This window comes from Arthrobacter sp. BF1, from assembly GCF_056680215.1.
The window spans coordinates 4,037,685-4,148,817 of the sequence record NZ_CM155271.1 but is presented as its reverse complement, the minus strand read 5'-3'; the positions used below and the strand labels follow the sequence as shown (position 1 = coordinate 4,148,817).

Genomic DNA, 111,133 nt, shown 5'->3' with positions numbered 1-111,133 from the left:
GTCGATGGCCTGCTTCAACAAGGGGTAGGTGTCCACGCCTTCCGGCAGCGTGACCCACACGAAGAAGCCGCCCTCGGGACTGGTCCAGCTGGCGCCCGCGGGCATGTGGGTTTCGAGGGCAGCCAGCATGGCGGCGCACCGTTCTGCGTAGAGGCCCTGGTAGGTTTCGATCTGGCCCTTCCAGTCGTAGTCCCGCAGATAGGCGGACACCAGCATCTGGTTGAACGCAGGCGGGCACAAGGTAACTGACTCCGAGGCCAGGTAGTAACGGCGCTGAAGGTGTTCGGGCACCAGTGCCCAGCCGATGCGCAGGCCCGGGGCAAAGATCTTGGAAAAGGATCCTAAGTAGATCACATCCGCCGGGTTGGCTGCGCGAAGGGGCTCCAAGGGCTGGCCCTTGTAGCGGAGGAGCCCGTACGGGTTGTCTTCGAGCACCAGAATATTCGCCTTGCGGCATATGTCCACGATCTGCTGCCTGCGCTCCCCGGCCAGGGTAATCCCGGATGGGTTGTTGAAATTCGGAATGGTGTAGAGGAGCTTGACGTTTTTGCCGGCGGTCTGGAGCGCCGCGATCTTTGCCTCCAACAGCTCAGGCACCAGGCCGTCGTCGTCCATTTCAACGGTGGCGACCTCCACCTGATACGCCTCGAAGGTATTGAGGGCTCCCACATAGGTGGGGTTCTCCACCAACACCACGTCCCCGGGATTGCAGAAGACCTTGGTTGCCACGTCCTGCGCTGATTGCGAGCCCGCGGTAATCACCACGTTCTGCGGGAGGGCGTCCAGGATTCCTTCGGCAGCCATGACCTCGCAGATCTGGGCGCGCAGTTCTTCGGTGCCCTGGCCGCCACCGTACTGCAGGGCGGTCAGGCCGTCCTTGGCGATGATGTTGGCAGCTGTGGCCGCCAAGCGCTCCAGGGGGAGTGACTGCAGGTAGGGACTGCCCCCGGCGAGGGACACCAGCCCCGGGCGCAGGGAAATGTCGAAGACGTCGCGGACAGCTGATTGCTTGATGTTGGCGGCGCGCTCCGAAAAGAGTGCCTCGTGCGGATGGGCCGAGCGGTGCGCGGACGTGGCCGCCCGCTCGATGGCGTCAATGGCTTCTGCTGGAAGCGGCGCTGCTGCAGCGTCAAGCGTTTCGTGGGTCACATCCTCAGGATACAGCCGGGTGTTGCTAATAAGGCAACATCTGTTGATCCAAACAGCCGACGGCGTCACTTGAGGCTGAGGGCATCGGCCAGTCCCACACCGTTGACGTAGACGTCCGCGCGGATGGCGCCGACTGACGCCACGGCGGTCTGCGTGAGTTGGGCCTCGACCCGGGGAATGTCGCACACGCCGCCCGGCCGGAGCGCGCCCGAGAGGTAGACGGTGACGGTGTAGCCGTCGAACGAACCGGACAGGAACGTCAGCGTCGAGGCCGACAGGGAGTTGTACAGTCCAGGCGCAGGCTCGGCGGATCCGTCCAGCAGGGCGTTCATGGCGGCGGGCAGCGGGTCGGCCGGTCCCGGAGTGGAGCGGCGGACCCCGGCCAGGCTGTCATTGCAGCCAAAGCGCACACCCCTCGCGCCGCCGTCGTCAAGCAGTACGTAGTACGCCGTGACCGGACTGGTGGTGGCCTGCGGGGCAGGCGGACGCGCGGCTGGCGCGGGCGGCGGCGGCGCGGAGACCTCAGGTGCGGGCGACGGCCTTGGCACGTTGGAGGCGTTCGTGCCCGGTCCTGGCCCTGCTCCGGGCACCGGAGCGGTACTGCTGCCGGCCCTCGATTCGCCCGCACTGGCGGCGGGTGTGGCGGACTGTTGCGTGGGGGTCCCGGCGGTCCCGGCTTCAGCCGACGCTGCCACGGGCGGGGGAGGTGCCTGCGGCTGGGGAGCCGGGACGGGAACTGCGCCGGGTGTCTCCGTGGGTTCAATCGCGGTAGCCCCGGCGGTGGTGCCACTGCCGGAAGGGGCGGAGCCGGGAGTGCAGGAACAGAGCCAAAGCGGTAGCGTCAGCGCCGCCGCCGCCGTAAGCCCCCTGGCCCTCCACCTGCCTGCCATGTCCCCGCCGCGTTCCCATCACCCTGCGTGCCGTGCAGCTGACCGCTGAATCGTGCAATTAACGGTACGGCGGTCTCCGGGCCTTGAAAATGCAGGCCCGGTACCGGTTGGGCCAAGAGTTGGTCACGCAGAGGCCGGCGGACGCCGGAGCGGTAACAAAAACGCTTCAGGCGGACCGATGCCCCGGCACCTTGCGGTGTCCGGGGCATCGGGAGTGGCATCGCTGGCTCGTCCAGCGGAGCTCTATGCTGCGGGCCGGGCTGCCGGCTGGGCTGCGGAGATCGCGTCAAAGACGCCCTTGATCTGCTCAACAACTTCGGCGTCGTCCTTCGGGTGCAGTTCGGCGAAGCGGACCAGGGAACCGGGAACGGCGAGCTTGGCGTCCTCGAGGACCTGGGCGCCGGCGATGCCGACGGCCTTGCGGGCTTCGTCCTGGGCCCAGACGCCGCCGAACTGGCCGAAGGCGGAACCCACGACGGCGGTGGGCTTGCCGGTGAGGGCACCCGCGCCATAGGGGCGGGACAGCCAGTCAATGGCGTTCTTCAGGGCTGCCGGCAGGGTGCCGTTGTACTCCGGAGTCACCAGCAGGAGGGTGTCGGCCTCGTTGGCTGCGGCGCGAAGGGCGGCGGCGGCTGCGGGGACCTGGCCCTCGACGTCGATGTCCTCGTTGTAGAACGGGATGTTGCCCAGGCTTTCGTGGATGACAACGTCAACCTGCTCAGGAGCGTTCAGCTGGATGGCTTCCGCCAGCTTCTGGTTGGTGGATTCGGCGCGCAGGCTGCCAACAAGGGTAAGAACGGTGCTCTTTGACATACGAACTCCTGTAATCGGGCCGGGGCTCGGCCGGTGGAAGGGGGCTTTGTTGCCTCTGAAGACTAAACGGACCGCGGTCCGATTAATATTCCCAAGGGCTAGGATGTGAACTGTGAGTTACATCCCATTGCTGCCCGGATCGCTTACCGGCCCCATCGCTGAGCGAAGCGATGCGGCGCGGAACCGGGAGCGCCTGCTGGAGGCAGCGCGCGAGCTGATCGCCGAATGCGGAGTGGACTCCCTCACCATGGACAGGCTGGCCGAGCGGGCCGGAGTGGGCAAGGGAACCGTCTTCCGCCGGTTCGGCAGCCGCACCGGCCTGATGATGACCTTGCTCAGCGATTCAGAAGCCGCCTTCCAGGCCCGGTTTATGTTTGGTCCGCCACCGCTGGGGCCCGGGGCTCCAGGCCTGGAGCGGCTGATCGCCTTTGGCTCCGCGCGGATCGCGTACGTCCTGGAGCACGGCGATCTGGTCCGCGCCGCAGAGAGTTCAGCGCAGAGCAGGTATGAGGTGCCCGCGGCACTGCTGTCGCAGCGCCACGTCGAAATACTGCTGCGGGAAGAAGGCATGGAAGCGGACCCTGTGCTGATGGCCATGACACTTATGTCCACCCTTGACCCGGAACGGTTGCTGCATGCCGTGCGGGTTCAGGGTTTCGCGCCCGACCGGCTGACGTCCCTATGGCGTGAACTTGTCACGCGGGTTGTCAGCGATCGATAGAATAGCCACATTCGCCGTCATGGTCCAGTCAAATCGCTTCCCCTGAATTATTCATAACGATCTGATACGGGGCCGGCGGTTTCCGGGAATTGGCGGCTTTCCGGCTTCATCTATGTGGTAGTTTCCTCTGGAATGTGACCCGCAACATAGTCCACTACCCGGGCGTAGCTGCTTCGGTCGCTGGAGGCCAGCGGTTCGCTGGTGGACACCTGGGAACCGCGAGACCCGCGGGGTAGCCGGGAAATTGGAAGGATCTGGAACATGGATGCAGTGAAGGCAAATACTCCGGTGCCAACCCGGGGCTATCCCCTGAGGTGTTCTTGCGCAGTCCAGGCGGCGTCCTCGATCCTGAAGTAGACGCCATATGCTCCGGTACCTTGCCAAACGCGGCATCACTTACGTTTTTATGATCTTCCTGACCACGTCGGCCGGGTACTTCCTGGCGGTCAGTTCCCTCAAGCCTGCACTCCTGGAACAGGAGCGGATTCCCCGCCCCACCCCCGAGCAGGTTGCCAATTCCATGCGCCTGAAGGGGCTGGACCCGGATCTCAATCCATGGGAACGCTACGTTGACTGGCTCACCGCGATCGTCACGCGTTGGGATTGGGGACGCAGCCCGAACGGCGCCTTCATCAACGCTGAGTTCGGTGAGCGCGTATGGATCTCCACGAGGTTGTTCCTCGCCGCCATCATCCTGACGCTGGTGATCGGCGTTGCCCTCGGTGTCTACTCAGCCGCCCGCCAATACAAGTTCCAGGACCGGGTGATCACCTCCTACAGCTACCTCGCCTACATCGTGCCTGCCCCCATCGCGTACTTCCTGGTGCAGCTCGGCGCCATTAACATCAACGAGACCGTTGGTAAACGCATCTTCTTTGTCACCGGCATTTCCACGCCGGGCATGGCAGCGGGGTGGGCGCAGTTTGTGGACATGCTGGCACACTACGCGGTGCCTACCATTGCCATCACGCTGGTGGGGTGGGGTTCATACCAGATCGCGCAGCGGCAGTACCTGCTGGACAACGTCAACGCAGACTTCGTCCGCACGGCCCGTGCCAAGGGGCTGACCCGTAACCAGGCCATTTCCCGGCACGCCCTCCGGGTCTCCTTCATCCCCGTGGCCCAAAGCATCGCCTTCACCATCCCGGCCATTTTCGCCGGTGGCTTCTTCGCGGAGAAGATCTTTGCCTGGCCCGGCGTGGGCTCATGGAGCATCGACGCCATCTCGCTGCAGGACGTCAACGCCGCCACGGCCACCCTGGCCTACGGCTCGGTCATCTTCGCCATCGGTGCCATCCTCGCGGACTTCGCCACCACGCTTGTCGACCCCAGAGTGCGGGTGCAGTAGCCATGACCAACCTCAATACCGTTGATGCGGCAGCCGTCGCCCAGGAAGTCCACCTGGAGAGCGCCGACGCGGTAATCGCCAAATCCACCATCATCTTCCGCCGCTTTATGCGGAACAAGACGGCCGTCGCAGGCTTCGCGATCTTCCTCGCCCTGACCCTTTTCTCCTTCATCGGCGGCTTTTTCACGCCGTGGGACAAATCAGCCATCGACCCCTTCAACATTGGCATGCCGCCCTCGGGGGACCACTTCCTGGGCACCTCCCAGGCAGGTATCGACCTTTATGCCATGACCGTTGAGGGTACCCGCATCTCCATCCTCATCGGCCTGATCGTGGGCCTCGCGTCCGTCCTGATCGCTGCGGTGTACGGCTGCACCATGGCATACTTCGGCGGGAAAGTGGACAAGGTGATGCTCTTTGTCCTGGAGGCGCTCATCATGATGCCGGCCCTGCTGGTGGTGGCAGTTGCCACGAGCGGCGGCGGGGATACGCTCAAGAAGAACCTCCCCAGCTGGCTCCTGCTGATCATCGTGCTTCTGGTCTTCAGCTGGATGGGCACCGCAAGGCTGATCCGCTCGCTGTCCATGTCGCTGATGCAGCGTGACTTCGTCAAGGCCGCCCAGTACATGGGCGTCCCGCCACGCAGGATCGTCTGGCGGCACTTGGTTCCAAACATCGGTTCGCTGCTTGTCCTGGACGTCACCCGCGGCGTCACAGGCGCCATCCTCGCGGAGGTGGCCTTCTCCTTCATCGGCATCGGCATTAAGCTTCCCGATGTGAGCCTGGGCGTGCTGATCGGCGGGGCCACATCCCAGGTCCAGACTTTCCCCTGGATGTTCTGGGTCCCCCTGACGGTGATGTTCCTGCTCACGGGATCCCTGGCGATGATGAACGACGGCCTGCGTGACGCCTTCGACCCCAGCTCCAGTTCCGTTGGCCGGGCAAAAAAGAAGAGCGGACAGAGGACCGGCAAATGAGCAACGAAACCACCATCGGACCGGCTGACCCGGCCGGCGCAACAGCCGAGCGGCTGCACATCGCGGGCCTCCACTCGCCGTCGGACGCTGTACTGTCCGTCCGCGACCTGAACGTCAGCTTCAACTCCGAAAACGGTTCAGTGCACGCTGTCCGGGGCGTGGACTTCGACCTGATGCCCGGCAAGACCCTGGGAATCGTGGGGGAGTCCGGTTCCGGCAAGTCGGTCACGTCACTGGCCATCATGGGCCTGCTGCCGTCCACCGCGGAGATCTCCGGCTCGGTCCGGCTTAGGGGCCAGGAACTGCTGGGCCTTAGCGACAAGGCCATGTGCGCCTACCGCGGCAACGACATCGCCATGGTGTTCCAGGATCCGCTGTCCTCCCTGACCCCGGTGTACACGGTGGGAGCCCAGATCACCGAAGCCCTCACCATCCACAATCCCGGCATGAGCAAACTGGCAAAGGAAGCCCGCGCCGTCGAACTGCTGGCCATGGTGGGCATCCCGAGTCCGAAAAACCGGCTCAAGGCCTTCCCGCACGAGTTCTCCGGCGGCATGCGCCAGCGCGTCATGATCGCCATCGCCATCGCCAACAACCCGCGCGTGCTGATCGCGGATGAGCCGACGACGGCCCTGGACGTCACCATCCAGGCGCAGGTGCTTGAGGTGCTGCATACCGCGCAGGAGGAGACGGGTGCCGCCGTCGTCATGATCACCCACGATCTTGGCGTGGTGGCGGGAATCGCCGACGACATCATGGTCATGTACGCGGGAAAGCCTGTGGAAACCGGCCGCGTGGACGACATCTACTACAACCCGCTGATGCCCTACACCATGGGCCTTCTCGGGGCCGTCCCCAGGGTTGACGTCGCGGAGAAATCCTCGCTGGTACCGATCGACGGCATACCGCCCAACCTGCTCCACACCCCCACTGGCTGCTCCTTCGCCCCGCGTTGCCCGCTGGTAACCGACGCCTGCCTGGCCGGCGAACCGGCCCTGCTGCCGGCCGACGGGGACGCCGCGCACAAGGCGGCCTGCATCAGGTCCGAAGAACTCGGCGGAGATATCAACGTCCTCGAAATCTTCTCGGCGCCGCCGGTTCCCGTCTCCCGGTTTGACGCCATCCCCCGCGACGAACGCTCGACTGTCCTGGAACTCAGGGACGTCCGCAAGCACTTCCCGCTGACCAAGGGCGCCCTCCTCAAACGGCGCATCGGCACCGTCAAAGCAGTGGACGGCCTGAGCTTCGATATCCGGGAAGGGGAGTGCTTCTCCATCGTCGGCGAGTCCGGTTCCGGGAAAACCACCACCCTCCTGGAAATCATGGAGTTCCACAAGGACCAGGACGGCGAGGTGATCATCGGCGGGATCAGTAACAAGCAGGCCGTCGATGCCAAGGCCAAGGGCGCCATGCGCAGGGAAATGCAGATGGTCTTCCAGGACCCCACGGGGGCACTGGATCCCCGCTTCACGGTTTACGAGGTCCTGTCCGAACCGCTCCAGAACGCGGGCATGGATAAACAGGCCATCAGGAAGCGCATCATGGAGCTGATGAAGCTCGTGGGGCTGCAGCCCGATCACGTCAACCGCTTCCCCAACCAGTTCTCCGGTGGCCAGCGTCAGCGTGTGGGCATAGCCCGGGCCCTCGCCGTGAACCCGAAACTGGTGGTCCTGGACGAACCCGTGTCCGCGCTGGACGTGTCCGTACAGGCAGGTGTCATCAACCTGCTGGACAAGCTCCGCGCCGAACTCGGCCTCAGCTACCTCATGGTGGCGCACGATCTCTCGGTGGTCCGGCACATCTCCAACCGGGTGGCAGTGATGTACCTCGGCAAGATTGTGGAGATCGGCGAGGTGGACCGGGTCTTTGACAATCCCCGCCACCCGTACACCCGGGCGCTGCTGTCCGCCATCCCCGTTCCGGACCCGCAGTTCGAACGCACCCGGGAGCGCATCATCCTCAAGGGCGATCTCCCGTCCCCGCTGGATGCCCCCAAGGGCTGCAACTTTGCCACCCGGTGCCCCGTCTTCGCTGCGCTTCCGGCGGCGAAGCAGGAGAAGTGCCTCACCCTTGAGCCGCCGCTCGAAGCTGTCCGGCCATCTCCGGCCGTGCAAGTCCTGGAAGCCGGCCCCACGGCTGCCCTGGATCAGCAGTTCGCCTGCTTCTTCCCGGACGGCGAACTGGATGAGGACATGCTGGTGGTCCGCGAAACGGCGGACCCCCATGCGCCCTAGGTTTTACATACCCATCACAAGCACCACCCGCACCTATGAAGGGACAACAATGAGGAATCTGACCAAGATCGGCGGAGCCGCGGCCATTGCCGCAGCCCTGACGCTGACGGCCTGTGGCGGTGGGGGAACCCCCACCGGCCCGGAAACGGCCAAGGGGCAGGAATCGGGCAGCGATCTGTCCAAGCTCATCAGCATCAACGAAAAGCCAGCCGCGGATCTTGAGCAGGGCGGCAAGGTCACCCTGCCGCTGGGCAGCATTGGGCCGGACTTCAACGGCTTCTCCAACAACGGCAACAACTCCGACAACTCGGCGTTGATGGCTTCGATCAACCCCGTTGCCGTGACCGGTGGCGGCATCGGCGGCTGCTGGAAACTCGACTTCGAGGGCAAGGCCACCCCCAACAAGGACTTCTGCGAATCCGTGACGAGCGAGGTCAAGGACGGCAAGCAGACCATCACCATCAAGGTCAATGAAAAGGCCAACTTTAACGACGGCACCCCGATTGACGTCAAGGCCTTCCAGAACACTTGGAACGCCCTGAAGAGCCCGGATGCCGGCTACGACATTGTCAGCTCCGGCGCCTACGAATTTGTTGAGTCCGTAGAGCCCGGCAGCAGCGCCAAGGAAGTTATCGTCAAGCTCAAGCAGCCGGTATACCCGTTGGACGCCCTCTTCTTTGGCCTCCTCCACCCCGCAGTGAACACGCCGGCAATCTTCAACGAGGGTTTCGTGGGTGAAATGCACCCGGAGTGGATGGCCGGTCCGTTCAAGGTGGAGCAGTACGACACCGCGGCCAAGACGGTTTCCCTGGTTCCCAACGACAAGTGGTGGGGCACCAAGCCGGTCCTGGAAAAGGTGGTGTTCCGCCAGCTCGAGACCAGCGCACAGATCGCGGCCTTCAAGAACGGCGAGATCGATGCCATGTCCGCGAATACCATCGCGCTCTACAAGCAGCTTGAGGGCAGCACCAACTCCGAGGTCCGCCGCGGCCAGCGGCTCTTCGCCGGTGGCATGAACATCAACGCTCAGCGAATCACGGATGTGGCCGTCCGCAAGGCGATCTTCGCCGCCGTCGACCGTGAGGCCCTCCGTAAGGTGCGCTTCAACGGCTTGAACTGGGAGGAGCCCAGCTCAGGTTCCATGATGCTGCTGCCGTTCTCGGACTACTACCAGGACAACTACCCGGTCAAGGAAACCGGCCCGGACGCGGCCAAGAAGGTCCTCACCGACGCCGGCTACACCGCGAACGCAAGCGGCGTCATGGAGAAGGACGGCAAGCCCGCAGCCTTCAAGATCAGCAACTTCGGCGACGATCCCACCACCCTGGCCTTCACTCAGACCCTCCAGAACCAGCTCAAAGCCGGCGGCATGGATGTGGGAATCGACCAGCGCGCCTCCGCTGACTTCGGTAAAGTCCTGGGCTCACGCGAGTTTGACATGAGCGTCTCGGGCTACACAGTTGGCCCGGATGCAACCGACGCCGTGAAGCAGTACTACGACTCCAAGGTCAACGAGAACGGACTGGGCGACGCGGACCTGGACAAGAAGATCGCCGACCTGGCCTCCATCGAGGACAACGCCGCACGCAACAAGGCAGCGATGGAAGTTGAGAAGGAGCACATGGCGAAGTACTACTCCATGGGTGTGGTGATGAACGGCCCGCAGATCTCGTTCGTCCGCACCGGCCTGGCCAACTACGGCCCGTCCCTGTTCCAGAGCCTTTCCCAGGTTCCGGACTGGAGCACCATCGGCTGGGAAAAGAAGAAGTAACTCCCCCGTGTAACGCTCTCTCACTTAACGTGGGGTTTTCGCCAACGCTCTCTCACTTCCGGCCCGTCATCAGCGGGAAGTGAGGGAGCGTTGGCTTTAATGCACATTAACCGCGAGAGCCTGCGGGGTGGCTTCTGAATGTCGAGCGACCACGGTGATGCGGGCCTCGGGCACCTAATGTGCGGAAAAGGACTGGGCACGGAAATGCCCGGCGGCAGGGCTTGACGGTGCATTGTTTTTGGCGTCCACTTGAATGGACATGAATATGCAGAAGACGTATGTAATGCGGGCCCGAGCGGCCAAAGTCGAGTCCACGAGGCGCTCAATCCTCGCGGCCGCTTTCGCGCTCAGCACCGAACGCTTGAGCTGGGAAATCGTCCTGGCCGACGTGGCGGAGCGGGCGGGAGTCGCTGTGAAGACGGTGCTGCGGCATTTCGGGAGCCGCGAGGGTCTGTTCGCAGCGGTCAACGAGTACGCCCGGGAGCAGATCGTCGATGAGCGATTAACTCCGGTGGGCGACGCCGGAACCGCGGTGTCCGTGGTCGTGAACCATTACGAGGCGCGCGGCGACTGGGTGTTGCGGCTGCTCTGCCAAGAGTTATCCAGCGAATTCGCGCGGGAATCCATGACCACCGGGCGCAAGGTTCATCGCGAGTGGGTCGAAAAGACCTTCGCCCCGCAGCTGGACCGCCTCCAGGCCGGCGCACGCGACGAGGCGGTCGACCTGCTCGTCGTTGCGACGGACCTCTACACGTGGAAGCTCCTGCGCCGGGACCAAGGGCTGACACGCTCAGCGGTCGAGGCGCGAATGCGGCACCTCATCGATGCTGTGTTGGCGTGACCGACCAGAAGCACTGAGGAGAAGGAGAATGCTATGTCCAGCCTGCTGTTCGTGACATGGGACGGTGGCGGCAATGTGCCGCCCGCCCTCGGGATCGCCGCCGAGCTGCGGCGCAGAGGCCATGCCGTGCGGTTCCTCGGGCACGAGGTCCAGCGCGACGCCTTCGAGGCGGCAGGCTTCGCCTTTCATGCAGCCGAGTCCGCCGGGCCTTGGTCATGCCTGGACCCGCACTCCGGACCGACCGCCCCGCTCGACTACGCCCAGGTCTTCGCCGACCGGGGCATCGGCGAGGATCTGACTGCCCTGGCGGCCGCCTCGGGGGCTGACCGCGTGGTGATCGACGGCCTCCTCATCGGCTCGATGGACATCGCCGCCAAGGCAGGGATCCCATACGTGCCGCTCGTGCACACCTTCTACGCGGTACTCGACCGCGCACTGAACGGCGGCGGTCTCGGCACCCTGCTTCGGCAGTGGGGCCTTGATCCGCAAGAGGCGTACGCCGCAGCGGACAGCGTGCTCGTCACGACACTGCGGGAGCTCGACCCCGCCGGGAACGCATCCCTTCCGGACAGGGTTCGATACACCGGTCCCGTCCTCCCAGGGACCGCAGGGCCGCACCAGGACACCCATGCCGGTGAGCCGACGGTCCTCGTGAGTCTGAGCACTACCTACATCGAGGGACAGCAGGAGGCACTGCAAGCCATCCTCGACGCGACCGCGACGCTCCCGGTGTCGGTGGTCCTCACCACCGGGCCAGCTGTCGACCCCACCACACTGCACCCCTCGGGCAACGCGGTGGTGCGCCGGTTCGTCCCGCACGCCGAGGTGATCCGTCAGGCCTCTCTGGTCATCGGGCACGGCGGACACGCCACGACCATGCAGGCGCTTGCACACGGAATCCCGCTGCTCGTCATGCCGATGAGCCCCTACTTCGACCAGCCAGCCATCGCCCAGGCAGTCACGGGCGCGGGCGCGGGAACGACGCTGCCGAAGGACGCCGATCCGGCTGCGATCCGAAGTGCGGTGCAGGACCTCCTCGAGTCGAACTCCGCCCGCGCGGCGGCGACCAGACTGGGTGCCCCCATCCGGGCAGTCCCTGGTGCGATCGCGGCCGCCGACGCGCTCACGGCCCCGCTGATAGCCCCGGTTCCACGACCCTGACTCACGATGCGCCCGCCTAAATCCGCCAACCGAGCTGCGAAAAGCCTCCATGGCGAACTAACAGTCGCAAACGTGCAGGTACGGTTTTCCCATGACCTCGACCGAATCTGAACGCCCTATCCGGACTGCCGTCGTCGGCTATGGCCTCTCGGGGAGCGTCTTCCATGCGCCGCTCATTGCGGCGGACCCGCGCTACTCGCTGGACGTCATCGCAACGTCCGACGCCGGCCGGCAGGCTGGGGCGATGCAGCGGTACCCGGGAGTCAAAACAGTGCGCGACGGCGGTGCTGTCCTTGAGCTCGCCGGTGACCTTGACCTCGTGGTGCTGGGGACCCCGCCGGCCACCCATTTTCCGCTGGCGAAGGCGGCGCTGGAGGCGGGCCTGGACGTTGTGGTGGACAAGCCGTTCGCCGTCAGCAGCGCCCAGGGCCGGGAGCTGATTGTGTTGGCCGGGCGGCTGGGACGGGTGCTCACGGTGTTCCACAACCGGCGCTGGGACGGCGATTTTCTGACGGTCCGCAAGTTGCTCGCCGGGGAAGTCTTGGGCAGCATCGCGCGCTTCGAGTCCAGCTTCGAGCGCTGGTCGCCGGCAATTTCCAAGGCGTGGAAGGCCAGTGCCACGGCGGCGGACGGCGGCGGCGTGCTGTTCGACCTCGGCACGCATCTGATTGATCAGGCGCTGCAGTTGTTCGGCCCGGCGGTGGTGGCCCACGCTGAGCTTCAGATCCGCCGTCCCGAGGAGAAGGCCGACGATGATGCATTCGTGATTTTGCGGCACGAGTCGGGCGTCCTCAGCCACCTGAGCATGAACATGCTGTGCGCCCAGCAGGGCCCGCGGTTCCGCATCCTTGGCTCAGCCGGCGGCTTTACCAAGCATGGTGTGGACCCCCAGGAGCCTTACATCGTGGCCGGCGGAGGGCCGCTGGACGCGGAATACGGTGTCGAGGCGCCCGAATGGTCAGGGAAGCTGGGCCGCGACGGCCATCTGGATGCGCTGCCGACGGAGCGAGGCGCCTACCCGGAGTTCTACCGGATTTTGGCAGCCAAGATCGACGACGGCGGCTCGGCCTCCGCGATGCCCCTTCCAGTAAACCCAGCAGACGCCGTCGAGGTCCTCAAGTTAATAGAAGAAGCCCGGGCGCTGGCTTAACGACCCTGGTGGTTGAGCCTGTCGGGTTTCGACGAGCTCAACCACCAGCGCTGAACGACAGGCATCCGGCAGCGTGCGTCAGAGCGACGAAGTGGGCCCACGCCGGCAGGGTTCCCTTGCCGAGCTTGCGAGGCTAGGGGGCCGGTGGGGCGCACGCAGAGGATGCGTGTCATTCAGCGCAGCGGTACGACTAAGCCGAAACCAGTTCGTGCCAGTCCGCGACGAGGGGCAGGTTGTGGGCCTCGGAGACAGAGTGGTGTGCCACGTGGCCCCCGGCGATGTTGAGGCCGGCTGCGAGGGCGGGATCGCGGTCGAAGGCGGTCCTGACACCCAGGTTGGCCAGTGCCACGGCGTAGCGGAGGGTGACGTTGGTCAGAGCGTACGTTGAGGTGTTGGGCACGGCGCCGGGCATGTTGGCCACGCAGTAGAAGATGGTGTTGTGCACCTTGTACGTGGGTTCCTGGTGCGTGGTGGGGTGCGTGTCCTCGAAGCAGCCGCCCTGGTCCACGGCGATGTCCACGAGGACGGAGCCGGGCTTCATGCGTGAGACGAGTTCGTTGCTGACCAGCTTGGGTGCCTTGGCGCCGGGGATCAGGACGGAGCCGATCACCAGGTCCGCGTCCACCACTGATTTTTCGATCTCGTACTTGTTCGATGCCACGGTCTTGAGCCGGCCGGAGTACTGGGCATCCAGTTCGCGGAGGCGGTTGATGTTGATGTCCAGGATGGTCACGTCCGCGCCCAGGCCCAGGGCCATGGCAGCAGCGTTGGTGCCGGCCACGCCGGCGCCAAGGACAACCACCTTGGCGGGACGGACGCCCGGAACGCCGCCGAGGAGCACGCCCTTGCCGCCTGCCGGTGCCATGAGGGACGTGGCGCCCACCTGCACGGAAAGGCGCCCGGCCACCTCGGACATGGGGGCCAGCAGCGGCAGCGTGCGGCCTTCCTGAACGGTCTCGTACGCGATGGCCGTGACGCCGGAGTTGATGAGTTCCTGGGTAAGTTCGGGCTCGGCAGCGAGGTGGAGGTAGGTGAACAGGATCAGGCCCTTGCGGAAGCGGTGGTACTCGGCCTTGATGGGTTCTTTGACCTTCATGACCATGTCGGCGCGGGCCCAGACGTCATCGGCGTCGGCCACGATCTCCGCACCGGCGACAGCGTATTCCTCATCCGTGATCCCCGAGCCGAGCCCTGCCCCGCGCTCAACGAGGACGTCATGGCCGTGCGTGCGGAATTCGTTAACACCAGCAGCGGTGATGGCGACGCGGAATTCGTTGTTCTTGATCTCTTTGGGGACACCGATGATCATTTTGGGCTCCATGTTCTCGGACCGGGTAGGTCCGAAATTGCGGGGAAGGTTGTGATTCCAGAATAAATCCGACTGTGATCCAGCTGACAGCGTTCCTGACTTCCGGGCAGGAAACCCCCGCGCCATTCCGGGAATTTTGGATTTCAGGGTTCGACAAATGTTTAGCCTGAGGGCGTCAGGTGTCGCCTCGTGTTCGTTCGCCCGAAGAGCCCGCAGGGCAGTAGGGTTAGCCCATGCAGCAGGATGTGGAAGAGCTCGTGGAGCAGGTGGCCCAGAAGCTTGGGCGCGGACTTTCGCTGGAAGACCTGGACGGCCTGCTGCTCGCCTACAGCTCCAACCAGTCCCATGCTGACCAAGTGCGGGTGAACTTCCTGTTGAGCAAAAGGGTGCCCGCCGACGTCAGTGCGTGGCAGTTGTCCCATGGCATCGCGACGGCGGTCCGCCCGGTAGTGATCCCGGCCAATGCGGACCTGGGCATGCTGGGCCGGGTGTGCGTTCCTTTGATGGTGCGCGGGTTCCGGGTGGGCTACCTATGGGTGCAGCAGGACTCGGCGGAGGAGAACCCGGCGGCGATCGTCTCCCAACTGCCGGCGGTGACCCGGGAGATCGAGCTGCTTTCGGGCCTGCTCCTGGATTCCAACACGGCAGAGTCTGAGTTCAGGCGCGGCCGTGAACGCGAGTTCCTGGCGGCCTGCTCCGGCGACGCCAACGCGGTGGCCGCCGTGGCGGGCTGGAAGGAAATCCAAGGCAAGGGTCCGTGGCAGGTGGTGACCGTGCTTGACGCCGATGGCTGGGCGGGCGGCCCCGACCCCATTGCGTCCACGCTGATTCACAGCTCGGCCGCCCTGCAGGCCACGGTGGGGGTGGACATGGCCCTTTTCAGCGCGGGTACGGAAACCCACTCCGTGGTGCTGTTCAGCGAGTCCGTGGGACGCGCCAACCACGCCCAGGTCTTGGTCCACTACCAGCTTGAGCTGGCCAAACGCTCTGGCCGGCCGGTGCACCGCATCATCCTGGGCATCAGCGAGGGGTTTGCTCGGCCGCGCGAGCTCGCAGAGGCCTACCGGCAGTCACGGCAGGCAGCACAGGCGGCCGCCGTGGATCCCCAGCTCGGCGAACTGGTGGACTGCCGGGCCACGGGCGTTTACCAACTGCTGGCATCAGCCGGCGGAGGAGCCGGCGCCTGGACGGACACCGGGTCCGTCTACGTTCGAATGCTGGAGGACCACGACCGGAACAACGAGCTCCTCCCGGTCCTGGAGCTCATCTACGACAACGACGGCTCGGTCCAGGACGTGGCCACCAAACTTCACCTCCACCGCAGCAGCGTGTACAACCGGCTGGGCCGCATCCGCCAGCTTCTCGGCGTAGACCCCCTTAAGGGCATGCCCCGGCTGGAACTCCACGCCGCGCTGAAGATGCGCCGCTGGGCGGCACGTCCACGAATCTAGCTGGTTGCAGCGGGCTGACCGGCCTGCTTCGCCTGCTCGCTGTGCTTCTGCTGCTCAAGCCAGGCCATAATGGCGGCCAGCCTGATCCGGCGGTGCGTGCCGCGGTATTCCACCGGGATCTCGCCGCGATCGGTCATGTTGCGCAGATAGGTGTGGCTAATTCCGGCGAGTTCGGCGGCCTGGGAGGTGGTGAGCATTTCCTCCACGCTGCTTACGGTCACCGCTTCGCCGCGGCCGAACCGGCTGAGGAGGTCGACGACGGCGTCCCTCGCCTGGGGCGTCAGCCGGTGGACCGTGCCGTCGACGAAGACGGTGATGTCGTGGCCGCCTTCCAGTGCCTGCCGCAGTTTGCCTGCGTCTTCCGCCGGCAGGCCGGCAGTCATCCGGGGAGCTATCAGTGCCATGCCCCCACCCTAACCGGCGCGAACAGTGGCGGGCGGTATGCTCGCTGGGTGAAACTTACTGGTGGGCTGGATATCGAAGCTGGCGGTCTGGCCGGCCGGCTCTATTCTTCCGTGGCGCCTCACGCCGACGCACCCCGCCGGACCTTTGTCCTGCTGCACGGGATCGGTGTTTCCCACCGTTACCTCGCGCGCCTGCACCAGGAGCTGGCACTGACGGCCGACGTCCACTCCTTTGACCTCCCGGGCTTCGGTGATGCGCCCCGGCCCACGCGCCAGGTGCCGGTGTGTGAGTACGCAGCCTTTGTCAGTGCCGCGCTTTCTGACGCCGGCGTGACGTCCTGCGTGGTGATCGGTCACTCCATGGGGACCCAGCATGCCGTTGAACTTTCGCTGCAGGAACCCGGACTCGTAGCCGGAGTGGTACTGATGGGCCCGGTGGTGGACCCCCGCCGCAAGTCGGTTGCGCGGCAGGCGCTGGCATTGACCCGCGACGCCATGTTCAGCGAGAGCCTGTCCGCGAATGCCATCGTCTTTTCCGATTACTTCCGGGCGGGCCCCCGCTGGTATCTCACCGAGTTGCCCGTGATGATGCAGTACCCACTGGAGGCGCGGATACCCGGCGTCAGTCAGCCGGTGCTTGTACTGCGTGGCGGCAGGGACCCCGTGGCCGGCCGCGACTGGTGCCGGCGGCTCGCAGCCCAGGCGCCCCAGGGAAGCCTCGCCGAAATCCCGGGCCAGGGCCACGTTTTTCAGCACACCGCCACCGGACCGGCCGCCGCAGCGATCACCAGCTGGGCCAGGGCCGTGGACGGCTTCGGCATCCCCGCCTGACACGCGCTGCCCGACGCTCACCGCCTGAGGTGAGCGCCGGCGTCGTACTCTTTCCGGCGCGATCTATTCGGCGTCGAGGTCCGTTTCCAGGAGCTTCACCAGCGAATCCAGCGCCGTATCGGCGCCGTCACCTTCTGCCCGGAGCACCACGACGTCGCCCTTCGCCGCGCCGAGCGTCATCAGGGACAGGATGCTGGAAGCGTCCAGCGCCTCGTCTGCCGGCTCGCCCTGCATGGCAATGGTGACTTCCACTCCCACGTCCCCGGCCGCCTCGGCGAAGAGCGCGGCGGGGCGAGCGTGCAGGCCGGAGCGGCTGGCGATGGTGGCAATGCGTTCGGGCATGGTTCCTCCTGGTTAGTGCTGGGCGGTGGTTGGCAACGGCGCGGTGCCGGAGCGCTGTTTAGAGCCCGAGCTCTTCGAGCACGGGAAGCTTCTCCCGCACCCAGGCGCGGGCCTCGGTGGCGCTCGGCGCGGACAGCGCCAGCTTGGCCAGTTCCTGCGCCTCGGCGAGGGTGACCGTCTTCAGGACGGCCGCCACCGCGGCGAGGGACCGTGCCGTCATGGACAGCGTGTTGACCCCAAGCCCGGTAAGGACGACGGCGAGGGCTGGGTCAGCGGCAGCCTCACCGCAGACGCCCACGGGCTTGTTGTTGCCTTCCGCGCGGGAGCCTTCCACGGTGAGTCCCACCAAACGAAGGACGGCCGGCTGCCACGGGGTGTTCAGGCTGGCAAGCGGGCCAAGCTGGCGGTCCGCGGCCATGGCGTACTGAGTGAGATCGTTGGTGCCAAGGCTCGCGAAAGCCACCTCACGAAGGATGGCTTCGGCGGTGAGCGCGGCAGACGGAACCTCCACCATGACGCCGGGAGTCTTGATGCCCGCGTCTGCGCACATGGCGGCAAAGCGGGCTGCCTCTTCGGCCGTGGAGATCATGGGGGCCATGACCCACACATCTGCTTCGGACTGCTTCTCCGCCAGCGCGATTGCCTCCAGCTGGCGGTCCAGGACACCGGGGGTGGTGAAGTCGGTGCGGTAGCCGCGGACGCCGAGCGCCGGGTTGGGCTCGGTGGCGTCGGTCAGGAAGGGGAGCGGCTTGTCGGCGCCGGCATCCAGCGTGCGCAGGACCACCTTTTTGCCCGGGAAGGCGTCAAAGACGCTCTTGTAGGCAGCGGCCTGCTCTTCCACGCTGGGTTCGGTGTCCCGTTCCAGGAAGCAGAACTCGGTGCGGAAGAGCCCCACGCCCTGTGCTCCCAGCTTCGCGGCAGCTGCCGCGTCCTTGCCGCCGCCGACGTTGGCGAGCAGCGGCACCAGGTGACCGTCCGCCGTCGTGCCCGTGCCGGTGAACTCGGACAGCAGGGAGGCCGTGGCGGCCCAGGCATCTGCGGCAGCACGGAAGGAGTCGTCAGGTTCTGAGGTGACAGTTCCGGCGGCGCCGTCCACAAATACTTCGGTGCCGTCCGCCAGTTCGTCCACGCCTACTGCGGCAACGACCGCCGGAAGGCCCAGGGAGCGGGCGATGATGGCGGTGTGGGACTGCGGGCCGCCGCCGGCGGTGACGAGTGCAAGGACCTTGTTCGGATCCAGGGTGGCGGTGTCGGCCGGCGCCAGGTCCTCCGCCACCAGCACGAAGGGTGTGTTGGAGGAGGGGATGCCGGGAGCGGGCACGCCCCGGAGTTCGGCAACGATGCGGGCGCGGACGTCCAGGACGTCGGTGGCGCGTTCAGCCATGTAGCCGCCGAGGTTGTGGAGCATTTCCGAAACCGAGGAGCCGGACTCCCAGATGGCGCGCTCGCTTGAGGTGCCGCGGGCCACAAGCTTGGCGGCTCCCTTGATCAGCATGGTGTCCTTGGCCATCAGCGCCGTGGCTTCCAGGACCGCTTTGCCGTCACCGGTGGCGTGGGCGGCGCGGGCCTTCAGTTCGTCGTGCACGGCCTGGGACGCGGCCTTCAGGGCTGCGGTGGCGTCTTCGGCGGAAGTTCCGGCCGCCAGCTGTTCGCCTGCGGGGGGTTCGCTGATCGGTTTAGGCATCTGCCGGACGGTTCCGATGATGCGGCCGGGGCTGACGCCTACTCCTGAAAAGGTCTGCACTGAAGGTCCTCATTCTCTGCCGGTAGCCAGGCGCGCCCCGGAACAGCCCCGGCGCCATGCCGGGGTGCCGCGACTACTGCGTGCGGCGGTGGAAACGTGCCTGAAAAAATTGTATGTGATTCAGTTCATATAGCAATGCTATAGGTGATAGGGTAGCGGCTATGAGTTTGGATGGCCAGCTTCCTCCCAAAATGCGACTGTTGCGAGCAGCAGCCGAATTGCTGGCAAATTCAGCCGGAGCAGCCGTTTCCACCCGCCAGATCACGCAGCTGGCAGGGGTCACGGCGCCCACCCTGTACCACCACTTCGGTGACAAGGAAGGTCTCTTCGACGCCGTTGTTGCCGCAGGTTTTGAAGAGTATGTTGCGGGCGAAAGAGATTTCGCCCCGTCCGGGCATCCGTTGGAGGATATCCGGCGGATGTGGGACAACCACGTCCTGTTCGGGCTCAAGCAGCCGGAACTCTACTTGGTGATGTTCGGCAATATCCGCCCCGAAAGCCGCCCCGCCATCGTTGCCGATGCCGAGGCGCTGCTGGAGGAAATGCTGACCAAGGCAGCGGCTGCGGGCCAACTGAATGTCCAGCCACGGGAGGCAGCCAGGTCCATCCTGGCCGCCAACGTGGGCGTGACGCTCATGCTGATAGCGGAGCCCGCCGCCGAACGGAACCTTGAACTGTCCACCATGACCCGGGACGCCATGATTTTTGCGGTGTCCACGGAGCAGGCCGCAGGAACACCCCCCGAAAACTCCGGGAGGTCCTCGGTGGTGGTGGCGGCGATCGCCTTGAATGCCGCACTCCAGGCGTCGCACTCAGATCAGCTTTCAAGCTCGGAACTCAAATTGTTCCTCGAATGGCTCCACCGGATCTCCACCAGCACGTCGTCGTAAATATCGGACCCATCCTGCGCAGCAGCAGGAATGACGGTTAGGAAATCACATGGCAACAGAGACAGTTGCAAAACCCCGCGCCAGCGTGCGGGTCGGCGTCCAGAAGTTCGGGACGTTCCTGTCCGGAATGATCATGCCCAACATCGGGGCATTCATCGCCTGGGGCCTCATCACCGCCCTCTTCATCGAGAAGGGCTGGATTCCGGTCCCCGGGCTGGGAGGCTTCGGCGAGACCGACGGGAAGCCGAACATTGGCCTCGTTGGGCCGATGATCACCTACCTGCTGCCACTCCTGATCGCTTACACCGGCGGCCGGATGGTCTACGACGTCCGCGGCGGCGTGGTGGGTGCCATTGGCACCATGGGCGTTATTGTGGGCGCCGGCATCCCGATGTTCATCGGTGCCATGATCATGGGCCCCCTCGGCGGCTGGACCATGAAGAAGATCGACTCCCTGTGGGATGGCAAGATCCGCCCCGGCTTCGAAATGCTGGTGAACAACTTCTCCGCCGGCATTTGGGGTGGCCTGCTGGCCATGCTGGGCTTCTACGGCATCTCCCCGCTGGTGCAGGCCTTCAGCACGGGTGCCGGAAATGTGGTGCAGTTCCTGGTCAACAACGGACTGCTCCCGCTCACCAGCATCTTTATCGAGCCGGCCAAGGTGCTGTTCCTGAACAACGCCATCAACCATGGCGTGCTGACCCCGCTGGGCATCCAGCAGTCGCTCGAACAGGGCAAGTCCATCCTGTTCCTGCTTGAGGCAAACCCCGGCCCCGGCCTGGGCATCCTGCTGGCGTACACGTTCTTCGGCAAAGGTGTGGCCAAGGCTTCGGCTCCCGGCGCGGCCCTCATCCACTTCGTGGGCGGCATTCACGAAATCTACTTCCCGTACGTCCTGATGCGCCCGCTGCTGATTCTGGCCGCGATCGCTGGCGGAATGACCGGTATTGCCACCTTGGCCATCACCGGCTCCGGGCTTGTTGCGCCGGCAGCCCCTGGCTCGATCCTCGCCGTGCTCGCCCAGACATCCCGTGACAGCTACGTCGGGGTGATCCTAGCGGTGATTCTTGCCACCACGGTTTCCTTCCTGGTGGCCTCCGTGATCCTGAAGACCACCAAGCACAGCGACGAGACTGACCTCACCGACGCAACGGCCAAGATGGAGGGCATGAAGGGCAAGAAGAGCTCCGTCTCCTCGGTCCTGACGGGTGCGGGCGCAGGTGCCGGCGTCGGCACGGCCGTGCTGGCCGGTCCCGTACGGAACATTGTGTTCGCGTGCGACGCCGGCATGGGCTCCAGTGCCATGGGCGCCTCGGTGCTGCGGAACAAGATCAAGGCTGCCGGGTTCCCGGAGGTCAAGGTCACGAACGCGGCGATCGCCAATCTCAGCGACACCTACGACGTTGTGATCACCCATCAGGACCTCACCGAGCGGGCCAAGCCGGCCACCTCGAGCGCGGTGCACTTCTCCGTGGACAACTTCATGAACAGCCCCCGCTACGACGAGATCGTGGAGCTGGTCAAGGAAAGCAACGCACCGGAAGCAGCGGGTAGCGGTGCCACAGCCGGAGCAGCCGGAGCAGCTGGCGCGGGCGCCGCCGCTGCGGGCCATGGAGCACACGTGGCCGACGCCCCGGTTGACGCAACACTTGCCGCTGACAGCGGTACTGCACCAGCCGCCGTCGCGCCTTCCGAAATCCTGGTGGCCGACAGCGTCATTCTCAACGGCCGCGCAACCAGCCGCGACGCCGCCATTGACGAAGCGGGCCGGCTCCTGATGGACCGCGGCGCCGTGGACGAGGACTACATCGCCGCGATGCACGAACGTGAAGAGTCCGTTTCCACCTACATGGGCAGCTTCCTGGCCATCCCGCACGGCACCAACGCCGCCAAGGACCACATCATGAAGTCCGCTGTCTCCGTCATCCGCTACCCCGACGGAATCGACTGGAACGGCAAACAGGTCAAATTCGTGGTGGGCGTGGCCGGCATCAACAACGAGCATCTCCAGATCCTGTCCTCCATCGCCAAGGTCTTCACCAACAAGGCCCAGGTGGCCCAGCTGGAGGCCGCGACGTCCGTCGAAGAAGTCCTGGACCTGTTCGGAAAGGTCAACGCATAGTGAAGGCCGTACATTTTGGCGCCGGAAACATCGGCCGCGGGTTTGTGGGGCTGCTGCTGCACCAGGCCGGGTATGAGCTGGTGTTCGCAGACGTTGCGGAGGCGCTCATTGATCAGCTGGCGGCAGCGGACAGCTACAACGTCAACGAGGTGGGGGAGAACCCCACAGTCCGGATGGTGGACAACTTCCGGGCGTTGAATTCAGCCACCCAGGAAGCGGAACTGGTGCGGGAAATCGCGACGGCGGATATCGTCACCACCGCTGTGGGTCCGCACATCCTGAAGTTCGTGGCGCCCGCCATCACCAAGGGCATCGCCGCGCGCGAGGCCGGGCTGGCGCCGTTGCAGGTCATGGCCTGTGAGAACGCCATCAACGCCACAGACACCCTGCGGACCGAAGTGGCCGCGCTCTGGGACGACGCCGCCGGCTCACTGGACTCCATGGCGGTCTTTGCGAACACCGCCGTGGACCGGATCGTGCCTAACCAGGAACCCGGTCAGGGCCTGGATGTCACGGTGGAGACGTTCTACGAGTGGGTCATCGACCGGAGCGCCTTCGGCGACGCGGCGCCGGTGATTCCGGGTGCCACGTTCGTGGACGACCTCTCGCCCTACATCGAACGGAAGCTCTTTACCGTAAACACCGGACACGCGTCCGCGGCGTACCTTGGGTTCGAGGCAGGCCTGGAGAAGATCTCCGATGCCATGGCCGACCAGGACGTTGCAGAGGACGTCCGGGCGGTATTGGAGGAAACCAAGCAGCTGCTCGTGGCCAAGCACGGCTTCAACAACGAGGAGCAGGAAGCCTACGTCCAGAAGATCCTGGTCCGGTTCTCCAACCCGCACCTGCCGGACACTGTGACCCGCGTGGGCCGCGCGCCGATGCGGAAACTCAGCCGGCACGAGCGGTTCATCGGGCCGGCTGCTGAGTTGGCCGAGCGCGGGATTATGCCGGAGGCCCTGCTGGGCGCCATTGCCGCGGCCCTCCGCTTCAACGACCCCGCCGATGCCGAGGCCACCGAACTTGCGCAGATCCTGGCGTCCTCATCGCCTGCGGATGCCACCGCCAGGATCACCGGGCTGGCGCCCGAGCACCCGCTGTTCGCGCCAGTGTCCACGTTGGTGGAGGAGCGCCAGGCGGAAGGGGCAAAGGCCCCGGCCTAAACGCCCCAGCCCCCACCCCACCCGGAACGCCCTCTCACTTAATGCGGGTTTTTCGGCAACCCTCTCGCAGCTAACGCGGGTCCTTGGGGAACCCTCTCGCACCAAACTACGACGCCGGCACTCACCCGAGTGCCGGCCTCGTGCGTTGTGATCCCTCTCACAATTTGTCAACTAGTGGCTTTACGTTTTGAAGTTAGCCTTACCTTACTTATAAAGTGCAGGGACATTAGGCAACAAACACGTGACGTTATTAGCGGAGTGGAGATTGACGTGAACAAAAAGCTTTCGAGCTACCTGGGGGCACTGGCTGCGGGAGTTGCGCTTCTGACGATGACTGCGTGCGGCGGAACCGCCACGGCAACTCCCGCCTCCGAGGGCACCGCCAGCATCACGGTGGAACACGCCCAGGGCAGCACTGCCAACGTGCCGGTCAATCCGGAAAAGGTTTTCACGTTCGACCTCGGCGTCCTGGACACCCTTGATGCGCTCGGCGTGGAGCCTGCCGGCGTTCCCGAGGCCAGCTACCCCGCGTCGCTCGCCAAGTATGTGGACGCGAAGTTCGAGAAAATCGGCTCGCTGAAGGAACCCGATTTCGAAGCCGTGAGCGCCGGCGCCCCGGACCTGATCATCATCTCGGGCCGCACCGCGGGCGCCTACGAGGAACTGAGCAAGATCGCCCCCACCATCGACCTGTCCATCGATGCCGCGAACCCGATGGAAAGCTTCAAGGACCAGACCAAGAAGCTGGGCACCATCTTCAACAAAACAGCGGACGTGGACGCGAAGCTGGCGGGGGTTGACGCCACCATCGCCGCAACCAAGGCCAAGGCCGCTGATGCCGGCAAGGGCCTCATCGTCCTGACCTCCGGCGGCGAGGTAACCGCCTACGGCGCCGGCTCCCGCTTCGGCATCATCCACGACGTGCTGGGCGTGCCCACCGCGGCCGACGTCAAGGCCGAGGGCAGCCACGGCGAGTCAGTGTCCTTCGAATACATCAAGCAGGTCAACCCCGATCTGCTTTACGTTATCAACCGCGACACCGCCATCGGCTCCGAAGCCGCCGCCGCCAACCCGGTGCTGGACAACGAACTGGTCAAGTCGACCAACGCCGCGAAAAACAACAAAATCATCAGCCTGGACCCCGCCGCCTGGTACACCGTGGGCTACGGACTGAACAACGTCCAGGCAATGGTTGAAGCTGTTGCCGATTCGGTGGCCTGAGTCCTCCACAACGACCGAACACTTAGAGACTGACCAAGCATTGACAGCGACAGCCACGCGGACCAGCGCGCCCGTGAGCCGCAGCAGGTCCCGCGAGTACGCGGGGCTGGCTGCGGCTGCCGCCGTGGTGCTGGCCCTCGCCACCGTCAGCATGTTCGTTGGGGTCAGTGACGTGTCCTTGCCCGGGCTGCTGGCAGGTGACCCGGCCGCCGTCGAGATTTTCTGGGTATCCCGCGTCCCCCGCACACTGGCCGTGATCCTCGCTGGAATGTCGGTGGCCGTGGCGGGTCTGATCATGCAGCTGATGGCCCGGAACCGTTTTGTAGAGCCCTCCACCGTGGGCACCGTCGAATCCGCCACGCTGGGCATCCTGGTGGTCACCGTTCTTATCCCGACGGCGCCGATCCTCCTTCGAATGGGCGTCGCCAGTGTTTTCGCCGTCTTAGGCACGGCGCTGTTCCTGGCCATCCTGCGGCGCCTGCCCACCCGGAACACCCTCCTGATCCCGCTGGTGGGCATCATGCTGGGCGGGGTCATTGGCGCCGTCACCACCTTCTTCGCCTACCGCTACGACTTGCTGCAGACCCTGAGTAACTGGATGATCGGGGATTTCTCCGGGGTGCTCCGCGGGCGCTATGAGCTGCTGTGGATTGTGGCCGCCCTGATGCTCGTGGGGCTGCTGGCCGCCGACCGGTTCACCGTGGCCGGCATGGGGGAGGACTTCACCACCAACCTCGGCCTCAACTACAACCGCACCATGCGGCTGGGACTGGTCATCGTCTCGCTGATCTCCGCAGTGGTGGTGACCACCGTGGGCGCAGTGCCTTTCCTCGGCCTGGTGGTGACCAATATCGTCTCCCTCCTGTTCGGTGACAACCTGCGCCGCGCCGTGCCCTGGACTGCACTTTTCGGGGCAGGATTTGTGCTGGTCTGCGACATCATCGGCCGGACCATCCGCTACCCCTACGAGGTTCCCGTGGGCATGGTGATGGCAGTGGTGGGCGCCATCCTGTTCCTCGTCCTGGTCCTGAGGAAACGCAATGCCTGAACCCGCCGCATCCACGCTTGATACGTCCACCCCGAAACCCGCCGCGCTCAAGCCGCTCGCACGCCTGCGGGCCGGCATCCGGAACGCCCCGCCAAAGCTGGTGATCGGCATCCTGCTCGCCGCCACCATCGCCGCCGTCGCCTTCTTCCTGTTCAGCGACCTCAAAGGCAACGTGGGCTACGTGCTGCCGCGGCGGGCCCTGAAGGTAGCCGCGATGCTGCTGGTGGCCGTGGCGGTGGGTGTTTCCACGCTGCTCTTCCAGACCGTCACCGCCAACAGGATCCTGACGCCGTCCATCATGGGCTTCGATTCGCTCTACATCCTGGTGCAGACGGCGCTCGTGTTCACCGTGAGTGCCGCGGCAGTGACCGCTGCGCCGCCCACCGTGCAGTTCGGCGTCGAAGTTGTCCTGATGGTGGCCTTTAGCGCCCTGCTGTACCGCTGGATGTTCACCGGCGCCACCCGGTCCCTGCACCTTTTGCTGCTCGTGGGCATCATCCTGGGCAGCCTGTTCCGGGGGTTCTCGTCGCTGCTGCAGCGGCTGATGGAGCCTAGCGAGTTCATCATCCTGCAGGACCTCTTCTTTGCAAGCTTCAACAACGTGGATCCTGCCCTGCTGGGCGTCTCCGCGGTGGTCATTGCCGGCGTCTGTGTGGGTGTGTGGCGTGCCCGGCACACGCTGGACGTCCTGGCTCTGGGCCGCGAACTGGCGATCAACGTGGGGGTGGATCACCGCCGCGTGGTCATGCGGATCCTGCTGGCCTGTTCGCTGCTGGTGGCCGTGTCCACCGCCCTCGTGGGGCCCGTGACTTTTTTCGGACTGCTGGTGGTCAGCCTCGGTTACCAGCTCTGCCGCGGCTTCAACCACGCCCGGCTGCTCCCCATCGTGGTGCTGATCGGTGCCGTGGCCCTGGTGGGCGGGCAGCTGATCCTGGAACGGGTCTTCGGCTTCGCCACCGCGCTGAGCGTGGTCATCGAGTTCGCCGGCGGCATCCTTTTCCTCTACCTCCTGCTGAAAGGCTCGCTGAAATGATTGACGTCCGGAACGTCTCCAAGAGTTATGGCGGCCAGCAGGTCCTCGACGACGTCACTTGCGTGATTCCCCGCGGCGGCATCACGTCCATCATCGGGCCCAACGGCGCCGGCAAGTCCACGCTGCTGTCGCTGATCAGCCGGCTCCAGCCGCTGGAAACCGGCGCCGTGACGGTTGCCGGGCTGGATATCGCGGCGACGCCCAGCCGAGACCTGGCCCGGACCATGGCGATCCTCCGCCAGGAAAACCACTTGACCATGCGGCTGACAGTCCGCGACCTGGTGGCGTTCGGCCGGTTCCCGCATTCGGGCGGCCGCCCCACCGTGGAGGACCTTGCCAAGGTAGAGGAGGCCATCGCGCACCTGGACCTGAGCGCCATGGCGGACAAGTTCGTGGACGAGCTCTCCGGGGGCCAGCGGCAGCGCGCCTACATCGCCATGGTCCTGGCGCAGGACACCGAATACCTGCTCCTGGACGAGCCGCTGAACAACCTGGACATGAAGCACTCGGTGGAGATGATGCGGCTGCTGCGCCGGCTGGCCGACGAGCTGGGCAAAACCATCGTTCTGGTGGTCCACGACATCAACTTCGCGTCCTGCTACTCGGACACTATCCTCGCCATGAAGAACGGCCGCCTTATCCACCAGGGGAGCCCTGCGCAGATCATGCAGGCCGCCATGCTGCACGACGTCTACGACATCGACATCCGGATCGAGGAGATCGACGGCAACCGCATCGGCGTCTACTTCGCCTGACCCAAACGCTCTCTCACTTAACGCGGGTTTTTCGGCAACGCTCTCGCACCTGATGTGCGTTTGCGGAAACGCCCTCGCACTTAAACGCGCGACGGCGGCACTTCCCCTGAGTGCCGACGTCGGGCGTCTTACGGGGCTGAAGCGGCCGCCTACTCTGTTGGCGGCGGAGCGTCGATTAGTGCGTGCGTCCTCGGCGGCAGTGCCGTATCAAGATGGCGCATGACCAGCGACGCAGCGATCAGGGCGGCAGAAAACGGCAGGAAGAACAACGTGACGAGCTGGAAAAGGGTCTGGAAGACTATGCCCAGCGCCTGTGAGTAGGCCGGTCCAAACATCAGCGACTGCATGATTTGGGGAGCCAGGATGACCGAGAACGCACCGATGGCACCCACGATAATTCCTGCCCGCAGAGTTTTCCTTGGCAATCCAGAGACCACGTTCTGATCCATTCCAGGCCCTCCCCCATTGAGTGACTTGTGCCAACGCCGGCTCCTCAGCCAAACACGGGCCGGGCCGGATCACAAGGACCGCGTGCGCCAGAAACGGCAAACCCTCTCCCGCCAGTCGGTGGGAGAGGGTTTGCCGAAAACCCACATTAAGTGAGAGAGCGTTGCCCGAAAACCCACACTAAGTGAGAGAGCGTCCGGGGTGGGGGTAGGGGTATGGTCAGGCGGGCTGGTTGGCGGCGGCGGAGGTTTCGGCGTCGGCCATTGCCTTCCACTCGGCCACCCGGGCCTGGTGCAGCGGCGTCCTCCGGACCATGGCGTACGCCACGCCGAGTACTGCGAACCAGACCGGGGTCACCAGCAGCGCCGTCAGCGTGTCCGGCTGTGTTGTGAGCGCCCAGAGCAGGAAGGCGAAGAACGCGAAGACAACCCACACCATCGGAATCCCGCCGGGCATCTTGAACGCGGATGACTTGGCCAGTTCCGGCCGGCGCCTCCGGAACGCCAGGTAGCTGGCCAGGATGATGGACCACACGAACATGAAGCAGACGGCGGAGACGGTGGTGACCATGTCGAACGCCACGCCAACGTCCTTGCCCGCGTAGAGCAGGGCTACGCCGGCGAGCAGAAGCACACAGGACAGGAACAGGGCGTTCTGCGGAACCTTGCGGCTGGAAAGGCGGCCGAAAAGCTTGGGGGCGTCGCCGTCCTGGGCCAGCCCGAACACCATGCGCGAGGTGGAGTAGATCCCCGAGTTGGCGGAGGACATCGCGGACGTCAGCACCACCAGGTTGACCACCATCGCGGCCATGCCCAACCCGGCGAGGGAGAACATGCCGATGAAGGGGCTGTGGCCGGCCTGGAACTCGGTCCACGGTGTGACGGACATCAGGATGATGAGGGCGCCTACGTAGAAGAGCATCACGCGCAGGGGAATGGCGTTGATTGCGCGGGGAAGGTTGTGCTCCGGGTTCTTGGTTTCGGCTGCGGCGGTGCCTACGAGCTCAATACCCACGAACGCGAAGACGGCGATCTGGAAGCCGGCCACGAAGCCCATGAACTCCTTGGGGAAGAACCCGCCATGGCTCCACAGGTTGGTGAAGCTCGCTGTGCCGGCGTTGGAGGTGAAGCCGGTGAAGATCATCACCAGGCCAACGACGATCAGGGCCACGATGGCAACGATCTTGATGAGGGCGAACCAGAACTCCGTCTCACCAAACGCTTTGACGGTGGGCAGGTTGAGCAGCAGCAGGATCACGATGGTGGCGACGCCGGGGATCCACAGCTGGACGCCGGGCCACAGTTCGTTGGCGTAGCCGGCTATGGCAATCACGTCGGCGACTCCCGTCACCACCCAGCAGAACCAGTAGGTCCAGCCGGTGAAAAAGCCGGCCCAGGGGCCCAGCAGATCGCCGGCGAAGTCGCTGAAGGACTTGTAGTTCAGGTTGGACAGCAGCAGTTGGCCCATGGCGCGCATGACGAAAAACAGCATGAAGCCGATGATCATGTACACAAAGATCACGGAGGGGCCGGCCACGGAAATGGTCTTGCCGGAGCCCATGAACAGGCCGGTGCCAATCGCACCGCCGATGGCCAGGAGCTGGATGTGCCGGTTGCTCAGCGAACGTGAAAGGTGGGGCTCGCTGTCCCGGCTGGAGGCAGTTCTCTGCCCCGTGGTTGTCTGGTCAGACATGTGCAAAATCCTTCGAGTGGTCCGCCGGTAAGGGTGACGGCGGTTACAAAATCAGCTTTACCACCGTACACCGGCGGCTGTGGAATGCTGGCGGCGTGACCCGGAACCCAGATGCGCCCACCTTTTTGCTGACCGCCGACGTCGACGGCGGGACCTTCCGCCTCCGCCTCGCCTCACCCGCGGACCTGCCCGCCATTGTTGCCCTGCTGGCAGATGATGCCATGGGCACCACCCGTGAACAGGGCCAGGACATGAGGCCGTACGAGCAGGCCTTCGCAGCGATCGATGCAGACCCGTCCCATCTGCTGGTCGTCGGGGAGTTGGTGCCGGCCGGTGCGGTTGCGCACGGGACAATTGCACCCGGCACCGTGGAAGGTCCCGTGGTGGCCACGTTCCAGCTGAGTTTCCTGCCAGGCATCTCCCGGCAGGGGGCTTGGCGCTCGCAGATTGAGGCCGTTCGCGTTGATGCGAACCTCCGCGGCCAAGGCATCGGGAACCTGATCGTGCGGTGGGCAATCGACGAGTCCCGGCGTCGTGGTTGCACGCTGATGCAGCTGACCACGCACAAGTCGCGCACGGCCGCCCACCGGTTCTACGAGCGCCTGGGCTTTGATGCGAGCCACGAGGGCATGAAGCTCACGCTCTGACCGGGGCGGAATACGGCCCGGCGGCTCTCGCCGCCTCTTGACGCTTTGGGGCGCCCGGCGTAGACAAGGCCCTATCTATCCATTCGCAGTCCGCCCTTGTGGGTGGGCCTGCACGACAAGGGAGTCGTTATGGCGGTCGCAATAGTCATGGAGTTCGAGGGCACGAGTCTTGAACAGTATGACCAGGTCAACAGGTTGATGGGGCTCACCCCGGGCGGAGCCGGGCCGGAGGGATCCATCTCGCATTGGGCCACGATGACGGACAAAGGCCTGCAGGTCACGGACGTCTGGGAGAGTCGTGAGAAGTTCGATGCCTTTGCCCGGGACAAGATGGGCCCGCTCACGGCGGAGGCCGGTTTTGCCGGTCCGCCGAAGATGACTTTCCACGAGGTGCACAACTACTTCACCGTCGGCAACGGCGCCTGAAACAGTCCGACGGCGCGTGGTTGCCTCAGCAGCCACGCGCCGCTGCGCGTCAAGTGAGAGAGCGTCGCCAAAAAACGCGCATTAAGTGAGAGAGCGTCGGAGGGGGCCCGGGGGAGGGGGATGGGGGCGCTAGGCCTTCTTGGAACCCTTGGGCACAAACAGCGTCTCGGCCTGCTCGAGGGACATCCCGTTGGTCTCCGGCACCTTGAACATCACAAAGAAGAAGGACGCCGCGGCGAACAGCGCGTACATGGCGTAGGTCAGGGGCAGCGACGCGGCCGCCATGACGGGGAAGCTGAGGGTGATGGCAAAGTTGGCCACCCACTGCGCGGCGGCGGCCAGGCCAAGGGCGCGGGCGCGGATCCGGGACGGGAAAATCTCGCCCAGCAGGACCCACACCAAGGGTCCCCAGGAGGCGCCGAAGCTGACCACAAAAACGTTGGCGGCCACGAGGGCAACCGGACCCCAGGCCCCGGGGAGTGAGATCTCCGAGCCGGAACCCACGGCCGAGGAGAAGGCCAGCGCCATGGTGCCCAGCGAAACCGCCATACCAATGGACCCGGCGAGGAGAATGGGCCGGCGGCCAATCCGGTCCACCAGGGCGATGGCCACCAGGGTAACCAGGATGTTGGTGATGGAGGTGGCCACGGAAATGGTGAGTGAGTCCTTCTCCTGGAAACCCACGGCCTTCCACAGGGTGGTGGAGTAGTAAAAAATCACGTTGATGCCCACGAACTGCTGCAGGACAGAGAGGATGATGCCCACCCAGACCACGGCCTGCAGGCCGAACGTCTTGCCGCGCAGTGAACCTTTCTGGCCGGCCACCTTGTCCTCTTCGATGGCATCCTGGATCTCGCGGATGTGCCGGTCAGTGTCCTCGGACGGGGCAATGGAGTCGAAGACTTTGCGGGCTTCGTCCTCCTTGCCCTGGAACACCAGGAACCGCGGGGACTCGGGGAGCGTGTAGGCGATCACGCCGTAAACGACGGCAGGAACAGCGGCAGCGAGGAACATCCAGCGCCAGGCTTCCATGCCCAGCCAGAGCGCCTGGTCCGCGCCGCCGGCACTGGTGGCAAAGAGCGCATCGGACAGCAGTGCGGCGAAGATACCCGTGGTGATGGCCAGCTGCTGCAGCGAGGCCAGCCTGCCCCGGACCTGCCGCGGGGAAATCTCGGAAATGTAGGCCGGCGCGATCACCGATGCCAGGCCGATGCCCAGGCCGCCCACCAGGCGCCAGAAGATCAGGTCCCAGATTCCGAACGCGAAGCCCGTCCCGATCGCGCTGATCAGGAAGAGCAAAGCGCCGATCTTCATCGCGGGGATGCGGCCGTAGCGGTCAGCGACCTTGCCGGCCAGGAAAGCGCCGGCGGCGCAGCCCAGCAGGGCGATGGCCACTGCGAAGCCGGTGACGGCCTCGGAGAGGGCGAACTCATCCTTGATGGCATCAACGGCGCCGTTCACCACGGAGGAGTCGAAGCCGAACAGGAAGCCGCCCACCGCCCCTGCGAGTGCCAGCCAGATCACCCGCTGCGGTATTTTGGCGGTTGTCTGCTCCTGGGCGGTGGGCATGATGCTCCCTGGGTTTGGGGGTGGGTGGCTGCGGTGCGGACGTCGTCGGCTGCGGTACCGGCTCGGATGACCGGCGCACGCGCGCTAAACAGTGTGGCACGCCACCGCCCAACGTTCCACTCAGAAACCCCCGCGGGGGCACACAAAAGACGACGACGGCGGGCGGCCCGCCGTCGTCGTCTTCAGTTCCGGAACCGCGCACTCAGCGCACCGGACTCAGTGGGCTGCCACCGCAGCTGCGTCTGCCCGCGGGGCCGCTTTCGGGTCCGTCAGCTTCTTGTTCGGCAGCGCGAAGCTGATGAGGAAAGCGATGCCCGTAAGAACGGCTGCGGTGATCATAACGGCGTCGATCGCGTAGGCGAAGCCCTCAGTGATGGGACGGGTGAGCACGCTGTTGGCCGTGTGCAACCAGCTGGTGTCGTTCAGCGAGTCGTTCGACGCGCCGTTCTGGAAGAACTCGTACAGCTTGGCGTTGGCCGGGTCCGCCGCCACAGCCGGGTCCTTGAGAACGGCCTGGTAGTCGGCGCTGGACATGGCCGACTTCATGCTGTCCGCAATCCGGCTTGCCGCAAGGCTGAACAACATGGAGATGAACACGGCAGTACCCACCGCACCGCCCATGGACCGGAAGAACGCTGCGGACGAGGTGCCCACGCCCATGTCCTTCGGCGGCACGGAAACCTGCATGGCCAAGGTAAGGGGCTGCATGCAGAAACCCAGTCCCATGCCAAAGAACACCGCGATCACGCCCGGAACCCAGAGGCCGGTGTCCACCCCGAGGGACAGGCCCATCGTCACGGCGGCAACGGTAAGAATGCCCGTGCCCATGATGGGGAAGATCCGGTACGTGCCCGACGCCGAGATGGTGCGTCCGGCGGTAATGGAACCTGTCAGGATGCCCACGGTGAAGGTGATCATCATGAGCCCCGCCTCGGTGGGCGTCAGTCCCTTGACCAGCTGCAGGTACATCGGAAGCATGGCGATAGCACCGAACATCCCAATGCCGATGATGAAGTTCAGCAGCGAGGACAGCCCGAACGTGGTGTTCCGGAAGAGCCGGAGCGGGATAAGGGCGTAGTCCCCGGCGCGCTTTTCGGCCAGCAGGAACCAGATGATGCCCGCAACGCCCAGTCCGTAGCAGAGGAAGGAGTTCAGGGATGCCCAGCCCCAGCTGCGGCCCTGTTCGGCAACCAGCAGCAGCGGCACAATGGCGAGCGTGATGGCCGCCGCACCCCAGTAGTCGATCTTCTGCTTCACGTGTTTGGCCGGCAGGTGCAGGAACAGGAACACCACGGTCAGGGCAGCCAGCCCAATGGGCAGGTTGATGAAGAATACCCAGCGCCAGCCGTCAAAGCCGAGGATGTTGGCGGAGCCGGCGAACGCGCCGCCCACCACGGGGCCAAGAACTGAGGAGATGCCGAACACCGACATGAAATAGCCCTGGTATTTGGCCCGGTCCTTCAGGGACACAATGTCGCCGATGATGGTCAGCGCGAGGGCCAGCAGACCGCCCGCGCCGAGGCCCTGCACGCCGCGGGCGATGGCCAGTTCCGTCATCGAGTGCACCGAGCCCGCGTACAGCGAACCGGCCAGGAAAATCACGATGGCGGTCAGGTACAGCGGGCGGCGGCCGAAGATGTCGCTCAGCTTGCCGTAGAGCGGTGTGCTGACGGTGGACGTGATCAGGTACGCCGTAGTGGCCCACGCCTGCAGGGACAGCCCGTCGAGGTCGTTGGCGATGGTGTAGATCGAGGTGGACACGATGGTCTGGTCAAGGGAGGCCAGGAACATGCCCAGCATCAGACCCACCATCACGGTGACGACCTGACGCTGGGTCAGGGTTTCGCCGGCGGCACGCACAGCGGAAGTTTTGGACATGGCTTCTCCAGGGAAGGAAATGGGTGATTAAGCTTGATAGTTGCTTTCAGTAACTATGTTACTTCCCTGATTGTTCCCGGGAGCCCGATATTTCCTGTCCGGGCGAATCCATCGGCGAGATCTCCGCGCTAAGCCGGCGCCACAGCGCCGAGATCTCGCCTCTCGAGGCAGGCGCGCTTAACGCTCCACGAGGATGCCGTCCGGATCGCACCAGACGGTGACGCCGGAACGGAACGTCACGCCGTCGATCACCACATCCACATCAACCTCGCCGGCGCTCGCCTTGGCGCTCTTGCGCGGATTGCTGCCCAGCGCCTTGACGCCGAGGTCCAGCCCCGCGATCGCCTCACGGTCGCGGATGGCGCCGTTGATGACGACGCCGGCCCACCCGCTGGCGACGGCGCTCTCGGCGATCATGTCCCCCATCAGGGCGGTGCCCAGGGAGCCGCCGCCGTCCACCACCAGGACCGCACCGTTGCCCGGCGTGGCCAGGGTGGACTTCACCAGGCCGTTGTCCTGGAAGCAACGGATGGTCCGGACCGGTCCGCTGAAGTGGGAACGCCCGCCCAAGGACTGGAACTGCAGGGACACGGAGGCGAGTTCGTCGCCGCGTTCGTCGTACAGGTCGGCTGTGTTGACCGTGTGGTTGGGGCTCGGTGCGGGTGCGTTCATTGCATCTCCAAATGTCCGGTGTGTCATGTGCGGGACGCCCCGCTGCCGCGTACGACATATGACAAGCGGGGAGATGAAGCCCACGATAGTCTGATTTTCAGCATCACCAACCGTTCCAGGGGGAACCTGCCATGAGCCTGCCCGACACACCCGCTGTACCGGATCCAGGCACAGCTTCGGATCCCGGCCCGGCGTTGGATCCAAGAACTGAGTTGGATCCCAGCCCCGCAGCGGACCGGGCTACAGCGGAAAGTCCGACGGCGGCGCTCGCCGAGCCGACGCAGAAGGTCACCGCGCGCTGGGTGACCGGGCTGGTGCTGGTGAACGTTGGCATCAACGCCGCGTTCTTCGGGCCCATCAATATCTTCATCGCCCAGCAGGCCATTGGCATCGACGAGGCCAACAAGGAAGCCATCGCTTCCCTTGTACTTGGGTGCGGCGCCGCCGTATCCCTGGTGGCCAATCCGCTCTTCGGGGCGCTGTCCGACCGGACAGTCTCGGGTTTCGGCCGGCGTTCCCCCTGGGTCCTGGCCGGTGCAATCCTGGCCACGGCAGCGTTGCTGGCGATGTCCGGAGCCACCGCCGTTGCCCTCATGGTCCTGTTCTGGTGCCTGGTCCAGCTGGGCGCCAACGCCGCCTATGCCGCCATCACCGCCGCCATCCCGGACCGGGTGCCGGTGCTGCAGCGCGGCGGGGTGGGGGGACTGGCGGCCTTGGGCCAGACGGCGGGCATCCTCCTGGGCGCAGTCTTCGGGGCGGTTGTCTCGGGAAACTTCATGGTGGGGTACACGATGTGTGCGGCCGCCCTGCTGTTCTCCGTGGCGCCGTACCTGTTCCACCGGAATGACCCGCCGCTGCCCAGGGAGCTCCGGCCGCCGTTCTCGTGGGGCAGCTTCCTCCGTGGCTTCTGGATCAGCCCGGCCCGCCACCCGGACTTCGCCTGGGCCTGGCTCACCCGCTTCCTGGTCAACGTCTGCAACCAGCTGACCATTGTGTACCTGATCTTTTTCCTCGGAGACGTCCTCAAGCTTGAGAACCCGGCGCTGGGAGTTCTGATCCTGACCGGCATTTATGCGGTGTTGGTGATGGTTACTGCGGTGATTGCGGGGCCGTGGAGCGACCGGGTGGGCAAGCGCAAGCCCTTCGTGATCGCCTCCTCCGCCATGATCGCCATGGCAGGCCTCACGATGGCGTTCTTCCCCGTGTGGACCGGCGCCCTGGTGGGGGCCGGCATCCTGGGTATCGGCTTCGGCGCCTACCAGGCCGTTGATTTTGCGCTGCTGACGCAGGTGCTGCCGCAGGCCGCGGACCGTGGCAAGGATATGGGGGTCATTAACGTGGCCGCCTCGCTGCCGCAGGTGTTCGCGACCGGCCTCGCTTTCCTCGCGGTGACGCACTTCGGCGGGTACGTCACGCTGTTCATTACGGCCGCCGTGATCGGCCTGCTCGGCGCCGTGTTCGTGGTCAAGATCAAGGGCGTGGACTAAGCCGCCAACGCCGCGTGCCGTATAGTTGAGGCGGACTGCAAGGCGGCCGGGATGGGGATCGGACCGCCGCTGCACCGTAAATTCTCTACCCCGGAATGCTGATGCCCGAGACCCTTCCCGACCATCCGCCCATGGCCGCCCGGCCCTCCACCCCACGCCAGAGGCTGCGCTATGCACGCGTCCTCGAATCCGCCGGAGGGTTTGCCCGCAAGGGGCTGGAATCCGTAGACCTCGCGGAAATCTCGGAAAAGTCCGGTGTCCCCCTGGGTACCGTGTACCGGTATTTCCCCTCGCCTACCCACCTCATGCTGTCCCTGTACCGCCAGCAGCTGGATGAGCTACAGGCGAGGGTGCGCACCTCGGCTGCCAGCTTCGGGGGGCGGGCCCTCACGGGCGTGGTCATGGAGATTTTCCATATGCGGGTCATGCAGCCGGCGGTCGAACAGTGCCTGACCCGCGGCGTGTACCTCAAGGGCCTGGACACCACCGATCTCCTGCAGGAGATCGACGACCTGAGCGAAAGGGCGGTAGCCGCCGCTTCCGACGACACCGTGGCGGCCCGGGTGCTCCTGCTGACGGTCACTGGTCTGGTCCAGTCCGTCCGCAACCGCCGCCTGTCCCTGTTCGAGGCCGAAGAGGACCTGAAGAAGGCCTGCACCCTGCTCGCCCCGGTAACGCCGAACGCGCGGGCCGCCCACAGATCGGCGTAACTGGTCTAGACCAATGATCGACTAAATACGTCTTTATGGCGTGATGTGGATCACCTTTAAGCGTCCTAAATCGATTTAGCTCGTCGGCAACAACCGTGTGCGGCCGTTTTCGCCATGGACGCTGTTTACTATGGCAATACCGGAGTGGCTGGCAACCCGCAGCTGCAAGGACTTCACCCCGGACCCGTCACCCTTGGGTCCGCGAAGTGCCGAACCCCACCATCTTGAGCCTCCCTGCGCTTGAGCCATTCTGCGCCGTGAGCCCACGGCTAGCCCCAGGAGACAACGAAGTGTCCATTGACGCAATTGCACCGACCGACAATTCAGCAGCCACAGCCCTGACCGAAGCGGAGATCTTCGATGCCCACCAGGGCGGCAAACTCTCGGTTACCAGCACCGTCCCGCTGTCGAACAAGCGCGACCTTTCCATCGCGTACACCCCCGGTGTGGCCGAGGTCAGCCGTGCCATCCATAACAACCCGGAGCTCGCCAAGACCCTTACCTGGGCGCAGCGCCTGGTGGTAGTGGTCAGCGACGGCACCGCGGTGCTTGGCCTGGGCAACATCGGCGCCAGTGCGTCGCTGCCCGTCATGGAGGGCAAGTCCGCCCTCTTCAAGACGTTCGGCGAACTGGATTCCATTCCCCTGGTCCTGAACACCACGGACGTCGACGAGATCGTGGAAACCCTGGTACGGCTCCGCCCCAGCTTCGGCGCCGTGAACCTCGAGGACATCTCCGCCCCGCGGTGCTTCGAGCTGGAGGAGAAGCTCATCGAGGCGCTGGACTGCCCGGTCATGCACGATGACCAGCACGGCACGGCGGTGGTGGCCCTCGCCGCACTGACGAACGCCGCCAAGGTCACCGGCCGCGAACTCGCCGGCCTCCGCGTCGTTGTTTCCGGCGCAGGTGCAGCAGGCATCGCCGTCGCCGAAATCCTGCTCGCCGCAGGGATCGAGGACGTTGTCCTGCTCGACTCCAAGGGAGTCATCAACCGCGACCGGGCGGACATCGCTGCCGACCCGCAGAGCAAGAAGTCCGAGATGGCCCAGCGCAGCAACCCGCGCGGCATCACCGGCGGACCGGGCGAAGCGCTGCTCGGTGCGGACGTGTTCATCGGGGTTTCCTCATCCAAGCTGGACGAGGCGCACCTGAAGCTGATGAACGCCGAATCCATCGTGTTCGCCCTCTCCAACCCGGACCCCGAAGTCCTTCCCGAGGTGGCCACCAAGTACGCCGCCGTTGTGGCCACCGGCCGCAGCGACTTCCCCAACCAGATCAACAACGTCCTGGCATTCCCCGGAATCTTCCGCGGCGCGCTGGACGCCGGCGCCCGCCGGATTACGCCGGCCATGAAGCTGGCTGCGGCCCGCGCCATCGCCGAACTCGCCGAAGCCGATCTCTCGGTGGACTACATCGTGCCCAGCCCGCTGGACCCGCGCGTTGCCCCGGCGGTAACGGCCGCCGTCGCCGCCGCTGTGGAAACTGAGTAACCTCCGCCGCGACACACTGCCATAACGCCCGACGGCGGTGCCTCCCTTTCTAAGGGGAGGCACCGCCGTCGGGGGTTAAGGCGCGCGGCGAGCCTGGGAGGCGGGTTCCGGTAGCCTGACCGGGCCACCCTAAACTGGGGCTCATGAACTCCGAAACCGTTGTAAGCATCCTCTGTGGCGTCGCCATCCTCGTGGGGGTGGCCGGCACCATCATCCCGGTGCTGCCGGGCAGCTTCCTGATCGGCCTGAGCCTGCTGGCATGGGCCATCTGGGGCGGTGCCGGAACACTGGGCTGGGTGATCTTCGCGGTGGGAATGGTTTTTGTGGTCGCCGGCATGTCGGCCAGTGCGGTGCTGACCGGCCGGAAGCTCAAGCAACACGGCATCCCCAGCCGGAGCGTGGTGGTGGGCCTGGTTGCAGGCGTGATCGGGATGTTCATCATTCCCGTGGTGGGGCTTTTCGTCGGCTTCGCCGCCGGCCTGCTGCTCAGTGAACTGAGCCGCACGCGGGAGATCCATACCGCAACCAGGACCAGCTGGGCCGCCCTGAAAGCCACGGGCCTGGGTATGCTCGCGGAGTTCGGCCTGGCCTGTTTGGCGGCCAGCACCTGGGTGATCGGACTCTGGATTGCAGCGGCCACCTAGCATTGCCAGGTAGGCCACCACGCCGGGGTGACACGTAGCATGGAGAGATGACCTTGGGGGATGCCAGAGGACCGATCTATCGGGATACCCGTGACCTGACCCCGTTCGGGAATGTCCAGCTGCAGACGCCCGTCCGGGAACTCGCAGGCAGTGTGGGCGGGCTGATCCATGGTGTGCTGGGCGGGCGGGACGCGGCGCTCCTGGCCGTGGACGGCGAGGTCCCCAGGCTCAAGCGGATGCCGGGCAAGGCGGTTAGGGCAGTCCATGAGGCCATCTTCAACAGCAAGGAACCCGAACGGCTCATCGTCCTGGGCCGCACCTACCCCGGCTGGGCCGGGCTCTGTTCCGTCATCGCCGGCCTCCTGGCCTACCAGCATGGCGGCTACCTGCGCGCTTCCGAGCTCCTGCAGCGGGGCCTTTCCATCAGGAACGACGACGACGCCAACCAGTACGCGGCTACGTATCTGACGCGTGTGGTCACCCGGGTGGAGGTCGCCGAACGCGTCGAAGTCCCCGTGCTGTTCGGTCAGGAGTCCGTCTTCCTGGCGCTGTCGCATTCCCTGCGGGAAACGGGCCAGCTGGAAGCGGCGCTGCAGACCGTAACGGGGTTGCCGCCGTCGTTGCCGTCCGCCCTGGCCCGCTGCGCGCTGGCGTTCTCGCTGGGACGGGACAAGGAGGTGGTGATCTGGACCGAGGGGCTGCTGAATTCCGATGACTTGTCGGCCGCGTTGCTGCTGCTCCGCGGGCGTGCATTGCGCCGGCTCGGCGCCCACTCGAAGGCGCAGGAGGCTCTCCAGGAGGTGCTCCGCCGTCGTAAAACGGACGCAGTGCTCCGCAACGATGCCCTGACGGACCGCGCCCTGCTGGTGCTGGATAACGGCCGGAGGTCCCTCAATCCGCGGGACTGGCTTCGGGGCAGGCCGGCAGAGCTGGAAACCTTCGAGGTTATCCGCAAGGACGTGGACGAGCGCAGGCTGTGGGAGCAGGAGTGGGAAAACCTGGACGGAAAATAGGCGTCGGGCCGCTGGCGCCTTGTGGGGCTGCCCGTGCCGGGGTACAACGGAGGCATGAGCGACGCAGCCAGGCGCTGGATGGAAAAGTACATTGCGGCGTGGGCCAGCAACGAGCCCGACGACATCCGGGCGCTGTTCACCGAAGAAGCCGTCTACGCCACCCGGCCGCAGGACAAGGATCCATGGCGGGGCCGCGAGCAAATTGTGGATCGCTGGCTGACGGCGCGGGACGACGCCGACGAATGGACCTTTGACTGGACCCTGTTGGGCACCGACGGTGGGCTGGCCTTTGTGCAGGGCTTCACGCATTACCTGGGTGACCGGCCCAGCTATGACAACCTGTGGGTGATCCGGTTAGAGCCCGACGGGCGCGCGTCCGAGTTCACCGAATGGTTCATGGAGCGTGATGTCTAGGCGGGCAAGGTCTAGGCCTGCTGGGTGAGTCCGGCAACCAGCGGGACAACTTGCTCCGCCAGGAGCCCCGCACCCAGGAGAACCATGATGATGCCGCTGGCGAGCGTGACGGCGCGGGCGGCGCCGGGGCGCGACTGGAGGAGTTTGCGGGCCAGCAGTGCCACGCAGGTGTAGACGGTTCCGGCCAGCAGCACAAACGTCAGGCCCAGCAGCCCGGATTGGACGGGCAGCGGGAGGGTGGCTTCGGGGCTGACGAACTGCGGCACCAGCGCCACATAGAACAGCAGGCCTTTGGGGTTGATGCCGCTGGTGCCCATGCCCTGCAGGAAGGTCCGGAGCTGGTTGGCGGGCTTTCCGACGGCGTCCGCCGCACTGAAGGAGGCCCCGCGCCAGGAGCGGAGGGTGCTGATGCCCAGCCACAGGAGGTAGCCGGCCCCGGCCACGGTGAGCCAGCCGAGGAGGCCGGGCATTCCGGACAGCAGGGCTGCCAGTCCCACCACCATCAGCAGTGTGTGGAGGACATAGCCGCCGCAGAGTCCTGCGACGGCGGGCACAAAGCTGCGTTGCCGCAGCCCGGCGCTGATGGAGTAGGCCCAGTCCACGCCGGGGGTGCACGCGAGGGCGGCGGCCACCAGCACGAAGGCGAAAAACAACTGGGGGTTCATGGCGGGCTCCTGTCCGATGGCTACAGGACAAACCCTATGAAGTTTCCGGCCATAAGTGCTTACCTATTTCGCCCCGGCTGATCCCCAATAGGTAAGATTATTGCGTGATTGACCATATTGACAGGAATATTTTGCGCTACCTCAAGGAGGACGGCCGAATGACTGCCACGGCACTGGCCGCCAAGGTGGGGTTGACGGTGGCGCCGTGCCACCGGAGGCTGCGTGACCTTGAGGCTTCGGGAGTGATCCGCGGCTACAAGGCGGACATCGATCCTGCCGCCGTCGGATTGGGGTTCGAGGCGATCGTGTTTGTTACGTTGCGCCAGGTGGACCGCTCCACCATGGAGATCTTCGAAAACCGTGTGGCTGATACACCCAACATCGTGGAAGCGCAGCGGCTCTTCGGCTCACCGGACTACCTGCTGAAGGTCATTGCCGAGGACCTGCCGGCCTATCAGCGGTTCTACGACGCGGAACTGACCTCGCTTCCGGGCGTGGAGCGGCTGACGTCCACGCTGGTGATGAAAAACCTCAAGTCCAACGCCGGCCCGCCGGTCTAACTGCAGCGCGGGGTCACACAATGCCGTTCCGGAGCCCTTCTTCGGCCCGTATCTGACCCCGCGTTGCTGCGTCCACACCGGACTAGGCGACCGTCAGCCCATGGGGCTGACGTGGACGATGATCACCTGGGTTTCCTTGGCGCCGTCGTACCTCAGGTCGTAATTGACTTCCAAGCCCGTGGCCGTTCCGGGAGTGATGGAGTAATCGCTTTTGTCTTCCGGATCCCGCTCCATGGATGAAACCAGCGTTCAGCGACACCGCTGTCGATTCCAAAGCGCTTCACGCCGTCCCGGATGAGGTCCCCGAACTCAGCGAGCGAACCGGCGGTGAGGAAGTAGGTGACTTCGGTGAAGTCCTCTTCGTTGCCCGTGGTCTTGAAGCGGATGCGGTCCGTTTGGCCTGTGATCTCGCCCTTGGGAGCCGCAATGGTCAGGGCAACTTTGCCTGTATCGCGGGTGTTGATCTCGGGGCCGTAGCTGTTGTTGGCGACCCCCACCGAAGCCTTCGCCAGGCGTCCGGACCGCATGTCCAGCCGCGCGGTCTTGGTTTCGCGGATCTGGTTCACTCCCGCGGGGTCCAGGGTTGAGTAGCTGCCGGCTATCAGCGGCTTGGCTGTTTGAACATCTGGCGGAGCCCCGGCGCAGCCCGCCACGGCGAAGACGAGGGCAAGCAGGGAGCTGGCGCTCCTCAACCGAAGTCCGCTGCGGGGCCTGCTCCGCGGCTGCCCCGGCGTCCTGATTCCCGCCATTTTCCCCCCTTAAGTCCCGTGCCAGCCTAGCTGCGGTGGACACAGGAGTGCGATGGGCAGAGCTCCCCGCCGGCCCCGTTGGCCGTCGGAGGTTCAATCCTTCAGTAGCCCTGTGGTCCTGTAGGGGATGACCTCCCGCAGGAACATGCTGGTTGACGTGCGGACGATTCCCGGGCAGAGGCGGATTTCCTCTGACACGCGGTAGAGATCGTCCGGGCTGGTTGCCACCACCCGGATCAGCAGGTCGGTATCGCCGGCGGGGGCGTGGCACTCAAGGACTTCAGGGATCTCGCGGAGGGCGGCGATGGCTTCATTGAGATGGCTTTGATCCAGCTCGGCGCTCACGGCGGCTGCCACCCCGCGGCCAAGGGCGGAAGGCAGAACGCGGCTGCTGTTGGGGCGGAGCGCGCCCGACGCCGTCATCCGCTCCAGCCGGGACTGTACTGTCCCGCGCGCCAGGCCCAGCCGTTGGGCGAGGACCATGATCGGAAGGCGCGGATCCTCGTCCAAGGCATTAAGGATCCGCTTGTCCGTGACATCCAATTCCTGCAATCTGATCATTTCCTGTCGGTTCTAGCGGCGCGCATTGGTCAGTCTGACCATTGATTCTTGTGCCGGTTGTGCCAACTGTAAGGTGTCTGCTCAAATGGTGGCAACAAGCAGGAAACAGGCTACCGCCCATCCTGCAGGCTTACAGACTCACCGGCACACCACCCGGAAACTGGACACCGCCTCCCGCAAGGAGGCCGCCGCTGATGACACTTGTTCACACCACGGTCATTCTGCAAACACGACAAGAGCCCCTGAACTCCCGGGCGCCGGATCTTCCGGCGTCATCGGTAGCTGAGGGGCTCTTGTGTTGTCCGCAGCAGAAATGCGGCAACGCGGAGTCACTTTCGGCCCGATGGGAGCCCCACATCGGGCGCTGAGTGACCCCGCGTTGTCCCTGTGCGTAGGGTTGTTTCATGACTCGTGCCGGACGCTTCGCCCCCAGCCCTTCCGGTGAACTCCATGTCGGCAATCTCCGCACCGCCATTCTTGCCTGGCTGTTCGCCCGTTCCACGGGCCGGGACTTCCTGTTGCGCGTTGAGGACCTGGACCGTGCGCGTGCCGGGGCGGAGGCTAAGCAGCTCCGCGATCTGGCAGCCATCGGCGTGACGTGGGACGGCGCCGTCGTCCGCCAGACAGACCGCACTGCGGTGTACGACGACGCCATTGGCCAGCTAAGCGCTGCGGGCATGACCTATGAGTGCTTCTGCACACGCCGCGAAATCCAGGAGGCGCCATCGGCTCCGCACGCACCGCAGGGCGCCTATCCGGGCACGTGCCGCAACTTGGATCCGGCCGAGCTGGAGTACAAACGTTCCACGCGGCCGGCGGCCATCAGACTCCGGGCGGACGTCACGGAATACACCGTGAACGACGTCCTGTGCGGGGAATTCACCGGGGTTGTGGATGACTTTGTCCTGCGCCGCAACGACGGCGTGACCGCCTACAACCTCGCGGTGGTGGTGGACGACGCGGCCCAGGGGATAGATCAAGTAGTGCGCGGTGACGATCTCCTGCCCTCCACTCCACGGCAGGCCTACCTCGCCTCACTGTTGAATATGCCGGTTCCGGAATATGTACATGTGCCGCTGGTTGTGAACTCTGACGGCGCCCGTCTGGCCAAGCGCGACGGAGCCGTGACGCTGGCCGACCTCGCCCTCACCGGCGCTACTGCGGCGGACGTCCGGGACGTCATCCTCCAATCCCTGGGTCTGCCGGCCGGGACGCTGGAAGAAACGCTCGCCGCATTCCGGCCCGCCCGCCTTCCCCGCGAGCCGTGGGTGTGGACAGGCATGGGTGTGGCCGGGCATGGTTGCGCCCAGCCCCTGGTCAATTAGCCCTGGCCAGCGGAGAGCCTCCGAAGATCGTTCTTCCGGATTTTCCCGCTCGCAGTGCGCGGCATTTCGTCCACGAACACCACTGACTTCGGGATTTTGTAACGCGCCAGCCTTCCCTCAAGATGCGTCCGCAGCTCGGCCTCGGTGAGCCGTGCGCCCTCACGCAGCAGCACTACGGCCCGCGGGACTTCACCCCACTTCTCGTCAGCGACGCCAATGACGGCCACGCTGCCCACCGCATCCAGTTCGGTGATGGCCTGCTCCACCTCAGCCGGATAGATGTTTTCGCCGCCGGAAATGATCATGTCCTTGAGCCGGTCGGACACGAACACAAAGCCCTCGCCGTCCTTGTAGCCCAGGTCGCCGGATTTGAACCAGCCTCCGGCGGCGTAGGATTCGGCCGTGGCCTCGGGCCGGTTCCAGTATCCGTTGATAACGTTGGGTCCCTTGATCTGGATCTCCGCGACGGTTCCCGGTGCTACCACCGCATCCAGCGGGTCGGCGATGCGAACGTCGGTGAAGAAATGGGGCAGCCCGGCGGAGCCGGCCTTCTCCCTGGACCATGCTGCAGGAAGTACTGTTGCCGCCGGAGCCGTCTCCGTCATGCCATAGCCGGTGCCGATCTGCAGGCCCCGGGCTTCATAAGCGTCGAGCACCCGCATCGGGATGGCCGATCCACCGCAGGTCAGCTTGTTCAGCGAACTGAGGTCTGTGGCTGCCCACGCAGAGTGTTCGCAGATCAGCTGATACGTGGTGGGGACGCCGCTCATAGTTGTCACTTTGTACTGCTCGATCAGGCCAAGGATCCGGCTTGGATCAAACCGGGATTCGAGGATGACTGTTCCGCCCTTGAGGAATGTGGGCAGGACGCCCATGTCCAGCGAGGCCACATGGAACATCGGCGAAATCATCAACGCGACATCCGACGATGCGAAGTCGAAGTCCACAATGACGTTGATGCAGTTCCAGGTGACGTTGCCATGGGTCAGAAGTGCGCCCTTCGGGCGGCCGGTGGTGCCCGAGGTGTAGAGAATCATGACTCCGTCGTCCAGGCCCACGTTTTCGTCGATCGGACCGTCACTGCCGGAGGACACCACGTCTTCGAAAAGCTCAATCACGGTCTGTCCCCCGCCGCTGAGGGCGGCGGCAGCATCAGCGTCGGGGGTACTGGCGTCGTCCACTGCCACGAGCCTCTGCACGGCTGTACCGGCAGCGCCGTGCGTGGCGAGATCCACCAGGCTCTGGGCGTGGATCAGGACTGAAGCCTCGCAGTCCTCCAGCTGAAATCGAATTTCCGGCGGTGCCAGCCGCGTATTCAGGGGTACGAAGATGGCGCCCAAGGTGCCGCAGGCAAAGAGGGTTTCCAGGAAGGCGGGGTGGTTCTCGCCCAGATAGGCCACCCTGTCTCCTTTTGCCACGCCCCGGTCGCGTAGCGCGTTGGCGAGCTTGAGGCTCCGGTCGGCGAACGCTGCATAGCTGAGTTCACGCCCTTCGCTGATGAGAGCGGTCTTGCTGGCCGACTTGGGGCGGCGACGTTGGAGCCACGAGCCGATGCCAAAATTCTCCACGGGGAAGCCTTTCTACTGTGAGGTGAGCGCGCTTGAGGGAGCCGAGCTGAAGGGTCAGGACTTCACTGTCACGAGGTCGTTGTTCTTCGGTTCCCTGGTGAGGAGGATGAAGACGATGGACACGACGGACATGATGGCCAGATAGGTGACCACGGATGCCGTGTCCTGACCGGAGTCCTTGAAGATCTGGGCCACGATGCCCGGGGTGAACCCGGCGCCGAGAAGGGTGGCCAACTGGTATCCGAGCGATGCGCCGGTGTAGCGCGATGTGGTGCCGAACTGCTCGGACACAAAGGCTGCCAGGGGCCCAAAAAGGGTGGAGTGGATCATCAGGCCAATGGCGAAGGCCACGAAGATCAGCATGATGTTGTTCGAGGACAGTAGCGAAAACATGGGGATCAGGTAGATGATGAACAGCACCAGGCCGCCGATCATCACCGGGCGCCGGCCCAGTTTGTCGGAGAGCTTGCCGCCCAGGATGACGAACACGATGGACAGCGCTGACGCTGCGGCAAAGGCGTACAGCACACCCTGCCGGTCCGCGCCCTTGGAGACGGCATACGTGACTGAGAACGTCGCCAGCACAACCTGGAGTGCGAAGCCCGCTGCCCCGGCCAGCATGGTGAAGATCAGCGTCTTTGGACGGCGAAGCACCTGCAGCAGCGGGATATCCCGCTTGGCAGTTATGCCCGCCCGCATAGCCTCTTGCTCGGCCTGGGCCTTCTCGGCCTTTTCCTGTTCCAGTGCAGCCTTGAAGATGGGGCTTTCGGAGACCTTCAGGCGGACGAACATGCCCACGCCCAGCAGGACGAAGGAGAGCAGGAACGGTACACGCCAGCCCCAGCTGAGGAACTGGTCGTTGGGCAGGGCCGAGAACGCGCCCATGGCGAGTGTGCCGAGGACGGCGCCTGTGGGAGCGCCGGCGTTCACGAAGGATGCAGCGAATCCACGCTTGCCGGACTCGGAATGCTCCAGCGCCATCAGTGCTGCGCCGCCCCACTCCCCTCCCACGGCAATGCCCTGGAAGACGCGGAGGATGACCAGGAGCACCGCGCCCCAGGGGCCTGCCACGGAGGCGTCGGGTACCACGCCGATCAGGGTGGAGGCGATGCCCATCATCAGCATGGAGATGATCAGCATGTTCTTGCGGCCGAGCCTGTCGCCGAAGTGGCCGAAGATGATGCCGCCCAGGGGACGGGCCACATAGCCGGCGGCGAACGTGCCGTAGGCGGCCACAACGCCCACCCAGTCGTCCATCCCGCTGAAGAAGACTTTCGGGAACACTACTGCGGCGGCGGTGGCGTAAAGCAGGAAGTCGTAGTACTCGATGGTGCTGCCCAGGTAGCTGGAGGCGATGACGGTGCGTGCTTCCTTGCGACGCTCGGCAGTGCCCATGGCTTGCAGCTGGTTGACTCCGGACATGATTGTTCCTTTTGACTACTTAAGTGGAGAACGGTGGGGGTCTACTTGTAGAACCGGGCCAGGAACTCGGCCACGACTGCGGGGCGTTCCTGACCTTCGATTTCGATGGTGTTGGCTACCTTGATCTGGGCGCCGCCCTTGACTTCGGTGACGTCGGCGATGGTGGCCTGCATGCGGATCCGCGAGCCCACCTTCACCGGCGACGTGAAACGGACCTTGTCGAGGCCGTAGTTGACTTTGGTGGTGACGCCCTCGACGTCGAATAGCTCGCCCCAAAACGGGATGATGAGCGAGAGGGTCAGGAAGCCGTGAGCGATGGGGGCCCCGAACGGACCCTCTTTGGCTCGCTCCGGATCCACATGAATCCACTGGTCGTCACCGGTGGCGTCAGCGAATTTATTGATCTGCTCCTGCGTGATCTCGCGGTACTCGGTGACGCCGAGGTCGGTGCCGGAAAGGGTGAGCAGTTTGTCGAAGTCGACGACGAGATTGGGCATCTTTGCCTCCTGGTTAGGTTTGGTTGGTGTTTTCGTTGTGTGGAAGTACGACGGCGGATGCCGGGTTTTCGACGTTTGTGCTGGTCAGCGCGTGAAGGCGCTTTCGCCGGTCAGGGCGCGGCCCACAATGAGTGCGTTGATCTCGTGGGTGCCTTCGTAGGAATAGACGGCTTCGGCGTCCGCATGGAAGCGGGCAACGTCTGTGTCGAGCGTGATGCCGTTGCCGCCTACCACCTCGCGGGCCAGGGCCACGGTTTCGCGCATCAGGAGGGACGTCTGCATCTTCGCCAGGGCCGAGTCCTGGTCGCGGTAAATGCCCTTGGCCTGCTGCTCTGTCAACCGCACCACCAGGGACAGCGAGGACGTGACGTTGCCGAGCATCCGGGCGAGTTTCTCCTGGACCAGTTGGAACGAGCCAAGGGTGCGGCCGAACTGCTTGCGTCCGTTGACGTAGGCCAGGGCGGCTTCGAAGGCGCCGGCCTGGAGGCCGGTGGCGATCCACGCGACGTCCGAGCGCATGGCGCGCAGCATTGCAGCGACGTCGCGGAAGGAGTTCACGTTATGCAGGCGCATGGTGTCGGGCACCTTGACGCCAGTGAGGGTGATGTGGGCGTTCTGCATCATGCGCAGGGACGTCTTGCCGTGGATCTTCTCCAGCGAAACGCCCGGTGCCTCGCGTTCGACCAGGAAGGCTTTCACCTGTCCGTCTGCCACATCCCGGGCGAACACCGCCAGGACGTCTGCTGTGGAAGCGCCACCGATCCAGCGCTTCGCACCGTCCAGGATCCAGCCATCGCCTTCGCGGCGTGCAGTGGTGGACAGGCCGCCGGCGATGTCGGAGCCGGACTCGGGCTCGGTGAGCGAAAAGACGCCCTTGAGCGAGAAGTCGATCACCTTCGGCATCCACTCCTGCTGCTGCGCCTCTGAAGCGCCCACGCGGATGGCCGTGCGGAAGAGCCCCGCCTGCGCCGTATACCAGGTTGCCAGCGAAGCGTCCGTACGTGCGAGTTCGAAGATCCGGAACCCTTGGTAGATACCCCGGGCAGGGACCCGTCCCGCACCCGGAGAGTCGGTGATTTCCGCAAGTTCCGTCAGTTCGGCCGGCTCCATCAGGTCCAGGTCGATCAGCGGCCGGGCTAGTTCAGTCGGAAATTCGCCGCGCTCCCAGTGGTCCGCCAGCAGCGGGCGTGCCTTCTCGTCAAGGAAGCTGCGAAGCCTGCCCAGGACGCGGCGCTCGCTGTCGGTCAGGAGAGACTCCGCATCGTAGAAGTCCGAGACTCGATAGAGGCGTTCCTGACTCTCCGCGGGAGGGAGCGCACTCACGGTAGGTGCCGCCGTCGTCGTATCCATCTCAGCCTCCCAGCCCGAGGAGGCGCACGGCGTTGTCCTTGAGGATCTTAGGCCGGACCTCGTCCTTGAGGGGCAGGTCCGCGAACGCACCGAGCCACTTCTGCGGGGTGATGAGCGGGAAGTCGGTGCCGAAGAGCACCTTGTCCTGGAGGACCGAGTTGGACATCCGCACCAGAGACTCAGGAAAGTACTTCGGCGACCAGCCGGACAGGTCGATGAAGACATTCGATTTGTGTGTCGCGATGGAGTTGGCCTCGTCCTGCCACGGCACGGAAGGGTGAGCCATGATGATCTGCAGTTCCGGGAAATCAGCTGCCACCGCATCCAGCAGGAGGGGGTTGGAGTAGCCCAGCTTGATGCCGTATCCGCCCGGGAGGCCTGCGCCCATGCCGTTCTGTCCGGTGTGGAAAATCGCGGGCAGCCCGAGCTCCTGCAGGGTTTCCCAGAGGGGGTAAAACTGCTCGCTGGACGGGTCGAAGCCCTGCAGCGACGGGTGGAACTTGAAACCGCGGGCGCCCAGGTCAACGGCCTGGCGTTTGGCGCCCTGGATCGCATCGGTGCCGGTGCGGGGATCGACGCTGCCGAACGGAATCAGCACGTCGTTGTTCCGGGCGGCACCGGCGATCAGGTCCTCGATGCTGTTCGGCTCGTGCTTGAGCTGGGTGCGGGCGTCAACAGTAAAGACGACGGCGGCCATGTTCAGTCCGCGGTAGATCTCCGCGATGCGGTCCAACGAGGGAGAACGGTCCTCGGCTTTGAAGTACTTCGCGGACGCCTCGGTCAGTGCCGGCGGGAGGGATTCGTGGCCGTGGCCGTCCACCTCCAGGTGAACGTGCATATCAATCGCATCGAGTGTGGCGGCATCGATGCCCAGTTCGTAACGCATATCGATTTCCTTAGCAGTCAGATGGCCAGGGCGCAGTGGGCTAGCGGGCCGGGGCCGGCTCGGGCTTGAGCTCCTCGGGCAGCGGAAGGAACTCCTCGCCGTAGCTCTGGAGCGTGTCAGCACTGAACAGTTCATCCGCGTTCTCGCGCAGGGCTTCGTAGCTCCAGCCGCCCTCGCGGTATTCGGTGGTCGCGGCCGCCGGGTGCGTCCAGACCTGCAGCCGGTCGCCGCCGGCGCCGATGGCCTGGCCGGTGATCCCTGCCGCCGCGTCAGAGGCGAGGAAGGCAATCAGGCCCGCGACGTCGTCGGCCGTTCCGAAGCCGAGGTCATGCCGGAAGAAGGACGGCATGGCCTCGCCGCGCTCATCTGCTTCAACGGCCTTCTGGAAGTACGGGACCGTCTTCGTCATGGCGGTCGCGGCCACCGGGATCACCGAGTTCACAGTCACGCCGGCCTTCTTCATCTCCAGTGCCCAGGTGCGGACCATGCCTACGATGCCGGCCTTGGCTGCGGCGTAGTTGGTCTGGCCGAAGTTGCCGCGCTGGCCCGTGGGGGAACCGATGGTGATGATCCGGCCCTGGACGTTGTTCTCCTTGAAGTAGGCGAAGGCCTCGCGGACGCAGGTGAAGGTGCCCTTGAGGTGGACGTTGATGACCAGGTCAAAGTCCTCGTCGGTCATCTTCAGCAGGCTCTTGTCCCGGAGGATGCCGGCATTGGTGACCAGAATGTCCAAACGGCCATAGGCTTCGATGGCGCCTGCCACCAGCGCCTTGGCGGCTTCAGTGCCGCCCACCGGGGCAACGACGGCGGTGGCCCGGCCGCCGTCGGCCTCAATCTGCGCGACAGCCTGCGCGGCGGTCTCGGCGTTGACGTCATTAATGACGACGGCGGCACCCTGGCGGGCGAGTTCCCGGGCGTAGGCGAGGCCGAGTCCCTGACCGCTTCCGGTGACGATTGCTACTTTGCCTGAGAGGCTCATTGCTGCTCCTTTGCTAGCTGACCATGTTCACCCTGCCGTTCGGCATGGGATGCTGTTCTGTATCCATGAGAATATGGATTGTTGTAGAAGTCAATGATTTATTTTGAAAACTATCTGGAGTGACATGACCATCGAAGTGCAGGGGACGAAGCAGGGTGGCGTTGAAGACAAGTTGGTGGCCGCTTCGATCACTAACGACATGGGCTTCCTGCTGGCAAAACTGCACGCAGCGGGGTCCGTGCTGAACAACAGGGCCCTCGCCACTTTTGATCTCAAGGAGCGCTCGTATTCGGTGCTGATCCTCGCGAACAGCGGCCTCGAACCAACCCAGCGTGAGCTCGCAGATTTCCTAAGCTTGGATCCGAGCCAGATCGTGGCCCTGGTTGATGACCTGGAAAAGCGGGGACTGGTGGTCCGGGCTCCCGGCAAGCTGGACCGCAGGGCCAAGACCGTGACTGCTACTCCGGCGGGCGCCAAACTCCACGCGCGTGCTTCTGAGGCGGCCGCGCAGGCAGAGACGGAGGCGCTGCAAGGCCTCGACACCGCTGAAGTGGCCACCATGAAGGCGCTGCTGCGTAAGGCGCTTTGGGGCGGTGCGGTGTAAGGGGCCGTAGGCTGGAACCATGTCAGACCAGGACTCCATGGAGCACAACGCCACGCCGCCCAGATTCACCGTCGAGACCGCAAAGGTCTTGGCGGAGGTTGCCCATAACCGGCAAAAGGACAAGCTCAAACGCCCCTACCGTGACCATGTCATCGCCGTGGGGGACGCCCTGGCTGACTTCGACGATGACGTCCGGATTGCCGGCTACCTCCACGACATCGCCGAGGACACTCCCATCACCAGGCAGGCACTTCTGGAGATGGGCGTCTCCGAGCGGGCAGCAGACATCATCGAGCGGGTCACCAACCGGCTGCACGACAACCCCGATGACTACCAGGCCGGCATTCGCTACATCGCAGAGGACCACGATGCCGCCCTGGTGAAGATCGCGGACAACGCCCACAATTCCATCCCCGAACGCGTGAAAGCACTTGCCGAAAAGTGGCCGGACAAGCCGCCGGTCACCAAGTACAGGGATGCCCGGCCGGTTCTGTATGCCGCCGTGGAGACAGAGGAAATCCGCAATATTCTGGCCCGCGTGAACCCGTGGCTGCTCGAAGAACTTGATGACCGGCTGGACGAGGAAGACGACACCGACTACGAGAACCTCACCTACGACTCCGAGCCCGAGCCGGATTCCCAACCCGGGTCCGGGTCCTAGCCCGAGTCTTAGCGCACGTCCTTCCAGAGGTCCAGTTCCCACGCCCGCGGGTCATGGACGAGGCGTGATTCGGTGTCGAAGAGCATCGTGGCCCGGCCGGCGCTATCGTACTGTGGCCAGCCGGGATCCCCGGTAGCGGCGAAGGAAACCCAGGCCGCGTGCATGGCATCGGCCAAGGCCTGCGGCGGGTCTGCCCCCAAAAGTGGCCCGAACAGCCGGGAGTCTTTATCCAGGGTGTCGAAAACGAACATCCGGCTGGCCACGGCGTCTTGTCCCCAAACGCTCCGGATCGGGCCGGGCGATGAGATCCGCCTTTAACTCCGCCTGGGCTGCGAGCAGGCGGTGGGTGGGCACGGCCGCTATCGCCACCCGGGTTGGCGGAACCCCGAGCTTTTCGGCGAGGAACCCTCCGATCCTTTGGGCGGTGCCGGTGGCGATCGCGTGATGGGCAGCGCCGCTCTGAAGGATGGCCCGCCGGAACAACCCTTCGGCGCGGGGCATCGAGAGCAGAACCCCGATGCTCATGGCACCTGCCGACTGGCCAAAGACTGTGACGTTGCCGGAATCACCGCCGAAGGCTGCAATGTTGTCGCGGACCCATTCCAAAGCTGCGACCTGATCGAGGAGGCCGGCATTGGCATAGCCGTCGCCCAGGTCCAGGAACCCGTCCGCGCCGACCCGCCAGTTGATCACCACGCAGACCACACCGTCCCGGGTGAAGTTTGTCCCGTTGTAGGCGGCCGTTGAGCCGATTTCGAACGCGCCGCCTTGGATCCACACCATCACCGGCAGGCCAGCCGCGCCTGGGTCCGGGGTCCAGATATTCAGGTTCAGGCAGTCCGCGCCGCCCAGCCCGGTGTCCCACTCTGTGCCCGCACTTTCCGGGGGCGCCAACTGGAAAGGGGCCGCACCGTACTGGTTGGCGTCCCGAACCCCGTTCCAGGGCTCGAGCGGCTGCGGCAGACGGAACCGGTTACCGCCCGAGGTGTCCGCCGCATAAGGAATGCCAAGGAAACGGTGCACGCCGCCGGCGGCGCTCCCTCGCAACTGCCCCTGCTTGGTTGTGACGACGGTGCTCATGCGTGACACCTCCACAGTCCGACTTTTCCGCCCCTACCTGTCACCTTGGCAGCTGTTGCGGTGCCGTTGCAGGGCCGAAGGTCATGGCCCATGGAAACTAGCTGGCGGCTCAGGGTGGAAGCAATGACGGCTGGAAGCAACGACGGGTGGAAGCAATGACGATGGTCAGGCCAAGAAAGCTCCAGTGGCGTGGCAGCACCGAGATTTTAGGTGGGTCCCGGCCTAATTAGCCCGTGTTGCCGGAAGGCGAACGCGCGCCGCTGCCCGCCAGCGGCTGTTCAGTCAGCCAGAGAAAGTCGGGTACGGAAGCAAACCCAAGCGGCTCCGGTTTATTGAGACGACGCCGCCATAGCCACGCCCACTCGGGGTCGGGATCCGCCAGAATCGGTATTTCGGACAGGCTTTCTGGCAGGGAAGAGCCACGGTCCCTATGGGGGAGTTGATCGACGATCTGGTCCGCCCCAGGAAATGGTTCCTGGTCGGGGAGCCGGTCTACGATCTGATCCGGCCAGGTTGGTGGTTCCCAGTCGGGGTGTTCGCTGGTGTAGTGGCGGCCGGTGGGGGAGATCCAGCCGGGTGGTTCGTCTTTGGTGGCCTCGGTGGGTTTCCAGGCTGTGGTGTGTTTGAGCCGGTGGTGTTTGGGGCATGGTTGGCCGAGGTTGGAGATACCGGTGGTGCCGCCGTGGTGCCAGGCGAGGAGGTGGTCGGCTTCGTTGTCCAGGGATTGGTTGTTACAGCCGGGGAACGGGCACTTCCCGTCCCGCATCCTCAGCCATTGGCGCATGGCGGTGGGGATCCGGTAGCTGTCCCGGCCGATTTCCAGGGGTGCGCCGTTGCGGGGGTCGGTCAGGACGCGGTGGAAGGACTCCGCACCATCGGCAACGAGCGTACGTGCCATGGACGGCGGGATCGGCCCGTACCCGTCCAACATGGCGGGCTCATCGGTCAGTCCCATCAGCGCGAACACCGGCACCGTGACCAGGACCTGGGCTTTCGGTGACGGGATGAGGTCAGCTTGCCCGCCCAGGAGCCAGGCGGCGGCATTGTCTGCCCTGAGCTGGGTGAGGGTCCTGGACTCGGTGGGGCCCTGGAGGGCACGGGCGGCGGTGGTGGCGCGGTCCCAGATCCCGGCGGCCTGATCTGCGGGGAGGTAGGCCGAAAGCCAGGCCATCCCGTCCCGGTCCGTGGTGTACTCGAGACGGCGGTCGGCGGCGGAGCGGGTGTGGCGTTGTTCGATGCTCTCGGGGTGGTGGCGTTCGCGCCAGGTCCGGGCTTTGGCGCGGAACCGGGACGGGATCATGTCCCCGGCCGGGCCGCGTGCCGGGTTGGGCGCGTCGGGGTCCAGAAAGTGCGCTTCCAGGGCTGCCGCGCCGGCGTGATCGAGATTGAGGGTTTCGTCCACCATGATCCGGGCGTGCTGCCACGAAATGTTTCCTGCCTGCAGGGCGGCGAGGGTCAAGGGCAGTGTGGTGGTGAGCCGGTGGGAGGTGGACAGAAGCGAGGCGGCGTTTGGTTCGCTGACGGTCAGGACGCAGGCGACCTCTGCGATCGCGGCCATTTCGTGGGCGGTGTTCTCCTGTGGGGATACCGCCGGTGGCGTGAGCGCCGTGGTCCCGTCGATGTATTCGGTGGTGGTGAATACTTTCAAAGCGGCTGTGCTTGCTTCGAGCCGGGAGATGACGGCCAGGCGGTCCAGGGAGCCGTCCACACCCTGGCGCAACGGATCCGGCCCGGCAGGATCCTCACGCTGGCGACGGCGGAGTTCGGTCAGCTCGGCAACACCAGCCACGACGGCCTCAAGCGCCCCATCCGCACACGCCGCATCGACTGGCACGGCTGCTGCTTGGCCGGCGTCCGCCGACATCGCGTCTGGCCGATCGTCCGCTGCTGTGCTTTCCATGTTTCCATCTTGGCCAGGGGGTACGACATTTAAGGGTCCCCTGAAGCCCATCCCTGAAAGATTTCCGGAGATCTTTTTGGCTGCCCACAGTTACCGCTCAGGTGGTCGCCCACTGGTACCGCCCCCGCTGGTACCGCCCCGCCTACGCCAGCCAGTCCCGCCCCGACCTAAACCCGCCCCAGCGAGTCGATGTCCTCAAGGAAGTCCTGGTGGACCTCGGCGCTGACGGTGGTCCGCGTCTCCCCGATGGCGTCCAGATAATCCTCCGTGGAGGGACCCTTCCGGACCGCCTCGCGAACTGAGACGCTGCCGCCGGAAGCCGCGCCGCCGTCGTCGTACACTGCCTTTTCCAGCGCACGCTGGGAGGCGCTGCGGGCGGCGTACTCAATGTCCGCGGGCGAGAATCCCTCGGTGCGCTCCACGAGGAGTTCCACGTCGACGTCGTCCACCACGGCGGTCGGGATGAAGCGCTGCCACATGGCTTCGCGGGCCTGTCGGTCGGGGAGGCCAATGGGGATGACGTAGTCGAACCGGCCGTGGCGCAGGAACGCGGTGTCCAGCGCCCGGATGAAGTTGGTGGCGCAGACCAGCAGGCGGCCGGGCTGTTCACGGAACGCCGGAATGATCTTCAGCAGCTCATTGGTGACGCCCTGCAACGGCGACGGCGGTTCGCCCGAACGCTGGGAGGCGATCTCCTCCACTTCGTCGATAAACACTACGCAGTGCTCCAGCTCGGCGATCTCCAGGAACGTCTCGCGCAGCGCTCCGGCGAGCCCCTTGGGATCGGCGGCCAGCCGCGACGGGAAAACTTCCACAAACGGCCACTCCAGGCGGGACGCGATCGCCTTCGCAAAGGTGGTTTTACCGGTTCCCGGAGGACCAAACAGCACCACGGCCCGCGGCGGCACCACCCCATATTCGTCAGCGAGGTCGGCCTCCGCGAGCGGCAGGACCAGGCGCCGTTCCAGGAGCTCCTTCTCCTTGCGCATGCCCGCAACGTTCTCCCACAGGTCACGCGCCAGGATCCGGCCACCCAGCTGGCCGAGCGCACCGAGCTCCTGCCGCTGGACAGGGATGGTCCGCTCGAAATATCGCAGGTTCTTTTTCAGCGCGAAGCCGCGGCTGAGGAAGGCCTCCACGCGGGTTTCGGCCTCGGGCATCAGCGCCGAAAGTTTGTTGAGGCCGTGCGGGGTCATGCGGTTTTCGACGGCGGCGAGCAGCGAGGTGCCGATGCCCCGGCCGCGGTATTCGGGCAGTGTAGCCAGGAAAACGATCCAGCCCTGGTCATGGGCAGCACGTCCGACGGCGGCGCCGACCACCTGCTCACCCTGCACCGCCACCACGGCATGATCCTTCTCGCACGACGCCAGCACTTCCGAGAGGGCGTAAACGGGCTCCACGTCAGAAGCCTTGAGGGACTCCCAGAGATGCAGGATGCCGTCCAGGTCTGCTGAGTGGAAATCCCTGATCCGCCAGTTGGTCATGCCGTGTCTCCCGGGTGGTTCGTCGTTGAACTGCAGGTCATTGGTGCACAGAGCGGTGCCCTGAGGCGCTCTGCTGAGCATAGGCGATCTGCCCGCGACGAAGGGTTGCGGGAGCGTTGCGTTACGCGCTGCTTCCGGACTACAGCTTTGCGGCGTCCTCGCCCTTGGAACCCTTCCAGAGATGGTGGGTCCGGTGGCTTCCGTCCGAATGCACTACCAGGACCGGGCAGGCAGCATGGGAAACGCAGGCTGAGCTCACCGACCCCAGATGCATGCCCATGATTCCGCCCTGCCCGCGGCGGCCCACCACCAGCATGGCCGCGTCTGCTGCGGTCTCGACGAGTTTTGCCGGCGCGGGGCCACGGACCAGCTCTTGGCTGAGGTCTGCAGGGGCGTCGGGGCCGAACGCTTTGCCGAGGGCCTCGGTCAGTGTCTTGCTTGCGGCCGCTTCGAAGGCGTCAGTATCGGGTGGAACATAGCCGGCGTAGATCTGGGGGTAGTTCCAACAGGCCACCGCGTGAATCCTGGCATCGAGGGCGGGGGCCAGTCGGGCCGCGAGACGCAGCGCCTGCACCGAGGAATCCGAGCCGTCCACACCAACAACAATCTTTGCTTCGGGGTTGTCCATCGAGGTACTCCTTGTGGAGAGATGCTTCTAAAAGAGGTGCTTCCGTAAGAGGGCAGCGGACGACGGCGGCAAATTCGGTTCCGAAAGAAGGGAACCGGGCGTGCCGCCGTCGTACTGTCGCTGAGTCAGACCTTGATGGGAACGGGATGGACCTCATCCGCGGGGTGCCCTGCCCGCTCATGGATACGCCGGACAGCATCCGCTGACGGAGCCTCCGACAAGCAGTAAACCAAGCCCGACTCGGGATCGGCCCAAGCTGACTTGAAGTCGACCTTCTCGTCGCTTTGGATGGCCACATCGGCGTCGTGGGCCTCTCGAAGGGCCTCCTGGGTGATTCCAACCATGTTGCGATGAACATCCATGAATTCCGGCATGATGCCAATGCTCCTTAACTAGGTTTCGCCGTTGAAACAGCAGGATGAGGCTGACGCTAGACCCGGGCATGGAAGCCGTCAAGAGGCAGGCGTAGGCATGTGGAAAGGGACGTTCCTTGCTGTTCCGCCAGCTAGATCCCCAATGTGGCCAGGCTGCTCCGCAGTGTGTCGGCCGAATGCTGAAGGGCGGCCAATTCGCCGTCGTCCATTGGCGTGTGAAGGATGCGGTGCACACCGCCGCGGCCCACGACGCTGGGGAGAGACAGTGCCACCCCCGTGATTCCGTACGGGCCGTCGAGGACGGTGGACACAGGAAGCACAGCGTTCTCGTCCCGGAGGAGGGCCTCCACGATCCGCGCTCCGGACAGGCCGATGGCGTAGTTGGTTGCCCCCTTGCCGGCGATGACCTTGTACGCTGCCTGCGTCACTTCGCGGGCGGTTTCTTCGAGGTAGTCCGAAGTGAAGATCCGCTGGCCTGCAACTTCCCAGTCGCGGATGGGGACCGGCCCGATCGTAGCGCCTGACCACACAGGAAACTCAGTATCGCCGTGCTCGCCCACCATGCTGGCGTGCACGCTGGCCACGGCGACACCGGCGCGCCGGGCCAGCAGCCACCGCAGCCGCGACGTATCCAGCACGGTGCCGGAGGAAAAGACGCGTTCCGATGGCAGCCCGGAAATCTTCTGGGCCGCCACCGTGAGTACGTCGCAGGGGTTGGTCACCAAAACATAGACCGCGTCCGGGGCGTGCTGAAGCAGTTGCGGCATGAGCTGTTCGAGGATGCGGACGTTGGTCCCGGCGAGGTCCAGCCGCGTCTGACCTGGAGCCTGCTTTGCCCCGGCAGTGATAACTACGACGTCGGCGCCTTCAGTCACGGCGATGTCGCCGCCACCCGTGACGGTTGCCGCCACCGCGGCGAACTGGGTGCCGTGCGCGAGGTCCAGGACCTCCGCTTCCGCTTTAAGGGCGTTGACGTCAAACAGCGCGACGTTGCTGGCGGAGCCACGGATCAGGGCGGCGTAAGCCAGTGAGGTGCCCACGCTTCCGGCTCCCACGATGGCAAGTTTGGATCCTGGCATGAGCTACCTCTTCCCCGGTCCCCGGGCCCCGGTTCCCGGAGCTCGGGGAGCTCCGGGAACCGCGCTGATGGTTGTCCGCGATGGCTTCATGCTATCCATTCGTGGGAGGCCGCACACCAGGGAGCGGCAGGAGTTCGTCCCTGCCCGGAAACCCTACTTCTTGAACGACTCCGCGGGCGGGTTTGCCACTACCGGAGCCGTGCCGGTGAAGCCCTCGCGGGTCGCGGCGATTTCGCGGATGCGGTGCCTGCAGGCGTACCAGCCCACCACCATCAGTGCGGAGGCGATGGCGGTGACCAGCATGGTGAGCGGGGATTCGATGAAGACCATGATGAGGACGCCTGCCAGGAAGAGCAGGGAGAGGTACCCCGTGTAGGGGGCGCCGATCATGCGGAAGGAGGGGCGGTTGAGCCAGCCCTTGTCCGCCCAGCGCTTGAGCTGGATCTGGCAGAGCACAATGGTTGCCCAGGTCATGACGATGCCCACCGAAGCCACGTTCAGCACAATCTCGAAGGCCTGGGCGGGCACCAGGTAGTTCAGCGGGACACCCAGCAGGGAGACGCCGGCGGTAATGGCGATCCCGCCGTAAGGGACGCCCGCCTTGTTCATCCGGGACGCGAACTTAGGGGCAGAACCGTTGACGGACATGGAACGAAGTATGCGGCCGGTGGAATATAAGCCGGCGTTCAGCGAGGAGAGCGCGGCGGTCAGCACCACCAGGTTCATGATGACGTCCACACCCTGGATGCCGATGGAGCCGAAAAACGTCACGAAGGGGCTGACGCCCTTTTCGTAGGAGGTGTACGGCAGCAGCAGGGCGAGGAGGATGACGGAGCCGACGTAGAACACTGCGATGCGGAACACCACGGAGTTGATGGCCTTGGGCATGATCTTTTCCGGGTTTTCGGTTTCGCCGGCAGCGGTGCCGACGAGTTCGATGGAGGCGTAGGCGAACAGGACGCCCTGCATCAGGATGATCATGGGGAGCAGGCCGTTGGGGAAGATCCCGCCGTTGTCCGAGAGGAGGCTCAGGCCAACCTGCTGGCCGTCCACGGGGGTGCCGAAGATGACGAAGTAGGTGCCGACGACGAGGAAGATGACCAGCGCGGCGACCTTGATGATGGCGAACCAGAATTCGAGTTCGCCGAAGACCTTGACCGAGACGAGGTTCAGGGCGAGGACCACGAGGAGGGCAGTCAGGGCCCAGGCCCACTGCGGGACCGCTGCCATCCAGGGGATGTAGTGGCCGAAGAAGTTCATGTACAGGGCGGCGGCGGTGATGTCCACGATGGTGGTGGTGGCCCAGTTGATCCAGTAGAACCAGCCGGAGACGAACGCGGCTTTCTCGCCGAAGAATTCACGGGCGTAGGAGACGAACGAGCCCGAGGAGGGCCGGTGCAGCACCAGTTCGCCCAGGGCCCGGAGGATGAGGAATGCGAAGAAGCCGCAGACGGCGTAGGCGATGACCAGTGACGGGCCGGCGGCGTTGAGCCGGCCGCCGGCTCCGAGGAACAGGCCGGTGCCGATGGCGCCGCCGATGGCGATCATCTGGATCTGCCGCGGTTTGAGGTTTTTGTGGTAGCCCTTGTCCTCCGCGTGGAGGGCGGTTTCGGAGGCGTGGGCGTGGCCGCCGTCGATTATGTGGTCAGGGATGGGGGTGGGGGGATTCGACATGGGGGAGGGTCCTTTGAAATCCGGTTGGGACTACTTGCTGAGGTTGGCCAGGCGTTCGGGGCTGAGGAGTTCCTGGAGTTGGCCGGCCGTGAGGAGACCGTGTTCCAGGACGAGTTCCGCGACGCCCTTGCCGGTAGCGAGTGCTTCCTGGGCGATGGCGGTGGCGGTGGCGTAGCCGAGGTGGGGATTCAGGGCTGTGACCAGGCCGATGGACTGTTCCACAGTCCGGCGGAGGTGCTCGGTGTTGGCGGTAATGCCCCGGACACAGCGGGCCGTGAGGGTGCGGCAGGCGGCGTCGAGGTGGGAGATGCTCTTGTGGAGGCTGTGGACAATGATGGGTTCGAAGGCGTTGAGCTGGAGCTGGCCGGCTTCGGCGGCCATGGTGATGGTGACGTCGTTGCCGATGACCTCGTAGGCCACCTGGCTGACCACTTCCGGGATCACCGGATTGATCTTGCCGGGCATGATGGAGGACCCGGATTGCACGGGGGGCAGGTTGATTTCCCCGAAACCCGCACGCGGGCCGGAGGAGAGCAGGCGGAGGTCGTTGCAGATCTTGGAGAGCTTCACGGCCACCCGCTTCAGCACGCCGGAGAGGTGGACGAACGCGCCGACGTCCTGGGTGGCCTCGATAAGGTCGACGGCGGTGACCAGCGGAAGGCCGGTGATCTCGGCCAGGTGCCGGCAGGCTGCGTCGGCGTAGCCGGCGTGGGCGTTCAGGCCGGTGCCGATGGCGGTGGCACCGAGGTTGATTTCGTGGATGAGCAGTTCCGCTTCGGCCAGGCGCAGGCGGTCCTCGCCGATGGTCACGGCGTAGCTCCCGAATTCCTGGCCGAGGGTCATGGGGACGGCGTCCTGCAGCTGGGTGCGGCCCATCTTCACCACGGTGCGGAATTCCAAGGCCTTCTCGCCGAAGGCTTGCTCGAGTTCGGCCAGGGCAGCCAGGAGTTCCCGGGCGGCGAAGATGGTGCCCAGTTTCACGGCCGTGGGATAGACGTCGTTGGTGGACTGGCTGAGGTTCACGTGGTCGTTGGGGTGCAGGCGTGCGTAGTCGCCCTTGGGGTGGCCGAGGATTTCGAGGGCCCGGTTGGCGATAACCTCGTTGGCGTTCATGTTCGACGACGTTCCGGCGCCGCCCTGGATCACGTCCACCACAAACTGGTCGCTGAGTTTGCCGTCCATCACGTCGGTGCAGGCCTGTCCGATGGCTTCCGCCCGTTCGGTGTCCAGCAGGCCGAGCTCGTGGTTGGTCCGGGCGGCGGCGAGTTTCACGGCGGCGAGGCCGCGGACCAGGTGCATGTTAGAGGACAGCGGCTGCCCGGTGATGGGGAAGTTTTCCACGGCCCGAAGCGTGTGGACGCCCCAATATGCGTTGAAGGGGATGTCCCGGTCGCCGAGGAGGTCGTGCTCGGACCGGAAATTGCCGGCAGTAGGTGTGGTGGTCATGGGGTTGGGGTCCTTACAGGGCGTCGTTGTCGGGTTCGGACAGGTCGTGGGTGAGGAAATCTGTGGGCTGGAGCAGGCCCACTTGGTGGCCGCCGCCCAGCACGGGTGCGGTGCCGATGCCGGCCAGCGGCGCGGTGTCGAGGCCCAGGGACTCCAGCACGTGGACGGTGGCGGGCATCCGGGCCCGGTCGCCGCCGTCGGAAATCTTGATGGCGACGGCACGGCCGTCCGGCAGGCCGACCAGCTGCACCCCTTCAAAACCGTCCTTGGCAACGGCACCGGGGAGCAGCCGCATCAGTTCGGTGACGTCCCGGCGCTCGCCGGCCACCATGTCCGGGTACTGCTGCATGGCGAGTCCGACGGCGGCTTCCGCACTCAGCGGGGCGGTCCCGCCGTCGTCGGGCGTGCTTTCTGTGGCGCGTGCGGCGGTATTCGCGGCAGCCGCCGCGATGGTGCCAAAGGCGCGGGCCATGCCGCGGAGCGTGAGGGCGAACAGCGGGGTGCCGCAGCCATCGGTACTGCGGGCAAACGGGTCCTCCACTGTGAGTTCAAAAACTGTGGACGCGACAAGTTGCTGCAGAGGATGCGAGGGGTCCAGGTAGCCCTTGACCGGCCAGCCGTTGATGACGCAGGTGGCGGCCATGGCAGCGTGCTTACCGGAGCAGTTCTGCGTGACTTGTGTGGCGTGCAGGCCGGAACGCAGCCAGTTTTCGCGCTCGCCGGTGCCGTAGGGGAGGTCGGTGCTGTTCTCGAGGTCATTGGCCGAAAGGCCGTGCATGGCGAGGATGCGCTGGGTGCCGCCGCGGTGCTTGCCGCCGCCGGAGTGGCTCGCGGCGGCCAGGGCCAGGAGGTCCGCCGGGAGTTTCAGGCCGGCGCGGACCATGGCAACGGCCTGCAGCGGCTTCAGCGAGGAGCGCGGGTAGAACGGAGCCAAGGGGTCGCCGGCAGCGGCCAGGATGGTGCCGTCCGGGGCCGTCGCGATGGCCGAACCGTAATGGATGCTCTCCACGATGCCGTCGCGGGTGGCGACCACCAGGGGTGCGTGCTGCGGCAGGTTTCCGGCGGTGCCGGGGGCAGCGGTCTGGGCAGCATGAAGTGCAGGGGCAGGCATGGAGTCCTAGGGGTTACTGGTTAGTGGATACGGGCTGAAGCGTCAGTGATTGAGGATGGAGTCGAGGGCGACGCCCACGGCACGCAGGTGCTCGGACATAGCGGTGCTGGCTTCGTCGGCGGAGCCAGCTTCGATGGCCTCAAGGATGCGCTGGTGTTCGGCGTCGGAGGCGTGCTGGCGGTCGGCCACCATATTGAGGGTCTCGGACTGGAAGGCCAGGGCGCCCCTGATGTCTGCCACCACGCTGGCGAACACCTTGTTTCCGCTGGCCCGGGCGATGGCGGCGTGGAAGCTGGAGTCCAGAGCAACCCAGGACTCGGGGTCGGTTTCGGTGGTCATCGCGGCGACGATGTGCCGCAGCGTCTCGAGTTCATCTTCTGTCCGCCGTTGGGCGGCCAGCCCGGCTGCGGGAACCTCGATGTGGGGCCGGGCTTCTGTCAGATCTCGCGCGGAGTACTGCCCCAGCGTGAGGTCATTGGCAACCTTGTCGGCCACCACAAAGGTGCCTTTACCGGTTTTGGTCACCGTCAGGCCCAGTGCGGTGCAGGAACGCAGGGCTTCGCGGATGACCGAGCGGCTGACCCCGTATTGCTGCGACAGCATGGCCTCGGAGCTGAGCTTCCCGCCCACCGCCATCTGGCCCGATTCAATGTCAGCGCGCACCGCGTTGAACACCGCTTCGGCAGCGCTGAGCCGGGCCAGGGGCTGGGCTGACTCGGTGGCCGCGGGGAGTGGCTGGTCGCGGGGAGGTGCAGGCTGTCCTGCTGTCCGGCTGTCTGACAGGTTCACGCTTTTAAATATGGCACCGGTCACACAGCCTGTCAAGCTCCTTCCGGCCGGCACCACCTGATGCCGCTCCGAACCGATAGATCCCCGAACTGTTGCTTCAGCAGCGTGCCGCGCGCCGCCGTCGTTCTTTCCGCGTCTTTCCGCGGTCTTTCCGCAGTGCCTAAAATTGCTCCAACCGCCGCAGCGCCGGGCCGGGATCTACCCCGTCCTCGGCAGCCGCGAGCAGCAGGAGCGAACGCGCTTCTTCGAAGCAGGCACTGCAGCCCGACAGATGCGCCCGGAGCGCCGGCATGCTGTCCGGCGAACCGCTCAGCAGGATTTCAACGTAGGCGTCAACCGCGTCGAAGCAGTCGTTGCAGGAAAGCCACGGCTCAGCCGCCAGGGTCAGTCGGCGCACTGACTCGGGGGTCAGGTTTCGGCGGTGCGTAGTCATGAGATCACTCTCGGTGTAGTTGGTGCAGCGGGGAGGTAGCCGGCGAGCGTCAGGTGCGCCCTGAGCCGGCCGCGGGCGTCGTGAAGTGCCTTATAGAGGGCGTTGCGGGTGGTGCCCAGGCGATCCGCCAGCACGTCGATGGGCACCTCGTCCACGAGCAGCGCCAGCACCACCAGGCGCTGGTGGGGTGTGAGGGCCTCATCGATTGCGTGCCCGACGGCGGCAGAAAGTTCGGTGCCCTCGAGCAGTTGCTCGGGGGAGCTTTGGACCGCCGGCCTCTCCAGGACCGAATCAAGATCGAGGTCGCGGTGGCGCCACATGTTCCGCCGCACCTCGACGGCGGCATGCAGGATGCCGAACTTGTACGCCCACGTGGTGAACCTGCTGCGGCCTTCGAAGCTGGACAGTTTTCCGAGAACGTCCACCATGGCCTCGTCGGCCGCCTGGTTCACCAGCTCGTCCACGCGGACGGCGCCGATGGCCGGCAGTCCGTAATACATCTGCGACACCTGGTGCCGGGTTGCCTTGACCAGGAGCTGGTGGAGCTGCATCAGTGCCGCATCGTGCCCCGGGCCAGGCGTGCTGAGGAGTGTCACCCAGTCAGGGTCCGGGGGTCTGGGACGCGCTTCCTGCGTATCCGCGAGCTCGGGGCCGTCCAACGTGGCCATGCGATCACTCCCGTCCGCTAAGGTCACCCGCGGGCCCGGCGATGCGGACCGCCAACTCTGGTGGACAACCCTTGTCCACCAGTTTAAGTAGCTCGTGGATGTCCACTCCCCGGGTGGCCGCCATGCGTGACGCCAGAGTAGCAGGGAACCCTGCCTCGATCAGCAGCCGCCCGCGCCAGGCGACGATTGCGTCCCACTCGTTTCGGGGCGATCCGGCCCCTGTCTGTGCTTCTACTTCCCGCTGAGTCTTCATACCCCTTTAGTGTCATCCGGGCCGCCACTCTTACCGGCTTTCGGGGAAAAGGGAGCCGAAAAAATTTCCGTCTGAAGGGGGTAAGAATCGGGCGCCGGGTGCCACTAATGTGCCATGGGCGCCCGCCCATACGAAAGGAGATCCAACCGTGGAAATCATGACATCCCGCAGGCGGCCAAAGCTCGCCGTCGTGTTCGCCCTGCTGGCTGTTTCAGGCGGCCTGACCGCGGCCTATTCCGTGGGGGCGGCGCCCGCGCAGCCCACATTCCAGGAGGCTGCAACAGGATTCATGGCCCACAACCATGGCTCCGGCGGCTCCAGTTCAGTACCTGCCGCACGGCTTGAGCTGCGGCTGACAATGCGGACGCTATGGGCGCAGCACATGGAATGGACGCGCCTCGCGATCGTCAATTTCGCCTCCGGATCGGCCGGCTTCGACACCACGGCCGGGCGGCTGCTGCAGAACCAGGTGGACATCGGCAATGCCATCAAGCCGTTTTACGGCGAGGCTGCCGGCGCCCGGTTGACCACCCTGCTGCAGCAGCACATCACCGAATTCGTTGGTCTGTTCCAGGCTGCCAAGGCCCAGGACGCTGCTGCGCTGGAAGCGGCCAAGACTGCCGTTTACGCCAACGCCCAGGAGATCGCCGACTTCCTTGCCGGGGCCAACCCCCGGAACTGGAGCCAGGAAAAGATGCGCTCCATGATGAAGCAGCACATCGACCAGACCATCTCCTACGGCGGCGCTGAACTGAACGGACGGTACGCCGAAGGCATCGCCACCTATGACCTCGCGGAACAGCACATGCTGATGATGGCCGACGAGCTCAGTGACGGCATCGTCAACGCTTTCCCCGGCAAGTTCCGCTGAGCCCGGCCGGTACGTCCGTGCCGGTTCACACCGGTCCGCGGGTCCAAAACCGGCGTCAACTCCGACTGGGTGACAGAACGGCACGATCGTACCTACGGGAGAGGCTGGCGGGAGCTGGACCTTTCTGCCCTTCCGGCCCTGAATGCAACCCTGTCAGTGTGAACTATGAGGCCCGTCTCCGCTTGGAACCGCCGTATGGTCGCCGCCATACTTGCGGGGTTGCTGGTGGTTGCCGCCATCGTGGTGGCGGTGGTGCTCTCCGCCCGCCCGCAGGCGGGCGGACCGACGCTGGGGCCTTCCACTTCCCCAAGTGTCGCGCCCACTGCTCGCGAAACCCCTGCAGCCCCGACAGCGACCCCGACCGCGACGGCGGAACCCGGCACCTCTGAGCCCACACCCCCGGTCACCAGCGAGCCGCCCGCGGTTGTTCCGGAACCGCCAGTGACCCCGCAGCCGGGGACGCCTGAGCCTCCAGTCACTCCCCAACCGCCGCCGGCAGCGCCCTTCCCGCCGGCGCTGCTGGGACAGGATGTTGAGGTGCTGCCGGGTGCCGGCCGCGTGGTTGCCCTGACGTTCGACGCCGGCGCCAACTCGGCCGGACTGCCCAAGATCCTGCGGGGGCTGGCCAGTGCCGGGGTTCCGGCGTCGTTCTTTTTGACCGGCAACTGGGCGGCCGCAAACCCGTCCGGTGTGTCTGCGATTGTGGCCGCCGGCCACCGCGTAGGCAACCACTCCATGACGCACCCCGGCTTTACCGGTTTGCCGGATGATGGCCTGGCAGCGGAGGTGCGGGGTGCGGAACAGGCCATCCGTGCCGCGGGGGCTGACCCCGCGCCGTTCTTCCGCTTTCCCTTCGGCGAACGGGACGCGCGCACCATTTCAGCCGTGAACAACCTAGGTTACATGCCGGTGCGGTGGACGGTGGATACCCTCGGCTGGAAGGGAACCAGCGGCGGCATCACCGCCCAGCAGGTGGCGGACCGGGTTCTCTCGGTCCTGCAGCCCGGAGAGATTGTGCTGATGCACATCGGGTCAAACCCCGACGACGGCACCACCCTCGACGCCGACGCCCTCCCGCAAATCATCGACCGTGTGAGGCAGGCCGGCTACAGCTTCGTTACGCTGGACAGCCTGCTGTAGGGGTGAGGGGGAGAAGCGAGCCCGCTCAGGCTGCCGTATTCAGCTAGCCCGGTCTCTCTTCCAAGCGCGCAGGCGCCACGCCACCAGCGCGGCCACGGCTATTGCTGCAATGACGACGGCGATGTCCCGGCCGGCCGCCTTGGCCACGGCCTCGTAGGAGTTGCCGGCCAGGTAGCCCAGCAGGACAAAGCCGATGCCCCAGGTGAGTCCGCCAGCAGCGTTGAAGAGCAAGAAGCGGCCGTACGGCATCCGGGACGTGCCAGCCAAAGCAGGCATCACAGCGCGGAAGAACGCAACGAACCGTCCCAGGAAGACCGCCCACCCGCCTCTGCGGCGCAGGAAGTCCTGAGCCTTCTTTAGCCGTCTCCGATGCCGGCCCAACGCTTTGGACTTCACGAGCCGGGGGCCCAAATGCTTCCCGACCTCGTAGCCCACGGTGTCGCCCAGGACGGCGGCCACTACCGCGACGGTCATCATTACCGGCAGCTGAACTTCGCCACGGCTGGCCACCACCCCGCCCAGCACGGCCGCCGTTTCACCCGGAATGACAAAGCCGATGAACAGTGCGTCTTCGGCGAACACCAGGCAGAAGACGGCGATGTAGGCCACGAGCGGGCTGACGTTCAGGATGCCGTCAATGAAGCCGCTCATGGGGAAATACTAGGCCCACGGGGCGGGTTTTTCAGGCGTAGCTTTCAACAGTTGAAGCGACTGCTTCGCGGATCTCAGGACGGTCATGGAATGGCGGGAGGCTTTCCACTGCGCCACCTCCAATAAATCCCAAGACCTCGTCAGCCGTGAAGAGACCAACGCCACGTGGAGACCACCTCTCGGGTCCGATGGATGCGGTTCCCGAGGCGATGGCGATGATGGGGATGACGTTCACGCCGGGGCCCAGAACTGCGCGGTAGCGGTCTGCGGCGTCGGCAATGTTTGTATGCCGGTGACCGTCGTCGCCTTTGGAGTGGGCGGCCAGCCCCTTCCGGTTCGGATGCCAGCTGTAATTCGTGGGCCAGTCCAACCACGAATCGATCAAATAGACATTGGTTCCGTGAGTCACCGCATGCTCCACGTCGATCCTCTTGGCTCCCGGTGACTTTAGCCCGTGAAATACGTAGATACCGGGAATCCTGACGAGTCTATTCAAGAGCAGACCCATCACCCAGATGCCGCTGCGAGTGGAATCACTGGAGCCGCGGCCCCATTCCGATGGTTGCTGGCCGTAAACGTACCGGCCGTGGGAAACCGCAATGTCATTCTTCCGAAAGAGCGGTGCTCCATACCAAGCCAGCGCAAACGCAGCGGCGAGCGTGAGGAGCCCCACCAGGCCATTGGTGCCGGAGCCGCCGACCAACGACGTTAGCGAGCCAATCGCAAACAGTCCTGACACCACCGAACCGGGGATGACGACTATCCTCTTCCCGCTCATGACCATGAGCGCCGCTATCAGCATCACAAAACAGCGCAGTATGCTGATGAGGACGCCGTCACCACCCGGTAGGTTGCCCACAACAATCGGTACCACGAAGACCAATGCTGCGAATGCGGCAACGAAGGTCATCGCTTTGCCGGACATGGCGGGCTGTTTAGCTACGGCGTTGCTCTCGACCGATCTGGTGGACGCGTCTTCGTATCCACTGAAGTCGGTGCTTAGCCACTTCCCCTGCGTGATGTTGATGCCGCGGCTCTCAAATTCCTGCTCCGCGTTTTTCACGAGTTATTCCGCCTAGGATTCGATGAGTGACTGTCTTCTTTCTATCACTCAACGGGGCATCCACACGGGGGACCCACCCGCCCCTGCAATCCAGCAGTCCAGCAATCCTCAGCAGGGAGTCCAGCTCTTCCCGCCCGGTGCGTAACAGCGTGGACCCGTGTACTTGGTAGCCGGTGGTACGTAAGGGACGGGCGCAGGCGGAACGTACGGCTGCGGCGCCGGCGGGACATAGGGTGCGGGCGGCGGCAACCTGCGTAGGCGCTCGGCCTCGGCCTGGCGCGCTGCTTCCGCTGCGGCTGCTTTGGCCGCAGCCTCGTCAGCGGCCTTCTTTTCGGCGGCGACGCGTTCTTCTGCTGCCTTCTTTTCGGCTGCGGCCTGGGCCTCAGCGGCCCGGCGGTCCTCGAGCGCCTTCTTTTCCGCCGCGGCGAGGGTGGCTTGCAGGGTCTTCGTTTCGTCCCGCTTCTTCTCTGCAGCCGCGACCTTGTTATCGAGCGTCGAAAGGTAGGCCGCTGTGACGGTGGCCGTCAGGCCTGCCCAGTAGATTGCCCTTTGGGCGTCCTTGCCGGCAGCAAGAACAGCTCTGAGGGCCTTTGCGGCCGCCAGTTCGGTCGCAAATGCCGCCACCGCAATACTTGCAGCCGATGACGTGGTTGCGGGCTCAGCTGCCGCTGCGGTCTCGAGCGCCTTGGTCGTCTTCGCAAGTTGGGCAGGTACCGTGCAGTCGACCTGATCAGAAAATAGACCGCTCTTGGCCTCTCTGGCTTCCGCGTAGGCCGCTTCGACCGGAGGCATGAACTTACTGTTGCCGCCAAACTGTACGGGTATTCCCAGGCCTTCCCGGGCTATTTTCGCGTTTACCAATGAACCGTCAGGTGCAAAAACCCCGGCGAGTGTCCGCCCATACTTGTCGTGACGTTCGACGTCGAACTCGAGCGTGACCTGAGTGCCTTTAGGGAGGAGCACCTCGAGGTATTCCGCGGCCTGCGGGCCGAGGCACTCCACGGGCTGGTTGGGGTCCTTCGTCTCCGGAGTGTCTATATTGAGCAGTCGGATGGTGTGGTCCCCGTTGTTGATGGATACCACCAATGTGTCACCGTCGACGACCCGCACGACTGTGCCGGAATCTGCATTAGCTGCAGAGGCGACCACCACTGAGCCTGCCACCAGCGCGGCCGCGGCCACTGAGGCAATGATTAGTTTCTTCATCTCAAGCTCTCTTTTGAACAGGCCTCGGTCTACGAATATGCGCCAACCTTGGTTGAACCTGAAAGTTTCCTCCGATTATGCTGGACGTCCCAACGCAAGAATCCGTCAAGGACGCCTCAAGATGCCCGCAGTAATCGCCAGGTGCACTGTTCACTATCCGGATGCACCGGTACGATCGTGCCGATATCCCACTGTTCGGCGCCGGGCGCAAGGAGTAGCCTTAGGGAAAGGGTCCTAAACCGGCACGATCGTACCTATGGGAGGCTGTGGTGGAACCACTCACCGGCGTGCTGGCCGCCGAGGTCCGCTCGCGGCGCGTGCAGTGGGGCCTCACCCAGCAGGATCTGGCGGACATGGCCGGGGTCTCGGAACGTTTCGTCCGTTTCGTGGAGCAGGGCAAACCCAGCGTCCAGCTCGATTCCCTGACCGCGGTCCTGGACACACTGGGCCTCGAACTCCGGCTCACCACCAGAACCAGCCAGGCTGTCCGCGCGCTCACGGACCCGGCCGATGGCCCCAGCGCCCCAGCCAGCGCCGAAAACGCGCAGCCATGAACCACCGCATCGCGGACATATACAAGGCCGGGGTCCTGGCTGCCAAACTCGAACGGCACGACGGCGGCACCAGGTTCAGCTACCTGCCGGCGTACCTCGCCAGTGGAAGACCCGCCGTCGCCAGTTCCCTGCCACTCACCACCGAACCGGTGATCTCAGCGGCCGGTGCGGCGCCGCCCTACTTCACCGGGCTGTTGCCGGAGGGGCGCCGGCTCAACGCGCTGCGGCGCTCCATCAAGACCAGCGCCGACGACGACCTGTCCCTGCTCATCGCTGCCGGGGCGAACCCCGTGGGCGACGTGCAGATTGTGGGCCATGGCGAACCGCTGGATCCTGACGAGCACGCCGTCGAGCTCGACACCAAGCTGCCAATGGACTTCGACCAGCTGCTCGGCGACCCCGACCTGATCGACCCAGTGGCCCTCGCCGGTGTCCAAGACAAACTGTCCGCCGGGATGATTTCACTCCCCGTCGCGAGTGCCGGCAAGCGGTTCATTCTCAAACTCAACGCCCCCGAGTTCCCGCACGTTGTGGAGAACGAACTGGTCATGTTCCGGTACGCGGCCAAACTGCGGATCCCGCTGAGCCCCGTGCAGCTGATCCGGGATGTCGAGGGCCGGCCGGGCCTGCTCGTGGAGCGCTTCGACCGCATCCCGGTTCCTGGCGGTACACACGACGCAGTCCAGCGGCTGGCAGTGGAGGACGGCGCACAGGTACTCAAGCTCTACCCCGCGGACAAGTACAACGTGGGCTACGGGACGGTGTGCCACGCGCTGGCCGACCACTGCGCCGCACCTCTGCCCGCCCTCCGCAACCTGGCCATCCAGGGGGCTTTCGCGTGGCTGAGCGGCAACGGGGACCTGCACGCCAAGAACGTGTCCATGGTCCAGCAGCCGCGCGGGGAATGGACCATCGCGCCGGTCTACGACATCCCCTCCACCGTGGTCTACGGCGACAAGACCCTGGCACTCACCCTGAACGGGAAGCGGAACGGGATTTCGCGGAGGCACTTCCTGGGCTGGGCCGAGGGCCTGGGGCTCACCGACCGGACGGCCAGGCAGGTGGTGGAACTCGCCCTCAAGGCGTCCGGTCCGCTCGTGGCTGACCTGGAGTCCGGTACGGCTTTCGCGGGCGCGCCAAGTTCGGGCGTGGCAAGTCCCGGAAGGAATCACGACGGCGGCTCGCCCTTCCCGGACATGGTCACCAGGGCGTGCGTGAAGGAGCTCAAGCACCGCAGGCGGTTGCTGGAGGGCTGAGGCACTCACGGTGAGTGCCGCCGTCGTACGCTCCCCAAATGGGGAGGGGGAGCTAGAGGTGCTGGATGCCTGCCCGCTGCATGGCGTCCTTGTAGACTTCCACGCTCTTGGCCAGGAGGTCCTCCTGCTTGGCGTCGGAAACAGCAAAGGCCCGCCCGCCGAGCGCGCTGGCCTTATAGATCTTGATGCCGCTGTTCTTCAGGGAAGAATGGTAGGTCTTCTCGAAGAGGGTGAGGAACGTGGAGGCATCGGTGCCGTGGGCGATGACTGCCGAGACCCGGCGGTTGATCTTCAGGAACTGCCGGAAGGGCCGCAGCCCATCGGTCTTTTCCTGCACGTTCAAAGCCGAAGGAAGATCCGGATCGCGGACCCACGGGTAGGCGTTCCACGGCATCACATAGCGCGGATCAAGCTCGGCCAGCTCGTAAATCTGGGTGGCCCGGCGGGCGGCCTCGTCATCGTTGTAGTGGGAGACAAACCCGGATTCGGTTCCCTTGCCCGGGCTGACCTGCAGGCTGACGATCCGGCATTCGTCTTCGTCGTGCACGGGATCGATGTACGGAACAACGGACCCTGGCTTCTTTTCCATCAGTTCGTCGCAAAGCTGCGTTACCGCCGCAATGTTTGGTTCCTGTAGCAGGGCCTTTTTTTCGTCCCAGTCAATCGTCACGATCTCTCCCTCAGCAGCAAGGCGTCCAGAATCAGGCGTCTTATGCCACTCTACGCTTTTGGGCCTTTGGGTGCGCAGTGGATCTGTACTGACGGGGTGGATGGCGGGATATGAGGCGGCTGCGGCTTCCCCGATGCTTGCAAAAAGATGCACAGCGCCATTTGTCTACCGCCACAGGCTTTGCCTGCGAGGGGTGGCCGGGATTGCTGTGAGGCGACTGTCGGGGCGAGCATGTCGGAGGCAACCATGGCCGGGGAACACCGTGACGATTTGGTCATGCAGTCGGAGCAGTGGCGCCGCCAGCTGCCAGGAGCCGGGGAACTCTTCGCGGCAGTGAATATCTCAGGGCGCCAGCTGGTGGCCCCGGAATTCCCTGATGTGGTGGAGGGCGCCGTCCGGGCACCCGGCATCGACGCTTCAGCGGTGAGCCTGGAGGTCACTGAAACCATCCTGATGGATCAGCCCGGCCGGCCCACGGATACCCTGCGGCGGCTGTCGGCGCTGGGCGTCGAGCTGTCGATCGACGATTTCGGCACCGGATACTCCTCCCTCAGCTACCTCCGCTGGCTTTCCGCCAGCAGCCTCAAGATCGACCGGACCTTCATTCAGGAAATCGGCCGCGGGCCCCACGCTGCCACCATCATTGAACTCGTGCTGGGCATGGCGGAGACCCTGAAGCTCAGCGTCGTGGCCGAAGGGGTGGAAACCTCCGCGCAGGCCAACGAACTTCGTCAGCTGGGGGTACGCCTCGGCCAGGGCTACTTCTGGAGCAAGCCGATGCCGCCCGAACTGGTCCCGGAGTGGATGGCAGGACACGCCGGACCAGTGCCGGGCCGGGTATCGTCATCAGAATGGACAGGAAAACGCTCAAGTCTGACGGCTTCGCCGGCTTCAGGCCGTTCGACAGCCTAGAGATCATGAGGGTTCCGCAGGGCACCGGCGTGTTCGCCGTCCTGCGGCCCAACGAGTACGAGCCCCACTTCCTGAAGCGAAGCACCGCAGGCGTCTTCAAGAAGAAGATCCCCACCCTGCCGGCGGAAGCGCTGTTTGGTGAGTGGGTGGACGGCGCGGACATTCTCTATATCGGCAAGGCCGGGCCCGGGAGCAAGGGCAACCGGGGCCTCCGCAGCCAGATCAAGGAGTTCCTGGACTTCGGGAGGGGATTGCTGCCGGGACACTGGGACGGCCGGCTGATCTGGCAGCTAACCCACACGGACGAACTGATTATCGCGTGGAAAGAGCTGCCCGCCGACGAAGTGAACCAGGCCGAGGCCGCCTATCACGCTGCCTTCGTGGCGGAACACGGCAAGCTGCCTTTCGCGAACCTCGTGCAGGCCAGGCTCAAGAACTGAATTAAGCGCCCTTGAGCCGTTCCATCTCCCGCCGGTCCTTTTTGGTCGGCCGTCCGGCGCCGCGGTCCCGCTGCGGGAGACCCAGCGCCGGCGCCACCGGCCTCGGCGGGGTGTGGTCCGTGAAGCAGTGCGACGCAGCCTCGGCGCCCACACGTTTGGCAATCAAGCGGCGGACTTCAAGGGTGCGTTCAAAGCCTGACATGCGTATCGTAACGGTTTCGCCCGTGACGAGCGTGGCCGAAGCCTTCGCAGGGCTGCCGTTCAGCCGCACGTGTCCGGCCCGGCACGCGGCAGTGGCGGCAGAGCGGGTCTTGTAGGCGCGGACAGCCCACAGCCACGCATCAATGCGGACGCTGGCGGGGGCGGCAGGAAGGCTGGTCATGGCTGGCATCGAGTATACGGCGTTGGGCACGTCCGGACTGGCAGTTCAGGCGGTGGCCAGCGGAAGCGTGATCCGCATGGTGGTTCCGTCCGGGCCCGTGCCGGCGATCTCCACAGTGCCGCCGGCAGCGGCAGCCACATCGCGGACCAAGGCCAGTCCGATGCCGAAGCTGCGCTGCGCCCGCGATCTGTCCGGCCTCGGTGTCCTGACGAACCGCTCAAAGATCCTGTCACGGTCGACGCCGGATATTCCGCTCCCCGTATCCGTCACCGTGATAATCGCGCTGCGTTGGCTCGCTGCCGCGGCGAGGGTGATGGTCCCGCCGGCCGGTGTGTGCGCCAGGGCGTTGTCAGCCAGCGCCAGGATGGCGCGGCGCAAACTGCTTTCGTCGATCCGGGCCAGCGCACGGCCGCCCGCCGTGACGGCGACCCTGACATCCTGGTCGCGGGCGATGGTCCGGACGCTCTCCGCAACGGATTCCACCACCCCCGCCACATCGATCGGTTCCCCAGGGGTTTCCGCGGCGCCTCCCGTTGCGGCCAGGAGCAGTTCGTTGACGATTGCCGTCAGGGCTGAGGTGTCCTGCCGGATCCGGACCAAGGCCTGCCCCGGCTTCGACTCGGGCGGGGTGTCACGCTGGGCCAGCTGGATCCGCGCGTCCAGGATTGCCAGGGGCGTCCGCAGTTCGTGGCTGGCGTCCTGGATGAACCGGCGCTGCAGGGCCATGGCCGCGCCCAGAGGCTCAATAGCGCTGCGGGCACTGAACCAGCCGATCACGCCGGCGAGGACGATCCCTGCTGCACCGGCGATGATCAGGGCTTTGAGCAGATCCTTGTAGTCAAGGTACGCAAAGTCGGCGGCCGGGCTGGACGGTCCGGGCAATTCGGGGTGGGACAGCTGGTTGGTCAGGTAGATCGCGGCGCCGGCGAGCAGGCAGAGGACCATCACGGCGCAGGCAACGCTGATGCGTACAGCGATCCTGAGCGAGGCCTTGCGGAGGGTGGCCTGGTCCGGGTCTGCGGCGCCCCGGTTTCTCTCATTCATGGCCGTCGCCGATCTGGTAGCCGACGCCGTGGACTGTGCGGATCACGTTCCGGGAAATCTTGCGGCGCAGGTGGTGGACATAGGTGTCGATCACGCTTGGCTGGTCAGTGGACGGGAAAACGGAGCCGATGAGCTCGTCCCGGCTGAAAATGCGCTCCGGTTCTGTGGCGAGGGCCGTCAGCAGCTCGCACTCCTTCGCGGTCAGCGTCACCAGGGGCCCGTAAACGGACCGCACGGAACGGCCGACGGCGTTCAGTTCCCAGTCGCCGATACTCACCGTCGGCTGGGTGTAGCTGCGGGTCAGTGCGCGCAGGCGCGCACCCAGCTCCCCGGCGTCGAACGGTTTGCTCATGTAGTCATTGGCCCCGGCGTCGAGGCCGCGGACCTTCTCGTCCGTTGCGCCCAGCGCAGTGAGGATCAGCACCGGCGTCGAAATCCCTTTCGCCCTGAGGGTGCTGATCAGCGCGATCCCGTCCATGCCGGGCAGGCCGCGGTCGATCACCATGACATCCCAAGGTTCGCCGAGGGCGGCGCTCAGGCCAAGCCTTCCGTCCGCCACCAGGCTGATCCGGTAATCGCCTTCCAGCAGCTCCGCAATAAGCGGGCCCAGGACCGGATCGTCCTCGACCAGAAGCAGGGACGGCCGGGCATCTGTTGTCATGGGGCTATTCTTCCGCGGCCAGCGCTTTCACGGGCTGATCCTGGGATTCTTCGGCCGGTTCCTTGGCGTTGCCCTTGGCCTTGCGGCGTTTGAGGTACTCAATGCCCCACGGGATGACCGAGACCAGGACCATGGCCACGGCGATCAGGTCGATGTTGTTGGCGATGATGTCGAAGTGCCCCAGCCAGGACCCCAACAGAATCACGGACACGGACCAGGCCACGGCGCCCACGATGTTCCAGAGGAGGAACTTGCGGTAGGGGTAGTGGGCGGTCCCGGCTGCCAGCGGGGCATAGGTGCGCACTATCGGCACAAAGCGGGCCAGCACCACCGCGCCGCCGCCATGCCGGTGGAAGAACTCCTCGGTTTGGGTCAGATGCGAGGTCTTCATGATCCGGGCATCATCCTTGAACCAACGCCTGCCGAATTTCCGGCCGAGGAAGAAACCCACTTGGTCGCCGGCCACCGCCGCCGCTGACACGACGCCGATCAGGAGCGGGAGCGTGAGGTTCAGCTGCTGATGAAGCAGGCCGGCCGTGAAGAGGAGCGAGTCCCCGGGCAGGAACGGGAAGAGGACCCCGGATTCGATGAAAACCATCCCGGCAATGACAGCCAGTGCGGCCGGTCCGAAGCCCTCGAGGAGCCCCGCGGGGTCCAGCGGCGAGGAAGCAGCGGCGGAGGCGGCTACCGTGGCGAGTGCATGAAATGACTGCATGATGCCTTTCTGAGGGCAAGAGGTACGAACCTGTTCCACAGGCCCGCCAGAAGAACCACCGCCGCGGTGCCGGCCAGCAGCGAACCCGCGACGTCGGAAGGGTAGTGGACGCCGATGTACAGCCGGGACCACGCCACGAGGGCAACCACCACCACGCCGGAGACCACCGTGAATTTCGCCCACCGGGTGCCCCGGGCCAGGAAATACACCGCAAAGGCAAGGGTCACCGCGAAGGTGACATGGCCGCTGGGAAAGCTGTCCGTTCCGGATTCCGGGGCCAGGGGATCGAACATCAGCGCAGCGTCCGGGCGTTGCCTCGCCACCAGGAGCTTGAAGAACTCACTCGCCACCCATCCGGAGCCAGCCGTCAGGGCGAAGGCCACCGCGTTGACCGGCGCACGGCGGACCAGCAGCAGAAACACGGCAATTGCGGCGATTGCCAGCAACCCCGCTACCGGGCCGAACAGCAGGTTCAGGGCCATGGCCACGGCCGTGAGCAGCGCAACGTGATGCAGGCTGAGGCCCTGGTCCACGCCCAGTTCGGCCGCGCTGACACCGGGAGCATGCGCAACCGTCAGGCCAAGAATGACGACGGCGGCGGCGAGGAAAATCCCGAGGAGGAGCCAGTGCGGCGCTTGAGGCAGCGCAAACGGCCAGGTCCTGGCGGCGGGCTGGCTTAAGTCAGGCGTGGTAGGAGCTGTAAGGGTACGGTCGTTCACTGCGTCAGGCATAAAGACTCCGGCTCGGCACAGGGAGGCCGGTGGACCGCCCCCATCAACTCTGCCCCCGGGGCTTTAAGAAACCGTTAAGAATGAAGGGTACTGAGTTGGGCGCCCTACGCCACGAGGTTCGCGGCCGCGGTGTCCATGTGCTCCCGGATGGTGTTCCGTGCCAGCGAGGCATCACCCGTCTCGATGGCCGCGACGATGTCGTAATGCCGGTCCACGCTCATGTTCATCACGCCCTTGTCCTGGCCCGCGAACATGATGGACATCCGGATGGATCCCTCCAGTGATTCCCAGGAATGCAGCAGGGTTTCGTTGCCGGTGAGCCGGCACAGGGTCCGGTGGAACTCCAGGTCCGACTCAACCCGGTCCTGCATGCTGGCCTTTTCCGCCGCGGCCATGGCTTCGATGGCGGTCTTCAGCGAGCGGATGGCGTGCTGGCGGTCGGGGAGTTCACAGAGGGTGCGGGCGGCCAGGGACTCCAGAGCGGCCCGGACCGAGTAGATGTCCCGGATTTCCTTGGCGTCCAGGTGCCGGACGGAGAGCCGGCCGCGGGGTCCGGCGGAGAGCAGCCCCTCCTGTTCGAGCTGGCGCAGGGCTTCGCGAAGGGTGCCGCGGCTGATCTGGAGCATCTCCGACAGTTCGGTTTCCACCAGGTGCCGGCCCGGTTCCAGCTCACCGCTGGTGATCGCGGCTCGCAATGCGGCAAGGGCCTGCTCGCGGAGGCTCTTCTTCTGCAGTCCCAGCAGGGGTGCTGTTGCTCCGGCCATCGTGTTACTTCCTCAATGTCAGTGGTCGACTGTTTACAGTCGATCTGTTAACTGTTGATGCTACGACAGAAGCGCGGCGCCGGGGTGGGTTCGGCGCCGCGCTTCTGATCGGATTGTTCCTACTTAAGTTCAGCGAGTACCTTCGCCACGATCTTTTGGATGCTGAGTCCGTAGCGGTCGTGGAGGGTGGGGAGCGCTCCGGCGTCGAGGAACTGGTCCGGCAGGGCGATGGGCACTACGCGTTTGCCCACGCCTGCGGTGACCACGGCGGCAGCTACTGTTTCGAACAGGCCGCCGATCACGCTGTGGTTTTCGAGGGTGAATGCGAGCCGGTCGGTGTTGAGTTCGGCGAGGACGGTGGCGGCGTCGAACGGTTTGATAGTGGGGGTGTGGACGACGGCCACGTCAACGTTGTGTGCCGCCAGGGCCTTGGCTGCGTCCAGGGCCCGCATGGTCATCAGGCCGGACGAGATGAACACAACGTCGTTGCCGCCGCGCAACACCTTGGCTTTGCCGAGTTCGAACGTGTAGTCGTATTCGTCCAGGACGGTGGGCACGTTGCCGCGCAGCAGGCGCAGGTAGGTGGGCCCCTCCGAAGCCGCGAGTTGTGGGACGGCCTGCTCGATGTCGATGGAGTCGCAGGGGTCCACGATGGTCAGGTTGGGCATGCCGCGGAAGATCGCCATGTCCTCGGTGGCCTGGTGGCTGGGCCCGTATCCCGTAGTCAGGCCGGGGAGCCCGCCCACGATGTTCACGTTCAGGTTCGGCTCGGCGGCGTCCAGGCACAGGAAGTCGTAGGCGCGGCGGGCCGCGAACACGGAGTAGGTGGATGCGAACGGGACCAGACCGGTTTCGGCCAGGCCGGCGGCGGCGCCGAAGAGCAGCTGTTCGGCCATGCCCATCTGGAAGAACCGCTCCGGGAAGGCCTGGGCGAAGATGTGCATGTCCGTGTATTTGCCCAGGTCCGCGGTGAGGCCCACGATCTTGTCGTTCTCCTGAGCGGCCTTGACCAGGGCGTGGCCGAACGGCGCGGACGCCGTCTTCTGACCTGGTTCGGCGAAGGAGGCGATCATCGCCGAGGTCTTCAGCTTGGGCTTGGTGACGGCGGTGGTGCTCACTTGGTGTCTCCTTCAGCGGCTTCAAATCCTGCGCTGAGTTGCTCGCGGCAGGTCTGCCATTCGTGTTCTTCGATGCGCATGAAGTGCGCCTTTTCGCGTTCCTCCAGGAGCGGGACGCCGCGGCCCACTTTCGTATCGCACAGGATCACCGAGGGGCGTCCGACGGCGGCGGCCTGGTTGGCTGCGTTGTCGAACGCTGCGAGCAGCGCACCGACGTCGTTTCCGTCCACCCGCTGGGTGTACCAGCCGAAGGATTCCCACTTTTCGGTGACGGGCTCGGTGCGGAGCACGGTGTCGGTTTTCCCGTCCGCCTGCAGGGCGTTGATGTCCACCATGGCGGTGAGGTTGCCGAGCTGGTGGTGGTGGGCGCCCATGGCCGCTTCCCAGGTGGAGCCCTCGTCCAGCTCGCCGTCGGAGAGGAAGTTGTAGATCCTCGCCGTGGAGTTCTGGTAGCGCAGGCCCAGCGCCATGCCCACGGCGATGCTCAGGCCGTGGCCCAGCGAACCGCCGGAGATTTCCATGCCGGGCGTGTAGGTGGACATCCCGGACATCGGCAGGCGGGAATCGTCCGAGCCATACGTTTCAAGTTCGGACACGGGTACGATGCCGGCCTCGGCGAGGGCGGCGTAGTGCCCGATCGCGTAATGGCCGGTGGAGAGCAGGAACCGGTCCCGCGCCTCCCACTCCGGATCCTCGGCGCGGTAGCGGAGCTGGTCCGAGTACACGGTGGCCAGCATGTCCGCGGCGCCGAGGGCCTGGCCAACGTAACCCTGGCCCTGGACCTCGCCCATGTTCAGGGCGTGGTGGCGGATCCGGTACGCGGCAGCGCTGACGCGGTCGAGGCGGTCGGAGGCAGTTTCCTGGGTCATTCGTTCCTTCTGCGGGAGTTCGTGCGTGTGCAGTTCGTGGGTGGCAGTCATCAGGCGCTCACGGACTGGGGTGTGCTTTTGGTGGCCTCATCGGCCAGTTCGCGTTCGCGCTTGCCCCAGGTTTCCCGGGTGGCGAGGGCGGCCCACAGGCCGATGGCTGCGTACAGGCCGAAGAGCAGCGCCGGGCCAATCCAGCCGAAGCTAACGAACAGCAGGGTGGTGATGAAGGGTGTGAAGCCGGAGACCATCGCCGAGATCTGGTAGGCCAGGCTGGCACCGGAAGAGCGGGTCTTGGCCTGGAAAAGCTCCGGGAACCAGGCGCCCTGGGCGCCGGCGAGGGAGTTCTGGCAGACGGCGTAGGAGATCACCAGGGTGGCGATGACGAAGATGAACAGCCCGGTGTTCACCAGCAGGAACATGGGGATCGCGAACAGCACAGCGAAGGCTGTGGACCAGATGTAGAGCGGGCGGCGGCCGATCCGGTCTGTCAGCCGGGCCCAGGCCTGGGTGGCGAAGATGCCAATTGCGGAGGCGATGCACAGAGCGACGAGCGTCTGGGTCTTGTCGGCAAGGTGCTGGCTGTTCAGGTAGGAAATCATGTAGGTGACCGAGACGGCGTAGCCGGCTGTTTCGGCTATGCGGAGGCCGATGCCCTTGACGATATTGCGCCAGTCAGTCTTGATGACCTCGACGATCGGGGACTTCACGATGGCGCCGCTGTCCTTGACCTCGTCAAAGACGGGGGACTCGGGCACCTTGGACCGGATGATCAAGCCGACAACCACGAGCACAATGCTGGCCAGGAAGGGGATGCGCCACGCGAGTTCGCCGCCGAAGTTCACGCTCACCAGGAACACCAGGTTGGCGAGCAGCAGGCCCACGGGGAAGCCGGCCTGCACGATGCCGGTGTACTTGCCCTTGGATTTCCACGGCGCGTGCTCGTAGCTCATCAGGATGGCGCCGCCCCATTCAGCGCCGAAAGCCAGGCCCTGGATAATCCGGACGAAGACCAGCAGTGCGGGGGCCAGCAGGCCAACCTGCCCGTAGGTGGGCAGGAGGCCGATGAGGAACGTTGCCACCCCCATGAGGATCAGGGAGGCGACCAGGACGGGCTTGCGGCCCACCTTGTCGCCGAGGTGCCCGCCGATGATGCCGCCGATGGGGCGGGCAGCGAAACCGACACCCAGCGTGGCGAACGCTGCGAGCGTGCCCGTCACCGGATCGCCGGTGGGGAAGAATGCCGTGCCGAAGTACAGGGCCGCGGCGGTGCCGAACCCGATGAAGTCGTAGGTCTCGATGACGGCGCCAACACCGGAACCAATAGCGACGCGCCTGGCGTCCTTCGTGCCATGCACGTGGCCGCGCATTTTCAGAGCTTCGTTGCTCATAGCTGAATCCCTTTCGAAGAGCGAGCAACGCTTCCGCATCGTCGCTGTCGACTGTTAACAAATGATATGCCCCAAGTGTGACCCGCATCATGCCTCAATGTCAACAGTCAATGTTGGAGGTTGACTGTCAACAATAAAATGGCCTACAGTGATTCACATCACCACCCGCTTATCCAGAGGATCAACGACGATGTTCAACTCCCGACTCGGCTGCTCGTCCATCAGCTTCAGGCATCAGGACCTGCAGGCCGCCCTGCGGACCATCAGCGGCCTTGGCTTCGAGGAAATCGATCTCGGCGCCCTCCCGGGAGTGTGCGACCACGTGCCGTACAACCTGGATGCAGCTGCTGTTACCGCGGTGACCGCGGAGGTTGCTGCTTCCGGCCTGCGGGTCCGCTCCGTCAACGGGGATATCGGCGACCTGAACGCAGTACTCGACGACGGTGCCCGCCAAGCCCGCGAACGGCATCTGGAGGCGCTGCTCACCCTCACCGCCAACACCGGCGCGAAGGCGCTGGTCCTCCCGTGCGGGGCGCTCAGCCACGAACCCGTCAGAAGCCTCGACGAGGACCTCGACGAAATCGCCGCCCAGCTCACCCACGCAGCACAGCGCGCCGCGGAGTTCGGCGTCGAGCTCTGGACCGAATCCCTGCACTTCCTCCGGTTTTGCTGGAACCTGGAACGCGCGGAACTGCTGGCGCAGCGGCTGGCAGGTACCGGCGTCGGCATTGTGATGGACTTCAGCCACATCGTCGCCGCCGGTGAAGATCCGCTGGAGTACCTCGAACGCAATCAGGGCCGCATCTCCCACGTCCATCTCCGCGATGCCGTGCCGGGCAACATTAACCTCAGCATCGGCAACGGCCAGGCGGACTTCGCCTCCGGCCTCCCGGCGCTCGCAGCGAGCGGCTACACCGGCCACTTCTCGCTTGAACTCGAAACCCGGGACGTCACGCACGACGAACGCCCCGCCGCCGCAGCGAAAGCGGCAAGCTTCATCACCGACCTCATCTGAACCAGCACTTCTGAACCACCACCCAAATAATCCAAGGAGCATCATGACCACCACGATTCAGCGCACCGCCGTCCTCACCGGAGCCACCTCGGACCGGGGCATCGGCATCACCACCGCCCGCCGCTACGCCAGCCAGGGCTGGGGTGTGGTGATCCTGGACCTCGACGGCGAGAAGTCCGCGAAGGTCGCCGCCGACATCGGCAACGAGTTCAACGTGCCGGCCTTCGGCCACGAGATCGACGTCGCCAACGAAGGCTCCGTCTCCGCAGCCTACGCAGCCGTCAAGAAGGAAATCGACGCAGGCGTCCTGCCCCCGGTCGGCGCCCTGGCCAACATCGCCGGCATCACGTCCCCGGTCCCGTTCCTGGAAACCACGCTTGAGCTCTGGCACAAGGTGATGGACGTCAACGCCACCGGCACCTACCTGGTGACCAAGGCATTCCTGCCGGAGATGATCGAAAACGGCTGGGGCCGGATCGTGAACATGTCCTCCGTGTCCGCCCAGCGCGGCGGCGGCGTGTTCGGCAAGGTGCCCTACTCCGCCGCGAAGGCCGCGATCCTCGGCTTCACCAAGGCCCTGGCCCGCGAACTGGGCACTGCAGGAGTCACAGTCAACGCCATCACGCCCGGCGCCGTGGATACCAACATCCGCGTGGGCAGCACCGAAGAGCAGGAAGCCGCCATCAACGCCGGCATCCCGCTGGGCCGCAACGCCACCACCGAAGAGGTCGCCGCCGTCGTCACCTTCCTGTCCTCCGAGGAATCCGCATACCTGACCGGCACCACCATCGACATCAACGGCGGAAGCCACATCCACTAGCAGCGCCCCACCCCAAGACCAGGCACGTTAGAGAGCCCACCATGACCAAGATTTGCAACGATCCCTCCGAGTTCGCGGAAGAAGCCCTTGCCGGATTCTGCGACGTCCACTCCGGGCTGGTCCGCCAGGTCCACGGCGGCGCCGTGCGGCGCCAGCGTCCGGCCAAACCCAAAGTGGCGGTCCTCGCTGGCGGGGGGTCCGGGCACTACCCGGCGTTCGCCGGCCTGATCGGCATCGGACTTGCCGACGGCGCCGTGGTGGGCAACATCTTCACCTCGCCCTCCGCACAGCAGGCGTACGCCGTGGCCAAGGCCGCTGATTCGGGCGCCGGGGTGGTCTTCACCTACGGCAACTACGCCGGTGACGTGATGAACTTCGGCATGGCCAGCGAACGCCTCGCTGCCGAGGGGGTTCAGGTGGAGAACGTCCTGGTCACGGACGACATTGCCAGCGCACCGCCGTCGGAATCCGAGAAACGGCGCGGCATTGCCGGTGACTTCACGGTCTTCAAGATCATGGGCGCCGCGGCCGAAGCAGGCGCGGACCTGGCCGACGTCGTCCGTCTGGGCCGGAAGGCCAACAGCCTGACGCGGACCATCGGCAGTGCCTTCCACGGCTGCACGTTCCCCGGCGCGGATGCCCCGCTGTTCGCGCTCAAGGACAAGCAGATGGGGCTCGGACTGGGAATCCACGGCGAACCCGGCCTGTTTGACACCGATCTGCCGTCCGCCAAGGAACTCGGCCAGGAGTTCGTCTCCCGGCTGCTGGCGGAAACGCCTGAAGGTGCCGGCGACCGACTGGCGGTCATCCTCAACGGCCTGGGGTCCACCAAGCACGAGGAGCTCTTTGTCCTCTGGCTGACCGTGGCACCGCTGCTCCGGGACGCCGGCTACACCCTGGTGATGCCCGAGGTGGGCGAACTGGTCACCAGCCTGGACATGTCCGGAGTCTCCCTCACCATCACCTGGCTGGACGAAGAACTGGAGTCGCTGTGGTTGGCGCCGGCCGAAACGCCCGCCTACCGCCGCGGAAACGCCGCAGTCCAGTCGGGTGACGCATCCGGCGAGGAAATGTCCGACGACGACGCCGCACCTGCCGCTTTTGAGGCCACCGAGGATTCGCGCGAGTACGCCGCCGCCTGTTTGGCGGCATTGGCTGCCGCGCGTGACTGCCTGCACACCGCCGAAACCCGGCTGGGGGACTTGGACGCCATTGCCGGGGACGGCGACCACGGCCGCGGCATGGTCCGCGGGATCGACGCCGCAACCGCTGCTGCCGCAGTCGCGGCGGAGCGGGGCGCCGGGGCAGGTTCTGTCCTGACCGCCGCCGGCGATGCTTGGGCGGACAAGGCCGGGGGCACCTCCGGCGTCCTGTGGGGCGCTGGCTTGCGTGCGTTCGGGGAATCGCTGGGCGATCAGCGCAGCCCTGCCGCCGAGGAACTGGCCGCCGGCGTGCGCGCGTTTTCGGGCCGGATCATTGGGCTTGGCGAAGCCGCACCCGGCGATAAGACCATGGTGGATGCCTTGGTGCCTTTCACCGAAACCTTTACCCGCCTGGCTGCCAGCGGTGCAGAACCGCGCCAGGCATGGGAAGCCTCGGCGCTTGAAGCTACGACGGCGGCCGAAGCCACGGCGTCGCTGCGGCCCCTGAAGGGACGCGCCCGTCCGCTTGCCGAAAAGAGCGTGGGCACACCGGATCCCGGTGCCACCTCCCTGGCGATGATTTTCACCGTGATGGGCTCCTTCCTTGCCGCGCCCGAGCAGGCAGCCCCTGCCACCGCCAGCCAATCGCAAGGAGCACTCTCATGACCGCCACACCCGAAATCCCGGGGCTGCGCCTGGTCCTGGGCGCCGATGAAGCCGGCGTCGACTACAAGAACCGCATCCTGGCCGATCTGCAGGCCGATCCCCGGATCAGCGAAATCATCGACATCGGGGTCAACCGGAGCGACGCCCCGGAGGACTTCGTCAGGCCCTACCCCTACGTTGGCATCGCCGCCGGCGAGCTCATCCGCGACGGCAAGGCCGACCGGGCCATTCTGTTCTGCGGCACGGGGATCGGGGTGGCCATCGCGGCCAACAAGGTTGACGGAATCCGCGCCACCACGGCCCACGACTCCTTCTCCGTGGAGCGCTCAATCCTGTCCAACGACTGCCAGGTGCTCACCATGGGGCAGCGGGTGGTAGGAATGGAGCTCGCCAGCCGGCTGGCCAAGGAATGGATCGGCTACACCTTTGACCCCGCTTCGGCCTCGGCGGACAAGGTCAAGGTCCTCACGGACTTCGAAGGCTGCTGACCGCTGCACGCCTGCTGTAGCCCCGCGTGGAGTTTTTGTCCAGATAATGCGGCTTTTGGTGCGGTTTAAGGCCAATATCTGGACAAAAACTCCGGCGGGTTACCACTGGGAGAGGCCTACAGGACCGGTTGCGCCAGGAATTCCGCCAGGCTCAACGGGTCCCGGCCGGTCAGTCCATGCACGTCCGTGGAGAGCCCGGCCAGTTCACCTGCGGCGATCGCCGAGTAGGTGCTCACCCAGGCGTCCACCTGCCATGGCGGTGCCCCGTAGGACGCCCGGGAGGTGTATGCCTCTTCCACTGTTTCCGGGTGATAGGTAATGCTCCGCCCGGTTTCGGCGGTGAGCACCTCTGCCGCCCGGGCCAGGGTAATCTCTTCCGGCCCGGTGAGGTTATAGGTAGCGCCCACGTGGAGCGCAGGGTCCCTCAGCACCGCCACAGCGCAACGGGCGATGTCCTCGCGCGCCACCGCGGAGACCACGCCGTTGCCGGCCGGTCCGCGGATCACCCCGTCTTCGCCCGTCAGGAGCGGCAGGAAGTCCAGGTAGAAGTTGTCGCGCAGGAACGTGAAGTCCATCCCCGAGGCCCTGATCCGCGCCTCGGTGGCGTAGTGGTCGCGGCCCAACGTGAACACAGAATCCGGCGCCGCACCGTAGAACGATGTGTAGACAACGTGCTGAACCCCGGCTGCAGCAGCGGCGTCAATGAAGCTGTAGTGCTGCTGCAGCCTGTCCTCGGCCTCGGCCGCGGACACCATGAAAAGGACTTTGACCCCCTCCAACGCCTTGGCGGACAAATCAGCATCCGCGTAGCTGAACACCAGCGGGACCGCGCCCTCAAGTTCCGGTGCGCGGGCGGCGTCGCGGACCAGCAGTCGCTGGGCGGTGCCGGCCTCGGCAAGCTGCCGGGCCACCATTCCGCCCAAGCCTCCGGTGGAGCCGGTGACGGCGAGATCGGCCAGCGCTGGAAGGGAAGTCAAGAGCGTTCCTTACGCTTCGCGGCTAGCGGGCGACTTGGTCATCGCCGGATCGCGCTCCGCGAGCGAGCCGATGGCGTCGTCGATCTTCTTCAGCACGTCGGGTTCGAGGGTCACCCCTGCTGCGGCCACGCTGTCGGCGATCTGTTCCGGGCGGGACGCACCCACGATCGCCGAAGCGACGTTCGGGTTCTGCAGGACCCAGGCCACTGCAAGCTGCGGCATTGAAAGCCCGGCCTCCTCCGCGATGGGCTTGAGGGCCTGGACGCCGGTGAGGACGTCGTCGCGCATCCAGCGCTCGATCATCTTGGCTCCGCCCTTGTCATCCGTGGCGCGGCTGCCCTCGGGCGCAGGCTGGCCGGGCAGGTACTTGCCGCTTAGCACGCCCTGTGCCATGGGAGACCAGACGATCTGCGAGACGCCCAGTTCCTCCGACGCCGGCACAACCTCAGCTTCGATGACCCGCCACAGCATCGAGTACTGCGGCTGGTTGGAGATCAGCTGGAAGCCCAGTTCCTTGGACAGCGCATGGCCTTCGCGGAGCTGCTCCGCCGTCCACTCGCTGACGCCGATGTACAGCGCTTTGCCCTGCCGGACGATGTCCGCGAACGCCTGCATGGTCTCTTCCAGCGGCGTTTCAAAGTCGTAGCGGTGGGCCTGGTAGAGGTCCACATAGTCAGTCTGCAACCTGCTCAGGGAGCCGTTGATTGACTCCATGATGTGTTTGCGGGACAGGCCCAGATCGTTCTTTCCCTTGGGGCCGGTGGGGCCGAAGACTTTGGTGAAGATCTCCAGCGATTCGCGGCGCTCGCCCTTCAGCGCCTCGCCGAGGACGGTTTCCGCGGCAGTGTTGGCGTAGACATCGGCCGTGTCAAAGGTGCTGATGCCGGCGTCGAGCGCCGCCCGGACGCACTGGGTGGCGACGTCGTTCTCCACCTGGGAGCCGTGGGTCAGCCAGTTGCCGAACGTGATTTCCGAGACTTTGAAGCCGCTATTTCCGAGGTATCTGAATTCCATGGTTTCCACGCTAACGGAGTTGGTTGCTCAGGGTAAGTGCCTGCCCGGTTAATGGTGCGGTTTAACGCGCAGCATCGCACGACGGCGTTGCGCCCGGTTCCGCCGGTCAGCGGCGGCGGAGTTCCGCGTACTCCAGGGACGGGACGACGGCGCCGGCGTCGCGCTCCGCGAAGTTGGTCCCGGGCTGCACCAGCTCATCGATGGCGTCCAGCACCGGTTCGCTGAGCAGGGTGTCCGCCGCCTTAAGGTAGGCCTGAAGGTGGGCTTCAGTGCGGGGGCCGACGATCACGCTGCTCACTGCAGGGTGGTTCAGCGCGAAGCCAACGGAAAGCTCCACGAGCGAGATCTCCAGCTTGTCCGCCAGCCTGGCCAGCGAGTCCGCCGCCAGGAGCTTGCGTTCGCTGGAGGGCCCGGAGATGTCGTACCGGCCCGGGAGGGAATGCACCCGGGTTGGGGGCTTGCCGGCGTCCAGGACAAAATCGCCGGACAGCCAGCCACCGGCCAGCGGACCGTAGGCGAGCACGCCGAGGCCGTACTGCTGGGCGATGGGGAGGACGTCGCGTTCATTGCCGCGGACCAGCATGGAATAGGGCACCTGGTTGGCCACGGGCGGGATCAGGTGGTTGGTGGTGGCCAGCCACTGCGCCTCCACGAGCTGCGCGGGCGTGAAGACCGAGGTGCCGTAGTAGAGGATCTTGCCCTGCCGGATGAGGTCGTTCAGGGCGGTGATGGTCTCCAGGACGTCTGTGTTGTAGTCCGGCCGGTGGGCCTGGTACAGGTCGATCCGGTCCGTCTGGAGCCTGCGCAGGCTGCCCTCCACGGCCTGCATGATCCAGCGCCGGGAGTTGCCGTAGTGGGCGGGGTTGGGGCTCATCTGCCCGTGGAATTTTGTGGCGAGGAAGACGTCGTCGCGGCGGCCGCGGAGCGCCCGGCCAACTACTTGTTCCGACTCGCCCTGGGAGTAAACGTCGGCGGTGTCCACTGCGGTGATGCCCGCATCCAGGGCGGACTGGATGATGCGAATGCTTTCGTCCGCGCCGGTGGGGGCGCCTGTGCGGGCGCTGTCCGAAGCGCCGCCCGGGCCTTCGCCGAAGTTCATGGTGCCCAAGGTGAGCGGGCTGATGGGTGTGCCGGACCGGCCGAACACCCGAAGTTCGCTGAGGCTCATCCCCGGCTCCTCACGGTCGTTTCCCCACGCGGATTGCTGTGGATCGTCACGACGCTACACAAATTCGACGGAGCGGAAACGATTTGTGCCTTAGTACTTCGCTTTTCGTAGCGGGACGTAACGCAGCCCGGTGCCGTGACGATTTGTGAACATGCCGGCGGGTTGCAGGCTCTCGGCTGCCGGCGGGAAGCTCAGCCGTTGTTGGCAGGCAGCTTGGCGCGGAGGGCCTTCGCGTGGCCGGTCACGGACATGAGGGAGCCGGTGTCCAGCGGGGACAGCGGCGCCCGGGCCGGTGGCTTCGTAAACGAGCGGGCAGCCCCGGGGCCGGGAACCGCCTGGCCTGCATCTTTGGGCCCGGTGTCATTGGATGCGGTGTCGTCGGGCCCGCTGTTGTTGGGCCCGTTGTTGTTGGGCCCGTTGTTGTTGGATCCGGTGTTCATGGGGCCGCCGTTCCCGGGGCCAGGGATGTCTTCGCGTACGGGAATGTCCTTGTGCAGCGCAGACTCCACCAGCGGGGCCACCGCTTCCACCTTGGCTGCGGGCACGGACGGCGCAGGGAGTTCGCGGACCGTCACCTTGACCTCGGGGGCGGCGGCCCGTGCCCGTGCCATGGCCCGGGCATCGGCGTCTGCGACGGCGGCGGCCCAGTCCCCGGCCAGCACCGGCGGCTCGCGCCGCGCTGCGGTGAGCAGCGGGTGACGCTCCACGGCGTCCTGGAGCCGCGGCGCGAGCTCGGATGGTTTCAGGAAGTCCCGGCCGTTGTGGAGAGCCTTGCGCCAGTCTCGGGGAGCAAGCAGTACACCGCGAAGCACCCGGGCGCGGGGTGGCTCGGCGGGGGAGGGAGCGTCAGCAGCGTCGTCGGACGTTGCCTCAGGGGCATCTGCCGGATGTCCGGTCTCGCCGGAGAGGCGGACCAGGGGGAGGGTTTCGTTCTTGGGGAGCCGCCCAAACAGCGCCTGCACGGTCAGTACCAGGAACCGCCCGACGCCGGCGAGCACCAGGGTCAGGATCACCAGCAGGAACAGGCCCAGGAACATCAGGCCGGCGAGTCCCAGCGTGCCGAAAAACGTCAGGTTGAGAGCGATCGTTGTTGAATCTCCCACGTCATCACTCCAATCAGCCAGCGGCGGAGCCCGTGCCGGCACCCTCACCACGGGCACCAAGCCCCTTCACTACCTTACGGACTATTTTTCGGACGTGCCCCCGGTTGCGGGGGTGCAGCCGAGGTTGTTTCGAAGCTGTTACCGGATATGGCAACGCGCGTGCCACCCTTGTCTGCCGCTTATAGTCGATAAGGACCGTCAGGCCGGCGGGACGCGGCGAAATCCATTGTCAGAGGAGCAGCATTTGCGCGGGAACACGGGCATTGCCGACAAGTGCGCCTGCCTGTCGGGCGAGGTGTACAGCGAATGCTGCGGGCGCTTCCACAACGGCGGAGCCGACGCCGCCACGGCCGAGCAGCTGATGCGTTCGCGCTACACCGCGTTTGTGCTGCTCAACGCCGAATACCTTCGAAAGACATGGCATCCGAGCACCGGGCCGGCGGATCTGGAACTGGATCCTGCCGTGGAATGGCGCCGCCTGGACATCGTCTCCACGCACCGGGGCGGGCCGCTGGACACCGAAGGCATCGTGGAGTTCAAAGCGTATTTCCGGCACGACGGCGAACGCGGAGTCCACCACGAAACCAGCCGCTTTGTCCGGGAAAACCGGCGCTGGTACTACGTGGACGCCGTGCTTGCTTAGCTGTCGCTGTAGGTGTCGTCCGGCGTGAAGCCGGCCCGGTCCACCTTGCGGTGGAAGTGCATGCCGGCCAGGCCGCCGAGCACGGCACCCACAAGCGCAACCAGGGCAACCACGACGGCGGCGATGATGCTGGTGACTGTCAGTTCGCCTTCGTTGATGGGGATCCGCGGGAAGCTGTTGAGGGTGGCCAGGACATTGAACTGCTGCCCTGCGATAAGGCCGAGCAGCGCCACAACCACTGCCGCGATCAGGGCCCAGACCCACACCATCATCCCCTGCTTGGCGCCGTTGAACCGCGCCATCCGGCCGGCCACATAGCCGCCTGAGTAGTAGGAGACAAACAGGATCACCAGCAGGACGATGATGCCCACCACGCCCACCGTGCCGTTGGTGGCCATCTGGTTGACGGCCTCGTTCACGTCCGTGTTGTTCGCCAACCCCACCGCGGTGCCCGCGGCGGCAACGAAGGCCGTCAGCAGGACGGCCATGCCGGTGGCCGCCAGCCAGCCAAAGAAGGCGGAACCCACTTTGACGCCGCCGAACTGTTCCTTTTCCCGGGCGACGGCGGTCTGCCGGTCGGTGAGGCGAGGATCTGCCACTGGAGCAGCCCCTGCCGGTTCTGCCGTGTAAGGTTCCGCGACAGAAGGTTCGGCCGGGTAAGACGGCTCCGCCGCGTAAGCAGCCTCAGCGTTCGACCGTTCAGCGTAAGGCTGCGGCTGATCCAAAGCGCGCGTTGGCTCACCGCCCGCGAAGGTTGCATCACGAGCAGTTTCACTGCGCAGACTTTCCTTCCGGGTGCGCCGCGGAAGTCCGTCCCCTGGTTCCATTTCGTTGCTCATGAGTCAACTCAACCACTGGTCAGCGGGGATAACAAGGGTACTTACTATCTGCTAGCGGTAGTTCCGGTGCAGGTTTTCCTTGGTAGACGCGCCGGGCGAGGCGTCCGCGATCCACGGCCCCGTGCCCTCTGACTGGTCCAGCACGCCGGCCTCCAACCAGGTGTAATCCCCGGCCAGGACCTTTCCGGTGAGCGCGTGATCGGCGTCGTCGGTGTTGCGCCACAGCTGGTCAAAGTACTCGTCAATGCGGACACGCGACTGCTCGCAGAACGCCTCTGCCAGTTCGTAGGCGCCCGCGGCATGCTCCGGGGCGGTGTGAAGAAGCATCTCGGCCCGTGAGCAGCAGGCAGCCATGGCGAAGAGTTCGGCGCCGATGTCCACCACGCGGCCAAGGAACGCCTGCTTGTATTCCAGCTTCGCCTGCCAGCGGCCCATGCCGTAGAACGTTTGCCGGGCCAGCCGCCGTGACGTCCGTTCCACAAAGCGCAGGTGCTTGGCCAGCCGGCCGAAGTCGCTGTAGGAGCGGGGGTCCATCCCGGCGCCGGCCACGAGTTTGGGCAGCCACTTCGCGTAAAAGCCTGAAGCCCCGACGGCGGCCCTCGCTTTGTCCTGCAGGCTCGCGTCCATGGAGGCGAGGTCGCCGGCAGCGGCAAGGTGCGCGTCCACGGCCTCGCGGGCAATGAGGAGCTTCATGATCTCCGAGGAACCCTCGAAGATGCGGTTGATCCGAAGGTCGCGCAGCTGCTGTTCGGCCGGAACCGCGCGTTCCCCGCGGGCCGCCAGCGATTCTGCTGTCTCAAAGCCACGGCCCCCGCGGATCTGGACCAGCTCATCGGCGATCCGGCAGCTGATCTCCGTGGACCACAGCTTGGCGAGGGCCGCCTCGATCCGGACGTCCTTCTGCCCGGCGTCGGCAAGTTCCGCGGACAACTCAAAGACGGCGTCAAGGGCGAAGGCGGAGGCGGCGATGAAGGCGATCTTCTTGCCCACCGCCTCGTGTTTGCCCACCGGCTGGCCCCATTGGGTGCGGGCATTGGACCATTCCCGCGCAATTTTCAGGCTCCAGCGGCCGGACGCTACACACAGTGCGGGCAGCGACAGCCGGCCCGTGTTCAGCGTGGTGAGCGCGATCTTCAGGCCCTGCCCCTCACGTCCCAGCCTGTTCGCCGCAGGCACCCGCACCTGGTGGAAGCGGGTTACGCCATTTTCGATGCCGCGCAATCCCATAAAGCAGTTGCGGTTCTCCACGGTGATGCCGGGGGAGTCCATCTCCACCACGAAAGCGCTGATGCCGCCCTTGTGGGCAGTGCCGTCCGCATCGGTGTGTGCCGGCACCAGGGCCATCACCACCACCAGTTCGGCGATCACCCCGTTGGTGGTCCAAAGTTTTACGCCGTCCAGAATGTAAGAGCCGCCGTCGTCCGTGGGAACGGCGGTGCTGCCCATCCGCGCGGGATCGCTGCCAACATCTGGTTCCGTCAGCAGGAAAGCGGTAATGGCCCCGGCGGCGCAGCGCGGCAGGTATTCCTTCTTCTGCTCAGCGGTACCAAAGACCTTTACGGGCTCCGGCACGCCGATGGACTGGTGTGCCGAGATCAGGGCGCCGATGCTCGGATGGACACTGCCCAGCAGCGCAAGCGCCCTGCCGTAGTAGACCAGTGACAGGCCGAGTCCGCCATACTCCTGGGGTATCTTCATGCCAAAGGCGCCAAGGTCCGCCAAACCGCTGATGTATTCGTCGGGGATTTTCGCGTCCCGCTCGATCACGCGCCCGGACATGGTGCGGGCGTACTCCGTGAGTCGCTCCATGAATGCTTCGCCGCGATCCACATCTTCAGCCTGCGCCTTCGGCCAGGGGTGAATGAGGTTGAGATCAAAACTTCCCAGGTACAGCCCCTTCGCAAAGCTGGGCCGGTCCCAGCCGATCTCGCGGGAGGCTTCGGCCAGTGCCCTGGCGTCCGCGGCGGTGGCTTCAGGACCGATGTTGCCCGCGTCCACCGGGACGTCAGCGTCCGGGGCGTCGATGGGAGGCGCATCGGGGGCAGCTTTGGTGGCGGGACTGTCAGTGGCGGAGCTCATGGGGTATCTCCTTCGCCGGATGGCCGGTTCTAGCCATGGATCCGCCGGGCTGGAGAACCCTTTAGCTGTCTCCCAACATTACCCGCGGGTAGCTTCCGGTGCTAGGGGAGGGCTGCCCTTGGAAGTCCCCGGGCATCTCCACGTTGGCGGCTTGACGCACCAACCGGTCCCAGCCCTGGTTGATGCCGTGGACCACCGCGAGCAGCGACGTTGACGCGAGGTACCAGGCCAGCTTGCCCACGCCCACCAAGACCAGGGCAAGGAACCCTGCGGTCAGGACGAAGGCCACCAGGGCCAGCGCGAACATGATGGTTCCGATAAACACCATGGTGTAGATCTCCACTGAACTTAAGTCGAACTGCATTGTTCCCCCTGCGCCATTGCCACGGTTGAGTCAGTAGGACTGAGCGTAGGGGCTGCCCGGTGTCCCAGCCAGACGCGGGCCGCCCCGACCGGCGGGTTGATACGGGATCGCAATGCTACCCGGAGGTAGGTCACGGGGCGGTCGCGGAAAGCCTGCACGACCCCACCCAACGCGGGGTCACGCTAACGCCCGATTTTGCTTGGAACGGGCGTTATGTGACCCCGCGTTGGTTGCAAGGGCTCTGCGTTAACCTTGTAGTTGGCAGTTTTCCTGCCCAACCATCCCCAAAACAGCTGAAGGAGAGTGCGTGCCCCGCTCCGCCAGGTCCTCCGCTGACGCGATCAGTGCCCGGCTCCGGGACCTCGAACTCCTCACCAAAGGCCCTGCCTGGGCACTCACGCGCTCCGCTCCCTGGGTCATCGCCGTGCTGCAGGCATCCTTCACCCGCACGCGGCCGCAGCTTCCGCTCGAGGAGTTCCACGCCGACGTCGACTCCTTCCTTGAGCAGTTGCGGCGCCAGGAGCCGGGCGGGGCGGCCGCCGGGACGTCCACCGGCAGGAACTATGCGGACGAATGGACCCGCAAGAACTTCCTGACCCGCCGCAACCAGTCGGGGCAGATCGTCTACGAAGTCACCGAGCCTGCCGCCCGTGTGCTGGCCTTTCTTGACAGCCTCTCCAGCGAGCGGTCCACGCTGAACGGATCCCGGCTGGGAACCCTGCTCGGCGACGTGGAAAAGCTCGCCAACGAAACCAACCCGGACCAAAGCGCCCGGCTGGAGTCCCTCGAGGAAGAGATCGGGGAGCGGCAGCAGCTGATCCAGGACATCAGCACCGGCGACTTTGACGGGCCGCTCGATGACGACGAAGCCGTGGAGGCCGCCGGCAACATCCTGGACCTCGCCGCGAGCCTGCCCGCCGACTACAAAAAGATGCGCGACCGTATTGAAGAACTGGTGGGCGAGCTGCGCAACCAGATCATCGAGGAGTCGCTGAGCAAGGGCGCCACCATGGCCCAGGTGCTGGAGGCGGATAAACGGCTCCGGCAGAGTCCCGAGGGCAGGACCTTCCGTTCCTTCACCGCGTTCCTGGACGACCCGCAGCAGCAAATGAGGTTCCGCTCGGCGATCGGCGAGGTCCTGAGCAGGCAGTTCGCCGATGACCTCTCGCCGGAGGACCGCGAGACACTGAAGAACCTGGTGGCCGAGCTCCGCCACCAGCACGGCCAGATCCAGCGCATCTACGGCAAGCTCAGCGAAAGCCTTAACACCTACGTCCAGAGCGACGACTTCCGCCAGTCCGTCCGGCTCCGGAAGGTGCTGCGCGAGGCCGAGCAGGCCATCAGGTCCTTGCCGTATGAGCGGGAACGGGCGGGCCTTGTCCGCGGCCCGGTGCTGTTCAATGCCGGCTTCGAATCCCTCGCCATGGTCAAGCTCTATGACCCGGACGAATTCGCCGTCCCGCCCAAGCTCGCGGACCCCATCGCCTTCAGCGACTCGGACCGCGTGCGCTCGCCGAGGACAGGCAAGGCGCGTCCCGACGCCATCCGTGCCGCCGTCGCGGGTGCCGCCACCCTGGCAGAGGCCTGGGCGCAGCTGCCCGCCGACGAGCAGCACATCAACTCCATCCGCGCGCTCCTCTCGCACGCCCTCCAGGAAGGCGCGGCCTTCGACCGCGAAACCTGGGACGGCCTGGACTTCGAACAAATCGACGGCACCACCCGCACGGCGTACCTGCCGGTGGTCACCCTCAAGAAGGATTCATGATGACTGAAGTTACAAACGTCACGAGCTCGGGCGCTGAGCGGACCATTGCGGGGGTTACGCCCCGGGACACCTTTGTGGATGGCGCGGCGCTCTTCCCAGGCGATACCGGCGTGCTCTCCATGAAGGTGCGCCAGGCCCTGGTGAAGCTGCTGAAAGGCCCGTATGTGGACGGCGGGCGGGACGAGAAACTGTGGACCACCCTGCTGGACAACCAGCTGATCCTGCGCAGCCGCCTGTCCGAGCTCTTCCTGACCTTGCAGCTCGACCACGAACGCAAGATCGCCGTCCTGCGCCCGGTGGACCCTGAGGCCATCGGAGGCAGCACACGTTCCAGCATCCTGCGCCAGCAGAGGGCGCTCAGCCGGGTGGAGACTATCGTGCTGCTCCGCCTGCGCCTGCTGCTGGACCGCCACGTCACGGCCCAGACCGATCCCACCATCACGCGCGAGGAGCTCGCGGACCTCGTGGCCCACTATCAGCCGGCCGGCCAACAGGACGCCCTGCGTGATTCGGACGTGGTCAACAGGGCCATCACCAAGCTCCTGGCCCGCCAGCTGCTCCTCACCACCGGCCTGGAGGACGTCTACGCCATCTCCAATGCCCTGCCCCTGGCGCTCCCGTTCGAAAACATCGGCGACATTCCGGCCCAAATTGAAGCCCTCGTAGCAGCCACCACCGACCCCGCCGGCACAGAACCCCTGCTGGAACTGGACCACGACGCGGAGCCTGAAACTGCCGAAACCGAGGAGGACAAGTGAGCGTCGCAACCATGCTCCCCATGGGTGAGCTCACCAACCCCGGCCAGATGCGGCTTGCTTTGGTGCAGGTGGTCAACTGGGGCACGTTCCACGGCGCGCACACGATGCACGTGGACCGCAACGGAACCCTGCTGACGGGCAACTCAGGGGTGGGCAAGTCCACACTGTTTGATGCCATGCTGCGGGTGTTTGACGCCCGGCCGCGTTCCAATGAAGCCGCCGCACAGCGTGCCGGCGGGGCTGTGGAGGACAAGAGGACCACCTTCACCTACATGCGCGGCAAGGTGGGCGACAAGGCTGTGGGCGAGGGCTCGGCCAGTGCGTTCCAGCGCCCGGGCGCCACGTGGTCCGCCGTCGCACTGACGTTCGACAACGCCGCGGGCACCCGCGTCACCGTGTCGGCACTGTTCGATGTGCCCAAGAACGGGACGGAGTCCAGTGTTGGACGTTTCTACCTGATCGACAACAAGCCCCTGGACCTGCCGGCCATTGAGGACATCGCGGACAAGCGCTTCACCAAGGCCGCGCTGGAATCGGTCTTCCCGGACGCCCAGATCTTCGATGTGCACAAGGCTTTCGCGGAGCGTTTCCGCCGGCTGCTGGGCATCAGCTCGGACCAGGCCCTGCCGCTGCTCCGCGTGATCCAGGCCGGCAAGGGCCTGGGCGGCAGCGTCAACACCTTCTTCCGCGACCAGGTCCTGGACGCCCCGGCAACCCTCTCCGCGGCGGATGCCGTGGTGGAGGAATTCAGCAACCTGATGTCCATCCGGCAGCGGCTCGAGGATGTGCGGCAGCAGCGGGACCAGCTGGCCCCCGTGCCCGGCTTGAACAAGGATTATGCGCAGTCGCTGCTGGACGCCAACCGGCTCCGTGAGCTGGCAGGCGAGGAGTTCGAGGCCTACAAGCTGCAGCTCGCGATCACCGTGCACCAGCAAACCCTGGCCCGCTTCAAGGATCTGGCGCAGGCCAAAGCCAAGGAACTCGGCGCCGAGCGTTCGGTCCGTGACGGGCTCGCCAAGGAACTGCGTGAGCTCGAAACCGACTACAACAACCAGGGCGGCAACGCGATCTCCGCGATCGAACAGTCCCTGGAGAACGCCAAGGTTGGCCTGCGGCTCCGGGAGCAGGTGGAAGAGGCAGCCCGCAGGGCACTGTCCGACGCCGGCCTGCAGCTTGACTGGTCCGCCGAGGGCTGGGAGCAGGCCCACGAGCAGGCGGCCGCCAGGGCTGCCGAGCTCAAGGACGATTCCCAGGTCCTGCAGGAACTCCGCTTTGAGGCCTTCGACGGCCACGCCACAAAGAAGCGCGAGCTGGCGGCTGCCCAGCAGGAGCTCGTCTCGCTGAAGACGCGCAAGTCCCTGCTGCCGCCGTCGAGCATTGAAAACCGGGCGGCGATCGCCGCCGCCACCGGGGTGCCCGAAGAGCGGATGCCGTTTGGCGGCGAGCTGATGGACCTCGCCGAGGGCGAGGAGCAGTGGCGGCCGGCCGCCGAACGCGCGCTCCGGAACCTTGCCACCACGCTGCTGGTCCCCGGCGAGCATTTTGCCGCGGTGACCCGTTACCTGAACGGCAACAAGGTTCGCGGCGCCCTGCGCGCCGTGGACGTGTCCAAGCCGCTCGCGGGCGGCGCCCTCGCCGTGGAGGACGTGCGCGACGGCGACCTGCTCACCAAGCTGGACATCCTCGCCAGCGGTGCGGTGACGGACGCCGGGGAATGGATCCGCGAGCGGATCGCCCTGGATTTCGCGTTCCCGTGCGTGGCGGACCCTGACGAGCTGGCGAAGCTGGACAAGGGCCTGAGCCTGGGCGGGGTGGTCAAGCGCAACCGCCACACGGTGGAAAAGGACGACCGCTTCACCAGCCGCCAGGACTACGTGCTCGGGTTCGACAACGCCGCCAAACTGGAGCTCGTGGCCGCCCAGGTGGAGGACCTGCAGCAGGAGCTGGCCAAGGCAGCCGAGCTGGCCCAGAGCCGCGAAGAATCCCATCAGGGCATGAGCCGCCAGCTCGACGCCCTGCGCCGCATCGCCGAGGACCACCGGCCCTGGGAGCAGGTGTCCGCCGCGGTGGCCGCCGAGGAACTCACGAGGATCGAACAGCGGCTCAAGGACGCCCTTGCGGCGCAGGCGGACCTGGAACCGCTGCGCGCCAACATCGAAACGGCGCGGCAGAAACACCAGGCAAGCACCGAGGCTGCGGCCGTCCTGCAAAGCGAATACAAGGCACTGGACCGCCAGCTGAGCGCCGCCGATTCGCTGCTGGAAGCCGCGCGTGCCCGCTCGGCCCAGGCGCCGCCGTCGGACGCTACGGTCACGGCGCTGGAGCCGTACTTTGCCGACTTCGGCGACGTCAGCGAGATGCATGAGCTGGACAACCTGGCCAACCGCGTCCGCACCGAACTGCTGGGGGAGCTGCATACCGCAGAGACACGCGGTCAGGCCACGTCCGAGCGGCTGACCCGGATCTTCGAGGGCTTTGTGCGGGAGTGGGGCTCCGCGATCTCGGCGGACCACGGCACCTCCATCGGCGCGGCGGGTGAGTTCGAAGCCCGTTACCACGCCATCGTCAGCGACGGCCTACCCGCACAGGAGACCGAATTCCGGCAGTTCTTCAACCAGCGCACGCACGAATCGTTCAGCACGCTGCTGCACCTGCTGGACGAGGAACGGCGTTCCATCACCAGCCGCATCCTGCCCCTGAACGGCATCCTGTCCGAGGTCAACTTCCACGAAGGCAGCTTCCTGGAACTCGACATCAAGCAGACGCTCCCCGCCACGGCGAAGCAGTTCAAGGACGCTATCCAGAACGCGCTGAAGGCACGCCACACGCGGCCGGTCCGCGGTGCTGCGGACGCCGGCGGGGACGACGACGCCGAACTCACGGCACGCTACAAAACCTTGGAAACGCTCGTGAAGCGGCTCGGATCGCCCACGCCCGAGGACCGGCGCTGGCGCGCCGAAGTGCTGGACGTCCGCGGCCACCTGTTTATCCAGTGCAAGGAGCACCGGGCAACGGGCAAGCGCACCGACGTCTACATGCATGCCGATACGGGTTCGATGTCCGGCGGTGAGCGGCAGCGCTTCACCGCGTTCATCATGGCCGCAGCGCTGAGCTACCAGCTGGGCATCGCCGAGCAGGGGTTCACCACCTACGGCACGGTGATGATGGACGAGGCCTTCGTGTTGGCGTCCGAGGAGTTCGCGGGCGCCGGCATCAAGGCGCTGCACGAGTTCGGGTTCCAGCTGCTGCTGGCCGCACCGGAAAACGTGATTGACCTGTCCAGGCACCTGGGCTCCGTCACGGAAATCCTCCGAGACAAGCGCACCAACCGCTCCGGCGTGCTCACCGCCCCGGTGATCCGGCGCCGCCCCGGCTCGGAGGGCGAATGGCGGTCCGAGGCCAACCCGGTGGACATCGTCCTCCGCTAACCCCCCGCCCGCCCCCACCCTCGGACGCTCTCTCACTTAATGTGGGTTTTTCACTGACCCTCTCTCACTTTCTTGAAGAGAGTGAGAGAGGGTCGCCCAAAATGCCGCGTTAAGTGATAGAGCGTTGGGGAATTTCCCACGACTAGTGAGAGGGTTTCAGGGGTTGCCGGCGTCGATTTGGGCTTGGATGATAGCGCCAAAGTGGCCCACGAGGTCGTCGAACTCCCAGTGGTCAAACAGCCCCAGCGTGCGGAACGTTTCGCCGAACCCGGTCATCAGGGCGATCACCGTTGCGGCCGTGCGACAGTCCGGTGATGTGTCCCCGATGACGCGGGCGACGGCGGCGAGGTAGCCTTCGCGGATTCCGGTACGGGCCGTTTCGGGGTCCGGGGCGTCCTGGATGGCAAACGGAATCATGGCCCACGGCTCCTGCACGCCGCGTTCGCGTCGCATCAGGACGCGGAACACCAGCGCCCTGCCGAGCTCCGACGTCGGGACATCCAGGTCGGTGAGCAGCGATTCGTCCGGTTGCGCCGCGGCGAAGAGTTTTTCCTTGGAGAGGAACAACTTCATGACCAGCGCCGCCGAAATGCCTGCGTCGGCGGCGATGTCCCGGACCGTCACACCGCGGTAGCCGCGTTCGCCGAACAGGCGCCGGGCTGAGTGCAGGATTGCGTCGTGGCTGGGGCTGCTCATGCCCGCACCGGCTCGCCGGATTCCACAGCGGGTGCGGCGAGGTCCAGAGTGACGGAACGGTTGTCCACCGCCAGCTTTCCGGCCAGCGCCTGGTGGGTCACCGGATGCAGCATGGTGACAACGTAGCGGCCGGCCGGAGGCAACGGAAAGGCGTACGTGCCGCTGTTGTTGGTGTGCGTGGTTTCCATATGCTCGCCGGTAGCCTGCAGCAGCGTCACCATGGCGCCGGATACAGCGCGGCCGCCAACACTGACCGCGCCGCTGAGCTCCAGCCGCTTCCCCAGGAGGAAGTTGTGCTGGAGGGTGTGGCCGTCGAAGTCGAAGACCTGGGCCAGCGGTGCCCAACCGCCCGCATTGGCCACTACGAGGTATTTGCCGGCCCCGGGCAGGGCCACGGAATAGTTGCCCTCTGCGTCCACGCGGCTCCAGTCCACCGGCTCGCCGCCGGTCTGCAGAACGGTGACGACGGCGGGCGTGAGGGGGCGGTGGTCCGCTGCCAGGACGCGTCCCTGGACCACGAGTTCGCTGACGGCGCCGACGGGCGCCGCCGGGCGGGGTGCGGCCAGCCGCGGGATGAAGACCGCGGCAAGGATGGATCCCGCTGAGGCAAGGGCCGCCATCCAGAAGACGTCCTTGAAGGCATCGAAGGACGGAAGGTGGGCGGCGCCCACCGTAATGGTCACGGAGGTGAGGACGGCGGCGACGGCGGCGCTCGACGTCGACGTTCCGATGGACCTGACCAGGCTGTTGAGTCCGTTGGCCGACGCCGTCTCTGTGATGGGCACGACGCCCATGATCAGGGTGGGCATGGCGGCGTAGGCGATGGCCGTTCCGATGCTGACCACCGTGGAACCGATAATGACCGACGCGATGGAGTCGTAGAAGAAGACACGGCCCACATAGCCGGCAATCATGACCGCAGCACCGGCAATCAGCGTGGTCTTTCCACCAAAAACACGGATTAGGCGGCCGGAAACGGGTGCGAAGATCACCATGGCGAGTCCGGACGGGACCATGCACAGCCCCGCCGTGATGACGCTTAGCTGGAAGCCGTAGCCGGTGGACGTGGGCAGTTGAAGCTGCTGCGTCGTGAGCAGCATGTTCGCGAACATGGCGAAGCCGATGAGCAGGGAGGCCACGTTGGTCATCAGTACAGGCCGGCGGGCGGAAGTCCGGAGGTCAACCATCGGATGGCTGACCTTGAGCTCGTAGGGGACCCACATGGCTACCAGCACCCCGGCGCTCAGGAACAGCAGCAGGACCGGTTCGGAGCCCCAGCCCCACGAACCGCCTTTGGAGATGGCCAGCAGGAGGGCCGCCAGTGCGGCGGACAACACCACTGCTCCGGCGTAGTCGAATCGCCCGGGCGTGCGGACCTTGGATTCGGGAACCACGAGCAGGACTGCCAAAAGCAGCAGGGCGCCGGCCGCGCCGGATACCCAGAAAATGGACTCCCAGCCCAGATTTTCGTACAGCACGCCGGCCAGCGGCAAGCCCATGGCGCTGCCGATGCCCAGGGTGGCGCTCATCAGTGCCACCGCCGATCCCATCTTTTCCTTCGGCAGTTCGTCGCGCATGATGCTGATGCCCACGGGAATCAGGGCCGAGGAGAACCCCTGGAGGGCCCGTCCGATAATGAGCCACAGGAAAGACCCGCCAACTGCGGCGATGACAGAGCCGGTCACCATGATGGCCAGGCAGATCAGCATCATTTTTCGCTTGCCGTACATGTCCGCGCTGCGGGACACGATGGGCGTCGCCACGGCGCTGGAAAGCAACGTAGCGGTCACCAGCCAGGAGGCGTCGTCGGCAGTTACGCCCAGGATGCGCGGGAAGTCCGGAAGCAGCGGCACCACGAGCGTCTGCATCAGTGACACCACCGTGCCGCTGAGCGCCAGGACTGCGGTGATGAGCGACGGCGCTGGGTTGCGTCGGGGACGGGCGGCGGCGGTACGGGGCATCTGCTGCTTTCGACGGGGAGCGGGGTGTGGGGGCCGGGGACGGACACGCGGTCAGCAACACGCGGCGCGGTGAACGGGCGTTTACCCTCCTTTAGTGAACCACCGTTCACCCCTGTGCCGCAATTCTCGGGCCTGTCTTCCGTGTCACATGCGCAATTACGCCACGCAAAGCTTTCCTAATTGGCACGAGGGTAGGCTAGCCTTACTTAGGTTTGCTTCACTGACCTAAGGAGTTTCGTGACTTCCCCCCTCTTCCGTGGCCCCGGCGCCACCCGCCGGACCCTGTTCAAAACAGCCGGCAAGGCTTCTGCGGTGCTGGCAGCGGCGGCACTCACCCTGTCGGCCTGCTCGACGGGTCCCGCAGCGAGTACGCCCGTCGCCGGCACCTCCAGCACAAGCAGCTCCCAGTTCCCCGTCACCATCAAGCACGTCTTCGGCGAGACCACCATCAAGGAACAGCCCACACGCGTGGCCACCGTCTCCTGGGTCAATGACGACGTTGCCATTGCCCTCGGCGTTGTACCCGTGGGCGTGCCCAAGAACGACTGGGGCGGCAATGACCAGGGCTCCACACCGTGGAAGGACGCCGCCCTCAAGGAACTGGGCGCCGCATTTGGCACGGACAAGGCGCCGGTCCAGTATTCGGAGGCCGACGGCATCAACTTCACCGAAATCGCCAAGCTCACCCCGGACGTCATCCTCGCCGCGTACTCCGGGCTGAGCGAAGAGGACTACCGGAAGCTCAGTGAGATCGCCCCGGTTGTGGCCCACCCCGAGGTCGCCTACGGCACCTCCTGGCAGGACTCCACCGCCATCATCGGTAAGGCGCTGGGCAAGGATGCAGAGGCCACCAAACTGATCGCTTCCACCGAATCGACGGTCAAGAACCAAGCTGCCAAGTACCCCCAGATCGCCGGCAAGAGTTTCATCTACGGCTACGCGAATCCCTCAGATCCCTCAGCCACGGGCTTTTACACCGCCAACGACAACCGTCCGAGGTTCCTGTCTGCCATCGGCATGAAGCTCGCCCCGGTCGCCGAAAAGGCCTCCGCCGGCTCCAAGGAATTCTTCCTGCCCTGGTCCGCCGAAAAGGCCAACGAACTTGAGTCCGATATCTTCCTGAGCTCGGTCGAGGATGCCACTATCGGCGAGGCCGTCAAGAGCGACCCGCTGTTGGGCCAGATCCCGGCGGTCAGGAACGGTGCGTTCGTTGCCGATGCGGACAAGAGCCTGGTGCTGGCCATCTCCGCGTCCTCGCCGCTGAGCCTGCCCTGGGCGCTGGACGCCTTCCTGCCGCAGCTCGCCTCGGCAGCGGACGCAGCAACCGGCGCAGTGAAGTAAGCACCCTTTCATGACGGAAAGTACGACGGCGGCACGCGCCCGGGAGCGAGATGTCGGCGCTTTGGTGCCCCCAAAGCGCCGAAACCTCACCCCTCGGCGTCCTCGCGGCGTCCGCTCCCGTTCCTGGAGCCGCGCGAGGGGTGGGCAAGCAGCGTGGCTGCTGGCCGCCGTCGTCGTACTGGCTCTGTTAGCAGCCGCTTCCCTGGCCGTCGGGGCCCGCGGGCTTCCCCTTGCCACCGTGTGGCAGGCCCTCATCCAGGTCGATCCCGCTAACGGGGACCACGCGGTGGTGCATGCCCGCATCCCGCGCACTGTCCTGGGACTGCTTGCCGGCGGTGCACTCGGACTGGCGGGCGCCGCCATGCAGGGTGTGGCCCGTAATCCGCTGGCCGATCCGGGCATCATGGGCGTTAACGCCGGCGCGGCGCTGGCTGTGGTCACCGGCATCTATGTCTTCGGAGTTTCATCCCTGACCGGCTACATCTGGTTCGCTTTCGTCGGCGCCGCAGTGGCCGCCGTCGTGGTTTACGTCATCGCCTCGCTGGGCAGGGACGGCGCGACGCCGGTCAAGCTCGCCCTCGCCGGCGCGGCCCTCAGTGCCGGTCTGTTCTCGCTCATGAACATCATCCTGGTCTCGAGCCAAGACACCCTTGACCGGTTCCGGTTCTGGCAGGTGGGCGGAATCGCGGGCCGCGATTGGTCCGTGGTGCTCCCCGGACTGCCCTTCCTGGCCGTCGGAGCCGTGATCGTCCTCTGCACCGGCCGCATCCTCAACAGCTTGGCCCTGGGGGATGACATCGCCCGCGGCCTCGGCCAGCGCGTGGGCCTGGCCCGGGGCATCACCGCATTGGGCATCGTGCTGTTGTGCGGCTCCGCGACTGCGCTGGCCGGACCCATCGGCTTCGTTGGGCTGGTGGTACCGCACGCTGTCCGCTTCCTCACCGGTCCTGACTACCGCTGGATCCTCCCGTTCTCCCTGGTCCTGGCCCCGGCGCTGCTGCTCGGCTCCGACATCATCGGCCGGGTGGTGCTGCTCCCGGGCGAGGTCCCGGCCGGAATCATGACGGCGCTGGTGGGCGCGCCCGCCTTCGTCTGGCTGATCCGCCGCGGGAAGGGGGTGGGACTGTGAAGATGGTCGCCCCGCCCTCCAAACACCCCGCCCAGATGACACTTGACGGCAGTCGCACGCGCAAACATTGGCGTTATTTGCCATCTCGCGTACGGAACCGGACCTGGTTCCTGGGCTGCGCCGTCGTCCTGATGTTCGCCGTGTACGTCCTGCTCGGCAGCTACACCGTGACCATCCCGGACTTCGTCAGAATCCTCGTCGCGCACCTGACCGGTGGCCAAAGAATTCCCGGCGCCAGCTTCATCGTGATGGAAAACAAGCTCCCGCGGGCGGTCATCGGCACCCTGATCGGCGTGGCCTTTGGCCTGGCCGGCGGCCTGTTCCAGACCATGCTCCGCAACCCTTTGGCCAGCCCGGACGTGATCGGCATCAGCTACGGCGCCAGCGCGGCTGCCGTCACGGCCATCGTGGTCTTCGGCGCCTCCGGGGCGGCGGTCTCCGGCGCTGCCCTCATCGGAGCGCTCGGGGTGGCCGCCGTCATCTACGCCATTTCCCGTGGCGGGTCCCTCGGCTCAGGCGGCGGCAATGGGGGGAGTGCTGCCGGCAACCGCCTGATCCTGGCCGGGGTGGGCATCGCCGCCGCCCTGCACGCCGTGGTCAGCTTCCTGATGACCCGGGCCGACATCCGCACCGCCGCCGATGCGCTCGTCTGGCTCAACGGCTCCCTCAACTCCGCCAACTGGGACCGTGCCGCCACGCTCTCCCTCGCACTCCTGGGGCTCATCCCGGCGGTCATCGCCCTCGCGGGCCCGCTGCGCGTCCTGGAACTCGGCGACGACACGGCAGCCGGGCTAGGCATCCGGGTCGGGTTCACGCGGCTTGCCGTGGTGGTCACCGCGGTGGCCCTGGCAGCGGTGGCGACGGCGGCAGCCGGCCCGGTAGCGTTCGTCGCCTTCCTCTCCGGTCCCATTGCGCGGCGCTTCGCCAACAAAGCCAGCCTGCCGGCGTCGGCCTTTGTGGGTGCGCTGATTGTCCTGACGGCCGATTATTTTGCCGCCAACATTGCTCCCTTGCTGCTGGACGGCACCGTGCTGCCCGTCGGCGTCATCACCGGCGCGCTCGGTGCCCCCTTCCTGCTGTGGCTCCTGGTCACGGCCAACCGAAAGGATGCCTGACATGGCTGTTCTCAGCGCACACGACCTCACACTGAAGTACGACCAGCGCTGCGTGGTGGACGGGCTCACGGCAGAAATTCCCGAGGGCAAGGTGACCATGATCGTCGGCGCCAACGCCTGCGGCAAGTCCACGCTCCTCCGCGGCCTGTCCCGCCTGCTCAGGCCTGCCGCCGGAGTGGTGACCCTGGACGGCAAGGACATCCACGCTTGCCCCGCCCGCGAACTGGCCCGCACCCTGGGTCTCCTCCCGCAGCACCCCACCGCCCCGGACGGCATCACCGTCCGGGATCTGGTGGGGCGCGGGCGGTATCCGCACCAAGGGTTTTTCCGGAGCTGGGGAGAAAAGGACGACGCCGCGGTGCGGCGCGCGCTCGAGGCGACGGAAACGCTGGAACTCGCGGACCGGAACGTTGACGAACTGTCCGGCGGGCAGCGGCAGCGGGTCTGGATCGCCATGGCGCTGGCCCAGGAAACCGACGTGCTGCTGCTGGATGAACCCACCACCTACCTGGACCTCGCGCACCAGGTGGAAGTCCTGGACCTGGTCACGGACTTGAACCGCAAGCGCGGCACCACGGTGGCCATCGTGCTGCACGACCTGAACCTGGCGCCACGCTACGCGGACCACGTCATCGCCATCAAAGCCGGGGCGATCGTGGCCCTCGGCGCCCCCAAGGAAGTTGTTACCGAAAAGCTGGTCCGCGACGTCTTCGGCCTCGAGTCCAGGGTCATTCCGGACCCCGTTTCGGGAACCCCGCTGGTCATTCCCATCGGCCGCCACCACACCCCCATCAACGAACTGGAGCTCGTTTCATGAAGACCCGAGAGATCGCCGCCACCGAGCCCATGACCCTTGCTTTCGAGGTCACCGTTTCCTCCGTCCAGGAGCTGAGCCCCAACTTCCGGCGCATCACCTTCGGCGGCTACTCGCTGCGCGACTTCGGCGTTTCCGGGGACACCCTGGACCTGCGGATCAAACTGATGATTCCCTCGCTCGACGGCGACGGGCAGCAGATCCCGCTGCCCACCTTCAACATGAACGCCTCCGGCTGGTACCAGGAATGGCTCGCGATGGACCCCGCCGTGCGGGGCTCCATGCGCACCTACACCGTCCGCAGCGAACGCCTGGACGGCGTCTACCCGGAAATCGACGTCGACTTCGTGATGCACTTCGACGCAGGTGGACAGGGCGGGCCCGCCGCCAACTGGGCGCAGCACGCCCGGCCCGGCGACGCCCTCACCATCATCGGACCCAACAACCGTGCCGCGCAGTGCCGCACGGCCGAAACCTACGGCGGCATCGAGTGGCGTCCGGGACTGGCCCAGCGTGTCCTGCTCGCGGGAGATGAAACCGCCGTTCCCGCCATTTCCGCCATCCTCGAAGGCCTGCCGCCCTACATGACCGGCCACGCCTTCCTTGAGGTCCCCGAAGCCGGTGACTTCCTGGACCTCACGTCACCCGCCGACGTCGAAATTACCTGGCTTGCCCGCGGTGCAGCCATCGGACGCTCCCGCCCCCACGGGGAGCTGCTGCAGCACGCCGTGCGCAAGGCCGTGCCGGTGCCCGGGTGGGTGGGCATCAAAGCGGCTGACGGCGGCGCAGGCCCCGAGCCCGAGGACGTCAATGTGGACGTGGACATCCTCTGGGAGACTCCCGCGCGGATGGAGACGTCCGCGATTGAGGCCACCAAAAACCCCGACGTTCCCGCCGGTGCCATGCCCTTTTACGCCTGGATTGCCGGCGAAGCCGCCGTCATCAAGGACATGCGCCGGTATCTCGTGCGGGACGTCGGGATCGACCGGAAACAGGTTGCGTTCATGGGCTACTGGCGCCACGGCAAAGCCGAGGGCTGACCGCTCCAGGGACGGAGGGGAGGCATCCTCGGCGTGCTCGCTCGTTCCTCGCTTAGACGCACGCTGCCGGATGCCTCCCCTCCGTCCAGTCACCTTGCATTTACCTCCCCTTTCCCTCGCCGCTTCTTCGGGTGGTTAGGGTGGCCGGGTGGTTGGTGATCCTTTGTTGCCCCGGAGTGGCCGGCGCGTTTTTGTTGCTCTGGGGGATTCCTTCACGGAGGGCGTCGGGGACCGGGACGAACGGCTGCCCAACGGGGTGCGGGGCTGGGCTGACCGGGTGGCCGAGAAACTGGCAAAGGCCAACCCCGGCTGGGAATACGCCAACCTAGCGATCCGGAGCAAGCGGCTGCGCCATATCGTGAGCGAACAGCTGGAGCCGGCGCTGGCCCTGAAGCCGGCACTCATCAGCCTTTACGCCGGCGGCAACGACATCCTGGACATCGGCACGGACATGGCCGTCCTCATGGATGAATACGAAATCCTTGTGGCGCGGCTGGCCGGGAGCGGGGCCACGGTGGTCCTGTTCACGGGCTTCGACGTCAAGGTTTCAGCGGTGCTGGAGCTGCTGAAGAAGCGGAACACCATCTACAACCAGCGGGTGCGGGACATCGCCGCAAAGTACGGCGCCGTGCTGGTGGACTACTGGTGCCTGGATGCCTTCCACGATCAGCGGATGTGGGACTCGGACCGTCTCCACATGTCCAAGGCCGGCCATAAATATCTCGCAGGGCAGGTATTGGACCAGCTCGGCGTGCCACACAAAATCCAGCCCAAGGAATGGGAGCCGCTGCCCAGGCTGAGCCTGCGCGAGTGGGAGCAGCGTCAGCGGCGCTGGGTGAACGACTGGGTGTTGCCACTCTTTGGCCGCAAGATCAGGGGCATCACGCTGGGGGACTCGCTGCACCCGCGTTGGCCTGAACCGGTCAAGGTACCCCGCAAGGGCGGGCTCAAGAAGCTGGCGGAAAAGCGTGAAAAGGCCAAAAAGACCTAAGTGTCCAGCAGGTTTTCGTAGCCCTCAGCCACTGTCGTGGCGGTGAACTCGATGACCTCGAACTCGGCCACACCGTTGCTGTAGAACGGGTCCCGGGCCAAGGCGGCGTCGAGGGTGGCGCGGTCGGCCTTGGACAACAGCACACCGCCCACCGCCGGAACCAGGCGTCCGGACGCGAGGAACACGCCGTCGTCGAACGCCTGTTTAACCCAGGCCATATGCGCGGGGCGGTGGTAGTCAACGATGTCTTCGGGCACTTTGTACGTGAGCGACACAACAAACATAGGCCCAGCCTACCGGCGCGCGGAAGGGGCACTTGAACTGTCAAAAGTTTGTCCTCCTAGAATGGAGTCATGACCGAACCGCGCTGGCTCAACGCCGACGAACGCCGTGCCTGGCTGGCGATCCTGAGTATCAACACCCTGCTCCCTGCCGCCCTGGACAGCCAGCTCCACACTGCCGGCAAGGTGTCCCTGTTCGACTACAACGTCATGGCCATGCTGTCTGAGGCCGAGGGGCATTTTCTTCCCATGAGTGAGCTGGCGGCCCGGACCAGTTCCTCGCTTTCGCGGCTCTCGCACGTGGTGTCCAAGCTGGAAAAGCGCGGCTGGCTGGAGCGGCGCCCGCACCCCCGCGACGCGCGTGTCACCACCGCACACCTGTCCGACGACGGGATGGCCACTTTGGTCTCGCTCGCACCCGGGCACGTGGAAGCCGTCCGCATGAAGTTCCTGGACGCCCTGACGGACCGCGATGTCAACGATTTGGCCCGCATCGGGGAAAAGATTGTGGCCCGGCTCGACGATGACCATTGGATTCTCCGCGAAAGCTGATTCTTGGTTGCTCGCGGCAACAGATGACAAACTGGCGTTATGGATTTCTCGACCCGGTATGTAGCCCTCGGCGACTCCTTTACGGAAGGGGTGGGCGATGACGATCCCACGCGTCCCAACGGTGTCCGCGGCTGGGCTGACCGCGTGGCTGAGCAGTTGGGCGCGGCTGATCCCGGCTTCGGCTACGCCAACCTCGCCATCCGCGGCAGGAAACTGCGCCAGATCATGGCGGAACAGGTGGACGCCGCCGTCGAACTTAACCCCACCCTGGTGACCATGTACGCGGGCGCCAACGACATTCTGCGGCCCAGGATCGACATCGACGATCTGCTGCAGGAATACGACGCCGGCATCCGCAGGCTGACCGCGACCGGAGCCACCGTGGTGATGTTCACCGGCTTCGATGCCCGCGGGTCCAAGGTGTTCAGCACCATGCGTGGCCGCACCGCGATCTACAACGAACTGGTCCGCGGCATCGCCGGCGACCACGGGGCGCTCCTGGTGGACTACTGGCGCTTCAACGAGTACTACGACTGGGGCATGTGGGCCCAGGACCGGATGCACATGTCCGCGGCAGGGCACGCCAACATGGCCAAACGGGTGCTGACGGTCCTCGAACACGACCATTCGATCGAGGTTCCGCCCATGACCCCTGTCCCGGAACTCAGCAGGGCCGATGCGATCCGCGCCAACGCCCGCTGGGTCCGCGAATTCGCCGGGCCGTGGGTGGTCCGGCGGGTCACGGGCAAGTCCTCCGGCGACGGCCTGAAGCCCAAGTACGGCCAGCTCACGCGCCTCTAGCGGCGGAAGTCCGGCGTTCCCAACAATGCTCCGTCCTGGCTAACAGCAAGCACGGCAATGTCCCAGCCGTCCGTGGCCCGGTCCAGCATCGGTATGCCGCCGGCCACGATCGCCGTGGCAAGGACGTCGGCCGTGGTGATGTCCGCGGCGGCAACCGACACCTGGACAAACGCCGTGGCCTCCCCGGGCCGTCGCCAAATGTGGTCCCCCCGCTCAGCCGAACCGGATGTGGCCAGCGCCGAGTGCCGCCGTCGTGCACCCAGCGGGTAGCCGGCCAGCAAGGCCCCGCGATCGGCAGGATCCATGATGCCGGTGTCCCAGGGGTCGTCGCTGCCGGGCCCGGGCGAACCGCTGACCAGGATGTCGCCGCCCGCGTTGAGGCACCAGTCTCTGCGCCCCAGTGCCAGCAGCGAGGTCCCGGCCTCCTGGATTGCATAAGCCTTGATGAGGCCGGAAAGGTCCAGAACGCCGTCGGGCCTTTCCGGTGTGAAAGCCCCGTGCGTCC

At 65.5% G+C, this 111,133-nt stretch carries 109 protein-coding genes (2 of these 109 only partly in view); 51 read left to right on the top strand and 58 right to left on the bottom strand.

Going from position 1 to position 111,133, the window contains the following annotated elements:
* The 3 genes from AC1MCD_RS19475 to AC1MCD_RS19465 all read right to left on the bottom strand — a co-directional run.
* On the bottom strand, nt 1–1,149 hold the 5' portion of the coding sequence (locus AC1MCD_RS19475; RefSeq protein ID WP_498674434.1) for an aminotransferase-like domain-containing protein. It extends 156 nt beyond the left edge of the window; only the first 1,149 of its 1,305 coding nucleotides appear in the window; its start codon is at nt 1,147–1,149; its stop codon lies off the left edge, out of view.
* Between the two features lie 65 nt (nt 1,150–1,214).
* The gene (locus tag AC1MCD_RS19470) at nt 1,215–1,844 is read right to left on the bottom strand and encodes a GerMN domain-containing protein (RefSeq protein WP_498674432.1); all 630 of its coding nucleotides are present in this window, start codon (nt 1,842–1,844) and stop codon (nt 1,215–1,217) included.
* Nucleotides 1,845–2,282: 438 nt separating this feature from the next.
* Nucleotides 2,283–2,852, bottom strand: a complete 570-nt coding sequence (locus AC1MCD_RS19465; RefSeq protein ID WP_498674430.1) for an NAD(P)H-dependent oxidoreductase — start codon at nt 2,850–2,852, stop codon at nt 2,283–2,285.
* A 112-nt stretch (nt 2,853–2,964) separates the two neighbouring features.
* On the opposite strand from AC1MCD_RS19465, the gene AC1MCD_RS19460 reads away from it, so the two are divergent.
* From AC1MCD_RS19460 to AC1MCD_RS19425, 8 genes are all read left to right on the top strand, one after another.
* Nucleotides 2,965–3,573 (top strand): TetR/AcrR family transcriptional regulator, encoded by a 609-nt coding sequence (locus tag AC1MCD_RS19460; protein ID WP_498674429.1) that lies wholly within the window; start codon nt 2,965–2,967, stop codon nt 3,571–3,573.
* Between the two features lie 364 nt (nt 3,574–3,937).
* Nucleotides 3,938–4,921, top strand: a complete 984-nt coding sequence (locus AC1MCD_RS19455; protein WP_498674426.1) for an ABC transporter permease — start codon at nt 3,938–3,940, stop codon at nt 4,919–4,921.
* Between the two features lie 2 nt (nt 4,922–4,923).
* Nucleotides 4,924–5,898 carry an ABC transporter permease gene (locus AC1MCD_RS19450; protein WP_498674424.1) on the top strand — a complete coding sequence of 325 codons (975 nt, stop codon included), beginning with the start codon at nt 4,924–4,926 and terminating at the stop codon, nt 5,896–5,898.
* The gene (locus tag AC1MCD_RS19445; protein WP_498674422.1) at nt 5,895–8,132 is read left to right on the top strand and encodes an ABC transporter ATP-binding protein; all 2,238 of its coding nucleotides are present in this window, start codon (nt 5,895–5,897) and stop codon (nt 8,130–8,132) included. Before AC1MCD_RS19450 ends, AC1MCD_RS19445 begins: the two co-directional genes overlap by 4 nt.
* 49 nt (nt 8,133–8,181) lie before the next feature.
* On the top strand, nt 8,182–9,903 hold the full coding sequence (locus AC1MCD_RS19440) for an ABC transporter family substrate-binding protein (protein WP_498674420.1): 1,722 nt from the start codon (nt 8,182–8,184) through the stop codon (nt 9,901–9,903).
* 265 nt (nt 9,904–10,168) lie between these two features.
* Entirely contained in the window at nt 10,169–10,744 is a 576-nt protein-coding gene (locus AC1MCD_RS19435; RefSeq protein WP_498674417.1) for a TetR/AcrR family transcriptional regulator, read from the top strand.
* A 51-nt stretch (nt 10,745–10,795) separates the two neighbouring features.
* Nucleotides 10,796–11,905 carry a glycosyltransferase gene (locus tag AC1MCD_RS19430; protein ID WP_498674413.1) on the top strand — a complete coding sequence of 370 codons (1,110 nt, stop codon included), beginning with the start codon at nt 10,796–10,798 and terminating at the stop codon, nt 11,903–11,905.
* A 91-nt stretch (nt 11,906–11,996) separates the two neighbouring features.
* The gene (locus tag AC1MCD_RS19425; protein ID WP_498674411.1) at nt 11,997–13,055 is read left to right on the top strand and encodes a Gfo/Idh/MocA family protein; all 1,059 of its coding nucleotides are present in this window, start codon (nt 11,997–11,999) and stop codon (nt 13,053–13,055) included.
* 190 nt (nt 13,056–13,245) lie between these two features.
* Here the strand turns inward: AC1MCD_RS19425 and ald are convergent, their stop codons facing one another.
* Nucleotides 13,246–14,364, bottom strand: a complete 1,119-nt coding sequence (ald, locus tag AC1MCD_RS19420) for an alanine dehydrogenase (protein ID WP_498674409.1) — start codon at nt 14,362–14,364, stop codon at nt 13,246–13,248.
* Nucleotides 14,365–14,597: 233 nt separating this feature from the next.
* Between ald and AC1MCD_RS19415 the strand changes: the two genes are divergently transcribed.
* Complete coding sequence (locus AC1MCD_RS19415; protein ID WP_498674407.1) at nt 14,598–15,815, top strand: PucR family transcriptional regulator; 1,218 nt, start codon at nt 14,598–14,600, stop codon at nt 15,813–15,815.
* Here AC1MCD_RS19415 and AC1MCD_RS19410 read toward each other — a convergent pair.
* On the bottom strand, nt 15,812–16,219 hold the full coding sequence (locus AC1MCD_RS19410) for a helix-turn-helix domain-containing protein (RefSeq protein ID WP_498674405.1): 408 nt from the start codon (nt 16,217–16,219) through the stop codon (nt 15,812–15,814). The genes AC1MCD_RS19415 and AC1MCD_RS19410 overlap by 4 nt on opposite strands.
* Before the next feature lie 48 nt (nt 16,220–16,267).
* Between AC1MCD_RS19410 and AC1MCD_RS19405 the strand changes: the two genes are divergently transcribed.
* Entirely contained in the window at nt 16,268–17,050 is a 783-nt protein-coding gene (locus AC1MCD_RS19405) for an alpha/beta fold hydrolase (protein WP_498674403.1), read from the top strand.
* A gap of 63 nt (nt 17,051–17,113) precedes the next feature.
* Here AC1MCD_RS19405 and AC1MCD_RS19400 read toward each other — a convergent pair whose 3' ends face one another.
* Both AC1MCD_RS19400 and ptsP read right to left on the bottom strand, forming a co-directional pair.
* Nucleotides 17,114–17,392, bottom strand: a complete 279-nt coding sequence (locus AC1MCD_RS19400; protein ID WP_498674402.1) for an HPr family phosphocarrier protein — start codon at nt 17,390–17,392, stop codon at nt 17,114–17,116.
* A gap of 58 nt (nt 17,393–17,450) precedes the next feature.
* On the bottom strand, nt 17,451–19,136 hold the full coding sequence (ptsP, locus tag AC1MCD_RS19395) for a phosphoenolpyruvate--protein phosphotransferase (protein WP_498674400.1): 1,686 nt from the start codon (nt 19,134–19,136) through the stop codon (nt 17,451–17,453).
* 161 nt (nt 19,137–19,297) lie between these two features.
* On the opposite strand from ptsP, the gene AC1MCD_RS19390 reads away from it, so the two are divergent.
* From AC1MCD_RS19390 to AC1MCD_RS19360, 7 genes are all read left to right on the top strand, one after another.
* Entirely contained in the window at nt 19,298–20,026 is a 729-nt protein-coding gene (locus tag AC1MCD_RS19390; RefSeq protein ID WP_498674398.1) for a TetR/AcrR family transcriptional regulator, read from the top strand.
* Between the two features lie 49 nt (nt 20,027–20,075).
* Nucleotides 20,076–22,148 (top strand): PTS mannitol transporter subunit IICBA, encoded by a 2,073-nt coding sequence (locus AC1MCD_RS19385; RefSeq protein ID WP_498674396.1) that lies wholly within the window; start codon nt 20,076–20,078, stop codon nt 22,146–22,148.
* Complete coding sequence (locus AC1MCD_RS19380) at nt 22,148–23,311, top strand: mannitol-1-phosphate 5-dehydrogenase (protein WP_498674395.1); 1,164 nt, start codon at nt 22,148–22,150, stop codon at nt 23,309–23,311. The genes AC1MCD_RS19385 and AC1MCD_RS19380 overlap by 1 nt, the downstream gene beginning before the upstream one ends.
* Nucleotides 23,312–23,581: 270 nt before the next feature.
* Nucleotides 23,582–24,532, top strand: coding sequence for a siderophore ABC transporter substrate-binding protein (locus AC1MCD_RS19375; RefSeq protein WP_498674394.1), 951 nt, complete (start codon nt 23,582–23,584; stop codon nt 24,530–24,532).
* Between the two features lie 40 nt (nt 24,533–24,572).
* Nucleotides 24,573–25,580, top strand: a complete 1,008-nt coding sequence (locus tag AC1MCD_RS19370) for an ABC transporter permease (protein ID WP_498674393.1) — start codon at nt 24,573–24,575, stop codon at nt 25,578–25,580.
* Entirely contained in the window at nt 25,573–26,613 is a 1,041-nt protein-coding gene (locus AC1MCD_RS19365) for an iron chelate uptake ABC transporter family permease subunit (RefSeq protein ID WP_498674389.1), read from the top strand. Before AC1MCD_RS19370 ends, AC1MCD_RS19365 begins: the two co-directional genes overlap by 8 nt.
* Nucleotides 26,610–27,368 (top strand): iron ABC transporter ATP-binding protein, encoded by a 759-nt coding sequence (locus AC1MCD_RS19360; protein ID WP_498674388.1) that lies wholly within the window; start codon nt 26,610–26,612, stop codon nt 27,366–27,368. The genes AC1MCD_RS19365 and AC1MCD_RS19360 overlap by 4 nt, the downstream gene beginning before the upstream one ends.
* Nucleotides 27,369–27,517: 149 nt before the next feature.
* Here AC1MCD_RS19360 and AC1MCD_RS19355 read toward each other — a convergent pair whose 3' ends face one another.
* Nucleotides 27,518–27,817 carry a hypothetical protein gene (locus AC1MCD_RS19355; protein ID WP_498674386.1) on the bottom strand — a complete coding sequence of 100 codons (300 nt, stop codon included), beginning with the start codon at nt 27,815–27,817 and terminating at the stop codon, nt 27,518–27,520.
* A gap of 217 nt (nt 27,818–28,034) precedes the next feature.
* Nucleotides 28,035–29,507, bottom strand: coding sequence for an amino acid permease (locus AC1MCD_RS19350; protein WP_498674385.1), 1,473 nt, complete (start codon nt 29,505–29,507; stop codon nt 28,035–28,037).
* Between the two features lie 95 nt (nt 29,508–29,602).
* Here AC1MCD_RS19350 and AC1MCD_RS19345 point away from each other — a divergent pair, with 95 nt between their 5' ends.
* Both AC1MCD_RS19345 and AC1MCD_RS19340 read left to right on the top strand, forming a co-directional pair.
* Nucleotides 29,603–30,154 (top strand): GNAT family N-acetyltransferase, encoded by a 552-nt coding sequence (locus AC1MCD_RS19345; RefSeq protein WP_498674383.1) that lies wholly within the window; start codon nt 29,603–29,605, stop codon nt 30,152–30,154.
* Between the two features lie 129 nt (nt 30,155–30,283).
* Nucleotides 30,284–30,580, top strand: coding sequence for a hypothetical protein (locus AC1MCD_RS19340; protein ID WP_498674380.1), 297 nt, complete (start codon nt 30,284–30,286; stop codon nt 30,578–30,580).
* Nucleotides 30,581–30,709: 129 nt separating this feature from the next.
* Here AC1MCD_RS19340 and AC1MCD_RS19335 read toward each other — a convergent pair whose 3' ends face one another.
* The 3 genes from AC1MCD_RS19335 to rraA form a co-directional block, all read right to left on the bottom strand.
* Entirely contained in the window at nt 30,710–32,149 is a 1,440-nt protein-coding gene (locus AC1MCD_RS19335) for a sugar porter family MFS transporter (RefSeq protein WP_498674378.1), read from the bottom strand.
* A gap of 216 nt (nt 32,150–32,365) precedes the next feature.
* Complete coding sequence (locus AC1MCD_RS19330) at nt 32,366–34,027, bottom strand: MDR family MFS transporter (protein ID WP_498674376.1); 1,662 nt, start codon at nt 34,025–34,027, stop codon at nt 32,366–32,368.
* 177 nt (nt 34,028–34,204) lie between these two features.
* Nucleotides 34,205–34,699, bottom strand: coding sequence for a ribonuclease E activity regulator RraA (gene rraA, locus AC1MCD_RS19325; RefSeq protein ID WP_498674374.1), 495 nt, complete (start codon nt 34,697–34,699; stop codon nt 34,205–34,207).
* Between the two features lie 131 nt (nt 34,700–34,830).
* Between rraA and AC1MCD_RS19320 the strand changes: the two genes are divergently transcribed.
* The 6 genes from AC1MCD_RS19320 (at nt 34,831) to AC1MCD_RS19295 (ending at nt 40,457) form a co-directional block, all read left to right on the top strand.
* Nucleotides 34,831–36,186 carry an MFS transporter gene (locus tag AC1MCD_RS19320; protein ID WP_498674372.1) on the top strand — a complete coding sequence of 452 codons (1,356 nt, stop codon included), beginning with the start codon at nt 34,831–34,833 and terminating at the stop codon, nt 36,184–36,186.
* A gap of 101 nt (nt 36,187–36,287) precedes the next feature.
* On the top strand, nt 36,288–36,896 hold the full coding sequence (locus AC1MCD_RS19315) for a TetR/AcrR family transcriptional regulator (RefSeq protein WP_498674369.1): 609 nt from the start codon (nt 36,288–36,290) through the stop codon (nt 36,894–36,896).
* Between the two features lie 290 nt (nt 36,897–37,186).
* Nucleotides 37,187–38,386: an NAD(P)-dependent malic enzyme gene (locus tag AC1MCD_RS19310; RefSeq protein ID WP_498674368.1), complete on the top strand. Its 1,200-nt coding sequence runs from the start codon at nt 37,187–37,189 to the stop codon at nt 38,384–38,386.
* Nucleotides 38,387–38,529: 143 nt separating this feature from the next.
* Entirely contained in the window at nt 38,530–39,030 is a 501-nt protein-coding gene (locus tag AC1MCD_RS19305; RefSeq protein WP_498674366.1) for a DUF456 domain-containing protein, read from the top strand.
* A 47-nt stretch (nt 39,031–39,077) separates the two neighbouring features.
* Nucleotides 39,078–40,043: a hypothetical protein gene (locus AC1MCD_RS19300; protein ID WP_498674363.1), complete on the top strand. Its 966-nt coding sequence runs from the start codon at nt 39,078–39,080 to the stop codon at nt 40,041–40,043.
* Nucleotides 40,044–40,097: 54 nt separating this feature from the next.
* Nucleotides 40,098–40,457, top strand: a complete 360-nt coding sequence (locus tag AC1MCD_RS19295; RefSeq protein ID WP_498674360.1) for a nuclear transport factor 2 family protein — start codon at nt 40,098–40,100, stop codon at nt 40,455–40,457.
* A gap of 11 nt (nt 40,458–40,468) precedes the next feature.
* Here the strand turns inward: AC1MCD_RS19295 and AC1MCD_RS19290 are convergent, their stop codons facing one another.
* Entirely contained in the window at nt 40,469–41,122 is a 654-nt protein-coding gene (locus tag AC1MCD_RS19290) for a LysE family translocator (RefSeq protein WP_498674358.1), read from the bottom strand.
* Between the two features lie 104 nt (nt 41,123–41,226).
* Between AC1MCD_RS19290 and AC1MCD_RS19285 the strand changes: the two genes are divergently transcribed.
* Nucleotides 41,227–41,682: an Lrp/AsnC family transcriptional regulator gene (locus tag AC1MCD_RS19285; RefSeq protein WP_477711103.1), complete on the top strand. Its 456-nt coding sequence runs from the start codon at nt 41,227–41,229 to the stop codon at nt 41,680–41,682.
* Nucleotides 41,683–41,834: 152 nt separating this feature from the next.
* On the opposite strand, the gene AC1MCD_RS19280 is transcribed toward AC1MCD_RS19285, so the two are convergent.
* A complete protein-coding gene (locus tag AC1MCD_RS19280) occupies nt 41,835–42,431 on the bottom strand; it encodes a hypothetical protein (protein ID WP_498674354.1) in 597 nt (198 codons plus the stop codon).
* A gap of 93 nt (nt 42,432–42,524) precedes the next feature.
* Complete coding sequence (locus AC1MCD_RS19275) at nt 42,525–42,992, bottom strand: Lrp/AsnC family transcriptional regulator (protein ID WP_498674351.1); 468 nt, start codon at nt 42,990–42,992, stop codon at nt 42,525–42,527.
* 404 nt (nt 42,993–43,396) lie between these two features.
* Between AC1MCD_RS19275 and gluQRS the strand changes: the two genes are divergently transcribed.
* A complete protein-coding gene (gluQRS, locus tag AC1MCD_RS19270) occupies nt 43,397–44,317 on the top strand; it encodes a tRNA glutamyl-Q(34) synthetase GluQRS (RefSeq protein WP_498674347.1) in 921 nt (306 codons plus the stop codon).
* Here gluQRS and AC1MCD_RS19265 read toward each other — a convergent pair.
* The 6 genes from AC1MCD_RS19265 to AC1MCD_RS19240 all read right to left on the bottom strand — a co-directional run bounded on the left by AC1MCD_RS19265 (nt 44,314) and on the right by AC1MCD_RS19240 (nt 51,019).
* Complete coding sequence (locus AC1MCD_RS19265; protein ID WP_498674345.1) at nt 44,314–45,885, bottom strand: acyl-CoA synthetase; 1,572 nt, start codon at nt 45,883–45,885, stop codon at nt 44,314–44,316. The two genes, gluQRS and AC1MCD_RS19265, sit on opposite strands and share 4 nt — an antisense overlap.
* A 54-nt stretch (nt 45,886–45,939) precedes the next feature.
* Nucleotides 45,940–47,307 carry an MFS transporter gene (locus AC1MCD_RS19260; RefSeq protein WP_498674343.1) on the bottom strand — a complete coding sequence of 456 codons (1,368 nt, stop codon included), beginning with the start codon at nt 47,305–47,307 and terminating at the stop codon, nt 45,940–45,942.
* Between the two features lie 41 nt (nt 47,308–47,348).
* Nucleotides 47,349–47,804 carry a MaoC family dehydratase gene (locus AC1MCD_RS19255; protein WP_498674340.1) on the bottom strand — a complete coding sequence of 152 codons (456 nt, stop codon included), beginning with the start codon at nt 47,802–47,804 and terminating at the stop codon, nt 47,349–47,351.
* An 84-nt stretch (nt 47,805–47,888) separates the two neighbouring features.
* A complete protein-coding gene (locus tag AC1MCD_RS19250; protein WP_498674337.1) occupies nt 47,889–49,154 on the bottom strand; it encodes an acyl-CoA dehydrogenase family protein in 1,266 nt (421 codons plus the stop codon).
* Between the two features lies 1 nt (nt 49,155).
* Nucleotides 49,156–50,040, bottom strand: a complete 885-nt coding sequence (locus AC1MCD_RS19245; protein ID WP_498674336.1) for an amidohydrolase family protein — start codon at nt 50,038–50,040, stop codon at nt 49,156–49,158.
* Between the two features lie 40 nt (nt 50,041–50,080).
* Nucleotides 50,081–51,019, bottom strand: coding sequence for an SDR family NAD(P)-dependent oxidoreductase (locus AC1MCD_RS19240; protein ID WP_498674335.1), 939 nt, complete (start codon nt 51,017–51,019; stop codon nt 50,081–50,083).
* A gap of 124 nt (nt 51,020–51,143) precedes the next feature.
* Between AC1MCD_RS19240 and AC1MCD_RS19235 the strand changes: the two genes are divergently transcribed.
* Together AC1MCD_RS19235 and AC1MCD_RS19230 are read left to right on the top strand one after the other, a co-directional pair.
* Nucleotides 51,144–51,623, top strand: a complete 480-nt coding sequence (locus AC1MCD_RS19235; RefSeq protein WP_498674333.1) for a MarR family winged helix-turn-helix transcriptional regulator — start codon at nt 51,144–51,146, stop codon at nt 51,621–51,623.
* Nucleotides 51,624–51,642: 19 nt separating this feature from the next.
* A complete protein-coding gene (locus AC1MCD_RS19230; protein WP_498674331.1) occupies nt 51,643–52,284 on the top strand; it encodes an HD domain-containing protein in 642 nt (213 codons plus the stop codon).
* Between the two features lie 8 nt (nt 52,285–52,292).
* Here AC1MCD_RS19230 and AC1MCD_RS19225 read toward each other — a convergent pair whose 3' ends face one another.
* The 13 genes from AC1MCD_RS19225 to AC1MCD_RS19165 all read right to left on the bottom strand — a co-directional run bounded on the left by AC1MCD_RS19225 (nt 52,293) and on the right by AC1MCD_RS19165 (nt 64,950).
* A complete protein-coding gene (locus AC1MCD_RS19225) occupies nt 52,293–52,535 on the bottom strand; it encodes a hypothetical protein (RefSeq protein WP_498674329.1) in 243 nt (80 codons plus the stop codon).
* Nucleotides 52,510–53,364, bottom strand: coding sequence for a carboxylesterase family protein (locus AC1MCD_RS19220; RefSeq protein WP_498674326.1), 855 nt, complete (start codon nt 53,362–53,364; stop codon nt 52,510–52,512). Before AC1MCD_RS19220 ends, AC1MCD_RS19225 begins: the two co-directional genes overlap by 26 nt.
* Nucleotides 53,365–53,590: 226 nt before the next feature.
* Nucleotides 53,591–55,264 carry an HNH endonuclease signature motif containing protein gene (locus AC1MCD_RS19215; protein ID WP_498674325.1) on the bottom strand — a complete coding sequence of 558 codons (1,674 nt, stop codon included), beginning with the start codon at nt 55,262–55,264 and terminating at the stop codon, nt 53,591–53,593.
* Nucleotides 55,265–55,431: 167 nt separating this feature from the next.
* A complete protein-coding gene (locus tag AC1MCD_RS19210; protein WP_498674323.1) occupies nt 55,432–56,748 on the bottom strand; it encodes an ATP-binding protein in 1,317 nt (438 codons plus the stop codon).
* Nucleotides 56,749–56,887: 139 nt separating this feature from the next.
* A complete protein-coding gene (locus tag AC1MCD_RS19205; protein WP_498674322.1) occupies nt 56,888–57,376 on the bottom strand; it encodes a universal stress protein in 489 nt (162 codons plus the stop codon).
* 125 nt (nt 57,377–57,501) lie between these two features.
* Complete coding sequence (locus tag AC1MCD_RS19200) at nt 57,502–57,750, bottom strand: SCO4226 family nickel-binding protein (protein ID WP_498674320.1); 249 nt, start codon at nt 57,748–57,750, stop codon at nt 57,502–57,504.
* Between the two features lie 131 nt (nt 57,751–57,881).
* Nucleotides 57,882–58,829, bottom strand: coding sequence for an L-lactate dehydrogenase (locus tag AC1MCD_RS19195; protein ID WP_498674318.1), 948 nt, complete (start codon nt 58,827–58,829; stop codon nt 57,882–57,884).
* A 153-nt stretch (nt 58,830–58,982) separates the two neighbouring features.
* Nucleotides 58,983–60,503 (bottom strand): amino acid permease, encoded by a 1,521-nt coding sequence (locus AC1MCD_RS19190; protein WP_498674315.1) that lies wholly within the window; start codon nt 60,501–60,503, stop codon nt 58,983–58,985.
* A gap of 30 nt (nt 60,504–60,533) precedes the next feature.
* Nucleotides 60,534–61,949 carry an aspartate ammonia-lyase gene (locus AC1MCD_RS19185; RefSeq protein WP_498674314.1) on the bottom strand — a complete coding sequence of 472 codons (1,416 nt, stop codon included), beginning with the start codon at nt 61,947–61,949 and terminating at the stop codon, nt 60,534–60,536.
* Nucleotides 61,950–61,962: 13 nt separating this feature from the next.
* Entirely contained in the window at nt 61,963–63,060 is a 1,098-nt protein-coding gene (locus AC1MCD_RS19180; protein ID WP_498674312.1) for an asparaginase, read from the bottom strand.
* Nucleotides 63,061–63,102: 42 nt separating this feature from the next.
* On the bottom strand, nt 63,103–63,849 hold the full coding sequence (locus AC1MCD_RS19175; RefSeq protein WP_498674310.1) for a FadR/GntR family transcriptional regulator: 747 nt from the start codon (nt 63,847–63,849) through the stop codon (nt 63,103–63,105).
* Nucleotides 63,850–64,009: 160 nt separating this feature from the next.
* Nucleotides 64,010–64,282 (bottom strand): hypothetical protein, encoded by a 273-nt coding sequence (locus AC1MCD_RS19170; protein ID WP_498674308.1) that lies wholly within the window; start codon nt 64,280–64,282, stop codon nt 64,010–64,012.
* Nucleotides 64,279–64,950: an RNA polymerase sigma factor gene (locus tag AC1MCD_RS19165; RefSeq protein ID WP_498674307.1), complete on the bottom strand. Its 672-nt coding sequence runs from the start codon at nt 64,948–64,950 to the stop codon at nt 64,279–64,281. The genes AC1MCD_RS19170 and AC1MCD_RS19165 overlap by 4 nt, the downstream gene beginning before the upstream one ends.
* A 401-nt stretch (nt 64,951–65,351) precedes the next feature.
* Between AC1MCD_RS19165 and AC1MCD_RS19160 the strand changes: the two genes are divergently transcribed.
* Together AC1MCD_RS19160 and AC1MCD_RS19155 are read left to right on the top strand one after the other, a co-directional pair.
* Entirely contained in the window at nt 65,352–66,074 is a 723-nt protein-coding gene (locus tag AC1MCD_RS19160) for a hypothetical protein (RefSeq protein WP_498674305.1), read from the top strand.
* Nucleotides 66,075–66,269: 195 nt separating this feature from the next.
* Nucleotides 66,270–67,214, top strand: a complete 945-nt coding sequence (locus AC1MCD_RS19155) for a polysaccharide deacetylase family protein (RefSeq protein WP_498674304.1) — start codon at nt 66,270–66,272, stop codon at nt 67,212–67,214.
* A 39-nt stretch (nt 67,215–67,253) separates the two neighbouring features.
* Here the strand turns inward: AC1MCD_RS19155 and AC1MCD_RS19150 are convergent, their stop codons facing one another.
* The 3 genes from AC1MCD_RS19150 to AC1MCD_RS19140 form a co-directional block, all read right to left on the bottom strand.
* On the bottom strand, nt 67,254–67,865 hold the full coding sequence (locus AC1MCD_RS19150; protein ID WP_498674302.1) for a DedA family protein: 612 nt from the start codon (nt 67,863–67,865) through the stop codon (nt 67,254–67,256).
* A 31-nt stretch (nt 67,866–67,896) separates the two neighbouring features.
* Nucleotides 67,897–68,928, bottom strand: coding sequence for a hypothetical protein (locus tag AC1MCD_RS19145; protein WP_498674301.1), 1,032 nt, complete (start codon nt 68,926–68,928; stop codon nt 67,897–67,899).
* Between the two features lie 108 nt (nt 68,929–69,036).
* Entirely contained in the window at nt 69,037–70,134 is a 1,098-nt protein-coding gene (locus AC1MCD_RS19140) for a thermonuclease family protein (protein WP_498674300.1), read from the bottom strand.
* 269 nt (nt 70,135–70,403) lie between these two features.
* On the opposite strand from AC1MCD_RS19140, the gene AC1MCD_RS19135 reads away from it, so the two are divergent.
* Together AC1MCD_RS19135 and AC1MCD_RS19130 are read left to right on the top strand one after the other, a co-directional pair.
* Complete coding sequence (locus tag AC1MCD_RS19135; RefSeq protein WP_498674298.1) at nt 70,404–70,688, top strand: helix-turn-helix transcriptional regulator; 285 nt, start codon at nt 70,404–70,406, stop codon at nt 70,686–70,688.
* Nucleotides 70,685–71,944 (top strand): type II toxin-antitoxin system HipA family toxin, encoded by a 1,260-nt coding sequence (locus tag AC1MCD_RS19130; protein ID WP_498674296.1) that lies wholly within the window; start codon nt 70,685–70,687, stop codon nt 71,942–71,944. Before AC1MCD_RS19135 ends, AC1MCD_RS19130 begins: the two co-directional genes overlap by 4 nt.
* 52 nt (nt 71,945–71,996) lie before the next feature.
* On the opposite strand, the gene AC1MCD_RS19125 is transcribed toward AC1MCD_RS19130, so the two are convergent.
* Complete coding sequence (locus AC1MCD_RS19125; RefSeq protein WP_498674293.1) at nt 71,997–72,614, bottom strand: uracil-DNA glycosylase family protein; 618 nt, start codon at nt 72,612–72,614, stop codon at nt 71,997–71,999.
* A gap of 231 nt (nt 72,615–72,845) precedes the next feature.
* Here AC1MCD_RS19125 and AC1MCD_RS19120 point away from each other — a divergent pair, with 231 nt between their 5' ends.
* Nucleotides 72,846–73,526, top strand: coding sequence for an EAL domain-containing protein (locus AC1MCD_RS19120; RefSeq protein WP_498674290.1), 681 nt, complete (start codon nt 72,846–72,848; stop codon nt 73,524–73,526).
* Nucleotides 73,466–73,966, top strand: a complete 501-nt coding sequence (locus AC1MCD_RS19115; RefSeq protein ID WP_498674288.1) for a hypothetical protein — start codon at nt 73,466–73,468, stop codon at nt 73,964–73,966. Before AC1MCD_RS19120 ends, AC1MCD_RS19115 begins: the two co-directional genes overlap by 61 nt.
* Nucleotide 73,967: 1 nt before the next feature.
* On the opposite strand, the gene AC1MCD_RS19110 is transcribed toward AC1MCD_RS19115, so the two are convergent.
* From AC1MCD_RS19110 to AC1MCD_RS19070, 9 genes are all read right to left on the bottom strand, one after another.
* Nucleotides 73,968–74,348 carry an RNA-binding S4 domain-containing protein gene (locus tag AC1MCD_RS19110; protein WP_498674286.1) on the bottom strand — a complete coding sequence of 127 codons (381 nt, stop codon included), beginning with the start codon at nt 74,346–74,348 and terminating at the stop codon, nt 73,968–73,970.
* A gap of 45 nt (nt 74,349–74,393) precedes the next feature.
* Complete coding sequence (locus tag AC1MCD_RS19105) at nt 74,394–75,392, bottom strand: sensor histidine kinase (protein ID WP_498674284.1); 999 nt, start codon at nt 75,390–75,392, stop codon at nt 74,394–74,396.
* The gene (locus tag AC1MCD_RS19100) at nt 75,385–76,053 is read right to left on the bottom strand and encodes a response regulator transcription factor (RefSeq protein ID WP_498674282.1); all 669 of its coding nucleotides are present in this window, start codon (nt 76,051–76,053) and stop codon (nt 75,385–75,387) included. Before AC1MCD_RS19100 ends, AC1MCD_RS19105 begins: the two co-directional genes overlap by 8 nt.
* 4 nt (nt 76,054–76,057) lie before the next feature.
* Complete coding sequence (locus tag AC1MCD_RS19095; RefSeq protein WP_498674281.1) at nt 76,058–76,768, bottom strand: DedA family protein; 711 nt, start codon at nt 76,766–76,768, stop codon at nt 76,058–76,060.
* The gene (locus tag AC1MCD_RS19090) at nt 76,738–77,499 is read right to left on the bottom strand and encodes a phosphatase PAP2 family protein (protein WP_498674279.1); all 762 of its coding nucleotides are present in this window, start codon (nt 77,497–77,499) and stop codon (nt 76,738–76,740) included. The genes AC1MCD_RS19095 and AC1MCD_RS19090 overlap by 31 nt, the downstream gene beginning before the upstream one ends.
* A 104-nt stretch (nt 77,500–77,603) precedes the next feature.
* On the bottom strand, nt 77,604–78,263 hold the full coding sequence (locus tag AC1MCD_RS19085) for a GntR family transcriptional regulator (RefSeq protein ID WP_498674277.1): 660 nt from the start codon (nt 78,261–78,263) through the stop codon (nt 77,604–77,606).
* A 119-nt stretch (nt 78,264–78,382) separates the two neighbouring features.
* Nucleotides 78,383–79,336 (bottom strand): transketolase family protein, encoded by a 954-nt coding sequence (locus AC1MCD_RS19080; RefSeq protein ID WP_498678431.1) that lies wholly within the window; start codon nt 79,334–79,336, stop codon nt 78,383–78,385.
* A 41-nt stretch (nt 79,337–79,377) separates the two neighbouring features.
* A complete protein-coding gene (locus tag AC1MCD_RS19075; protein WP_498678429.1) occupies nt 79,378–80,250 on the bottom strand; it encodes a transketolase in 873 nt (290 codons plus the stop codon).
* 50 nt (nt 80,251–80,300) lie between these two features.
* On the bottom strand, nt 80,301–81,638 hold the full coding sequence (locus tag AC1MCD_RS19070; RefSeq protein WP_498674276.1) for an MFS transporter: 1,338 nt from the start codon (nt 81,636–81,638) through the stop codon (nt 80,301–80,303).
* Between the two features lie 190 nt (nt 81,639–81,828).
* Here AC1MCD_RS19070 and AC1MCD_RS19065 point away from each other — a divergent pair, with 190 nt between their 5' ends.
* Genes AC1MCD_RS19065 through AC1MCD_RS19050 form a run of 4 tightly spaced genes read left to right on the top strand, consistent with a single transcriptional unit; the run spans nt 81,829 to nt 85,769 of the window.
* Nucleotides 81,829–82,653 (top strand): sugar phosphate isomerase/epimerase family protein, encoded by an 825-nt coding sequence (locus AC1MCD_RS19065; RefSeq protein WP_498674274.1) that lies wholly within the window; start codon nt 81,829–81,831, stop codon nt 82,651–82,653.
* A 43-nt stretch (nt 82,654–82,696) separates the two neighbouring features.
* Complete coding sequence (locus tag AC1MCD_RS19060; RefSeq protein ID WP_498674273.1) at nt 82,697–83,473, top strand: SDR family NAD(P)-dependent oxidoreductase; 777 nt, start codon at nt 82,697–82,699, stop codon at nt 83,471–83,473.
* Nucleotides 83,474–83,514: 41 nt separating this feature from the next.
* On the top strand, nt 83,515–85,281 hold the full coding sequence (locus tag AC1MCD_RS19055; RefSeq protein WP_498674271.1) for a dihydroxyacetone kinase family protein: 1,767 nt from the start codon (nt 83,515–83,517) through the stop codon (nt 85,279–85,281).
* Nucleotides 85,278–85,769, top strand: a complete 492-nt coding sequence (locus tag AC1MCD_RS19050) for an RpiB/LacA/LacB family sugar-phosphate isomerase (protein WP_498674269.1) — start codon at nt 85,278–85,280, stop codon at nt 85,767–85,769. Before AC1MCD_RS19055 ends, AC1MCD_RS19050 begins: the two co-directional genes overlap by 4 nt.
* Nucleotides 85,770–85,885: 116 nt before the next feature.
* On the opposite strand, the gene AC1MCD_RS19045 is transcribed toward AC1MCD_RS19050, so the two are convergent.
* From AC1MCD_RS19045 to AC1MCD_RS19030, 4 genes are all read right to left on the bottom strand, one after another.
* Nucleotides 85,886–86,683, bottom strand: a complete 798-nt coding sequence (locus tag AC1MCD_RS19045) for an SDR family oxidoreductase (protein ID WP_498678428.1) — start codon at nt 86,681–86,683, stop codon at nt 85,886–85,888.
* 72 nt (nt 86,684–86,755) lie between these two features.
* Nucleotides 86,756–87,760 carry an aldo/keto reductase family protein gene (locus AC1MCD_RS19040; protein WP_498674267.1) on the bottom strand — a complete coding sequence of 335 codons (1,005 nt, stop codon included), beginning with the start codon at nt 87,758–87,760 and terminating at the stop codon, nt 86,756–86,758.
* A 106-nt stretch (nt 87,761–87,866) separates the two neighbouring features.
* Nucleotides 87,867–88,928, bottom strand: a complete 1,062-nt coding sequence (locus tag AC1MCD_RS19035) for an aldo/keto reductase (protein WP_498674265.1) — start codon at nt 88,926–88,928, stop codon at nt 87,867–87,869.
* Between the two features lie 191 nt (nt 88,929–89,119).
* Nucleotides 89,120–90,031, bottom strand: coding sequence for a hypothetical protein (locus AC1MCD_RS19030; RefSeq protein WP_498674263.1), 912 nt, complete (start codon nt 90,029–90,031; stop codon nt 89,120–89,122).
* Nucleotides 90,032–90,275: 244 nt separating this feature from the next.
* Between AC1MCD_RS19030 and AC1MCD_RS19025 the strand changes: the two genes are divergently transcribed.
* Nucleotides 90,276–90,674 carry a YchJ family protein gene (locus AC1MCD_RS19025; RefSeq protein ID WP_498674261.1) on the top strand — a complete coding sequence of 133 codons (399 nt, stop codon included), beginning with the start codon at nt 90,276–90,278 and terminating at the stop codon, nt 90,672–90,674.
* Here the strand turns inward: AC1MCD_RS19025 and AC1MCD_RS19020 are convergent.
* The 3 genes from AC1MCD_RS19020 to AC1MCD_RS19010 form a co-directional block, all read right to left on the bottom strand.
* Nucleotides 90,671–91,513 carry a TIGR04086 family membrane protein gene (locus tag AC1MCD_RS19020; RefSeq protein ID WP_498674260.1) on the bottom strand — a complete coding sequence of 281 codons (843 nt, stop codon included), beginning with the start codon at nt 91,511–91,513 and terminating at the stop codon, nt 90,671–90,673. The genes AC1MCD_RS19025 and AC1MCD_RS19020 overlap by 4 nt on opposite strands.
* 51 nt (nt 91,514–91,564) lie before the next feature.
* Complete coding sequence (locus tag AC1MCD_RS19015; RefSeq protein WP_498674258.1) at nt 91,565–93,592, bottom strand: acyl-CoA dehydrogenase family protein; 2,028 nt, start codon at nt 93,590–93,592, stop codon at nt 91,565–91,567.
* A gap of 61 nt (nt 93,593–93,653) precedes the next feature.
* Nucleotides 93,654–93,956, bottom strand: coding sequence for a hypothetical protein (locus AC1MCD_RS19010; protein ID WP_498674256.1), 303 nt, complete (start codon nt 93,954–93,956; stop codon nt 93,654–93,656).
* A gap of 307 nt (nt 93,957–94,263) precedes the next feature.
* Between AC1MCD_RS19010 and AC1MCD_RS19005 the strand changes: the two genes are divergently transcribed.
* From AC1MCD_RS19005 to AC1MCD_RS18995, 3 genes are read left to right on the top strand one after another with little or no spacing between them, the layout of a single operon-like run.
* Nucleotides 94,264–95,721: a DUF3375 family protein gene (locus AC1MCD_RS19005; protein WP_498674254.1), complete on the top strand. Its 1,458-nt coding sequence runs from the start codon at nt 94,264–94,266 to the stop codon at nt 95,719–95,721.
* On the top strand, nt 95,718–96,479 hold the full coding sequence (locus AC1MCD_RS19000) for a DUF4194 domain-containing protein (protein ID WP_498674251.1): 762 nt from the start codon (nt 95,718–95,720) through the stop codon (nt 96,477–96,479). Before AC1MCD_RS19005 ends, AC1MCD_RS19000 begins: the two co-directional genes overlap by 4 nt.
* Nucleotides 96,476–99,907: an ATP-binding protein gene (locus AC1MCD_RS18995; protein ID WP_498674249.1), complete on the top strand. Its 3,432-nt coding sequence runs from the start codon at nt 96,476–96,478 to the stop codon at nt 99,905–99,907. Before AC1MCD_RS19000 ends, AC1MCD_RS18995 begins: the two co-directional genes overlap by 4 nt.
* A 156-nt stretch (nt 99,908–100,063) precedes the next feature.
* On the opposite strand, the gene AC1MCD_RS18990 is transcribed toward AC1MCD_RS18995, so the two are convergent.
* Nucleotides 100,064–100,603 carry a TetR/AcrR family transcriptional regulator gene (locus tag AC1MCD_RS18990; protein WP_498674246.1) on the bottom strand — a complete coding sequence of 180 codons (540 nt, stop codon included), beginning with the start codon at nt 100,601–100,603 and terminating at the stop codon, nt 100,064–100,066.
* Nucleotides 100,600–102,564, bottom strand: a complete 1,965-nt coding sequence (locus tag AC1MCD_RS18985; RefSeq protein ID WP_498674244.1) for an MFS transporter — start codon at nt 102,562–102,564, stop codon at nt 100,600–100,602. Before AC1MCD_RS18985 ends, AC1MCD_RS18990 begins: the two co-directional genes overlap by 4 nt.
* Nucleotides 102,565–102,801: 237 nt before the next feature.
* Between AC1MCD_RS18985 and AC1MCD_RS18980 the strand changes: the two genes are divergently transcribed.
* The 6 genes from AC1MCD_RS18980 (at nt 102,802) to AC1MCD_RS18955 (ending at nt 108,994) form a co-directional block, all read left to right on the top strand.
* Nucleotides 102,802–103,905 carry an ABC transporter substrate-binding protein gene (locus tag AC1MCD_RS18980; RefSeq protein WP_498674242.1) on the top strand — a complete coding sequence of 368 codons (1,104 nt, stop codon included), beginning with the start codon at nt 102,802–102,804 and terminating at the stop codon, nt 103,903–103,905.
* A 10-nt stretch (nt 103,906–103,915) separates the two neighbouring features.
* Complete coding sequence (locus tag AC1MCD_RS18975) at nt 103,916–105,034, top strand: FecCD family ABC transporter permease (RefSeq protein WP_498674240.1); 1,119 nt, start codon at nt 103,916–103,918, stop codon at nt 105,032–105,034.
* A 35-nt stretch (nt 105,035–105,069) separates the two neighbouring features.
* On the top strand, nt 105,070–106,149 hold the full coding sequence (locus AC1MCD_RS18970; protein WP_498678427.1) for a FecCD family ABC transporter permease: 1,080 nt from the start codon (nt 105,070–105,072) through the stop codon (nt 106,147–106,149).
* A 1-nt stretch (nt 106,150) separates the two neighbouring features.
* On the top strand, nt 106,151–106,966 hold the full coding sequence (locus AC1MCD_RS18965; protein ID WP_498674237.1) for an ABC transporter ATP-binding protein: 816 nt from the start codon (nt 106,151–106,153) through the stop codon (nt 106,964–106,966).
* On the top strand, nt 106,963–108,003 hold the full coding sequence (locus AC1MCD_RS18960) for a siderophore-interacting protein (protein WP_498674235.1): 1,041 nt from the start codon (nt 106,963–106,965) through the stop codon (nt 108,001–108,003). Before AC1MCD_RS18965 ends, AC1MCD_RS18960 begins: the two co-directional genes overlap by 4 nt.
* A gap of 148 nt (nt 108,004–108,151) precedes the next feature.
* On the top strand, nt 108,152–108,994 hold the full coding sequence (locus AC1MCD_RS18955) for an SGNH/GDSL hydrolase family protein (protein ID WP_498674233.1): 843 nt from the start codon (nt 108,152–108,154) through the stop codon (nt 108,992–108,994).
* On the opposite strand, the gene AC1MCD_RS18950 is transcribed toward AC1MCD_RS18955, so the two are convergent.
* The gene (locus tag AC1MCD_RS18950) at nt 108,991–109,278 is read right to left on the bottom strand and encodes a YciI family protein (protein ID WP_309819291.1); all 288 of its coding nucleotides are present in this window, start codon (nt 109,276–109,278) and stop codon (nt 108,991–108,993) included. The two genes, AC1MCD_RS18955 and AC1MCD_RS18950, sit on opposite strands and share 4 nt — an antisense overlap.
* A 69-nt stretch (nt 109,279–109,347) precedes the next feature.
* Between AC1MCD_RS18950 and AC1MCD_RS18945 the strand changes: the two genes are divergently transcribed.
* Nucleotides 109,348–109,827 carry a MarR family winged helix-turn-helix transcriptional regulator gene (locus AC1MCD_RS18945; protein ID WP_498674230.1) on the top strand — a complete coding sequence of 160 codons (480 nt, stop codon included), beginning with the start codon at nt 109,348–109,350 and terminating at the stop codon, nt 109,825–109,827.
* A 39-nt stretch (nt 109,828–109,866) separates the two neighbouring features.
* The gene (locus AC1MCD_RS18940) at nt 109,867–110,628 is read left to right on the top strand and encodes an SGNH/GDSL hydrolase family protein (protein ID WP_498674228.1); all 762 of its coding nucleotides are present in this window, start codon (nt 109,867–109,869) and stop codon (nt 110,626–110,628) included.
* Here AC1MCD_RS18940 and AC1MCD_RS18935 read toward each other — a convergent pair.
* Nucleotides 110,625–111,133: the 3' portion of an FAD:protein FMN transferase gene (locus tag AC1MCD_RS18935; RefSeq protein ID WP_498674226.1), read on the bottom strand. Its footprint extends 313 nt past the window's final position; 509 of the gene's 822 nt are visible here — the last part of the coding sequence; its start codon lies off the right edge, out of view — the gene reads right to left on this strand; its stop codon occupies nt 110,625–110,627. The two genes, AC1MCD_RS18940 and AC1MCD_RS18935, sit on opposite strands and share 4 nt — an antisense overlap.

Excerpts from the sequence above, each read along its gene's own strand:
- ald (WP_498674409.1), bottom strand. The coding sequence starts at position 14,364 with ATGATCATCGGTGTCCCCAAAGAGATCAAGAACAACGAATTCCGCGTC.
- AC1MCD_RS19040 (WP_498674267.1), bottom strand. The coding sequence starts at position 87,760 with ATGGAATTCAGATACCTCGGAAATAGCGGCTTCAAAGTCTCGGAAATC.
- AC1MCD_RS19010 (WP_498674256.1), bottom strand. The coding sequence starts at position 93,956 with ATGCAGTTCGACTTAAGTTCAGTGGAGATCTACACCATGGTGTTTATC.
- AC1MCD_RS19280 (WP_498674354.1), bottom strand. The coding sequence starts at position 42,431 with ATGGCGGGAATCAGGACGCCGGGGCAGCCGCGGAGCAGGCCCCGCAGC.
- AC1MCD_RS19355 (WP_498674386.1), bottom strand. The coding sequence starts at position 27,817 with ATGGATCAGAACGTGGTCTCTGGATTGCCAAGGAAAACTCTGCGGGCA.
- AC1MCD_RS18975 (WP_498674240.1), top strand. The coding sequence starts at position 103,916 with ATGACGGAAAGTACGACGGCGGCACGCGCCCGGGAGCGAGATGTCGGC.
- AC1MCD_RS19170 (WP_498674308.1), bottom strand. The coding sequence starts at position 64,282 with ATGACTACGCACCGCCGAAACCTGACCCCCGAGTCAGTGCGCCGACTG.
- AC1MCD_RS19365 (WP_498674389.1), top strand. The coding sequence starts at position 25,573 with ATGCCTGAACCCGCCGCATCCACGCTTGATACGTCCACCCCGAAACCC.
- AC1MCD_RS19245 (WP_498674336.1), bottom strand. The coding sequence starts at position 50,040 with ATGCGTTACGAACTGGGCATCGATGCCGCCACACTCGATGCGATTGAT.
- gluQRS (WP_498674347.1), top strand. The coding sequence starts at position 43,397 with ATGACTCGTGCCGGACGCTTCGCCCCCAGCCCTTCCGGTGAACTCCAT.
- AC1MCD_RS19330 (WP_498674376.1), bottom strand. The coding sequence starts at position 34,027 with ATGTCCAAAACTTCCGCTGTGCGTGCCGCCGGCGAAACCCTGACCCAG.
- AC1MCD_RS19305 (WP_498674366.1), top strand. The coding sequence starts at position 38,530 with ATGAACTCCGAAACCGTTGTAAGCATCCTCTGTGGCGTCGCCATCCTC.
- AC1MCD_RS18985 (WP_498674244.1), bottom strand. The coding sequence starts at position 102,564 with ATGCCCCGTACCGCCGCCGCCCGTCCCCGACGCAACCCAGCGCCGTCG.
- AC1MCD_RS19190 (WP_498674315.1), bottom strand. The coding sequence starts at position 60,503 with ATGTCGAATCCCCCCACCCCCATCCCTGACCACATAATCGACGGCGGC.
- rraA (WP_498674374.1), bottom strand. The coding sequence starts at position 34,699 with ATGAACGCACCCGCACCGAGCCCCAACCACACGGTCAACACAGCCGAC.
- AC1MCD_RS18945 (WP_498674230.1), top strand. The coding sequence starts at position 109,348 with ATGACCGAACCGCGCTGGCTCAACGCCGACGAACGCCGTGCCTGGCTG.
- AC1MCD_RS19200 (WP_498674320.1), bottom strand. The coding sequence starts at position 57,750 with ATGCCGGAATTCATGGATGTTCATCGCAACATGGTTGGAATCACCCAG.
- AC1MCD_RS19455 (WP_498674426.1), top strand. The coding sequence starts at position 3,938 with ATGCTCCGGTACCTTGCCAAACGCGGCATCACTTACGTTTTTATGATC.
- AC1MCD_RS19390 (WP_498674398.1), top strand. The coding sequence starts at position 19,298 with ATGAGTTTGGATGGCCAGCTTCCTCCCAAAATGCGACTGTTGCGAGCA.
- AC1MCD_RS19230 (WP_498674331.1), top strand. The coding sequence starts at position 51,643 with ATGTCAGACCAGGACTCCATGGAGCACAACGCCACGCCGCCCAGATTC.
- AC1MCD_RS19205 (WP_498674322.1), bottom strand. The coding sequence starts at position 57,376 with ATGGACAACCCCGAAGCAAAGATTGTTGTTGGTGTGGACGGCTCGGAT.
- AC1MCD_RS19090 (WP_498674279.1), bottom strand. The coding sequence starts at position 77,499 with ATGCCTGACGCAGTGAACGACCGTACCCTTACAGCTCCTACCACGCCT.
- AC1MCD_RS19020 (WP_498674260.1), bottom strand. The coding sequence starts at position 91,513 with ATGAGCAACGAAATGGAACCAGGGGACGGACTTCCGCGGCGCACCCGG.
- AC1MCD_RS19185 (WP_498674314.1), bottom strand. The coding sequence starts at position 61,949 with ATGACCACCACACCTACTGCCGGCAATTTCCGGTCCGAGCACGACCTC.
- AC1MCD_RS19435 (WP_498674417.1), top strand. The coding sequence starts at position 10,169 with ATGCAGAAGACGTATGTAATGCGGGCCCGAGCGGCCAAAGTCGAGTCC.
- AC1MCD_RS18940 (WP_498674228.1), top strand. The coding sequence starts at position 109,867 with ATGGATTTCTCGACCCGGTATGTAGCCCTCGGCGACTCCTTTACGGAA.
- AC1MCD_RS19315 (WP_498674369.1), top strand. The coding sequence starts at position 36,288 with ATGCCCGAGACCCTTCCCGACCATCCGCCCATGGCCGCCCGGCCCTCC.
- AC1MCD_RS19410 (WP_498674405.1), bottom strand. The coding sequence starts at position 16,219 with ATGGCACTGATAGCTCCCCGGATGACTGCCGGCCTGCCGGCGGAAGAC.
- AC1MCD_RS19150 (WP_498674302.1), bottom strand. The coding sequence starts at position 67,865 with ATGAGCGGCTTCATTGACGGCATCCTGAACGTCAGCCCGCTCGTGGCC.
- AC1MCD_RS19195 (WP_498674318.1), bottom strand. The coding sequence starts at position 58,829 with ATGCCAGGATCCAAACTTGCCATCGTGGGAGCCGGAAGCGTGGGCACC.
- AC1MCD_RS19180 (WP_498674312.1), bottom strand. The coding sequence starts at position 63,060 with ATGCCTGCCCCTGCACTTCATGCTGCCCAGACCGCTGCCCCCGGCACC.
- AC1MCD_RS19385 (WP_498674396.1), top strand. The coding sequence starts at position 20,076 with ATGGCAACAGAGACAGTTGCAAAACCCCGCGCCAGCGTGCGGGTCGGC.
- AC1MCD_RS19035 (WP_498674265.1), bottom strand. The coding sequence starts at position 88,928 with ATGAGCCTCAGCGAACTTCGGGTGTTCGGCCGGTCCGGCACACCCATC.
- AC1MCD_RS19295 (WP_498674360.1), top strand. The coding sequence starts at position 40,098 with ATGAGCGACGCAGCCAGGCGCTGGATGGAAAAGTACATTGCGGCGTGG.
- AC1MCD_RS19000 (WP_498674251.1), top strand. The coding sequence starts at position 95,718 with ATGATGACTGAAGTTACAAACGTCACGAGCTCGGGCGCTGAGCGGACC.
- AC1MCD_RS19275 (WP_498674351.1), bottom strand. The coding sequence starts at position 42,992 with ATGATCAGATTGCAGGAATTGGATGTCACGGACAAGCGGATCCTTAAT.
- AC1MCD_RS19120 (WP_498674290.1), top strand. The coding sequence starts at position 72,846 with ATGTCGGAGGCAACCATGGCCGGGGAACACCGTGACGATTTGGTCATG.
- AC1MCD_RS19290 (WP_498674358.1), bottom strand. The coding sequence starts at position 41,122 with ATGAACCCCCAGTTGTTTTTCGCCTTCGTGCTGGTGGCCGCCGCCCTC.
- AC1MCD_RS19450 (WP_498674424.1), top strand. The coding sequence starts at position 4,924 with ATGACCAACCTCAATACCGTTGATGCGGCAGCCGTCGCCCAGGAAGTC.
- AC1MCD_RS19320 (WP_498674372.1), top strand. The coding sequence starts at position 34,831 with ATGAGCCTGCCCGACACACCCGCTGTACCGGATCCAGGCACAGCTTCG.
- AC1MCD_RS19060 (WP_498674273.1), top strand. The coding sequence starts at position 82,697 with ATGACCACCACGATTCAGCGCACCGCCGTCCTCACCGGAGCCACCTCG.
- AC1MCD_RS18970 (WP_498678427.1), top strand. The coding sequence starts at position 105,070 with ATGACACTTGACGGCAGTCGCACGCGCAAACATTGGCGTTATTTGCCA.
- AC1MCD_RS19065 (WP_498674274.1), top strand. The coding sequence starts at position 81,829 with ATGTTCAACTCCCGACTCGGCTGCTCGTCCATCAGCTTCAGGCATCAG.
- AC1MCD_RS18960 (WP_498674235.1), top strand. The coding sequence starts at position 106,963 with ATGAAGACCCGAGAGATCGCCGCCACCGAGCCCATGACCCTTGCTTTC.
- AC1MCD_RS19080 (WP_498678431.1), bottom strand. The coding sequence starts at position 79,336 with ATGATCGCCTCCTTCGCCGAACCAGGTCAGAAGACGGCGTCCGCGCCG.
- AC1MCD_RS19050 (WP_498674269.1), top strand. The coding sequence starts at position 85,278 with ATGACCGCCACACCCGAAATCCCGGGGCTGCGCCTGGTCCTGGGCGCC.
- AC1MCD_RS19440 (WP_498674420.1), top strand. The coding sequence starts at position 8,182 with ATGAGGAATCTGACCAAGATCGGCGGAGCCGCGGCCATTGCCGCAGCC.
- AC1MCD_RS19215 (WP_498674325.1), bottom strand. The coding sequence starts at position 55,264 with ATGGAAAGCACAGCAGCGGACGATCGGCCAGACGCGATGTCGGCGGAC.
- AC1MCD_RS19070 (WP_498674276.1), bottom strand. The coding sequence starts at position 81,638 with ATGAGCAACGAAGCTCTGAAAATGCGCGGCCACGTGCATGGCACGAAG.
- AC1MCD_RS19130 (WP_498674296.1), top strand. The coding sequence starts at position 70,685 with ATGAACCACCGCATCGCGGACATATACAAGGCCGGGGTCCTGGCTGCC.
- AC1MCD_RS18990 (WP_498674246.1), bottom strand. The coding sequence starts at position 100,603 with ATGAGCAGCCCCAGCCACGACGCAATCCTGCACTCAGCCCGGCGCCTG.
- AC1MCD_RS19110 (WP_498674286.1), bottom strand. The coding sequence starts at position 74,348 with ATGACCAGCCTTCCTGCCGCCCCCGCCAGCGTCCGCATTGATGCGTGG.
- AC1MCD_RS19340 (WP_498674380.1), top strand. The coding sequence starts at position 30,284 with ATGGCGGTCGCAATAGTCATGGAGTTCGAGGGCACGAGTCTTGAACAG.
- AC1MCD_RS19095 (WP_498674281.1), bottom strand. The coding sequence starts at position 76,768 with ATGCAGTCATTTCATGCACTCGCCACGGTAGCCGCCTCCGCCGCTGCT.
- AC1MCD_RS19085 (WP_498674277.1), bottom strand. The coding sequence starts at position 78,263 with ATGGCCGGAGCAACAGCACCCCTGCTGGGACTGCAGAAGAAGAGCCTC.
- AC1MCD_RS19055 (WP_498674271.1), top strand. The coding sequence starts at position 83,515 with ATGACCAAGATTTGCAACGATCCCTCCGAGTTCGCGGAAGAAGCCCTT.
- AC1MCD_RS19115 (WP_498674288.1), top strand. The coding sequence starts at position 73,466 with ATGGACAGGAAAACGCTCAAGTCTGACGGCTTCGCCGGCTTCAGGCCG.
- AC1MCD_RS19165 (WP_498674307.1), bottom strand. The coding sequence starts at position 64,950 with ATGGCCACGTTGGACGGCCCCGAGCTCGCGGATACGCAGGAAGCGCGT.
- AC1MCD_RS19225 (WP_498674329.1), bottom strand. The coding sequence starts at position 52,535 with ATGTTCGTTTTCGACACCCTGGATAAAGACTCCCGGCTGTTCGGGCCA.
- AC1MCD_RS19360 (WP_498674388.1), top strand. The coding sequence starts at position 26,610 with ATGATTGACGTCCGGAACGTCTCCAAGAGTTATGGCGGCCAGCAGGTC.
- AC1MCD_RS19045 (WP_498678428.1), bottom strand. The coding sequence starts at position 86,683 with ATGGTGGCCCGGCAGCTTGCCGAGGCCGGCACCGCCCAGCGACTGCTG.
- AC1MCD_RS19425 (WP_498674411.1), top strand. The coding sequence starts at position 11,997 with ATGACCTCGACCGAATCTGAACGCCCTATCCGGACTGCCGTCGTCGGC.
- AC1MCD_RS19075 (WP_498678429.1), bottom strand. The coding sequence starts at position 80,250 with ATGACCCAGGAAACTGCCTCCGACCGCCTCGACCGCGTCAGCGCTGCC.
- AC1MCD_RS19300 (WP_498674363.1), top strand. The coding sequence starts at position 39,078 with ATGACCTTGGGGGATGCCAGAGGACCGATCTATCGGGATACCCGTGAC.
- AC1MCD_RS19235 (WP_498674333.1), top strand. The coding sequence starts at position 51,144 with ATGACCATCGAAGTGCAGGGGACGAAGCAGGGTGGCGTTGAAGACAAG.
- AC1MCD_RS19250 (WP_498674337.1), bottom strand. The coding sequence starts at position 49,154 with ATGGATACGACGACGGCGGCACCTACCGTGAGTGCGCTCCCTCCCGCG.
- AC1MCD_RS19400 (WP_498674402.1), bottom strand. The coding sequence starts at position 17,392 with ATGCCCGAACGCATTGCCACCATCGCCAGCCGCTCCGGCCTGCACGCT.
- AC1MCD_RS19445 (WP_498674422.1), top strand. The coding sequence starts at position 5,895 with ATGAGCAACGAAACCACCATCGGACCGGCTGACCCGGCCGGCGCAACA.
- AC1MCD_RS19350 (WP_498674385.1), bottom strand. The coding sequence starts at position 29,507 with ATGTCTGACCAGACAACCACGGGGCAGAGAACTGCCTCCAGCCGGGAC.
- AC1MCD_RS19155 (WP_498674304.1), top strand. The coding sequence starts at position 66,270 with ATGGTCGCCGCCATACTTGCGGGGTTGCTGGTGGTTGCCGCCATCGTG.
- AC1MCD_RS19100 (WP_498674282.1), bottom strand. The coding sequence starts at position 76,053 with ATGACAACAGATGCCCGGCCGTCCCTGCTTCTGGTCGAGGACGATCCG.
- AC1MCD_RS19335 (WP_498674378.1), bottom strand. The coding sequence starts at position 32,149 with ATGCCCACCGCCCAGGAGCAGACAACCGCCAAAATACCGCAGCGGGTG.
- AC1MCD_RS19260 (WP_498674343.1), bottom strand. The coding sequence starts at position 47,307 with ATGTCCGGAGTCAACCAGCTGCAAGCCATGGGCACTGCCGAGCGTCGC.
- AC1MCD_RS19015 (WP_498674258.1), bottom strand. The coding sequence starts at position 93,592 with ATGAGCTCCGCCACTGACAGTCCCGCCACCAAAGCTGCCCCCGATGCG.
- AC1MCD_RS19210 (WP_498674323.1), bottom strand. The coding sequence starts at position 56,748 with ATGACCAACTGGCGGATCAGGGATTTCCACTCAGCAGACCTGGACGGC.
- AC1MCD_RS18965 (WP_498674237.1), top strand. The coding sequence starts at position 106,151 with ATGGCTGTTCTCAGCGCACACGACCTCACACTGAAGTACGACCAGCGC.
- AC1MCD_RS19240 (WP_498674335.1), bottom strand. The coding sequence starts at position 51,019 with ATGAGCCTCTCAGGCAAAGTAGCAATCGTCACCGGAAGCGGTCAGGGA.
- AC1MCD_RS19220 (WP_498674326.1), bottom strand. The coding sequence starts at position 53,364 with ATGAGCACCGTCGTCACAACCAAGCAGGGGCAGTTGCGAGGGAGCGCC.
- AC1MCD_RS19465 (WP_498674430.1), bottom strand. The coding sequence starts at position 2,852 with ATGTCAAAGAGCACCGTTCTTACCCTTGTTGGCAGCCTGCGCGCCGAA.
- AC1MCD_RS19105 (WP_498674284.1), bottom strand. The coding sequence starts at position 75,392 with ATGAATGAGAGAAACCGGGGCGCCGCAGACCCGGACCAGGCCACCCTC.
- AC1MCD_RS19140 (WP_498674300.1), bottom strand. The coding sequence starts at position 70,134 with ATGAAGAAACTAATCATTGCCTCAGTGGCCGCGGCCGCGCTGGTGGCA.
- AC1MCD_RS19255 (WP_498674340.1), bottom strand. The coding sequence starts at position 47,804 with ATGCCCAATCTCGTCGTCGACTTCGACAAACTGCTCACCCTTTCCGGC.
- AC1MCD_RS19415 (WP_498674407.1), top strand. The coding sequence starts at position 14,598 with ATGCAGCAGGATGTGGAAGAGCTCGTGGAGCAGGTGGCCCAGAAGCTT.
- AC1MCD_RS18950 (WP_309819291.1), bottom strand. The coding sequence starts at position 109,278 with ATGTTTGTTGTGTCGCTCACGTACAAAGTGCCCGAAGACATCGTTGAC.